Annotated in this window: 111 protein-coding genes, 4 tRNA genes and 1 pseudogene; 86 read left to right on the top strand and 30 right to left on the bottom strand. The window is 68.4% G+C overall.

Translation table 11 applies throughout. From position 1 onward, the window contains the following. Positions 1 to 144 precede the first annotated feature (144 nt). From ACZ7L5_RS37545 to ACZ7L5_RS37530, 4 genes are all read left to right on the top strand, one after another. Positions 145 to 1221, top strand: a complete 1077-nt coding sequence (locus ACZ7L5_RS37545; RefSeq protein WP_471522693.1) for a CHRD domain-containing protein — start codon at positions 145 to 147, stop codon at positions 1219 to 1221. Positions 1222 to 1505: 284 nt separating this feature from the next. Continuing rightward, positions 1506 to 2771, top strand: a complete 1266-nt coding sequence (locus ACZ7L5_RS37540; protein ID WP_471522691.1) for a LolA family protein — start codon at positions 1506 to 1508, stop codon at positions 2769 to 2771. 139 nt (positions 2772 to 2910) lie between these two features. Then, on the top strand, positions 2911 to 3951 hold the full coding sequence (locus ACZ7L5_RS37535; protein WP_471522940.1) for an ABC transporter ATP-binding protein: 1041 nt from the start codon (positions 2911 to 2913) through the stop codon (positions 3949 to 3951). After that, positions 3938 to 4843, top strand: a complete 906-nt coding sequence (locus tag ACZ7L5_RS37530) for an ABC transporter permease (protein ID WP_471522689.1) — start codon at positions 3938 to 3940, stop codon at positions 4841 to 4843. The genes ACZ7L5_RS37535 and ACZ7L5_RS37530 overlap by 14 nt, the downstream gene beginning before the upstream one ends. Positions 4844 to 5055: 212 nt before the next feature. Here the strand turns inward: ACZ7L5_RS37530 and ACZ7L5_RS37525 are convergent, their stop codons facing one another. The 3 genes from ACZ7L5_RS37525 to ACZ7L5_RS37515 all read right to left on the bottom strand — a co-directional run bounded on the left by ACZ7L5_RS37525 (position 5056) and on the right by ACZ7L5_RS37515 (position 8059). Next, positions 5056 to 5640, bottom strand: a complete 585-nt coding sequence (locus tag ACZ7L5_RS37525) for a flavodoxin family protein (protein WP_471522687.1) — start codon at positions 5638 to 5640, stop codon at positions 5056 to 5058. A gap of 82 nt (positions 5641 to 5722) precedes the next feature. Continuing rightward, the gene (locus ACZ7L5_RS37520; protein WP_471522685.1) at positions 5723 to 7231 is read right to left on the bottom strand and encodes an amidase; all 1509 of its coding nucleotides are present in this window, start codon (positions 7229 to 7231) and stop codon (positions 5723 to 5725) included. A 306-nt stretch (positions 7232 to 7537) separates the two neighbouring features. Next, a complete protein-coding gene (locus ACZ7L5_RS37515; RefSeq protein ID WP_471522683.1) occupies positions 7538 to 8059 on the bottom strand; it encodes a DUF6668 family protein in 522 nt (173 codons plus the stop codon). A gap of 290 nt (positions 8060 to 8349) precedes the next feature. On the opposite strand from ACZ7L5_RS37515, the gene ACZ7L5_RS37510 reads away from it, so the two are divergent. After that, positions 8350 to 9693 (top strand): tetratricopeptide repeat protein, encoded by a 1344-nt coding sequence (locus ACZ7L5_RS37510; protein WP_471522681.1) that lies wholly within the window; start codon positions 8350 to 8352, stop codon positions 9691 to 9693. Positions 9694 to 9774: 81 nt separating this feature from the next. On the opposite strand, the gene ACZ7L5_RS37505 is transcribed toward ACZ7L5_RS37510, so the two are convergent. From ACZ7L5_RS37505 to ACZ7L5_RS37490, 4 genes are all read right to left on the bottom strand, one after another. Next, the gene (locus ACZ7L5_RS37505; RefSeq protein ID WP_471522679.1) at positions 9775 to 10719 is read right to left on the bottom strand and encodes a M28 family metallopeptidase; all 945 of its coding nucleotides are present in this window, start codon (positions 10717 to 10719) and stop codon (positions 9775 to 9777) included. A 186-nt stretch (positions 10720 to 10905) separates the two neighbouring features. Then, the gene (locus ACZ7L5_RS37500; protein WP_328879971.1) at positions 10906 to 11388 is read right to left on the bottom strand and encodes a VOC family protein; all 483 of its coding nucleotides are present in this window, start codon (positions 11386 to 11388) and stop codon (positions 10906 to 10908) included. A 147-nt stretch (positions 11389 to 11535) separates the two neighbouring features. After that, positions 11536 to 12489: an EamA family transporter RarD gene (rarD, locus tag ACZ7L5_RS37495; RefSeq protein ID WP_471522677.1), complete on the bottom strand. Its 954-nt coding sequence runs from the start codon at positions 12487 to 12489 to the stop codon at positions 11536 to 11538. 157 nt (positions 12490 to 12646) lie between these two features. Then, positions 12647 to 13501 (bottom strand): SDR family oxidoreductase, encoded by an 855-nt coding sequence (locus tag ACZ7L5_RS37490; protein ID WP_471522675.1) that lies wholly within the window; start codon positions 13499 to 13501, stop codon positions 12647 to 12649. A gap of 89 nt (positions 13502 to 13590) precedes the next feature. Here ACZ7L5_RS37490 and ACZ7L5_RS37485 point away from each other — a divergent pair, with 89 nt between their 5' ends. Beyond that, on the top strand, positions 13591 to 13989 hold the full coding sequence (locus tag ACZ7L5_RS37485; protein ID WP_362388518.1) for a winged helix-turn-helix transcriptional regulator: 399 nt from the start codon (positions 13591 to 13593) through the stop codon (positions 13987 to 13989). An 87-nt stretch (positions 13990 to 14076) separates the two neighbouring features. Here ACZ7L5_RS37485 and ACZ7L5_RS37480 read toward each other — a convergent pair whose 3' ends face one another. From ACZ7L5_RS37480 to ACZ7L5_RS37460, 5 genes are all read right to left on the bottom strand, one after another. Next, positions 14077 to 15156, bottom strand: coding sequence for a 2-oxoacid:ferredoxin oxidoreductase subunit beta (locus ACZ7L5_RS37480; protein WP_363038061.1), 1080 nt, complete (start codon positions 15154 to 15156; stop codon positions 14077 to 14079). Further along, positions 15149 to 17077, bottom strand: coding sequence for a 2-oxoacid:acceptor oxidoreductase subunit alpha (locus tag ACZ7L5_RS37475; protein WP_471522672.1), 1929 nt, complete (start codon positions 17075 to 17077; stop codon positions 15149 to 15151). The genes ACZ7L5_RS37480 and ACZ7L5_RS37475 overlap by 8 nt, the downstream gene beginning before the upstream one ends. 287 nt (positions 17078 to 17364) lie before the next feature. After that, positions 17365 to 18063, bottom strand: a complete 699-nt coding sequence (locus ACZ7L5_RS37470; protein ID WP_328879965.1) for a response regulator transcription factor — start codon at positions 18061 to 18063, stop codon at positions 17365 to 17367. Between the two features lie 338 nt (positions 18064 to 18401). Beyond that, positions 18402 to 19766, bottom strand: coding sequence for a sensor histidine kinase (locus ACZ7L5_RS37465; RefSeq protein WP_471522670.1), 1365 nt, complete (start codon positions 19764 to 19766; stop codon positions 18402 to 18404). A 138-nt stretch (positions 19767 to 19904) separates the two neighbouring features. Further along, entirely contained in the window at positions 19905 to 21113 is a 1209-nt protein-coding gene (locus ACZ7L5_RS37460) for a sensor histidine kinase (RefSeq protein ID WP_363038055.1), read from the bottom strand. A gap of 245 nt (positions 21114 to 21358) precedes the next feature. Here ACZ7L5_RS37460 and ACZ7L5_RS37455 point away from each other — a divergent pair, with 245 nt between their 5' ends. The 13 genes from ACZ7L5_RS37455 (at position 21359) to ACZ7L5_RS37395 (ending at position 34182) form a co-directional block, all read left to right on the top strand. Next, the gene (locus tag ACZ7L5_RS37455; RefSeq protein WP_328424719.1) at positions 21359 to 21781 is read left to right on the top strand and encodes an NADH-quinone oxidoreductase subunit A; all 423 of its coding nucleotides are present in this window, start codon (positions 21359 to 21361) and stop codon (positions 21779 to 21781) included. Then, the gene (locus ACZ7L5_RS37450; RefSeq protein WP_471522668.1) at positions 21772 to 22452 is read left to right on the top strand and encodes an NADH-quinone oxidoreductase subunit B; all 681 of its coding nucleotides are present in this window, start codon (positions 21772 to 21774) and stop codon (positions 22450 to 22452) included. The genes ACZ7L5_RS37455 and ACZ7L5_RS37450 overlap by 10 nt, the downstream gene beginning before the upstream one ends. Continuing rightward, positions 22449 to 24209: an NADH-quinone oxidoreductase subunit C gene (locus ACZ7L5_RS37445; RefSeq protein WP_471522666.1), complete on the top strand. Its 1761-nt coding sequence runs from the start codon at positions 22449 to 22451 to the stop codon at positions 24207 to 24209. Before ACZ7L5_RS37450 ends, ACZ7L5_RS37445 begins: the two co-directional genes overlap by 4 nt. Continuing rightward, positions 24206 to 25174, top strand: a complete 969-nt coding sequence (locus ACZ7L5_RS37440) for a complex I subunit 1/NuoH family protein (RefSeq protein WP_328879960.1) — start codon at positions 24206 to 24208, stop codon at positions 25172 to 25174. Before ACZ7L5_RS37445 ends, ACZ7L5_RS37440 begins: the two co-directional genes overlap by 4 nt. A 2-nt stretch (positions 25175 to 25176) precedes the next feature. Beyond that, positions 25177 to 25773, top strand: coding sequence for a NuoI/complex I 23 kDa subunit family protein (locus ACZ7L5_RS37435; protein WP_471522664.1), 597 nt, complete (start codon positions 25177 to 25179; stop codon positions 25771 to 25773). Between the two features lie 17 nt (positions 25774 to 25790). Continuing rightward, on the top strand, positions 25791 to 26483 hold the full coding sequence (locus ACZ7L5_RS37430; RefSeq protein ID WP_471522938.1) for an NADH-quinone oxidoreductase subunit J family protein: 693 nt from the start codon (positions 25791 to 25793) through the stop codon (positions 26481 to 26483). Next, a complete protein-coding gene (gene nuoK, locus ACZ7L5_RS37425; protein ID WP_363038047.1) occupies positions 26483 to 26872 on the top strand; it encodes an NADH-quinone oxidoreductase subunit NuoK in 390 nt (129 codons plus the stop codon). The genes ACZ7L5_RS37430 and nuoK overlap by 1 nt, the downstream gene beginning before the upstream one ends. Beyond that, entirely contained in the window at positions 26869 to 28863 is a 1995-nt protein-coding gene (locus ACZ7L5_RS37420; protein ID WP_471522662.1) for an NADH-quinone oxidoreductase subunit 5 family protein, read from the top strand. The genes nuoK and ACZ7L5_RS37420 overlap by 4 nt, the downstream gene beginning before the upstream one ends. Positions 28864 to 28869: 6 nt before the next feature. After that, positions 28870 to 30444 carry a complex I subunit 4 family protein gene (locus tag ACZ7L5_RS37415; RefSeq protein WP_471522660.1) on the top strand — a complete coding sequence of 525 codons (1575 nt, stop codon included), beginning with the start codon at positions 28870 to 28872 and terminating at the stop codon, positions 30442 to 30444. Continuing rightward, positions 30441 to 31964, top strand: a complete 1524-nt coding sequence (locus tag ACZ7L5_RS37410; protein WP_471522658.1) for an NADH-quinone oxidoreductase subunit N — start codon at positions 30441 to 30443, stop codon at positions 31962 to 31964. The genes ACZ7L5_RS37415 and ACZ7L5_RS37410 overlap by 4 nt, the downstream gene beginning before the upstream one ends. Before the next feature lie 239 nt (positions 31965 to 32203). Beyond that, on the top strand, positions 32204 to 33064 hold the full coding sequence (gene htpX / locus ACZ7L5_RS37405; protein WP_328879954.1) for a zinc metalloprotease HtpX: 861 nt from the start codon (positions 32204 to 32206) through the stop codon (positions 33062 to 33064). Then, positions 33061 to 33456 carry a YccF domain-containing protein gene (locus tag ACZ7L5_RS37400; RefSeq protein ID WP_471018797.1) on the top strand — a complete coding sequence of 132 codons (396 nt, stop codon included), beginning with the start codon at positions 33061 to 33063 and terminating at the stop codon, positions 33454 to 33456. Before htpX ends, ACZ7L5_RS37400 begins: the two co-directional genes overlap by 4 nt. Positions 33457 to 33615: 159 nt before the next feature. Beyond that, entirely contained in the window at positions 33616 to 34182 is a 567-nt protein-coding gene (locus tag ACZ7L5_RS37395) for an SMI1/KNR4 family protein (RefSeq protein ID WP_471522656.1), read from the top strand. Positions 34183 to 34557: 375 nt separating this feature from the next. Here ACZ7L5_RS37395 and ACZ7L5_RS37390 read toward each other — a convergent pair whose 3' ends face one another. Continuing rightward, positions 34558 to 35820, bottom strand: a complete 1263-nt coding sequence (locus tag ACZ7L5_RS37390; RefSeq protein ID WP_471522654.1) for an APC family permease — start codon at positions 35818 to 35820, stop codon at positions 34558 to 34560. 136 nt (positions 35821 to 35956) lie between these two features. On the opposite strand from ACZ7L5_RS37390, the gene ACZ7L5_RS37385 reads away from it, so the two are divergent. Continuing rightward, on the top strand, positions 35957 to 36223 hold the full coding sequence (locus ACZ7L5_RS37385) for a GlsB/YeaQ/YmgE family stress response membrane protein (protein ID WP_328879950.1): 267 nt from the start codon (positions 35957 to 35959) through the stop codon (positions 36221 to 36223). A gap of 146 nt (positions 36224 to 36369) precedes the next feature. Here the strand turns inward: ACZ7L5_RS37385 and ACZ7L5_RS37380 are convergent, their stop codons facing one another. Then, entirely contained in the window at positions 36370 to 36858 is a 489-nt protein-coding gene (locus ACZ7L5_RS37380) for a YajQ family cyclic di-GMP-binding protein (protein ID WP_328879949.1), read from the bottom strand. A 223-nt stretch (positions 36859 to 37081) separates the two neighbouring features. Between ACZ7L5_RS37380 and ACZ7L5_RS37375 the strand changes: the two genes are divergently transcribed. Continuing rightward, positions 37082 to 37163: transfer RNA gene (locus tag ACZ7L5_RS37375), tRNA-Tyr, on the top strand. A gap of 509 nt (positions 37164 to 37672) precedes the next feature. On the opposite strand, the gene ACZ7L5_RS37370 is transcribed toward ACZ7L5_RS37375, so the two are convergent. From ACZ7L5_RS37370 to ACZ7L5_RS37330, 9 genes are read right to left on the bottom strand one after another with little or no spacing between them, the layout of a single operon-like run. Beyond that, entirely contained in the window at positions 37673 to 37951 is a 279-nt protein-coding gene (locus ACZ7L5_RS37370) for a gas vesicle protein K (protein ID WP_328879948.1), read from the bottom strand. Beyond that, a complete protein-coding gene (locus ACZ7L5_RS37365; RefSeq protein ID WP_471522651.1) occupies positions 37948 to 38175 on the bottom strand; it encodes a gas vesicle protein in 228 nt (75 codons plus the stop codon). Before ACZ7L5_RS37365 ends, ACZ7L5_RS37370 begins: the two co-directional genes overlap by 4 nt. A gap of 3 nt (positions 38176 to 38178) precedes the next feature. After that, on the bottom strand, positions 38179 to 38991 hold the full coding sequence (locus ACZ7L5_RS37360; RefSeq protein ID WP_471522649.1) for a GvpL/GvpF family gas vesicle protein: 813 nt from the start codon (positions 38989 to 38991) through the stop codon (positions 38179 to 38181). 59 nt (positions 38992 to 39050) lie between these two features. Next, positions 39051 to 39374 carry a gas vesicle protein gene (locus ACZ7L5_RS37355; protein WP_471522647.1) on the bottom strand — a complete coding sequence of 108 codons (324 nt, stop codon included), beginning with the start codon at positions 39372 to 39374 and terminating at the stop codon, positions 39051 to 39053. After that, positions 39367 to 39579, bottom strand: a complete 213-nt coding sequence (locus tag ACZ7L5_RS37350; protein WP_471522645.1) for a hypothetical protein — start codon at positions 39577 to 39579, stop codon at positions 39367 to 39369. The genes ACZ7L5_RS37355 and ACZ7L5_RS37350 overlap by 8 nt, the downstream gene beginning before the upstream one ends. Before the next feature lie 7 nt (positions 39580 to 39586). After that, entirely contained in the window at positions 39587 to 39841 is a 255-nt protein-coding gene (locus tag ACZ7L5_RS37345; RefSeq protein ID WP_328879943.1) for a gas vesicle protein GvpG, read from the bottom strand. Position 39842: 1 nt separating this feature from the next. Then, entirely contained in the window at positions 39843 to 40592 is a 750-nt protein-coding gene (locus ACZ7L5_RS37340) for a GvpL/GvpF family gas vesicle protein (protein ID WP_471522643.1), read from the bottom strand. 3 nt (positions 40593 to 40595) lie between these two features. After that, the gene (gene gvpJ / locus ACZ7L5_RS37335; RefSeq protein WP_471522641.1) at positions 40596 to 41063 is read right to left on the bottom strand and encodes a gas vesicle protein GvpJ; all 468 of its coding nucleotides are present in this window, start codon (positions 41061 to 41063) and stop codon (positions 40596 to 40598) included. Positions 41064 to 41103: 40 nt separating this feature from the next. Beyond that, on the bottom strand, positions 41104 to 41424 hold the full coding sequence (locus ACZ7L5_RS37330) for a gas vesicle protein GvpO (protein ID WP_363038017.1): 321 nt from the start codon (positions 41422 to 41424) through the stop codon (positions 41104 to 41106). A 231-nt stretch (positions 41425 to 41655) separates the two neighbouring features. Between ACZ7L5_RS37330 and ACZ7L5_RS37325 the strand changes: the two genes are divergently transcribed. Beyond that, a complete protein-coding gene (locus ACZ7L5_RS37325) occupies positions 41656 to 41868 on the top strand; it encodes a hypothetical protein (protein WP_328879940.1) in 213 nt (70 codons plus the stop codon). 397 nt (positions 41869 to 42265) lie between these two features. On the opposite strand, the gene ACZ7L5_RS37320 is transcribed toward ACZ7L5_RS37325, so the two are convergent. Beyond that, on the bottom strand, positions 42266 to 42922 hold the full coding sequence (locus tag ACZ7L5_RS37320) for an SDR family oxidoreductase (RefSeq protein ID WP_471522639.1): 657 nt from the start codon (positions 42920 to 42922) through the stop codon (positions 42266 to 42268). Positions 42923 to 43085: 163 nt separating this feature from the next. Next, the gene (locus ACZ7L5_RS37315; RefSeq protein ID WP_471522638.1) at positions 43086 to 44351 is read right to left on the bottom strand and encodes an amidohydrolase family protein; all 1266 of its coding nucleotides are present in this window, start codon (positions 44349 to 44351) and stop codon (positions 43086 to 43088) included. A 293-nt stretch (positions 44352 to 44644) separates the two neighbouring features. Here ACZ7L5_RS37315 and ACZ7L5_RS37310 point away from each other — a divergent pair. From ACZ7L5_RS37310 to ACZ7L5_RS37275, 8 genes are all read left to right on the top strand, one after another. Continuing rightward, positions 44645 to 44717 (top strand) — tRNA-Thr (locus tag ACZ7L5_RS37310). 46 nt (positions 44718 to 44763) lie between these two features. Next, positions 44764 to 44836, top strand: a tRNA-Met gene (locus tag ACZ7L5_RS37305). A gap of 89 nt (positions 44837 to 44925) precedes the next feature. Continuing rightward, positions 44926 to 45090: a 50S ribosomal protein L33 gene (gene rpmG / locus ACZ7L5_RS37300; RefSeq protein ID WP_003948671.1), complete on the top strand. Its 165-nt coding sequence runs from the start codon at positions 44926 to 44928 to the stop codon at positions 45088 to 45090. Positions 45091 to 45224: 134 nt separating this feature from the next. Continuing rightward, on the top strand, positions 45225 to 45689 hold the full coding sequence (locus ACZ7L5_RS37295) for an FAS1-like dehydratase domain-containing protein (protein WP_383249035.1): 465 nt from the start codon (positions 45225 to 45227) through the stop codon (positions 45687 to 45689). Between the two features lie 4 nt (positions 45690 to 45693). Next, complete coding sequence (locus ACZ7L5_RS37290) at positions 45694 to 46122, top strand: MaoC family dehydratase (RefSeq protein WP_471522636.1); 429 nt, start codon at positions 45694 to 45696, stop codon at positions 46120 to 46122. 119 nt (positions 46123 to 46241) lie between these two features. After that, positions 46242 to 46808: a TetR/AcrR family transcriptional regulator gene (locus ACZ7L5_RS37285; protein ID WP_471522634.1), complete on the top strand. Its 567-nt coding sequence runs from the start codon at positions 46242 to 46244 to the stop codon at positions 46806 to 46808. Between the two features lie 111 nt (positions 46809 to 46919). After that, positions 46920 to 48380 carry an MFS transporter gene (locus ACZ7L5_RS37280; RefSeq protein WP_471522632.1) on the top strand — a complete coding sequence of 487 codons (1461 nt, stop codon included), beginning with the start codon at positions 46920 to 46922 and terminating at the stop codon, positions 48378 to 48380. Between the two features lie 334 nt (positions 48381 to 48714). Further along, the gene (locus ACZ7L5_RS37275; protein ID WP_471522630.1) at positions 48715 to 49770 is read left to right on the top strand and encodes a UDP-N-acetylmuramate dehydrogenase; all 1056 of its coding nucleotides are present in this window, start codon (positions 48715 to 48717) and stop codon (positions 49768 to 49770) included. Between the two features lie 60 nt (positions 49771 to 49830). Here ACZ7L5_RS37275 and ACZ7L5_RS37270 read toward each other — a convergent pair whose 3' ends face one another. Next, a complete protein-coding gene (locus tag ACZ7L5_RS37270; RefSeq protein WP_471522628.1) occupies positions 49831 to 50463 on the bottom strand; it encodes an NAD(P)-dependent oxidoreductase in 633 nt (210 codons plus the stop codon). Positions 50464 to 50580: 117 nt separating this feature from the next. On the opposite strand from ACZ7L5_RS37270, the gene ACZ7L5_RS37265 reads away from it, so the two are divergent. Next, the gene (locus ACZ7L5_RS37265) at positions 50581 to 51177 is read left to right on the top strand and encodes a TetR/AcrR family transcriptional regulator (RefSeq protein ID WP_363038004.1); all 597 of its coding nucleotides are present in this window, start codon (positions 50581 to 50583) and stop codon (positions 51175 to 51177) included. A 22-nt stretch (positions 51178 to 51199) separates the two neighbouring features. On the opposite strand, the gene ACZ7L5_RS37260 is transcribed toward ACZ7L5_RS37265, so the two are convergent. The 3 genes from ACZ7L5_RS37260 to ACZ7L5_RS37250 all read right to left on the bottom strand — a co-directional run bounded on the left by ACZ7L5_RS37260 (position 51200) and on the right by ACZ7L5_RS37250 (position 53815). Next, positions 51200 to 52228, bottom strand: a complete 1029-nt coding sequence (locus ACZ7L5_RS37260; RefSeq protein ID WP_328879929.1) for an adenosine deaminase — start codon at positions 52226 to 52228, stop codon at positions 51200 to 51202. 145 nt (positions 52229 to 52373) lie between these two features. Continuing rightward, a complete protein-coding gene (locus ACZ7L5_RS37255; protein ID WP_406198545.1) occupies positions 52374 to 53600 on the bottom strand; it encodes a pyridoxal phosphate-dependent aminotransferase in 1227 nt (408 codons plus the stop codon). A gap of 44 nt (positions 53601 to 53644) precedes the next feature. Further along, entirely contained in the window at positions 53645 to 53815 is a 171-nt protein-coding gene (locus ACZ7L5_RS37250) for a hypothetical protein (protein WP_328879927.1), read from the bottom strand. 70 nt (positions 53816 to 53885) lie between these two features. On the opposite strand from ACZ7L5_RS37250, the gene ACZ7L5_RS37245 reads away from it, so the two are divergent. The 16 genes from ACZ7L5_RS37245 to tuf all read left to right on the top strand — a co-directional run bounded on the left by ACZ7L5_RS37245 (position 53886) and on the right by tuf (position 73470). Beyond that, positions 53886 to 53958 (top strand) — tRNA-Trp (locus tag ACZ7L5_RS37245). A gap of 108 nt (positions 53959 to 54066) precedes the next feature. After that, a complete protein-coding gene (gene secE / locus ACZ7L5_RS37240) occupies positions 54067 to 54351 on the top strand; it encodes a preprotein translocase subunit SecE (protein WP_328879926.1) in 285 nt (94 codons plus the stop codon). Between the two features lie 80 nt (positions 54352 to 54431). Next, the gene (gene nusG, locus ACZ7L5_RS37235; RefSeq protein ID WP_328424665.1) at positions 54432 to 55241 is read left to right on the top strand and encodes a transcription termination/antitermination protein NusG; all 810 of its coding nucleotides are present in this window, start codon (positions 54432 to 54434) and stop codon (positions 55239 to 55241) included. Positions 55242 to 55433: 192 nt separating this feature from the next. After that, positions 55434 to 55868, top strand: coding sequence for a 50S ribosomal protein L11 (rplK, locus tag ACZ7L5_RS37230; protein WP_028805116.1), 435 nt, complete (start codon positions 55434 to 55436; stop codon positions 55866 to 55868). Positions 55869 to 55946: 78 nt separating this feature from the next. Then, a complete protein-coding gene (rplA, locus tag ACZ7L5_RS37225; protein ID WP_328879925.1) occupies positions 55947 to 56672 on the top strand; it encodes a 50S ribosomal protein L1 in 726 nt (241 codons plus the stop codon). Between the two features lie 138 nt (positions 56673 to 56810). Beyond that, positions 56811 to 57617 carry an SCO4651 family lipoprotein gene (locus tag ACZ7L5_RS37220; protein WP_471522623.1) on the top strand — a complete coding sequence of 269 codons (807 nt, stop codon included), beginning with the start codon at positions 56811 to 56813 and terminating at the stop codon, positions 57615 to 57617. A gap of 77 nt (positions 57618 to 57694) precedes the next feature. Next, the gene (locus ACZ7L5_RS37215; protein WP_471522621.1) at positions 57695 to 58561 is read left to right on the top strand and encodes an SCO4651 family lipoprotein; all 867 of its coding nucleotides are present in this window, start codon (positions 57695 to 57697) and stop codon (positions 58559 to 58561) included. 292 nt (positions 58562 to 58853) lie between these two features. Further along, entirely contained in the window at positions 58854 to 59384 is a 531-nt protein-coding gene (gene rplJ / locus ACZ7L5_RS37210) for a 50S ribosomal protein L10 (RefSeq protein WP_215119470.1), read from the top strand. Between the two features lie 114 nt (positions 59385 to 59498). After that, positions 59499 to 59885 (top strand): 50S ribosomal protein L7/L12, encoded by a 387-nt coding sequence (gene rplL / locus ACZ7L5_RS37205; RefSeq protein WP_471522619.1) that lies wholly within the window; start codon positions 59499 to 59501, stop codon positions 59883 to 59885. Between the two features lie 605 nt (positions 59886 to 60490). Beyond that, positions 60491 to 63976: a DNA-directed RNA polymerase subunit beta gene (gene rpoB, locus ACZ7L5_RS37200; RefSeq protein ID WP_328879922.1), complete on the top strand. Its 3486-nt coding sequence runs from the start codon at positions 60491 to 60493 to the stop codon at positions 63974 to 63976. A 98-nt stretch (positions 63977 to 64074) separates the two neighbouring features. Next, a complete protein-coding gene (locus ACZ7L5_RS37195) occupies positions 64075 to 67974 on the top strand; it encodes a DNA-directed RNA polymerase subunit beta' (RefSeq protein ID WP_328879921.1) in 3900 nt (1299 codons plus the stop codon). Positions 67975 to 68171: 197 nt separating this feature from the next. Continuing rightward, complete coding sequence (locus ACZ7L5_RS37190) at positions 68172 to 68756, top strand: DUF1707 and DUF4190 domain-containing protein (protein ID WP_471522617.1); 585 nt, start codon at positions 68172 to 68174, stop codon at positions 68754 to 68756. A gap of 355 nt (positions 68757 to 69111) precedes the next feature. Continuing rightward, positions 69112 to 69483: a 30S ribosomal protein S12 gene (gene rpsL, locus ACZ7L5_RS37185; protein WP_003948652.1), complete on the top strand. Its 372-nt coding sequence runs from the start codon at positions 69112 to 69114 to the stop codon at positions 69481 to 69483. Between the two features lie 2 nt (positions 69484 to 69485). Continuing rightward, on the top strand, positions 69486 to 69956 hold the full coding sequence (gene rpsG, locus ACZ7L5_RS37180) for a 30S ribosomal protein S7 (protein WP_003992340.1): 471 nt from the start codon (positions 69486 to 69488) through the stop codon (positions 69954 to 69956). Between the two features lie 39 nt (positions 69957 to 69995). Continuing rightward, the gene (gene fusA / locus ACZ7L5_RS37175; RefSeq protein WP_190073629.1) at positions 69996 to 72122 is read left to right on the top strand and encodes an elongation factor G; all 2127 of its coding nucleotides are present in this window, start codon (positions 69996 to 69998) and stop codon (positions 72120 to 72122) included. 154 nt (positions 72123 to 72276) lie between these two features. Beyond that, positions 72277 to 73470: an elongation factor Tu gene (gene tuf / locus ACZ7L5_RS37170; protein ID WP_030046358.1), complete on the top strand. Its 1194-nt coding sequence runs from the start codon at positions 72277 to 72279 to the stop codon at positions 73468 to 73470. A gap of 96 nt (positions 73471 to 73566) precedes the next feature. On the opposite strand, the gene ACZ7L5_RS37165 is transcribed toward tuf, so the two are convergent. Further along, positions 73567 to 74112, bottom strand: a complete 546-nt coding sequence (locus ACZ7L5_RS37165) for a hypothetical protein (RefSeq protein WP_471522615.1) — start codon at positions 74110 to 74112, stop codon at positions 73567 to 73569. A 269-nt stretch (positions 74113 to 74381) separates the two neighbouring features. Here ACZ7L5_RS37165 and ACZ7L5_RS37160 point away from each other — a divergent pair, with 269 nt between their 5' ends. The 39 genes and pseudogenes from ACZ7L5_RS37160 to ACZ7L5_RS36970 all read left to right on the top strand — a co-directional run. Next, complete coding sequence (locus ACZ7L5_RS37160; protein ID WP_471522613.1) at positions 74382 to 74969, top strand: LbetaH domain-containing protein; 588 nt, start codon at positions 74382 to 74384, stop codon at positions 74967 to 74969. Further along, entirely contained in the window at positions 74966 to 76099 is a 1134-nt protein-coding gene (locus tag ACZ7L5_RS37155) for a glycosyltransferase (RefSeq protein WP_471522611.1), read from the top strand. Before ACZ7L5_RS37160 ends, ACZ7L5_RS37155 begins: the two co-directional genes overlap by 4 nt. Positions 76100 to 76172: 73 nt before the next feature. Continuing rightward, positions 76173 to 76874 carry a CDP-alcohol phosphatidyltransferase family protein gene (locus ACZ7L5_RS37150; protein WP_471522609.1) on the top strand — a complete coding sequence of 234 codons (702 nt, stop codon included), beginning with the start codon at positions 76173 to 76175 and terminating at the stop codon, positions 76872 to 76874. Positions 76875 to 76995: 121 nt separating this feature from the next. Further along, positions 76996 to 77976 carry an NAD-dependent epimerase/dehydratase family protein gene (locus ACZ7L5_RS37145; RefSeq protein ID WP_471522607.1) on the top strand — a complete coding sequence of 327 codons (981 nt, stop codon included), beginning with the start codon at positions 76996 to 76998 and terminating at the stop codon, positions 77974 to 77976. Positions 77977 to 78004: 28 nt separating this feature from the next. Beyond that, on the top strand, positions 78005 to 79204 hold the full coding sequence (locus ACZ7L5_RS37140; RefSeq protein ID WP_471522605.1) for a glycosyltransferase family 4 protein: 1200 nt from the start codon (positions 78005 to 78007) through the stop codon (positions 79202 to 79204). A gap of 153 nt (positions 79205 to 79357) precedes the next feature. Continuing rightward, a complete protein-coding gene (locus tag ACZ7L5_RS37135) occupies positions 79358 to 80788 on the top strand; it encodes a hypothetical protein (protein WP_471522603.1) in 1431 nt (476 codons plus the stop codon). After that, on the top strand, positions 80785 to 82386 hold the full coding sequence (locus ACZ7L5_RS37130) for a hypothetical protein (protein WP_471522601.1): 1602 nt from the start codon (positions 80785 to 80787) through the stop codon (positions 82384 to 82386). Before ACZ7L5_RS37135 ends, ACZ7L5_RS37130 begins: the two co-directional genes overlap by 4 nt. After that, positions 82383 to 83939, top strand: a complete 1557-nt coding sequence (locus ACZ7L5_RS37125; protein ID WP_471522599.1) for an oligosaccharide flippase family protein — start codon at positions 82383 to 82385, stop codon at positions 83937 to 83939. The genes ACZ7L5_RS37130 and ACZ7L5_RS37125 overlap by 4 nt, the downstream gene beginning before the upstream one ends. 74 nt (positions 83940 to 84013) lie before the next feature. Further along, positions 84014 to 85681: a PQQ-binding-like beta-propeller repeat protein gene (locus tag ACZ7L5_RS37120; RefSeq protein WP_471522597.1), complete on the top strand. Its 1668-nt coding sequence runs from the start codon at positions 84014 to 84016 to the stop codon at positions 85679 to 85681. Next, the gene (locus ACZ7L5_RS37115) at positions 85681 to 86166 is read left to right on the top strand and encodes an FAD synthase family protein (protein ID WP_384192082.1); all 486 of its coding nucleotides are present in this window, start codon (positions 85681 to 85683) and stop codon (positions 86164 to 86166) included. Before ACZ7L5_RS37120 ends, ACZ7L5_RS37115 begins: the two co-directional genes overlap by 1 nt. 493 nt (positions 86167 to 86659) lie before the next feature. Next, the gene (rpsJ, locus tag ACZ7L5_RS37110; RefSeq protein WP_003948644.1) at positions 86660 to 86968 is read left to right on the top strand and encodes a 30S ribosomal protein S10; all 309 of its coding nucleotides are present in this window, start codon (positions 86660 to 86662) and stop codon (positions 86966 to 86968) included. Positions 86969 to 86985: 17 nt separating this feature from the next. After that, positions 86986 to 87630: a 50S ribosomal protein L3 gene (rplC, locus tag ACZ7L5_RS37105; protein ID WP_328424620.1), complete on the top strand. Its 645-nt coding sequence runs from the start codon at positions 86986 to 86988 to the stop codon at positions 87628 to 87630. An 8-nt stretch (positions 87631 to 87638) separates the two neighbouring features. After that, entirely contained in the window at positions 87639 to 88295 is a 657-nt protein-coding gene (rplD, locus tag ACZ7L5_RS37100) for a 50S ribosomal protein L4 (RefSeq protein WP_328879906.1), read from the top strand. Continuing rightward, entirely contained in the window at positions 88295 to 88714 is a 420-nt protein-coding gene (rplW, locus tag ACZ7L5_RS37095; RefSeq protein WP_328879905.1) for a 50S ribosomal protein L23, read from the top strand. Before rplD ends, rplW begins: the two co-directional genes overlap by 1 nt. Before the next feature lie 40 nt (positions 88715 to 88754). Then, a complete protein-coding gene (gene rplB, locus ACZ7L5_RS37090; protein ID WP_062706768.1) occupies positions 88755 to 89591 on the top strand; it encodes a 50S ribosomal protein L2 in 837 nt (278 codons plus the stop codon). A 12-nt stretch (positions 89592 to 89603) separates the two neighbouring features. Further along, positions 89604 to 89885 (top strand): 30S ribosomal protein S19, encoded by a 282-nt coding sequence (gene rpsS / locus ACZ7L5_RS37085; protein WP_147995160.1) that lies wholly within the window; start codon positions 89604 to 89606, stop codon positions 89883 to 89885. Positions 89886 to 89929: 44 nt separating this feature from the next. Further along, positions 89930 to 90277 (top strand): 50S ribosomal protein L22, encoded by a 348-nt coding sequence (gene rplV / locus ACZ7L5_RS37080; RefSeq protein WP_026290933.1) that lies wholly within the window; start codon positions 89930 to 89932, stop codon positions 90275 to 90277. After that, positions 90277 to 91098, top strand: a complete 822-nt coding sequence (gene rpsC / locus ACZ7L5_RS37075) for a 30S ribosomal protein S3 (RefSeq protein ID WP_037680401.1) — start codon at positions 90277 to 90279, stop codon at positions 91096 to 91098. Before rplV ends, rpsC begins: the two co-directional genes overlap by 1 nt. Before the next feature lie 5 nt (positions 91099 to 91103). Next, on the top strand, positions 91104 to 91523 hold the full coding sequence (gene rplP, locus ACZ7L5_RS37070) for a 50S ribosomal protein L16 (RefSeq protein ID WP_004927269.1): 420 nt from the start codon (positions 91104 to 91106) through the stop codon (positions 91521 to 91523). Then, complete coding sequence (rpmC, locus tag ACZ7L5_RS37065) at positions 91523 to 91747, top strand: 50S ribosomal protein L29 (protein ID WP_003998824.1); 225 nt, start codon at positions 91523 to 91525, stop codon at positions 91745 to 91747. Before rplP ends, rpmC begins: the two co-directional genes overlap by 1 nt. After that, positions 91747 to 92034 carry a 30S ribosomal protein S17 gene (gene rpsQ / locus ACZ7L5_RS37060; RefSeq protein WP_053753927.1) on the top strand — a complete coding sequence of 96 codons (288 nt, stop codon included), beginning with the start codon at positions 91747 to 91749 and terminating at the stop codon, positions 92032 to 92034. The genes rpmC and rpsQ overlap by 1 nt, the downstream gene beginning before the upstream one ends. A 105-nt stretch (positions 92035 to 92139) precedes the next feature. After that, a complete protein-coding gene (rplN, locus tag ACZ7L5_RS37055) occupies positions 92140 to 92508 on the top strand; it encodes a 50S ribosomal protein L14 (protein ID WP_003998823.1) in 369 nt (122 codons plus the stop codon). 2 nt (positions 92509 to 92510) lie between these two features. Beyond that, positions 92511 to 92834, top strand: coding sequence for a 50S ribosomal protein L24 (rplX, locus tag ACZ7L5_RS37050; RefSeq protein WP_007494760.1), 324 nt, complete (start codon positions 92511 to 92513; stop codon positions 92832 to 92834). Beyond that, entirely contained in the window at positions 92834 to 93391 is a 558-nt protein-coding gene (gene rplE / locus ACZ7L5_RS37045; protein WP_030967305.1) for a 50S ribosomal protein L5, read from the top strand. Before rplX ends, rplE begins: the two co-directional genes overlap by 1 nt. Before the next feature lie 5 nt (positions 93392 to 93396). Then, the gene (locus tag ACZ7L5_RS37040) at positions 93397 to 93582 is read left to right on the top strand and encodes a type Z 30S ribosomal protein S14 (RefSeq protein ID WP_003948630.1); all 186 of its coding nucleotides are present in this window, start codon (positions 93397 to 93399) and stop codon (positions 93580 to 93582) included. Between the two features lie 213 nt (positions 93583 to 93795). After that, positions 93796 to 94194: a 30S ribosomal protein S8 gene (gene rpsH / locus ACZ7L5_RS37035; RefSeq protein ID WP_007384075.1), complete on the top strand. Its 399-nt coding sequence runs from the start codon at positions 93796 to 93798 to the stop codon at positions 94192 to 94194. Positions 94195 to 94218: 24 nt separating this feature from the next. Continuing rightward, entirely contained in the window at positions 94219 to 94758 is a 540-nt protein-coding gene (gene rplF, locus ACZ7L5_RS37030) for a 50S ribosomal protein L6 (protein ID WP_328424606.1), read from the top strand. Positions 94759 to 94761: 3 nt separating this feature from the next. Continuing rightward, entirely contained in the window at positions 94762 to 95145 is a 384-nt protein-coding gene (rplR, locus tag ACZ7L5_RS37025) for a 50S ribosomal protein L18 (protein ID WP_328424604.1), read from the top strand. Between the two features lie 41 nt (positions 95146 to 95186). Then, the gene (gene rpsE, locus ACZ7L5_RS37020; protein ID WP_007494753.1) at positions 95187 to 95792 is read left to right on the top strand and encodes a 30S ribosomal protein S5; all 606 of its coding nucleotides are present in this window, start codon (positions 95187 to 95189) and stop codon (positions 95790 to 95792) included. Positions 95793 to 95794: 2 nt separating this feature from the next. Next, a complete protein-coding gene (gene rpmD / locus ACZ7L5_RS37015) occupies positions 95795 to 95974 on the top strand; it encodes a 50S ribosomal protein L30 (RefSeq protein WP_052580766.1) in 180 nt (59 codons plus the stop codon). A gap of 2 nt (positions 95975 to 95976) precedes the next feature. Next, on the top strand, positions 95977 to 96432 hold the full coding sequence (gene rplO / locus ACZ7L5_RS37010; RefSeq protein ID WP_328879903.1) for a 50S ribosomal protein L15: 456 nt from the start codon (positions 95977 to 95979) through the stop codon (positions 96430 to 96432). 245 nt (positions 96433 to 96677) lie between these two features. Continuing rightward, on the top strand, positions 96678 to 97991 hold the full coding sequence (secY, locus tag ACZ7L5_RS37005; RefSeq protein WP_328879902.1) for a preprotein translocase subunit SecY: 1314 nt from the start codon (positions 96678 to 96680) through the stop codon (positions 97989 to 97991). Beyond that, a complete protein-coding gene (locus ACZ7L5_RS37000) occupies positions 97991 to 98653 on the top strand; it encodes an adenylate kinase (protein ID WP_328879901.1) in 663 nt (220 codons plus the stop codon). The genes secY and ACZ7L5_RS37000 overlap by 1 nt, the downstream gene beginning before the upstream one ends. A gap of 137 nt (positions 98654 to 98790) precedes the next feature. Beyond that, a complete protein-coding gene (gene map, locus ACZ7L5_RS36995; RefSeq protein ID WP_406198486.1) occupies positions 98791 to 99627 on the top strand; it encodes a type I methionyl aminopeptidase in 837 nt (278 codons plus the stop codon). A gap of 183 nt (positions 99628 to 99810) precedes the next feature. Beyond that, positions 99811 to 100032 (top strand): translation initiation factor IF-1, encoded by a 222-nt coding sequence (gene infA, locus ACZ7L5_RS36990; RefSeq protein ID WP_003948620.1) that lies wholly within the window; start codon positions 99811 to 99813, stop codon positions 100030 to 100032. Positions 100033 to 100090: 58 nt separating this feature from the next. Then, positions 100091 to 100204, top strand: coding sequence for a 50S ribosomal protein L36 (gene rpmJ, locus ACZ7L5_RS36985; protein ID WP_003998809.1), 114 nt, complete (start codon positions 100091 to 100093; stop codon positions 100202 to 100204). A 196-nt stretch (positions 100205 to 100400) separates the two neighbouring features. Continuing rightward, on the top strand, positions 100401 to 100781 hold the full coding sequence (rpsM, locus tag ACZ7L5_RS36980) for a 30S ribosomal protein S13 (protein WP_037680379.1): 381 nt from the start codon (positions 100401 to 100403) through the stop codon (positions 100779 to 100781). A 70-nt stretch (positions 100782 to 100851) separates the two neighbouring features. Next, complete coding sequence (gene rpsK, locus ACZ7L5_RS36975) at positions 100852 to 101256, top strand: 30S ribosomal protein S11 (RefSeq protein WP_017949643.1); 405 nt, start codon at positions 100852 to 100854, stop codon at positions 101254 to 101256. 131 nt (positions 101257 to 101387) lie between these two features. Then, positions 101388 to 101648 (top strand): annotated as a pseudogene (locus ACZ7L5_RS36970) (DNA-directed RNA polymerase subunit alpha); the annotation flags it as partial.

Raw genomic sequence — 101648 nt, 5'->3', positions numbered from 1 at the left:
AAACGCCGGACGGGCTGAAAGGCCCACTGCGGCTGTGACGCACGTCACTTATCTGGACTGAGTCCAAAATAAGATCGCCTCCGTATGAGTGCCCAGAAGCTGACGCAGGGGGCGTCAGCCGCCATACGGGGAGAAAACAGAATCATGGGCATGAACGCGACGTTCTCAAAGCGCCGTAAGAGCCTGATCGTCACCGCTGTCGCGGTGGCTGCCGCCGGTGGGGTCGCCGCCGCGGTGATTCCCGCCTTCGCCGCCGGAGGTGCCCGCGCCGACCACGCGGGTCACGCCGGAGGCGACGCGCAGGGGATCGTGAGCCGGAGTGGGACCGCCGCCGGCGCCGGAGGCACGGTCCTCGCCGCCGGCCTTCGGGGGGCGAACGAGGTGCCCGTGGCGGGCGGGCCCGCCGTCGGGGACAAGGACGGGGCCGCCGTGCAGTTCGTGAAGGTCAAGGGCGACAAGGTGTCCGTCGCCGTCGCCTGGCGCGGCACCGGCAAGCCCACCGCCCTTCACATCCACCAGGGCGCCAAGGGCACCAACGGCGGCATCAAGGTCGACTTCGGCGGACTCATCGGCAGGGAAAGCGGGCTCATCGCCGAGGAAAAGGGCAAGGGCAAGGGCGACGGCAAGGGCAACGGCACAAGCAAGGGGCACAGCCTCACCGGCACCGTCACCGTGAAGGACCGCGCCCTTCTCAACGCCCTCAAGACCGACCCGAGTTCCTTCTACGCCAACCTCCACACGGCCGAGTTCCCGGGCGGTGCCGTCCGGGGCCAGCTCCACAAGGTCACCGTCGCCAAGTTCGACTTCCGCGACGCGCTCGACAACTTCCAGGCATCCGTCATCGAGGGCAAGCAGATCTACGAGTGCAAGCCGGCCGAGGGCGGCGGGTACGCCTTCGCACAGCGGGACGTCAGTGCCGTACTCGGCGGCCGTATCGCGCACTCCTTCGTCGCCCCCAACTCCGGTACTCCGCAGTGGATCGCGCGGGACGGCAGTGCGGTGACGGGGGCCCTCATCTCCAAGACGCCCAACGGCGAACGGAACATCCCCGAGCTCGACCTGAAGGCCACCCAGTCCGGCGAGCACCGCGGCCTCCTCGCCGACACCGCCGAGATCCTGCGGCTGAACACCGTCGGCGGAATCGCCCCGGCCGGCTCCTGCACAGCCGGTGCGATCGTCGGGGTGCCGTACCAGGCGGACTACGTGTTCATCAACGGCTGATCCTGCCCGAAGAGCGGGCACGCACGGCGGCGTCTTCCGCACCGACCCCTACGGGTCGGGGGAGGCGCCGCCTTCGTGCGTCATACCGGAGGTGTACGCGGAGTTGGCTCCGAAGGTTGACGTATCTCTCCGGCCGATTTGGTCAGATGGAAACCACGGACAACACCACTCCTCACCGATTCGGGTGAGAATGGCGGCTCAGGGGTGGAGCAGTGCGGGGTCGAAAGACTCGCGGGCGACGAACGAGAAGGACAGCCGCCGCCGACGACGGAGGTAAGGCAGACATGGCACCGTACGAATCCGACGACAGTACGACCGCAGCGGAGGTCGACGACCACCGCGCGGGGCGGCGCAAGGCCGCGCGGTACGTCGTCCCGGTCGCGGTCGTGGGCGTCGCGGCGGCGACCATCGGGCTCGTCCCGGCGCTCGCCGACTCCGGCGACCCGGACCTGCCGAAGATCACCGCAGAGCAACTCATCGAGAAGATCGCGCAGTCGGACGTGCAGCAGCTGTCCGGCACCGTGAAGATCAGCACCGACCTGGGTCTGCCGGACCTCGGCGGGCTGGAGTCCAGCTTCGCCTCCGGCGCCATGGCGTCGGGCGCGGACGGCGGATCGTCCGCCGACCCGTCCGCCAAGCTCACCGAGCTGGCGTCCGGCACGCACACCCTGCGCGTCGCCCTCGACGGCGACGACAGGCAGAAGCTCTCCCTCCTGGAGAACGCGTCCGAGTACAGCCTCATCCACAACGGCAAGGACATCTGGGGCTACGACAGCAAGTCGAACGAGGTCTTCCACGGCACCGCGGAGGAGTCGAAGGACGGGCGCGGGAAGGAAGACGTTCCCGCCACGCCCAAGGACTTCGCCGAAGAGGCGCTCAAGTCGGTCGACGACACCACGTCCGTCACCGTCGACGGCACCGCACACGTCGCGGGCCGGGACGCGTACCGGCTGCTCATCAAGCCGAAGCAGGCCGGGACAACGGTCGGCGCGATCACCGTGGCCGTCGACGCCAAGACCGGCATGCCGCTGAAGTTCACGCTGACCCCGTCGAGCGGCGGCGCGGCCGTGATCGACGCCGGCTTCACGCAGGTCAGCTTCGCCAAGCCGGCCGCCTCCACCTTCGACTTCACCCCGCCCAAGGGTGCGAAGGTCACCGAGGAGGGCGAGCTGGAAGGCAAGGCCGGCGAGCGCCGCGGCCCCAAGTCCGAGGACGAGCTGCGCAAGGAGCTCGACAAGGAACTCGGCGGCCTGAAGTCCGAGGACAAGCACGGCAAGGCGTCCGGCGACGGTCCCGAGGTCATCGGCGAGGGCTGGAACTCCGTGGCCGTCTTCGACAACGCCGGCGAGGGCGTCCCCTCCGGCGCCGAGGTCGGCGGCGGCATGGGCGGCTTCCTCGACTCCCTGGGCGACAAGGTCACCGGCAAGTTCGGCTCGGGCACGGTCTTCAAGACCCGCCTGATCAACGCCCTGATCACGGACGACGGCAAGGTCTATGTGGGTGCGGTCGACAAGGACGCGCTCGTGAAGGCGGCCGACTCGGGGAAGTAGGCCCCAGCCGCAGCGGCGTGGGCGGCGTGGGCGGCGTGGGCGGCGTGGGCGGCGTACACGCGCCATCCCGCGCGTCATGCGCCGCCGCGCGTCACGCCACGAGGTGCCGAACGAGGTGCCGGAGGAGCCAAGGGAGCCCATGGAGGAACTGCCCGCCGCGGAGGGCGACGAGGTCGACAAGGCCGCCGATCACGTCGGCCCGGTCGGCCAGGCCGGTGGAGCCGAACCTTCGGCTCCGGTCGACGACATCGACACGGTGATCGCCACCCGCGCGCTCACCAAGCGCTACCGCGGCGGGCAGCTCGCCGTGGACGGTCTCGATCTGACCGTCCCGGCGGGCAGCGTCTTCGGCTTCCTCGGCCCGAACGGCTCGGGCAAGACCACCACCATCCGCATGCTGATGGGCCTCATCCAGCCCACCTCCGGTACCGCGCGCGTGCTCGGGCAGCCCATGCCCCGGTCATCGCGCGCGGTACTGCCGCACGTCGGCGCCCTCATCGAGGGACCCGCCCTGTACGGCTTCCTCTCCGGCCGCGACAACCTCATCCGGTACGACGCCGCCGACCCGACCGCCGATCCGCGCACCCGGCGCACACGTGTCTCGGCCGCGCTGGACCGGGTCGGCCTCGCAGCCGCGTCCGGCAAGAAGGCCAAGGCGTACTCGCTCGGCATGAAGCAGCGGCTGGGCCTCGCGGCCGCGCTGCTCCAGCCGCGCAGACTCCTCGTCCTCGACGAGCCGACCAACGGCCTCGATCCGCAGGGCATGCGCGAAATCCGCTCCCTGATACGGGAGTTGGCGTCGGAGGGTACGACCGTCTTCCTCTCCTCCCACCTCCTCGACGAGATCGAGCAGGTCTGCACGCACGCGGCCGTGATGGCCCAGGGTCGGCTGATCACCCAGGGCGCGGTCGCGGAGCTGGCGGCCGGGACACGCGGCCGGCTCGTCGTGACCACGCCCGACACCGGGGACGCGGCCCGGGTGCTGAAGGAGCAGGGCGCCGGTGACGTCGTCATCGCCGACGACCGGGTGACCGCGGAAGCTCCGAACCGGGACCTCGCCGACGTCAACGCGGCGTTGGTGTCGGCCGGAGTCCGCGTGCGGGGCTTCGGCGTTGAACGGGCCTCCCTGGAGGACGCGTTCGTGGCGCTCACGGGGGAAGGGTTCGATGTCGCAGGCTGAAGCGAAGACGCTGCCCGGTGGCGAGGTCGCGGGCGCCCGCAAGGTCAGTCCGCTGTGGACTTTCGGTCTCCTCCGCAGCGAACTGCTCACCACGTTCCGGCGCTGGCGCACCCTCGCGCTGCTCGCCGTCCTGGCGGCCGTGCCGATTCTGGTCGGAATCGCCGTGAAGATCGAGACGAGCGGCGACGGGGCGGCGGGAGGCGGTGGCCCGCAAGGCGGCGGGCCGGCGTTCATCTCGCAGATCACCAACAACGGCCTGTTCCTGGTCTTCACCGCGCTGGCCGCGACGCTCCCGTTCTTCCTGCCCATGGCCATCGGCGTCATCGCGGGCGACGCGATAGCCGGCGAGGCAAACGCGGGCACCCTCCGCTACCTCCTGGTCGCCCCCGCCGGCCGCACCCGCCTGCTCCTCACCAAGTACGCCACCACGATGGTCTTCTGCTTGGTGGCCACCCTCGTGGTCGCCGTCTCGGCGCTCACGGTCGGGGCGTTGCTCTTCCCGCTGGGTGACCTGACGACGATCTCCGGCACGCGGATCAGCTTCGCGGAGGGGCTGGGCCGCGCCCTGCTGATCGCCCTGGTCGTCGCCGCGTCCCTGATAGGTGTGGCGGCGCTCGGGCTGTTCGTCTCGACGCTGACCAGCAGCGGCATCGCGGCGATGGCGACGACGGTCGGCCTGCTGATCACCGTCCAGATCCTCGACCAGATCCCGCAGCTCCACGCGATCCAGCCGTACTTCTTCTCCCACCACTGGCTGTCCTTCGCCGACCTCATGCGCGAACCCGTGTACTGGGACGACCTGGTCAAGAACCTGGGGATCCAGGCCCTGTACGCGGCGGTGTTCGGCTCGGCGGCATGGGCGAGGTTCACGGCGAAGGACGTCACCGCGTAGGGGTCACTCCGTTTCGGTGGCAGCCGCTGCGGCTTCCGCAGTAGTCGTACCGGCTTCGGCAGACGGCACACCGGCTTCCGCAGCAGTCGTACCGGCTTCGGCAGAGGGCACACCGGCTTCCGCAGTAGTCGTACCGGCTTCGGCTGACGGCACACCGGCTTCCGCAGCAGTCACACCGACTTCGGCAGACGTCGCACCGGCTTCGGCAGACGTCACTCCGCTTCGTACGGGAACCGTGCGAGCGGTGCCTCCTGCGCGAAGAAGGTCTTCGCGCGGGCCAGGGCCTCGGCGTCGTTCAGCACATCACCGGGCTTGCTGCCGTTGCCGAGCAGCACCCCGCCGAAGCGCATCCGCATGTACGCGGCGGAGTTGCTGAGCGTCCCGACCAGCGGGTCGGCGACCTCCTGCTCCTCGTGCGCGAGCGCGGTGACGCCCCACAGGGTGCGCCCGGCCATGGTCGCCTTGAAGTCGATCCCGGGTGTGCGCAGCCAGCCCGACCAGTAGTCGAGGTAGCGCTTGACGGGGGCGGACACCGAATACCAGTACAGGGGCGAGGCGATCACGATGTCGGTGGCCGCGAGGGTGGCGTCGAGCAGCAGCGCCACGTTCCCCTGCGTGGGGCGCACATGGTCGCTGTCGTGCCGCAGATCCTCGAAGTCGGGCAGCGGATGTGCGGCCAGGTCGATCCACTGCTGCTCGACACCCTCGGGCAACTGCTCGGCGGCCCGGCGGGCCAGCAACTCGGTGTTGCCGTCGGAGCGGCTGCTGCCGAGGACGAACAGGAAACGGCGGGTCATGGGTCCCCCAAACGGTCGGCCCGTCATCAGGCCATGGTGGGCGTACGACAACTAAACGCATGTGCATTATATGCACACGCATTCAGATGCCGCTGACGGTTGGCCAAGGTCCGATATGTCTCTCGGCCGCCCCTGCCACTGCGAGCAACAGCGACTCCGCGCCGTGCGCCGCCACCAACTGGAGCCCGACTGGACACCCGTCCGGCCCGAACCCCGCCGGGATGCTGATCGCCGGATGCCCACTCAGGTTGAACGCCCAGGTGAGCGCGGTGGAGTACCGGTCGCCGGGGCCGGCGTGGCCGTGCGGCGGGGTGGGGGCGGTCGGCGTCAGCAGCAGCCGGGTTTCGGTGAAGAGGTCGGCCAGGCGGTTGTCGTTGCCGGCTCGGATCTGGTGAGTACCGGGGTCGGCGGGTGCGGGGGCTGGGGCTGGTCCTGGGGCGGGGGCGGCGTCCGGGGACCGCAGTGCGAGCCATGCCGGGGCCGGGTCGTCGAGGCGGAGCGGAGTCCGTGACCGTATGAGCCGCACAGCTCCGGCCTGGGCCAGCCGTACGGCTGCGGCGTGGGCGACGGCGACCACGTCCGGGTCGGGGGCGTCGAAGCCGAGGTCGGGTGACCACACGGCGGTCGGGACGTCGGGTTGGTCGGCCTTGTTGTGCGGGGCGGGATCGGGTGGCCCGGCGAGGCTGTCGTACGGGGCGGGATCGGGTGGCCCGGCGAGGCTGTCGAACGCGCCCGGACCGGGGGGCCCGGCGAGGCTGTCGTACGGGGCGGGATCGGGTGGCCCGGCGGGGCTGCCGTATGGCCCGACACCGGCTGGCCAGGCGAGGCTGTCGTACCCACCGGAACCGGGTGGCCTTTCCGCGTCGGCCTCTTCCCCCGACACCACGCTCCAGTACGCCGCCGCATCCGCCACACACCGCGCGAGCACTCCCGGCGCCATGAGCCCCGTGCGATCGGTGGACGGCAGCCGCCCGTAGCCGGCCTTGAGCCCGACGACCCCGCACCACGCCGCCGGAATCCGCACCGACCCGGCCCCGTCGCTCCCGGTCGCGAGGGGGACCAGCCCCGCCGCCACCGCCGCCGCGGACCCGGCCGAGGAGCCGCCCGGCGTACGGTCGTGGCGCCAAGGGTTGACGGTACGGCCGTAACGGCCAAGTCCCCAGGTCTGCCAGGGGGTTCCCGGCCCCGGGACCGACGTCGCCCCGACCGGCACACACCCCGCCGCGAGCAGGGGGCCCGCTGTCCGCAGTCCCCGCCGCCCCTTCACCCCGATCGGTACTCCGGCCAGTGGCAGCCGCTCACCCGCCACGACCCGTGCGTCCACCTCGCCGGCCCGCCGGAGCGCGTCCTCGCCCCACACCTCGATGAAGGCGGAGAGGGTGGGGTCGGCTCGCTCGATCCGTTCGAGGGCCTCCGCGACGACGTCGACGGCGTGGAGGGTGCGCGAGCGTACGGCCGCGGCGATCTCTACGGCCGACAGGGCGGCGGGACCGGAACCGGGGCCGGGACCGGGACCGAGGGCGGGACCGGGACCGGGACCGGGGGCGGATACGGATGCGGGATCAGGGTCTGGGCCGGGGGTGGGGGTCATGGGGTGATTCTCCGCGAGGCCCTCGCAGGGCTGCTGCTCACGGTCGGCCTGAGCCACCGGCCACCCGGCCGGCCTGAGCCACCGGCCACCCGGCCGACCTGCGCCCCAGACGCCCGCCCGACCGAGCCCCCGACCTGAACCGCCGGCCCCTGCGAAGGCGCCCCGTCGACCTCAGCGACAGTGCCCCGTCACCTGAACCGTCGACCTCAGCGACAGTGCCCCGTCACCTGAACCGTCGACCTCAGCGAGAGCGTCCCGTCGACCTCAGCGAGAGCGCCCCGTCGCAGCGAAAACACCCCGCCGGCCTCAGCGAGAAGACCCCGTCAACCGAGCCAACGCCGCCGCCTCCCGTGGCACCTGTCCGCCCAGTTCACCGAGCCGCCAGGCAGCCACCCACGGCACCCGGTACACGTCGATGACCGACTCGATCACCTTGACGCGCTCGGCGAGCGGTCGTGGCAGTCGGCCCGGCGCGTCCGCGACCAGGACGACGGCATCGAGATCGAGCCCGTGCGGAGCCTCCCCGCGTCGAAAGACCTCCAGGGCACCCAGGGCCGCGGCCAGCCCGGCCGCATGCGTGCGGGCCACGAGCAGCACCGACGGGGGATCGGCGGGCCCGGGCCAGTTGCGTCCGCAGTCGTGGCCGCCGTACACCGCGGCGAGAGTGGAGGCACCCGCTCCGCCGTGCACGCCGACCCAGGAGAAGCGCCGGGGCGTGACGGCGGCAGGGGAGGGCGAGGGCTCCTCGGGCAGGGCCACCGGCCCGCGGATCCAGATCTCCGGCCCCGGCTCGGACCACCCGTGCTGCGCGTGCATGTCAGTTCGCATGCCCGCACTCCTCCTCCCACGCGATTGATCTTGGCGCCAGGCATGAGAACGCTGTGACGTGGCACAAGCTCCTGGAACGAGTCTGTGACGCCCCGGTGACGCCCGCGCCGGGCGGTACCGGAGAGACTCGACAGTACGTGTACGACGTGTCCGAAGTACGTGTACGACGTGTCCGACCTGTACGACCGGATGTTGATGCCGGGGAAGCCGTACCCGACAGCGTGAGGGAGCACCATGGAGCCCGAACGTGCTGTCGGCGAAACCCCCGACACATGCGAGTGAGGGAAGCGATGTCTCGACTGAGCCGCGCGATGAAGCGGGAACAGAAACGCGCCGCGGCCATAGCGGCCCCCGTGGCCGCGCCGATCGACGTACGCGTCCCTGCCGGTGGTCCGGGCGCGGGTGGTGCGTCGATCGGTGGCGTACCCGTCAGCGCGGTTGCGGGTGAGGAGATCCAGCAGACCGTCCTGACCCATCTCCAGCGCATCGCCGTCGCCGCCGGGCATTCCGTGCACGCCACGATCCATGACGAGCGGATCGGATACGTCGTGCCGCTGCGGGTGGAGGCGGATGGGTCCAGTCACTTCACGGCCGAGCCCGTGCGGACGCCTCCTGCGCCTCCGACGCCTCCGACGCCTCCGACGTCACCGAGCGAGTCCCCGGTGCCGGCGGAAGCCGTACGGCCCCCTGCGGCCCCGCCCGCCCCGTCCGCGCCCTCGGCATCACAGCCCGAGCCGCCCGCCGCGCAGCCCGTCCCGCCCGTGCCACCCGCGCCGCTCCCGTCGGATCAGGCTCCTCATCGGGACAGGCCCACGCATGTCCTACGACCGCTGCAGGACCCGGCACCGGAGGTGTCGCCCACGTTCCGTCTGCGCGCGCTGCCCGAGCCGGTCGGGGACGGGGACGCCGTACCCGGCACGGTCCCACCGCCGCTGGGGGAGTTCGGCCCACCGCCGTCCATGGACGCGTGGCCGGAGCCGGCGGACCTGCCCGCCCCGACCCCTGCCGCCGCCTCGACCTCCACTTCGGCCCGGGTCGTCCCCGACCCCGTCCTCGTCCCCGACCCCACCCCCGAGCTCGACTCCAAGCCCACCCCGCCTCGCGGTTTCGACGCCGTGGCCGAAGCCGTCCTCGGGGACGCGCCTCCGGCCGCGACCACCGACGCCTCGCCGTTCGCGGAGCAGATGGCGCAGGTCAACGAGGCCGTGAAGGAGGGGCGGACCACGGAGGCGACGGAGCTGGCGGAGCGGACCGTGGCCCAGGCGTCGGCGGTGCTGGGGCTTGAGCACCCCGAGGTGCTCGGGATGCGTGAACTCGCCGCGTACATCGCCTACCTGGGGGGCGACCCGGAGCGTGCGTTCGCGCTCGCCCTCGACGTGGCCCGGACGCACCACCGCACCCGCGACGCGGAGGCGGCGTACGGCAGCCTCCACGGCGCGGCCACGGCATGGCGGGCGGTACGGGACCCGGCCCTGGGCCTGGCCCTGGGCCGGGACCTGCTCGCGCTGTGGGACGAGCTGATGGCGGAGGGCGGCTCGGCCGCCGAGGAGGCCGAGGAGCTGGAGTCGGCCCGCGCCCGCATGGACCGCCTCACCGCCCGAGCCGCCAAGTCGACCGAACCGCCCGCCGGGTGATGACCCGAGTCGCCGCTCGGGACTCGAATCAACCCGGTGCCTTACTGCCTCATTGCGCTGCTGCCTTTCTGCCTTTCTGCCTTACTCAGAGAGCTCCCACACCGCATACGCGACCGCGTCGCTGTTGCGGTTCAGGGCCGTGTCGTTGATGTTGGACGTGTTGTCGCAGGACGAGTGGTAGCAGCGGTCGAAGGACTGCCCGGACGTGCCGCCCCACTTGGCCGCCTGCGCCGCTGTCTTCGTGCGGCTGGCCCCGGTGAACAGCCCGCCCACCGGCACGCCCGCGCTCTTGAACGGCGCGTGGTCGGAGCGGCCGTCGCCCTCGGTTTCGATCTCGGTCGCGACGCCGAGGCCGGCGTAGTAGTCCTTGAAGGTCTTCTCGATCGCGGGGTCGTCGTCGTAGACGAAGTAGCCGGGGTTGGGCGAGCCGATCATGTCGAAGTTCAGGTAGCCGCTGATCTTCGCGCGGTTGGCTGAGGAGAGGTTGTTGACGTAGTAGCGGGAGCCGACGAGCCCCAGCTCCTCCGCGCCCCACCAGGCGAACCGCAGATGCTTGGTGGGCTGGTAGCCGGCCCGTGACACGGCGAGCGCGGTCTCCAGGACCGCCGCCGAGCCGGAGCCGTTGTCGTTGATGCCGGGACCGGAGGAGACGCTGTCGAGGTGCGAGCCGGCCATGACGACCTGGTTGGTGTCGCCGCCGGGCCAGTCGGCGATCAGGTTGTAGCCGGTACGGCCGGAGGACGTGAACTGCTGGATGGCGGTGATGTACCCGGCGGCGTCCAGCTTCGCCTTCACATAGTCGAGGGAGGCCTTGTAGCCGGGGCGGCCGTGGGCGCGGTTGCCGCCGTTGGCGGCGGCTATGGACTGGAGCTGGGTGAGGTGGGCCTTCACGCTCGCCACGGGTATGTCGGGCGCGGCGGCGACGGAGGGCGCGGGTGCCGCGCCGGCTATGGATCCGCCGGTCAGCAGCAGGACGGCCGCGACGGTACCGGCCGTCATCGCGCGCCCGGAGACGGAGAGCTTCATGTGGGGGGCTCCGAATTCCAGGAGGCCCCCTGTGGGATGGCCACAGGGGAGCCACAGTGAATGGGGTGCCTGGATCGTGGAGCTAAGCCTGACTCTCCGTCAAGAGAGCTGTGAGTGCAGGAAGTTCGGGCAGGGGAAGGGCATCCTTCGGGTGGAGAAGGGGAATGAGGACATCCCCGGCGGGCCTCACTGCACGCAGAACTCGTTCCCCTCCGGATCCGCCATCACCGCCCACTCCCCGCCCGGCTCCTTCACGTGCCGCAGCACACTCGCCCCCAGCCCCTGCAGCCGCTGGACCTCGCTCTCGCGCTCCCCGGCCGCCGCGTGCAGATCGAGATGGAGCCGGTTCTTGACGGACTTCGCCTCCGGCACGCGCTGGAACAGCACCCGCCGCCCGAGCCCGGTCCCGCTGTCCTTGTCGAACGGGTCGTCCGGATGCCGTACGGCCACCAGGTCCCGGAAGGCGAGACGTGCGTGGAACTCGACGACGTCCTCCCGCGGCAGCACGCCGAGCTCCAGCAGCCGCTCGATGAACGCCCCGTTGTCCTCGACCTCGTAGTGCAGCGCGGCGGCCCAGAAGTCGGCCTGCGACTGGGGGTTGCCGCTGTCGACGACGAGCTTCCAGTGGAGGGGGGTGGGGGCGGACGGGGATTTCGGTGCCTGTGTCATGCGACCACTCATAGGGGGTGGGGGAGGGGGCCGCAATGAGAATCGCCGGGGTGGGGCAGTCTCGGTTCGTCCGGTGTCCGCCGGGGTGGGGCAGTCTCGGTTCGTCCGGTGTCCGCCGGTGCGGGCAGTCTCGGCCTGCCCGGTGTTTCAGGCGTCCACCGCGGCGGACGCCGGCTTCTCCACCCGCGGCACGCTGAGCCGAGCCACCCTGCCCCTGTGCGCGGAGCGCCACGCGTCGGCCGTCAGCAAGGTCAGCGCCAGCCACACCAGCGCGAACCCGGCCCACCGCTCGGCGGGCATCGCCTCATGGAAGTACAGGATGCCGAGCAGGAACTGGAAGACCGGCGCCAGGTACTGCAGCAGTCCCAGCGTCGACAGCGGTACGCGTATCGCGGCCGCGCCGAAGCAGACGAGCGGCAGGGCGGTGACGACGCCGGTGGCCGCGAGCAGGGCCACATGTCCGGGCCCCTGAGAGGTGAACGTCGACTCCCCGCGCGCCCCCAGCCACGCCAGATATGCAACGGCCGGCAGGAACTGGATCGCGGTCTCCGCGGCCAGCGACTCGACGCCGCCGAGGTTGACCTTCTTCTTCACCAGCCCGTACGTGGCGAAGGAGAAGGCGAGGACGAGGGAGATCCACGGCAGCCGGCCGTACCCGACGGTCAGCACGATCACGGCCGCGAAGCCGACCCCGACCGCCGCCCACTGCACCGGCCGCAGCCGCTCCTTCAGCAGCAGCACGCCCATCGCGATGGTGACGAGCGGATTGATGAAATACCCAAGGGATGCCTCGACCACGTGTCCCGAGTTCACGGACCAGATGTAGACGCCCCAGTTGACGGTGATCACGGCCGCGGCAACGGTGACCAGCGCCAGCCGCCGCGGCTGCCGTATCAGCTCACCCGCCCAGGCCCAGCGCCGCACGAACACCAGCGCGACCGCCACGAAGACGAGGGACCAGGCCATCCGGTGCGCGAGGATCTCGACCGCGCCGGCGGGCTTCAGCAGGGGCCAGAACAGGGGAACGAGCCCCCACATCCCATACGCGGCGAAGCCGTTCAGCAGTCCTATACGCCGCTCTCCCTGCGACTTCCCGCTCACGGCCCCTCCTTCGCGCACACACCGGACCGCGCCCATACGACGGTCTGCACGAAGGTAACGCCGAATGCCCCCGCCTGTCATGCCCGTATCGCCATACGGTCATGACAGGCGGGGGTGGAGCGCCCAGATGAACTGAGGGGAGTCAGTTCATGGGAGCTCAGGCCTTGAGGCCGGCCGCGATCGCCTCGGCCAGCGGCGTGGTCGGGCGGCCGGCCAGGCGGGACAGGTCCCCGCTGGTGACGACCAGCTCGCCCTTCTCGATGGAGGCGTCCACACCGGCCAGGATCACGGCGAACGGCTCGGGCATCCCGGCGCCGGCCAGGATGCCGACGAGGGCGTCCGTGGAGACGGCGTTTTCGGCGATCTCCTTGCCGGTCTGCCGGCTCAGCTCGGCGGCGTACTCGGCGAGGCTCCACGCGACGTCGCCGCCCAGCTCGTACGTCTTGTTCTCGTGCCCCTCGCCAGTCAGTACGGCGACGGCGGCCGCAGCGTAGTCGGCGCGGGAGGCGGAGGAGACGCGGCCCTCGCCGGCGGCGTGGGTGACGGCGTTGTACTGCAGCACCGGGGCGAGGTTCTCGGTGTAGTTCTCGTGGTACCAGCCGTTGCGCAGCAACGCGTACGGCAGCCCGGACTCCACGAGCGCCTTCTCGGTGCCGCGGTGGTCGTCGGCGAGGGCGGCCGTGAGGCTGCCGGGGGCGCTGGTGTAGGCGAGCAGGGCGACACCGGCGGCCTTGGCGGCGTCGATGACGGCCTTGTGCTGGCCGACCCGGTCGTTGCCGACCTCGCTGCCGGATATGAGCAGCACCTTGTCGCCGGCCGCGAACAGTCCGTCGAAGGTCTCGGGCGTGTTGTAGTCGGCGACGGCGATCTTCACGCCGCGCTCGGCGAGGTCGGCGACCTTCTCGGGGGTGCGGACGACGGCGGTGACCTGGTCGGCCGGAACCTTCTCCAGCAACTGCTCCACGACGTGGCGGCCGAGGTGTCCGGTGGCTCCGGTGACGACGATGCTCATGATCAGAACTCCTTGTGGGATGTGTTGGCACTAACCCTAGGAGGTGCACTAACTTGACGAAAGTACCCACTTTGAAGTAAGGTACTGGCATGGCAGTAAGTGACATGGCGAGTGCGACGGCGAGCAAGTACGACATCGGCGAGCAGATGTGCCCCTACCGCCTGGTCCTGGAGCACGTCACCAGCCGCTGGGGCGTCCTCGTCCTGATCGAACTGATGGAGCGCCCCTACCGCTTCAGCGAACTGCGCCGGGCGATCGGCCGGGTCAGCGAGAAGATGCTGACCCAGACCCTCCAGACCCTGGAGCGGGACGGCCTGATCCACCGCGACGCCCAGCCGGTGATCCCTCCGCGGGTCGACTACTCCCTGACCGACCTGGGCCGCGAGGCGGCGGAACAGGTGCGCGGACTGGCACTGTGGACCAAGGACCGGATGGGAGACGTGCAGAAGGCGCGGGTCGCGTACGACGCGCGCAAGAGCGGCGCCTGAACGGCAGGTCCGAGGACCCGGCCGGAACGACCGAGGGCCCGGATGCCGTACGACACCCAGGCCCTCGACTCTTTCCGAACGTGCCGGTCAGCCCACCACCGTCCAGGTGTCCCCACCCGCCAGCAGCGCAGCCAGGTCCCCCTTGCCGTTCTGCTCGATAGCCGTGTCCAACTGGTCGGCCATCTGCGTGTCGTACACCGGGCGCTCCACCGAGCGCAGCACACCGATCGGGGTGTGGTGCAGGGTGTCCGGATCGGCCAGGCGGGACAAGGCGAAGGCCGTGGTCGGGGATGCGCAGTGGGCGTCGTGGACGAGGATCTGCGACTCGTTCTCCGGGGTCACGGTGACGACCTTCAGGTCGCCCGTCTGCGGGTCCCGTACGACGCCGCGCGCACCGTCGGTGCCGAAGCGAATCGGCTGTCCGTGCTCCAGCCGGATCACGGCCTCCTCGGCCTGCTGCTTGTCCTTGAGAACCTCGAAGGCGCCGTCGTTGAAGATGTTGCAGTTCTGGTAGATCTCGATCAGCGCCGTACCCCGGTGGGCGGCCGCCTCGCGCAGTACCTGGGTGAGGTGCTTGCGGTCGGAGTCCACCGTGCGCGCCACGAAGGACGCCTCCGCGCCGATGGCCAGGGACACCGGGTTGAAGGGCGCGTCCAGCGAGCCCATCGGCGTCGACTTGGTCACCTTGCCGACCTCGGAGGTCGGGGAGTACTGGCCCTTCGTCAAGCCGTAGATCCGGTTGTTGAACAGCAGAATCTTGAGGTTGACATTGCGGCGCAGGGCGTGGATCAGATGGTTGCCGCCGATCGACAGCGCATCACCGTCGCCCGTGACCACCCACACGCTCAGGTCCCGGCGCGACGTGGCCAGCCCCGTCGCGATCGCGGGGGCGCGGCCGTGGATGGAGTGCATGCCGTACGTGTTCATGTAGTACGGGAAGCGGGACGAACAGCCGATGCCCGAGACGAAGACGATGTTCTCCTTGGCCAGGCCCAGCTCCGGCATGAAGCCCTGAACCGCGGCGAGGATCGCGTAGTCACCGCAGCCGGGGCACCAGCGCACTTCCTGATCGGACTTGAAGTCCTTCATGGACTGGCGGGCCTCGGCCTTGGGGATGAGCGAAAGTGCCTCGATCGTGCCCGTGCCTTCCGTGGACGTCTCAGGCATCGATGGCCTCCTTGAGAGCCTTGGCGAGCTGCTCCGCCTTGAACGGCATGCCGTTGACCTGGTTGTACGAGTGGGCATCCACCAGGTATCTCGCCCGGACCAGAGTGGCGAGCTGGCCGAGGTTCATCTCGGGGATCACCACCTTCTCGTAGCGTCCGAGTACCGCGCCCAGGTTGTGCGGGAACGGGTTCAGATGGCGCAGATGCGCCTGCGCGATCGACTCGCCGGCGGTGCGCAGCCGACGGACCGCGGCCGTGATCGGGCCGTACGTCGACCCCCAGCCCAGCACCAGCGTCTTCGCCTCGTGCGGGTCGTCGACCTCCAGGTCGGGCACCTCGATGCCGTCGATCTTGGCCTGGCGGGTGCGGACCATGAAGTCGTGGTTGGCCGGGGCGTAGGAGATGTTGCCCGTGCCGTCCTCCTTCTCGATGCCGCCGATCCGGTGCTCCAGGCCCGGAGTGCCCGGGACCGCCCACGGCCGGGCGAGGGTCTGCGGATCGCGCTTGTACGGCCAGAAGACCTCGCTGCCGTCCTCCAGGGTGTGGTTCGGGCCCTGCGCGAACTGCACCGTCAGATCCGGCAGCTCCTCCAGCTCGGGGATCCGCCACGGCTCCGAGCCGTTGGCCAGATAACCGTCCGACAGCAGCATCACCGGAGTGCGGTACGTCAACGCGATCCGCGCCGCCTCCAGGGCTGCGTCGAAGCAGTCGGCCGGGGTGCACGGGGCGACGATCGGGATCGGCGCCTCGCCGTTACGGCCGAACATCGCCTGCAACAGGTCCGCCTGCTCCGTCTTCGTCGGCAGCCCCGTCGAGGGCCCGCCGCGCTGGATGTCGATCACCAGCAGCGGCAGCTCCAGCGACACCGCAAGCCCGATCGTCTCCGACTTCAGCGCCACACCGGGGCCGGAGGTCGTGGTCACCGCCAGCGAGCCGCCGAAGGCCGCACCCAGCGCCGCGCCGATGCCCGCGATCTCGTCCTCGGCCTGGAAGGTCCGCACACCGAAGTTCTTGTGCCGGCTCAGCTCGTGCAGGATGTCCGAGGCCGGGGTGATCGGATACGAGCCCAGGTAGAGCGGCAGGTCCGCCTGGCGGGACGCGGCGATCAGACCGTAGGACAGGGCGAGGTTCCCGGAGATGTTGCGGTAGGTGCCGACCGGGAAGGCCGTCGTCGCCGGGGCGATCTCGTAGGAGACGGCGAAGTCCTCGGTCGTCTCGCCGAAGTTCCAGCCCGCGTGGAAGGCCGCGATGTTCGCCGCCGCGATCTCCGGCTTCTTGGCGAACTTCGCCGTCAGGAACTTCTCGGTGCCCTCCGTCGGCCGGTGGTACATCCAGCTCAGCAGGCCCAACGCGAACATGTTCTTGCTGCGCTCGGCCTCCTTGCGGGTGAGGTCGAACTCCTTGAGCGCCTCGACCGTCAGCGTCGTCAGCGGCACCGGATGGAGGCTGTAGCCGTCGAGCGAGCCGTCCTCCAGGGGGCTGGTGTCATAGCCCACCTTCTGCATCGCCCGTTTGGTGAACTCGTCCGTGTTGACGATGATCTCCGCGCCGCGCGGAAGATCGCCGATGTTGGCCTTCAGCGCCGCCGGGTTCATCGCGACCAGCACGTTCGGCGCGTCGCCCGGAGTCAGGATGTCGTGGTCGGCGAAGTGCAGCTGAAAGGAGGACACGCCGGGCAGGGTGCCGGCGGGAGCGCGAATCTCGGCCGGGAAGTTCGGCAACGTCGACAGGTCGTTGCCGAAGGACGCCGTTTCCGAGGTGAAACGGTCGCCGGTGAGCTGCATACCGTCGCCCGAGTCCCCCGCGAAACGAATGATCACCCGGTCCAGCCGGCGGACGTCCTTCGTCCCTGCCGGTTTGCGCTGCTCTCCCACGACGGCTTCGTCGGCCTGCTCCGCTGGGCTACTGACCTGGCTGGTCACTGAACTGGACCTCCTTCGAGGCGGCTGTCTGCGCATGGCCTTCCCGCAAGCCTTCCCAGGATCAACCCTACGTCCGCAAAGGTCGCCCTCCCTGGGCCATTCGCATGACGGACGCGGGTTTGACCTGGTTCGCCACCCTGACTTGTCATGGTTTACACGCCCCCCGACGCTTCTTTTGAAGACGCTCCCTGCCCATTGTTCGGTTGCCGCGTTCGTGCTTGTCGGTCGGCCTGCTCGGTGGGCGCCGCGCGAACGGTTGCCCATTTGACTGACACGGTGTCAGTCCGTCAGGAGTTCAGATAGGTGAGGACCGCAAGAACGCGACGGTGATCCCCGTCACTCTGGGACAGCCCGAGCTTGAGGAAGATGTTGCTGACGTGCTTCTCGACGGCGCCGTCGCTCACCACCAGCTGCCGGGCGATCGCGGAGTTGGTCCGCCCCTCCGCCATCAGTCCCAGGACCTCCCGCTCCCGCGGGGTGAGCCTCGCCAGCACGTCCTGCTTACGGCTGCGGCCGAGGAGCTGCGCGACGACCTCCGGGTCGAGGGCCGTACCCCCCTGGGCCACCCGCACGACGGCGTCCACGAACTCCCGAACCTCCGCCACGCGGTCCTTGAGCAGATAGCCGACTCCACGGCTGGAACCGGCCAGCAGTTCCGTGGCGTACCGCTCCTCCACGTACTGCGACAGCACGAGTACCCCGAGTCCGGGGTGCGTCTTGCGCAGCTGCACGGCCGCCCGCACCCCCTCGTCGGTGTGCGTCGGCGGCATTCTGACGTCCGCCACCACCACATCCGGCAGCTCGCCCAGCCCGTCCAGCTCCGTGATGGTCTTGATCAACGCTTCGCCGTCCCCGACACCGGCCACGACCTCGTGCCCACGGTCGGTCAACAGCCGGGTCAGCCCCTCCCTGAGCAGCACCGAATCCTCGGCGATGACCACCCGCACCCTGTCCTCCACGATCCCCGGCCCCCCGTGCCTCGGCATTCGGCCGAGCGTCTCTCGGCCCTGTCGTCCTCGCGACCTCAGTATCCCGCGATCTGCTCTCCGTCACCGGGCCTGTGGATAACCTGCCCGAGCCGGTTGGGGTCGCTTGTGGACAAAGGAGGCGTCTTGGGGGGCGCGTGCTCGGGAGCACTCACCTTCAAGAGACCGAAGGAGGGCCGGGGGGCCGAAGAGCCGGAGCCGAAGAAGGGCCGTGGGGGGCGTGACGATGGCCTGGAGGCGGACGAGGTCCCGCTCCAGGCCAATGATCAGCCAATGACTATTTGTCGAACTGCACAGTGGGCTCAGTCGAGCTACACCGTGGGCTTAGACGAATGCGGCTACACGGTCCGCCAAGGAAGCTCCGCCGTGACCCGCGTAGGCCCGCCGACCGGCGAGTCCACCACCAGAATCCCGTCCACCGCGTCGAGCCGCTCCGCCAGCCCGGCCAGCCCCGACCCCCCGGATATGCCGGCACCGCCAATCCCGTTGTCCACGACCTGCAGCATCAGCCGGTTCTCCACCTGCCACACATCCACCGCCGCCCACGTGGCCCGCGCATGCTTGCTGATGTTCTGCAGCAGCTCCGACACCGTGAAGTAGGCGATCCCCTCGATCGCCGGCACCGGCCGCCGCTCCAGATCCACCTGGACCTCCACCGGCACCGTGCACCGCGAGGCCACCGCCGACAGGGCCGCGTCCAGCCCTCGGTCGGTCAGGACCGCCGGATGGATCCCGCGGGCCAGATCCCGCAGCTCCTGCAACGCCGTCTTCACTTCGCCGTGCGCCTCGTCGACCATCCGCGCCGCCGTCTGCGGGTCCTCCGTCAGCTTCTCCTTCGCCAGACCCAGATCCATGGCCAGAGCCACCAGGCGGGCCTGGGCACCGTCGTGCAGGTCGCGCTCGATGCGTCGCAGGTCCGCGGCGGCCGTATCGACGACGACGCCGCGGTCCGACTCCAGCTCCACCACGCGCGTGGCCAGCCGCGACGGCCCGAGCAGGCCGTGCACCAGCAGCCGGTCCACCTGCGTCAACGCCCGCACGATCCACGGCGTGGCCAGCGTGAACAGCAGGCCGACCAGCGCGGTGAGCGTGATCTCGAACGGGTTGTCGAGGTAGAAGTGGTGCGTCTCGTCGCCGTACACCTGAATGCCGTCCTGGCCGACCCACATCGGGAACACCCAGAACCACAGCGGATACGTCAGCATCGCCCAGCCGTACGCCCAGACGTTCACGGCGACGACGAAGGAGAACACCGCCCACGGGAAGTGCAGCACCGCGTACAGCACGCTCCGCCACGACGTCCCGCTCTTCAGTACGGCGCCCATCCACGCCATGAACCCGCGCCTGCGCATCCGCAGCGGCTCCGGGTCGGCCACGTCCAGGTGCAGCAACGCACGCGCGCGTGCCCGCTCCAGCGCGCCGAAGGCCCGGCAGCCGGCGAGCCCCGCAGCCAGCACCGGGATGCCGAGGAACGTCACCAGCAGGCCCGCGCCCAGCGACACCATCGTGATGGCGTAGACGAACAGCATGATGCTGATCGGCAGGCTCAGCAGCACGTACCCGAACTCGCGCCAGCTGCGTGCCTCGAACGGCGCCCGCAGCCCCGCCGGCAGCCGGTGCCGTCGCTCGCCGCCGTGCTCGGGAAGGCCGTGCTCGGGGTAACCGAGCCCGCGCCCGTAGCCCTGTCCGTACTCCGTGGCCATCGGCGTCGTCCGTTCTCCTCGTCCCGTCAGCCCCGCCCCGGGGCTGTGCCGTCGTATCTCCAACCCTGCTGCGCCGCAGGTCCACGGACCATGGAGTCCGTCGGCGTCTTGAACGGGGGGTTTTCCCTACCCCCTGAGCTACCCCTGCCCGGGGACGCGGTCGCGCCAGGGCAGCTCCGCCGTCACGGTCGTAGGACCGCCCCGGGGTGACTCGATGACGAACAGGCCGTCCACGGCGTCCAGCCGGTCGGCGAGACCGCGCATGCCCGTGCCGCCGTCGAGGCGCGCGCCGCCGCGGCCGTCGTCCCACACCTGGATGAGCAGCCGGTCGTCCGAACGCCATACCTCGACCGACGCCGACTTCGCCCCGCTGTGCTTGCTGATGTTCTGCAGCAGTTCGGAGACGGTGAAGTAGGCGATGCCCTCGATGGCCGCGGCCGGTCGGGACGGCAGGTCGGCGGTCACCTTCACCGGCACCGTGCAGCGCGAGGCGACCGCCGACAGGGCCGCATCCAGGCCCCGGTCGGTGAGGACGGCCGGATGAATGCCGCGCGCGAGATCCCGTAGCTCCTGAAGCGCCAGTTTCACCTCACCGTGCGCCTCCGCGACCATCGACGCCGCCCCGTCGGGATCCTCCAGCAGCTTCTCCTTGGCCAGGCCCAGCCCCATGGCCAGGTTGACCAGACGGGCCTGCGCGCCGTCGTGCAGGTCGCGCTCGATGCGCCGCAGGTCGGCCGCGGCCGTGTCCACCACGACCCCCCGGTCCGACTCCAGTTCCGCGATACGGCGTTCCAGTTCGTCGGAGGGCGACAGCAGGCCCCGCACCATCGCCCGGTCCGCGTTCGTCAGGCCCCGCGCGATGAACGGCAGCACCGGCCACAGCACGAACAGCGAGGTCAGCGTGATGACGAAGGTGAGGATGCCCCAGGGCAGGCGGATGAAGTCGTACAGGATCGTGCGCCAGCCGACGGGGTCCTTCAGCGCCAGCCACAGCTGCGGGAAGAAGCCGTCCTTGCCGCCGCGCAACGGCAGCGGACTCGGCTCGTCCACCCGCACCCCGAGCAACGCACGCGCGCGTGAGCGCTCCAGCTTGCCCAACTGCCGCGCACCCACCAGACCGGCGGCGAGCAGTGGGAACCCGATCACCGTCAGCGTCAGCAAGGCACCGGTGAACAGCACTGTCACGACGTAGACGAAGCCGAGCAGCGCCAGCGGAAGGTTCGCCAGGAGGTGCGCGATCTCCTTCCAGGTGTGCCGGTCGTAGGCGAAACGGGCGGGTGGCAGCGGCGGCTGGTCACCGTCGGAACGCCCGGAGGCGTCCCACGAAGGGCTGGGGCTTTCGGTCATATGGGTTAGCGTGCCGCGCGGTGCGCCGCCGCGCCATGAGGCGGACCGCCGAGGTCTTCCGGGGGAAATCCCCACCCCCGCGCCCGAGGCGAGTCTCGACGAGATCTCAAGGTGTGACGGGCTGCTTACGCTGTCTTTAGCAGGGCCTAGACTCCCGTGCGTACAGATCGTCGAACAGCGGTGTTCACGAGACCCCAGGTCGCAGGACACTGGTAGGCAACGAGGTCAGGGAGCGAGGGGCGGACGTGTCGGAACAGACCGTCGTCGTCGCGGCGGATGTGCATTACGTCGTCGTCTCGGCGGACTACTTCCAGTCCTACTCGGTCGTCGGACTGCTGGCCGTCATCGGCGTGCTGTTCGTCGCCGTCGCCTTCGGCGCGGGCCGACTGCTGCGCCCCGTGGTGCCTACGCCCGAGAAGCTCCTGACGTACGAGTGCGGCGTCGACCCCGTCGGCGAGGGCTGGGCGCACACTCAGGTCCGCTACTACGTCTACGCCTTCCTCTACGTGATCTTCGCCATCGACTCGATCTTCCTGTTCCCCTGGGCGACGGTGTTCGCCGACCCGGGCTACGGCGCGACCACCCTCGTCGAGATGTTCATCTTCCTCGGCTTCCTGGCCGTGGGCCTGCTCTACGCATACAAGAAGGGCGTCCTGGCATGGACGTGACGCCAGAAGTGAACTCGCCGGAGCGCGCGGAAGTGGATTCGCCCGAACCCGTTCTGCTCCCGGAGCCGAAGCGGCTGGGCGCGTTGGCCCGCCTCGCCCCGGAGCCGATGAAGGTGATCCTGAACTGGGGCCGCCGCTATTCGCTCTGGGTCTTCAACTTCGGCCTCGCCTGCTGCGCCATCGAGTTCATCGCCGCGTCGATGGCCCGCCACGACTTCATCCGCCTCGGCGTGATCCCCTTCGCGCCCGGCCCCCGGCAGGCCGACCTCATGGTCGTGTCGGGCACGGTCACGGACAAGATGGCCCCGGCCGTGAAGCGCCTGTACGAACAGATGCCCGAGCCGAAGTACGTCATCTCGTTCGGCGCCTGCTCGAACTGCGGCGGCCCGTACTGGGACTCCTACTCCGTCACCAAGGGCGTCGACCAGATCATCCCGGTGGACGTGTACGTCCCCGGCTGCCCGCCCCGCCCCGAAGCACTGCTCCAGGGCATCCTGAAGCTCCAGGAGAAGATCGCGCGGGAGTCGCTGGGGGAGCGGTACGGCACCGGGGCCCGGCCGTCCACGGCGGCGTTGCAGAGCGGGCTGGTGCGCGGGCCGAAGGCGCCCGATGCCGGCGGAACGAGTGCCGACGGTGCGGGTGCCGACGGCGCGGGGGAGGCCGACCGATGACGACGATCGGCTGGCTGCCCGCCCCAGTCGAGGACCTCTTCGGACCCGATGCCACGGCCGAGGAGTCCTACGAGGTCCTGACGGTCGACGTCCCCCCGACATCCTGGATCCCCGCACTTGAAGCGGCCCGCGGCGAGCTGGGCTGCACCTACTTCGACTGGCTGAGCGCGGTCGACGAACCCGGCACCGGCTTCCGCGTCGCCGCCCACGTCGCCGCCCTGTCTCCGGTACGGCGCCTGCTGGTCCGCACGACGGTCCCGCACGAGGCACCGACGCTGCCCTCCGCGATCGGCGTCTACGCGGGCGCGGCCTGGCACGAACGCGAGACGCACGAAATGTTCGGCGTGGCCTTCACCGACCACCCTGCCCTCGACCACCTGCTCCTCCCGGAGAACTTCGAGGGCCACCCCCTCCGCAAGGACTTCGTCCTGGCCGCCCGCGTCGCCAAGGCCTGGCCCGGCGCCAAGGAACCCGGCGAGTCCGAACACGGCGGCCCGAAACGCCGACAGATGCTGCCCCCCGGCGTCCCCGACCCGAACGAATGGGGCCCCCTGAAGGGCCAACTCCCCCCTGCCCCCGCCCGCCCGGCCCGCGGCACGGCACGCACAGCAGGGGAACGGCCGCCCCGCGCTACGGGCGAACGACCGGTCCGACGCACGCGCACGTCGGCGGAGGGTTCGTCGAGCCAGGCGGAGACGCCGAGTGTGGGCGGGGCTCCGGCGGGGGCTCCTGCCGCGGGTGCGGCGCGGCGGTCGCGTACGTCGGCGGAGGGTTCGTCGAGCCAGGCGGAGACGCCGAGTGTGGGCGGGGCTCCGGCGGGGGCTCCTGCCGCGGGTGCGGCGCGGCGTGCCCGTACCGCCGCGGAGGGTTCGGCGAGCCAGGCGGAGACGCCGAGTGTGGGTGGGGATCCGGCGGGGGCTCCTGCCGCGGGTGCGGCGCGGCGTGCCCGTACGGCCGCGGAGGGTTTGGCCAGCCAGACGGAAGCCTCGGCTGGTGCCGCGCCCGCAACGGGCCCGGCCCGGCGTACGCGTACGGCAGCCGAAGGGTCGGTCAGTCAGCAGGACGCCGCTTCGCCGGCCGAGACATCCGCCGGTGAGCCGGTCGCTACGGAATCCGAGAACTCGCCGGAGACGGGCGGATCACCGGCAGCCACCGGAACGCCGCCGACCACGTCCGGAACGCCGCCGACCACGTCCGGAACGCCGCCGACCACGTCCGGCACGCCAACCGCCGCGCGCCGCACCCGGAGCGCAGGCGAGGGCTCGGCGAGCCAGCGGGCGGCCCAGACGTCGACGGACGCGACGACCGAAGGAGCGGCGGCCGCGTCGAACTCCCGCAGCTTGGACGCCCCCTGGCACCACGCCCGCCCGGCCTTCGACGAACCGGCACTCAAGCAGCAGCCCGAGGCCGAGCGGCAGCCCGAGCCGGGGCCGGGGCCGGAGCCGGAGCCGGAGCCGGAGAGTGTGGCAGAGCCCGCATCGGAGTCGACGAGCGTGGCCCAGCCCGCGCCGGAGTCGATGAGCGAGGCCGAGCCGCAGACCGAGGCCGAGGCCCAGACCGAGGCCAAGTCACCGTCGCAGACCCCGGCGAAGCCCAGCCCGTCCGACCCCGCAGCCACGCCCGCGCCCGAAGGTGCCGAAGACTCCACCAACGAAAACCCGGACCACCCGGACGACCCGGACCGCCCGGACGACCCGGACCGCCCGGACGACCCAGACCGCCCGGACCGCACAGACCCTTCAGGAGGCCCGCAGTGAACGACGCGCTCGACGTCACCCTGCGACTCCTGATCGTCTTCGTCGTCTTCCTCACCTTCCCCCTGCTCATCGGCCAGACCGAGCACAAGGTGATGGCCCACATGCAGGGCCGCCTCGGCCCGATGTACGCCGGCGGCTTCCACGGCTGGGCCCAACTCGTCGCCGACGGTGTGAAGTTCGCGCAGAAGGAGGACGTCGTCCCGGCGGGCGCGGACCGCCGGATCTTCCAGCTCGCCCCCGCAGTGGCTCTCCTCCCGTACCTGCTCGTCCTCCTCGCCATCCCCATCGGCCCGGGAGAGGGCGCGGTCGGCGAGGTCATCGACGCGGGCATCTTCTTCGTCCTGGCGGTCATGGGCGTAGGAGTCCTCGGCTCACTCATGGCCGGCTGGGCCTCCGCCAACAAGTTCTCCCTCCTCGGCGGCCTCCGCACCGCCGCTCAGCTCCTCGCCTACGAACTCCCGATGCTGCTCACCGCCGCCTCCGTGGCGATGGCTGCCGGGACCGTCTCCCTCCCTGGCATCCTCGACGCCTTCGAGTGGTGGTGGCTGCCCTGGCAGATCGTCGGCGCGATTGTCTTCTTCGTCGCCGGACTGGCCGAGCTGCAGCGACCGCCCTTCGACATGCCCGTCGCCGACTCGGAGATCATCTTCGGCGCCTACACCGAGTACACCGGCCTCCGTTTCGCTCTGTTCCTCCTCGCCGAGTACGCCGGGATCGTCGTTTTGTGCGGCCTGACCACCGTCCTCTTCCTGGGCGGTTGGCACGGCCCCTGGGGTGCCGACGGCCTCGGCTGGGTCTGGACCCTGCTGAAGACGGCCGTCCTCGCCTTCATCGTGATCTGGCTCCGCGTCACCTACCCCCGCCTGCGCGAGGACCAGCTCCAGAAGCTCTCCTGGACCCTCCTCGTCCCCCTCTCCCTCGCCCAGATCGCCCTCACCGGCATCGTCAAGGTGGTGATCCAGTAACCATGGCCCCCATTCCTGGCAGTGGCCTGGCCAAGGGCCTGGCCGTCACCCTCCGCACGATGACGAAGAAGTCCGTCACCGCGCAGTACCCGGACACCCAGCCCGACCTCCCGCCCCGCACCCGTGGCGTGATCGGCCTGTTCGAGGAGAACTGCACGGTCTGCATGCTCTGTGCCCGCGAGTGCCCGGACTGGTGCATCTACATCGACTCCCACAAGGAGACGGTCCCGGCGGCGACCCCGGGCGGCCGGGAACGCAGCCGCAACGTCCTCGACCGCTTCGCCATCGACTTCTCCCTGTGCATGTACTGCGGTATCTGCATCGAGGTCTGTCCTTTCGACGCCCTGTTCTGGTCCCCGGAGTTCGAGTACGCCGAGACCGACATCCGCGAGCTCACCCACGAGCGCGACAAGCTCCGCGAGTGGATGTGGACCGTCCCGGCCCCGCCCGCCCTCGACCCCGGCGCGGAGGAGCCCAAGGAGATCGCCGCCGCCCGCAAGACCGCTGAGAAGCTGGCGGCCGCGCAGGCTGCGGAGGCCGAACCGACCGAACCGACCGAACCGACCGAACCGACCGGGCCGCAGGGGGGTGAGTCGTGACGTCCACCCCTGCCGCGCTGACCCTGGCCGCCGACACGCACGGCTTCCTCTCCCCGACCGGCGTCGAGATCGTTTTCCTCCTGGTGGGCCTGGTCACCTTCGGCGCCGCCCTCGTCACCGTCACCACCCGGCAGCTGGTGCACGCCGCCCTGTGGCTGGTGGTCACGCTCGGCGGCCTCGCCGTCGAGTACCTCCTGCTCACCGCCGAGTTCATCGCCTGGGTGCAGGTCCTCATCTACGTCGGCTCCGTCGTCGTCCTCCTCCTGTTCGGACTGATGCTCACCAGAGCCCCCATCGGCCGCTCCCCGGACGCCGACTCCGGCAACCGCTGGGCCGCCCTCACCGTGGCCGTCGCTGCCGCAGCCACCCTGATCTGGGTGATCGTCGACGCCTTCCGCGCGACCTGGATCGACCTGGACGGCCCCGCCGCCGGCTCCACCAAGGCCATCGGCGAAAGCCTCTTCCAGAACTGGGTCCTCCCCTTCGAGGCCCTCTCCGTCCTTCTCCTCGCCGCGCTGGTCGGGGCGATCGTGCTGTCCCGCAAGGCGAAGGCGGAGTCGGGCTCTCCCTCTGTGAACTCCCGAGCCGTGACCGGTGGTTCCCCAGCCGTCCCGGATTCCCGTAATCACCCGGTCGGGCGAAAGAAGCCGGTCGCGGGAACCGATCAGGCCGAGGGAACCGATCCGGCCGAGCAGGAAGGCGCCCGCTGATGCACCTCGCCTATCCCGCTGTACTCTCCGCGCTCCTCTTCTGCACCGGCCTGTACGGCGTGCTCGCCCGCCGCAACGCGATCCTGGTCCTGATGTCGGTCGAGCTGATGCTCAACGCCGTCAACCTCAACCTGGTCGCCTTCGACGTCTGGCTCAGCAAGGCCGCCGCGGACACCCTGCACTCCGGCCAGGCCCTGACCCTGTTCACGATCACCATCGCCGCCGCCGAGATCGGCATCGGCCTGGCGATCGTCCTCGCCGTCCACCGCAACCGCGGCACCGCGGACATCGACAAGCTCCGCGACACCGCCGAGAGCCACGACACCGATGGCCCCGACCGCGACGCCTCCACGGCCCCGCAGGCCGAGAAGGCTGAGGCCACCGCGTGAGCACGACCACCCTCGCCGCCCTCGTTCCCCTCCTCCCCTTCCTCGGCGCCGCGGCCGGCCTGCTCCTGGGCCGCACCGCGCCCGGCTTCGTCCGCCCGCTCGCCGTTCTGCCGACGCTGGCGTCCCTCGTCCTCGCCGCGGTGGTCGCCGTGCGCCAGGGCGGAGACCAGGCGATCAGCGCCGCCACCGAGCTCACACCCACCGGCTCGGTCCCGATCGAACTCGCCCTGTACATCGACGGCTTCGCCGCCCTCGTCGCCGTACTCGTCGGCGTCGTCGCCACCTGTGTGCAGATCTACTCCACGGGCTACCTGCGCGAGGACCCGCGCTACCCGTCGTACGCCGCTCTCGTCTCCCTGTTCACCTCGGCGATGCTGCTCGTCGTCTACTCCGGCGACCTGATGGTGCTGCTGGTCGGCTGGGAGATCATGGGCATCTGCTCGTACTTCCTCGTCGGCCACTACTGGGAGACCCCGGAGGCCCGCGCCGCCTCCATCAAGGCGTTCCTGGTGACCAAGCTCGGTGACGTCCCCTTCCTCATCGGCCTGTTCGCGCTGGCCACCGACGCCGGGTCGTTCCGCATCACGAAGATCCTCGGCACCGTCGCGAGCGGTGGCCTCGACCACCCGACACTGATCGCCCTTCTGCTCCTCGCGGGCGTGGCGGGCAAGTCGGCGCAGTTCCCGCTGCACACCTGGCTCCCCGATGCCATGGCGGGCCCGACTCCCGTCTCCGCGCTGATCCACGCCGCGACGATGGTCGCCGCCGGTGTCTACTTCGTCGCCCGTCTCCTCCCGGTCTTCGAGGCCTCCCAGGTCGCGATGATCGTCCTCGCCGTCATGGCCGCCGTCACGATGGTCGGCTCGGGTATCGCCGCGCTCGCCCAGGACGACATCAAACGCGTCCTCGCCTACTCGACGATCGGTCAGCTCGGTTACATGACCGGCGCCCTCGCCGTCGCCGACCGCGGTGCCGCCGTCTTCCACCTCCTCTCCCACGGCGCCTTCAAGGCGCTGCTGTTCCTCGCGGCCGGCGTGATCATCCACGCCGCCGGCACCAACTCGCTGGCTGCCATGTCGCGCATGACCCACCTGCGCAACCGCGTCCCGGACGCCTTCTGGACGATGACCGTCGCGCTCCTCGCGCTCGCCGCGATCCCGCCGTTCAGCGGCTTCTTCTCCAAGGAGCCCGTCCTCGGCGCCGCCGAGCACGTCGCCACCGGCCACACCGAGCACGCCCCCGGTGCCGCAGGCTGGCTCATCCTCGTGTCCGGCCTGCTCGCGGCCCTGCTCACCGCCGCATATGCGACGCGCCTGTGGCTGCTGGCCTTCTGCGGCCGCGGCGCCGAGGCCCCCGACCACGGCAGGCAGCCGCTGACGATGACCGTGGTGCTGTGGGTGCTCGCCGTCCCGTCCCTCGCCGTCGGCGCGTTCGCCTACCGCGAGCTCCCCGACTGGTTCGACGGCAGCGACCTCGCCCCGACGCTCACCACCTCAGTCCTCGGCACGGGCGTGGCCCTCGTCGGCGGCATCGTCACCTACGCGGCCTGGCGCCACCTCGCGGCCGTCGCGGCACGCGTCCCGCTGGGTGCGGTCGCGGCCCACCCCGAGGGTGATGCCGCCCAGGTCGAGGCGGAGGCCATCGCCAGCCACGCGCCCGTGTACGGAGGAGTGGCGTACGCGCCCGACCCGGCGGACCCGGGCCGGCTGCTGCTCGGCCCGCTGCACCGCCATGCCGCCGTCGGCTTCCACCTCGACGCGGTGTATCGGGCCCTGTTTGTCCGCCCGGTCCAGGCCGGCGCGAGTCTCGTCCGGTTCCTCGACCGCGAGGTCGTCGACACCTACGTGCGTGGCGCGGGTGCTCTACCCCGCTGGCTCGGCATCGCCGTACGGCGCGCCCAGACCGGCAATGTGCAGACCTATGTGAGCGCCCTGCTCGCCGGCACCGTCGTCCTGGCGGTCGCCGCCGTCCTCGTCGCCGCGGGAGCGTGAGCAGGCGTGATCGATATCAACGAGTCCGTGATGCAGGTCCTTCTGGCGTTCATCGTCGTCGGCCCGCTCCTCGGTGCGGCTGCCGCTCTCCTGCCCGCCCCGCCCGGGCTGAAGGGGAAATCACCGGACCAGGCCGTACTCCGGCACGGTGTCACCGTCACCGGCGCGGTCCTCATCGCCGCGATCGTCCTCGTGCTCGGCTTCGACCACGACCAGCCGTCGAAGATGCAGGCCAGCACGGACATCAGCTGGATCCCCGCACTCGACGTGCGCATCCACCTCGGCGTCGACGGCATCTCCCTCCCCCTTCTGGCCCTGACCGCGCTGCTGACCTTCCTCTGCGCTCTCTACTCGTACTTCAAGATGCCCTCGGGCCCGACCCCGAAGGCCTTCGTCGCACTGGTGCTCGTCCTGGAGTCCGGCACTCTCGCCACCTTCGCCGTCCTCGACCTGCTGCTCTTCTTCCTCGCCTTCGAGATGGTCCTGATCCCGATGTACTTCCTCATCGCCCGCTGGGGCGGCGAGGGCCGGGCCGCGGCCGCCTGGAAGTTCATCCTCTACACGCTGCTCGGCTCCGTGGTCATGCTGCTCGGCCTGCTCCTGATCGGAATCAAGGCGGGCACGTTCGACATGGTGGCACTCGCCACTGACAACGGCCGGTCCCTGACCGCATCCGTGCAGGTCATCGCCGTTTTGTCGATCGGCATCGGGCTCGCGGTCAAGACGCCGATGTGGCCCTTGCACAGCTGGCTGCCCGATGCTCACACCGCCGCCCCGACCGTCGGCTCGGTCCTGCTGGCCGGCGTTCTACTGAAGATGGGAACGTACGGGTTCGTCCGGATTCTCCTGCCGATCACCCCCGACGGATTCGCCGACTTCGCGCCCTACCTCGCCGCCTTCGCCGTCGTCGGGATCATCTACGGATCCCTGGCCTGCCTCGCCCTCGCCAAGCGGGGCGCGAAGGGCGACCTCAAGCGCCTCATCGCCTACTCCTCCGTCGGTCACATGGGCTTCGTCCTGCTCGGCATCGCCACGATGACCCCGACCGGCGTGAACGGCGCCCTGTTCGCCAACATCGCCCACGGTCTCATCACCGGCCTGCTGTTCTTCCTGGTCGGCGCGCTGAAGGACCGTACGGGGACCACCGACCTCGACACCCTCGCCGACAAGACCGGCGCGGCCCTCTACGCCAAGACGCCCCGTCTCGGCGGCCTGCTCGCCTTCGCCGCGGTCGCTTCGCTCGGGCTGCCGGGCCTCGCCGGGTTCTGGGGCGAGATGCTCGCGCTGTTCGGCGCGTTCGAGCCCGCCGCCCAGCTCAGCCGGCCGGCCTTCCTGACCTTCATGGCGATCGGCGCCTTCGGCACCCTGCTCACGGCCGCGTACCTGCTCGTCGTGGTCCGCCGCGTCTGCATGGGTGCCGCGTCGCAGGAAGCCCCGAAGCTCGCCGACGTCCAGAGCTACGAGTTCGCGGCCTGGACCCCGCTCGTCGCCCTCACCGTCGTCACCGGACTGTGGCCGAAGACCCTTCTCGGCCTGACCGACCCGGCCGTGCAGCAGCTCCTCGCAGGAGGCACCCGATGAGCTCCCTGGCCCAGCCCCTGGCCGAGTCGGTGGTCCAGCCCGTCGACTGGCTCGCCATCGCGCCGCCCACCATCGCTGCGCTCGTGGGACTCGTGGTCCTCGTCGCCGACCTGTTCGTGGCGGAGAACAAGAAGGCCCTGCTCGGTTGGACGTCCGTGGCCGGCCTGGCCGCCTCCATGGTCCTGCTGCTGCCTCTCCTGGACGGCGACCGCTCCACCTTCTGCCTGACCGGCGACGCCGCGGTCTGCAGCTATACGGCCGACCGCTTCACCCTCGCGATCCAGTTCCTGGTACTCGGCGGCGCACTCCTCGCGGCGCTCCTGTCGGTCACCGCTCTCAAGGACGCCGACAAGAACCTCCCCGAAGGGGAGTACTGGTTCCTGCTGCTCTCCTCCGCCGCCGGAGCCGCCCTGCTGCCCGCCTCCCGGGACCTGGCGACCCTCATCGTCGCGCTCGAAGTCGCCTCGCTCCCCGCCTTCGCGCTGGTCGGCCTCCGCTTCGGTGACCGCAAGTCCTCCGAAGCGGCCCTGAAGTTCTTCCTGTCCTCGGTCACCGCGACCGCGGTCAGCCTCATGGGCATCAGCTTCGTGTACGCCTCCACCGGCACCCTGTACCTCACGCAGATCGCCGACCGGATCCAGAACGTCGACGGACAGCTCCAGACCCTCGTCCAGACGGGAGTCGTCCTCACTCTGGTCGGCTTCGCCTTCAAGACGGCCGCCGTCCCGTTCCATTTCTGGGTGCCGGACACCTACGTAGGAGCGCCCCTACCGGTCGCCGCCTACTTGTCGGTCGTCGGCAAGGCGGTCGGCTTCACCGGCCTGATCCTCGTCACGGTCATCGCCCTGCCGTCGTACGCCGCCGTCTGGGGACCGGCCCTCGCCGCGCTGGCCGCCCTCACCATGACCGTCGGCAATGTCGGAGCCCTGCGGCAGCAGGCCACGCGCGCGTACAGCGCGGTACGCCTGCTCGCGTGGTCCTCCGTCGGCCAGGCGGGCTACCTCCTGGTGCCGATCGCCGCTGCCGCGTACTCCGACGACGGCGAGCGCGCCATCGGCTCCACCGTCGCCTACGCCCTCATGTACGCCGCCGCGAACCTGGGCGCCTTCGCAGTGGCCGCCCTGGTGGGCCGCACGAAGTCCCTGAACCGCATCAGCGACTACCGCGGTCTGTACGCACACAATCCCCTGACCGCCCTGCTCCTGGCCTTCTTCCTGCTCTGCCTTGCCGGACTCCCGCCGGGCATCATCGGTCTCTTCGCCAAGGTCACGGTCTTCTCCGCCGCCGTCGACGCGGGCCTGGGCTGGCTGGCCGTGGTCATGGCGGTCAACGTCGTGATCGCGCTGTTCTACTACCTCCAGTGGACGGCCCTGCTGTTCCGCGCTCCAGAGGGGGAGGCCGCGAGGCACATCCTCCCCGCGCCGCTCACGGCCGCGGTGGCCCTCACCGGTGTCGTCGGCATCGCCCTGTCCGGAGCCCCCCAGCTGATCCTGCGCTTCGCCGACACCGGGCTCTTCTGAGCCTCTGGCCCACTTCCTGTACGCGCGCGTGGAGCATCGACCTCCACGCGCGCGTAGCCGCACGTCGGCGCCTTCACCCGGACGGCCCACGCCTGCCGCCCGGCTCACCAGGGAACCCGTGGCCCTCGCCTGGCGTTGACCAGTACAGAAGGGTCCACTGGACGTGAGACCACGGCATCAGTGGCATCGGAGATCGACCAGCAAAGGGTTCCCCTGCCGCACCACTTGGAGGGCGTACCGTGCACCGCCGGCACAACGGGCTCAGGACCGCAGTCCTCCTCGGGGGACTGTCCGCAGTCATCATCGTCATCGGCAGCTTCTTCGGCCGGATGGGGCTCATCATTGCGGTCCTGATCGCGCTGGCCACGAACGCGTACGCGTACTGGAACAGCGACAAGCTGGCGCTACGTGCGATGCGCGCCCGCCCGGTCAGCGAGTTCGAGGCCCCGGCCCTGTACCGCATGGTCCGCGAGCTCTCCACCCAGGCCCGCCAGCCCATGCCCCGTCTCTACATCTCCCCGACAGAGGCGCCGAACGCGTTCGCGACCGGCCGCAACCCGCGCAACGCCGCCGTGTGCTGCACCGAAGGAATCCTGCGCCTCCTCGACGAGCGCGAGCTGCGCGGCGTCATCGGCCACGAACTCAGTCACGTCTACAACCGGGACATCCTGATCTCGTCGGTCGCCGGCGCCCTAGCCTCGGTGATCATGTTTCTCGTCAACTTCGCCTGGCTGATCCCGATCGGCCGCTCCGATGACGACGACGGCCCCGGTATCCTCGGCATCCTGCTGATCATGATCCTCGGCCCGCTCGCCGCCACGCTCATCCAACTGGCCATCAGCCGCTCCAGGGAGTACGAGGCCGATGCGTCCGGCGCCCAGCTCACCGGCGACCCGCTCGCCCTCGCCAGCGCCCTGCACAAGCTCGAACTCGGCACCAAGCAGCTCCCGCTGCCCCCCGAGCCCCGCATCGAGACGGCCAGTCACATGATGATCGCGAACCCCTTTCGCCCAGGTCAGGGGTTCTCCAAGATGTTCTCCACCCACCCGCCCATGGCGGACCGAATCGCCCGACTCCAAAAGATGGCAGGTTCCCGATGAAGACCATCCTGAACGTCATCTGGCTCGTCCTGAGCGGCTTCTGGCTGTTCATCGCCTACCTGGCCGCGGGCCTACTCCTGTGCATCACCATCATCGGCATCCCGTTCGGTATCGCGGCCTTCCGCATCGGCGTCTACGCGCTGTGGCCCTTCGGGTACACGACGATCGAACGCCGCGACGCCGGAGCCCCCTCATGCGTCGGCAACGTCCTTTGGCTGGTCCTCGCGGGCTGGTGGCTGGCCATCGGCCACATCGTCACCGGCCTCGTGCTGTGCATCACGATCATCGGCATCCCGTTCGGCGTCGCCAACTTCAAGCTGATCCCGGTGTCGCTGTTCCCGCTGGGCCGCGAAATCGTGCCGACGGACGAGCCGTTCGCTCAGGGCTGGTAGCGGAGCGGAGCGGGCAGGGGCGAGTTGGGGGGCGGACCGAGCCCGGGAGCGGACCGCGCCGCGGGGCCAACGAGCCGGGCGACAGACACGGGTTTTTCCACAACCCGGAGTTATCCACAGGCCCACTCGATTGTCAGTGGCGGCTTGCATCATGAATGCATGACCGAGAACGAGCAGCTGCTGACGAGGGTGGCGGACAAGGCCCGCAACACCCGACCGTGGGGCTGGACTTCGCTCCCCGAGCCCGTCGACGCGGCCACCGTGGCCCGCGCCGAGGCCGCCCTCGGCTTCCGCCTGCCCCCGCTTCTCGCCGACCTCTACTTGCGTATAGGGGACGGCGGATTTGGTCCGGAGTACGGCCTGCTGCCCCTGCTCGACAGTCCTCCGTCCGGCGAACCCGCTGCCGTCACGCAGTATCTCGCCAACCGCGAGAGCGGCCGCAAGGACCCCGACTGGCCCTGGCCCGACGGCGTCCTGCCGGTATCCCACTGGGGCTGCGCCATGTACGCGTGCGTGGACTGCCAGAGCCAGCAGGCCACTGTCCTGCTCTTCGAACCGAACGCCGACGACGCCGACCGGGCGTGGTTCGTGGACGCCCCGGCCCTCACGGACTGGCTGCGCGCCTGGGCCGACGGCACGGGCTGGTACGAGGAGATGAACGAGGAACCGGAGCTGGCCCCGTGGGCCGACTTCCGCATACGTACGGCTACGGCCGGGGCGTCCTGAGGAGTCGCGGATCGGCGGTCACCTGGTGGACCGACGGCCCGGTCGAGTGGCTCGACAGGTGGAATGGAGCGACGGCCGGCGGGCACTCCGAGCGTGCTGAGCAGGCCGTTTTCACCTAGAGGACCGACGTGGCCGCCGGGTGGACCAAGGACCGCAGTCACCACCACATGGCGGCAGGCCATGGCCACTGCGCGGCAGGCCAATGCCCCCTGCGGCCTGCTGCGACTGCTGGTCGGTCAGCGTCGGCCCGTCCTGAGCAGACCGATTACCCGACCCATCACCCACCCCCCCGGTGGTCGGCCGCCACACTCCCACCCGCCCAGCCACCGACCCCACGCTCCGCCCCCAACCAGCATCACGTGCGCGTCCGTCGGCCTACCGCCCCTTGTCCCCCGACCGCCGGGCCATCCACCGCCGTCCCCCGTACGCGACCACGCCCACCGCCAGTACGCCCGCACCGACGCCAACCGAGACCCATGGAAGCGAGAACGCCAGGACCATGCACCCGACGAGGCCCACCACCGGCACGACTCGCGAAGCCGCCGCCGAGTTGAGAGTCCAGGCCGAGGCATTGGCCACCGCGTAGTACGCCAGCACACCGAAGGAGGAGAACCCGATCGCGCCGCGCACGTCCACGGTGGCGGCCAGGACAGCGACCACCGCGCCCACGGCCAGTTCGGCCCGGTGCGGCACCTGGAAGCGGGGATGCACTGCGGCGAGGGCGCCAGGCAGATGCCGGTCGCGGGCCATGGCCAGCGTCGTCCGCGAGACACCCAGGATCAGAGCGAGCAGCGAGCCAAGCGCGGCGACGGCCGCACCCACCCGCACCACAGGCTCCAGCCCCGGCACCCCTGCCGCCCGCACGGCGTCGGCAAGCGGCGCGCCCGCCTCGCCGAGAGCATCCGACCCCAGAACGGAAAGGACAGCCACCGACACACATACGTACACCGTCAGCGCGATACCCAGTGCCAGCGGAATCGCCCGGGGGATGGTGCGCGCCGGGTCCCGCACCTCCTCACCGAGGGTCGCGATCCGCGCGTACCCGGCGAACGCGAAGAACAGCAGTCCCGCCGCCTGCAGTACTCCGCCCGAGGCCCCGACCTCCAGACGACCGGCGTCGGACTGACCGGACCCCAGACACACGACCACCACGCAAGCGAGGACAGCCAGGACCACTGCCACGATCACCCGGGTCAGCCAGGCGGACTTCTGGACACCGCCGTAGTTCACCGCGGTCAGCGCCACCACCGCCGCGACCGCCACCGCATGTGCCTGCCCCGGCCAGACGTACGCGCCCACGGTGAGCGCCATTGCCGCACAGGAGGCCGTCTTACCGACTACGAACGACCAGCCCGCGAGATAGCCCCAGAACTCCCCGAGCCGCTCGCGCCCGTACACATACGTGCCGCCCGAGGCCGGGTACAGGGCGGCCAGTCGCGCCGACGACGCGGCGTTGCAGTAGGCGACCACAGCCGCCACCGCGAGCCCGAGCAGCAGTCCGGACCCGGCCGCGTGCGCAGCCGGGGCGAGGGCGGCAAAGATCCCGGCCCCGACCATCGAGCCGAGCCCGATGACCACGGCGTCGCCGACACCGAGGGTGCGCCGCAGCTCGGAGGAGGCGGAACTTGACCGTGCCATGGCCCGAACCCTACTGATCGCTGCAACCGAGGGGCACCACGGTGACGTCCTGCTCATCAACAGAGCACGAATAAGCGCGCCCGAAATCACAGTGCCCGGAAAGTGCAGGCACAGCGCGGAAGGGCAGGTTCACGGCATGACGATCATCAGCTGGATCATTCTGGGGCTGTTGGCCGGAGCCATCGCCAAGGTTCTGCTGCCGGGCCGTGACCCGGGCGGCTTCATCGGCACGACGCTCATCGGTGTCGCGGGCGCGTTCATCGGTGGCTGGATCTCGGCCCGCTGGCTGGACCACCCCATCACCAAGGACTTCTACGACGGCGCCACCTGGGCCTCCGCGATCGGCGGCTCCCTGGTGCTCCTGATCGCTTACCGCCTCCTGTTCGGCCACTCGCGCAACTGAGCGAGGCGAGCAGACCCCGGACCGCAGCCAGCAGGCGAGAAGGGTGGGCACCAGAGGTGCCCACCCTTCCTCGTACGGCTTGGAAGTCGCGGCCGTAGCCGCAGCAGGTGTCGAAGCCGAGCCGCTGGGGGCATCGGATCAGTTGCTCACCGGTAGTTCACGAACTGCAGCGCGAAGTCGAAGTCCTTGCCCTTCAGCAGAGTGATCACGGCCTGGAGGTCGTCCCGGCTCTTGGAGCTGACCCGCAGTTCATCGCCCTGCACCTGGGCCTTCACGCCCTTCGGGCCCTCGTCGCGAATGATCTTCGCCACCTTCTTTGCGTTCTCCTGGGAGATGCCCTCCTCGATCGACGCGAAGATCTTGTACTCCTTGCCCGAGAGCTGGGGCTCGCCCGCGTCCAGGGCCTTCAGCGAGATGCCGCGCTTGATCAGCTTGGACTGGAAGACGTCGAGGACAGCGTTCACCCGGTCCTCGGAGTTCGCCTCCATCAGGATCTTTTCACCGGACCACGAGATCGAGGCACCCACGCCCTTGAAGTCGTAGCGCTGCGAGATCTCCTTGGCGGCCTGGTTGAGGGCGTTGTCGACCTCCTGCCGCTCGACCTTCGAGACGATGTCGAAACTGGAGTCGGCCATGTCCTGTGGCTCCTTGTATCGAGTGCGTGTGGAGTGCGTATCGGCGGGCGTGGGGGTGGCCGCCGAGCCCGGGGCAACCCGGGACCGCATCCGGACAAGCCTAGCCACCCCGTGTCCCCCGGGAGGCGATCAATCGGGTGGCGAAGCACCCCTCCCCATCGGGTATTGTTTACGTCGTTGCCAGCGAGCACCGCCGAAAAGCGGTTCGAAAGGCAGCGACCCAGGCGGTGTGCCCGAGCGGCCAAAGGGAGCAGACTGTAAATCTGCCGGCTCAGCCTTCCCAGGTTCGAATCCTGGCGCCGCCACACTAGGGAAGACCCCTTCCGATCTGCGGAAACGTAGATCGGAAGGGGTCTCTTCGTGTGGGGCAAGCCTTTTCGAAGTAAGTGTGCAATGCCTGGATTGTCCCGGCTTGTCTCAGGTGATGTCCGGGGCTGATCGGCGTGTGTCCCCCAGGCTTCCCCTACAGGAAGTCCTGTGCCGTCCCACGCGGAGTGGCAGGGCCACGGAGTGTCCGTCCGGCCCTGCGACCTTCATGGGGCGCACCGGAGAGGAGCGCGCTCATCAGCTTCGAACAGCGGCCGTCGGCTTGGGCTTTGACGGTGTAGCTCCTGGAATGCCTCCGCGTGCCGACGAGGCAGCGGGCACCGTAGGGCGCAGGGGGGCGGCCCCGGTGGGTCTCAGAGCAACGAATTGTGCCCGTTCCCGAGCAGGAACCGGTGCGGATGCATGGCCTGGTGGGCCGACGGCGGGCCGCCGCGCTCGCGGCGAGGGCAGCGATGCTGACGGATGCGGCCGAACCGGACCAACGTCTTCAGCTTCGGGGCAGAAGGGTTCCGAGCGGGCCGAGGTCGAGATTGAGGTCCTCTGGACGCACTCCGTGTTGCTCGCAGAGTTCGGTCATCCGCTGGTCGAGCAGCATCAGAGTGGTCCCGATCTCGTCAACCTGTTCATCGCTGAGGTCGCCCTGCTCGATCCGGCGAATCGCCTGGCGCTCCATCAGTTGCCTGAGGAGTTCGACCACGGTGAGCACCAGGGCGACGAGGTCGCGTCCCATCTGGTCGGAGTCCAGGTCGAGTCGGGAGCTGGTCATAGGGGGCCGCCGTCCGCCCAGGGAGCGGGGACCCGTTCGTTGACGGAGGAGAGCAGGGCATGAAGCGACAGGCGTACCAGTGGAACGTCAGCGATGGCGATGACCAGGTCACCACTGATCACTACGCCGGTTGCCAGGACGCGGTCCAACAGGTCGACGAGCGGTACCCCGATGGGGCCACTGAGCGACCTGGGGCTGTCCCAGGGCACGACTTCGTGCGTCACGGTCTACACCTCGCCCACGAATGAATAGGGCACCCACGGCCCCGACAGCTCGATGTGCGCCCCGGTGCGTTCCCGCAGCGTCCGTGCCAGGAGGGCAAGCTCCTCGGCGCGGTGCTCTGCCACGAGATACGTCGCGTTGAGGACCTGGACCCGTCGATCCTCGGAGGGCTGGAGGTGCGGCCGCAGTCTGCGGGACGCGGTGGCGAGACCACGGATTTGGACATCCACCGTTTCCGCGGTCCGCAGGGCCTCGTTCTGGCTCCGCTCGCGGCGCTCCTGCGCGCCTCGTTTGCTGTTCAGGTAGGCGAGGCCGGCGCCGGGCGCCGGGCGGGTTCGGTCTGGCGGCGTGCCCCGCCGGATCGGCGTCCGGTTTGCGGTGTCGGGCGGGCTCGGCGGCGCGTAGACCTTGACGCCCCATTCGGCGTGGTGCGCGATGCGCTTGAGCGCGGCGTGGAATCGCCCCGCCTCTTTGGCCAGCGCGTCTCGTGCCCTCTCGGCACCGTGGTAGACGGTGGCCATCGGTAGGGGAACAGTAGGGCAGCAGGCCGCGACCGCAGAGACGACGTCGTGGTGGGCCCGTGCGTAGCGTTCCAGTTCCCGTTGGTCGGACAGGCGCGCCTGCCAGGCTTCATCCGTGAAGTCGCCGGCTCGGACGGTCTGGACGATCGCTGTCAGCGTCCCCAGTGACAGCGTGCCCACAGGCGCCTCGTCGGTTACTCCCGGCAGGCCGGCGACGGCCGACAGGTTCGGGTTCCAGCAGACAGCGAACACGTAGGTGGCGTTGTCGTCCGAATGCTCAAGGTCGCGCTCTGTCATGTACCTACGTTCTCCTTGGTGCATTGCTGGCTTTCGGGCGTTGCTGTGGAGCGCTGAGGCTATTTGTCCGATGTCTCGGCCTCGAGCGATTTCAGCCGCTCGCGCAATTCCTGGTTCTCTTCCTGCAAGGCGTTGCGGTAAGCACGTGAGCTGAGCGCCGGATCGCTTTCCCACCAGTCGATTCCGGCCTTCTTCGCGGTATCCACGGATGCCACGAACAGGCGAAGTCGAATGGTGAGCAGTTCGATGTCAAGGAGATCGATCTTGATGTCGCCCGCGATCACGATTCCTTTGTCCAGAACGCGTTCGAGAATGTCGGCGAGGTTGGTGGTCTGAGGGCCGGAGGCGAGGTAGGGGTCCTGTCGGAAGTCGACGTCAGACACGGCGCCGCCTCCGTTCTGGCCTCTTCCTGGAAGCTTCTGCTTCCTCTTCCTCCGTCTGGTTCCCGTATGAGGCTTTGGCTTCGTCCTCTGCCACCTCTTCGCCCTCGTCCCAGTCGCCCTCCGGTTCCTCCGGTTCCTCCCGTTCCTCCGGTTCCTCCTGTTCATCCTTTGCAGCCGCGATGGCCACCTTGTCCCTGGAATCCATGAGTCCGTCACCTTCGATCGTTCGACGCGGAACAGGACCCTGCGGCATGCAGCCGGTCGAGCAGCCGTTCCTCTTCTCGTTCGAACTCCTCCAGGCCGATGTCTCCGTCCTCCAGTTCCTGGTTCAGCAGAGCCAGCTGGGCGCGGATTACTCCCGGGTCGTACAACTCGCGTTCGGCCGCGTCCTGGAGTTTCTCCGTGACCCAGACAACGCCACGGACCGGCGCAATGGGGAGGGTGAGAAGTCCGGTGATCAGTCCCATCTCAGACTCCGGCGGTCAGGACGGGAGCGCCTTCACTGGATACGAAGCTGTAGCAAGGCAGCGGACCCGAAAGGCGCAGCTCAACTCGGTCGCGGTTGGTGCGGGCGAATTCCTCCGCCGCCCCTCGAAAGGCATCGCTGTCGCTGCTGTCGACGAGGAACGACGTGTTGAGCACGCATCCTTGGACTTCAGGCCCCGGGGCCACCGCTCGGGCCTTGGGGGTGAGCTCGCTCAGAACTCGCCGACCGGCTTCGGCGGCTCTGCTCTGCAGAGCTGCCGCGACGGCCTCGCCCAGCCGGAGGCTGGCTTCGTAGCCGGGCCGTCGACGCACTTCGTCCCGCAGCCGACGGACCTTCTTGTCCTGCGCGACAAGGCTTGCCAGCGCGTCCTGTGCCGGAAATGCCTTGATGTTGACCTCGACCGCACCCGAGAGGTGTTCGAGTGCAGTCATGTGGTCCGCTTCACCTGCCGCCAGCTGGCCGCGCACCGTCTCCTCATCAGGTGCGACTATGCCGAACCGCATGGGCAGTACCGAGCCCTGTTCCGAAAGGCGCAGCAACAGATCCTGGTGAGCGAGCAGGTCGCGGCGTCTGGCGCGGAGGTTCGGGGGAGCCTCACTGACGACAGCGGCGACGCGCCCCTGCCGGACCGGCCGCAGCTGGGCGGCCGGGCTGCCGACACCTCGTGCGTCTGCCGGCAGCGCCATTTCCGCCCGGATCACCGCGTAGACGTAGACACCATTGGTGGTCACGACTCACCCCTCCGCGGTTCGGCGACGACTCGTACTGCCCCGGGCCGGAGCACGCCGCTTCTTCGGCTGTTCCTGCTGCTCTTCCTCGTCCTCATCAGGCTCGTCGGAATCGTCACCACGACCCCCGATGACCTTGCGAACGGTGTCTCCCATGCTCGACGCGGCCTTGCGGGCCTTGCGTTTGCCGATGGATCTGGCAGCACTGCCGCCCAGCAGTTCGGGAACGGTGGTGCTGCCGGAGTCCCGCTCCAGGTCGAGCCGGTTGCACGCTTCTGCGAATCGCAGGTATGTGTCCACGCTCGCCACAACGATGCGCGCGTCTATCTTGAGGATCTCGATGCCGACCAGGGAGACCCGGACGAACACGTCGATCACCATGCCTCGATCGAGGATGAGTTCGAGCGTGTCGTACAACGTGCCGGCCCGCGGTGGGCACGCCACTACCTCGTCGGAGTAGGTGGTCGCAGGCATGTGGGGTCCTTCCGGTTGTCGGGCGAACCTGAGTCACTGGTCATGCGTCGGCGGACCCCCGCTGATACCGGCGGACCCTGCGGTACTCCGTGAGTTCGCCGTCCTGGTCGAGTCGCACCTCGTAAGACGCGAGAAGGCTGGTGGTGTCCGGAATTCGGGGCAGCTCAAGGACATCCACGACGACACACCACCCGTCGTCCTCACGCCCCACCGCTGATACGCCCTCCATGGGATGACCGGTCAGCCGTTCCAGGCTCTGGCAGGCAGCACGCGCGGCATGTTCTGCTCCCCGCACGCTCGGTGTGCGGGAAGCAGTGGACGTCGAGGTCTTTTTGGCGCGCGGCCGATGCTCTTCTGCCATGAACTCGAGTCTGGTAAATATCCGGCACCGTGCACTTCGAGTGGAGCATTCGGGCGCACGTGCGGGGCTGCTGCCGACGCGGTCATGAAGAGCTGAAGCGCTAGCCGCCCTCGGCGGCTTGATCTGCCTGAGGTATGCCGGTCGATCACGCGGCACATCTGACGACTCAGCCTTCCCAGGTTCGAATCCTGGCTTCGCGTTCCTGAGTCACGGCCGGGGCACACTGACCCCATGGTCACGCCTCGCAGAAGCTGCCCCGAGTGCCGTCGTGAGATCGCCGTCGTCGCCGGTCGGTTCGCGCGGCATGATCCGCCCGGCGCACGGCAGAACGGGGAACTCGTGTCATGCCCCGGATCACGGCGACCGACGCAACTCGGGGCCGCGCAGCCCGCATTGGACGGGTATGTCGTGCCCGACTTCCCCGGGCAGCTTCCGTTGTTCTGAAGACCCCGCCGAGTGCCAGCCAAGACCTCATCGACGGCCCCATCACGTGCTGCTCCGAGCCTCACACGGCCCCGTCGCACTGGCCCCCGAATGTCACTCCGTCGGCGGATGCTGGAGGCCTGGCCGCGCATCCGTACCACCGCCGCGCCGTCAGCGTCCGGACGCAGCCCGTCGCGCCGTACGCGATCCAGCCGTACGCGATCCAGCCGTACGCGATCCAGCCGTACGGGAGTCAGCCGTACGAGAGTCAGCTATACGCGATCCAGCCCCACGAGAGGATGCCCGGCGGAGAACTGCCGCGCCCAGCACGCGCGTACCGCCTCGCGGCCGTGCAGCCGGGCTCCGTCCGGACGTGTCTGTTACGCGGCGGGAGCCGGAGCCCCCTCGGGGCCCATCTTCAGTTCCCTGCCACCGACTTCACCGCCACTGGCACCGGGGCCGAGCCGCTGATGAGTTCGAGGGTCAGGCCGGCCGTGGCCGGGGTGTCGAGCAACTCCGCGAGCACGGCGGCCACGTCATCGCGGGGGATCGGGCCGCGGCCGGTGTGAGCCTCCAGGCGTACCAGGCCCGTTCCCGCGTCGTTCGTCAGCGCGCCGGGGCGCAGGATCGTCCAGTCCAGGGCGTCCAGACCGCGGACGTACTCGTCGGCTCCGCCCTTGGCGCGCAGATAGACGTCGAAGATCTCGTCGCCCTCGTGCGCCGGGTTCGCGCCCATGGACGACACGACCACGAAGCGCCGTACGCCCGCCTGGACCGCCGCGTCCGCGAACAGGACCGCCGCGCCCTTGTCCACCGTGTCCTTGCGGCTCGTCCCGCTGCCCGGCCCCGCGCCGGCGGCGAACACCGCCGCGTCCGCACCTCGTAGTTGTGCCGCGACCTCCTCGACCGAGGCCGACTCCAGGTCCAGCACGACGGGTTCGGCGCCGGCCTCCCGCAGATCGTCGCCCTGTTCGGCCTTGCGGATGATCCCCGCGACCTCGTTCCCGCGCGCGGCGAGCAGTCGCTCCAGCCGCAGCGCGATCTGACCATGACCACCAGCGATGACAATGCGCATGTCTTCGACCGTACGCCCGGGCAGCCGCATTCGCCGCACGACTTCAGCCACGCCTCACGTCACCACGGGCAGACGCCTCACGTATCCGCGCCGGGCGCACGCCTCACACGCCGACGCCGGCGCACGAGCCACCCGCGCACCGCCGGGCGTGCACCCACATCCCTCAGGACACCTCTCCGCGCCCCTGTCGCGGCAGCCCCAACTCCGCGGCGACGGCCGAGTTGCAGTACTCCCGAACCGCGCTCGTCCGCGTCACCACGCGCCCCCGGTGCACCACGATGCGGCTGTACGCCAGGGACAGCGCCCCCGCCAGCCGGTCCCCGCGCACCGCGAGCAACTCGGCCGGGAAACCCGCCTCCACCCGCACCTCGGACAGACCCAGCGCCGCGCGCGCCGACGCGCTCACGGCGTCGTACGCGTCCTCGGGGCGCAGCCCGTGACGTGACGACAGCAGGTAGGCGGCCTCAAGCGGGTCCCCGCGTCCCACCGGGTTCGACACGTCCCTCAGGGCGCCGCTCCCTGCGGCAACGCGTACGCCGGCGGCGCGCAGGAGTCGTACGGGCGCCGTGCTCCGCCGTTCCGCGCCCCCGCAGCCGCCCTGGGGGAGGCACACCACCGTCACCCCGGCCGCCGCGAGCTGGTCCGCGGTGCGGGAGGCCACCTGGGCGGGCAGGCGTCCCAGGCCACCGCACGGGCCGAGCGTCACGCCGGGGCGCAGCCCTCCGGCCATCGCCGCGAGCCGCGCCAGACGTGCCGGGTCGGTGGCGTCGGTGTGCAGATCGACGGGGCAGCCGTGTTCGGAGGCGACCTCCAGGACGGCCTCCACGTAGCCCGTCGGATCCGGATCCAGGTCGGGGCAGCCGCCGACCACGGACGCGCCCATCTTCAGCGCGTCCCGCAGCATGGCCAGCTCCTCGGCGCCGGCCACTCCCGTCAGCAGCCGCGGCATCGCCACCGTCGTCAACTCCGTGAGCCCGCGCAGGGAACGCCGTGCCTGCAGGACGGCCTCCAGCGCGCCCAGCCCCTGAACGTCGCCCACACGCACGTGTGCCCGCAGCGCGGTCGCGCCGTGCCCGAGCTGGAGCAGGGCGGCCTCGGTGGCCCGGCGCTGGACGTCCTGGGGCTCGTACGAGACGGGGCCGCCCTCGTCGGCCGAGAGCGCGGTGTCGCCGTGGGCGTGCGGTTCGGCCGGGGCCGGCAGCAGCAGGTACCCGCCGAGGTCCACACGCGCGCCGCACGCGTGCGTGCCGTCCCCCGCCAGGCTCCCGGCCGTGCCGACCGCCTCGATGCGCCCGCCGCCCAGCCGGACGTCCACGGTCCGGCCGTCGGTGAGCCGCGCCCCGCACAGCAGCAGAGCACCCGGGTCGGCCGGTCCGGAGGAGCCTGACGAGGACGACGAGTGCGGCGGCTGGGGATGACTGTCGGGCATCGCGCTCCAGAGGCTCGGGCTGCGCAGCGGGCTGCGGGACGGTGCCGGGGGCTGCGCCGGGCACGCAAGATCACGCAGAGTGAGTCGAGCCTAGGGTGGCGATACGGCCCGGGCGCGCAGGAGCGCAATAGTCGTACCGGTGTGGTCGGCCGAACGGAGCCGTCCCGGGCGGTACCGCAGTGGCCTGCGAGACGCCTGCGATACGCCTGCGCGGCGCTCTGTTCGGCCCCCGGTAGGTGCCGCGAAACGGATTTGGGTGAACGGCTGCCGAGCGTGTAATGTCTTCATCGCTCGCCCCAATAGCTCAGTCGGCAGAGCGTCTCCATGGTAAGGAGAAGGTCAACGGTTCGATTCCGTTTTGGGGCTCTGGTGTGTGAGGTTCCCGTCGCAAGGCGGGGCCCGATCACATCACAGCGGTGTAGCTCAGTCGGTAGAGCAAGCGGCTCATAATCGCTGTGTCACCGGTTCAAGTCCGGTCACCGCTACTGACAGTAGCCGATTGCGGGGTCGGTCCTTCGATCGGCTACTCTTTTTTGCGTTAACTCATTCCATCCGTTCGTCAAGGAGCACTCACGTGGCTGCCACCGACGTCCGCCCGAAGATCACGCTGGCCTGCGTGGAGTGCAAGGAGCGGAACTACATCACCAAGAAGAACCGGCGTAACAACCCGGACCGTCTTGAGATGAAGAAGCACTGCCCGCGTTGCAATGCGCACACCGCGCATCGCGAAACGCGATAAATCAGGCTCGTACGCGAGGCCGTCCCCGATCGTGGGGGCGGCCTCGCGTCGTTTCCGCCCCGGTTACCGGTCGGTTCGACCGCTCCCGGTGAACCAGCAGGTCAACGGCAGAAGACAGCAGGAGGTGCCGAGCCATGGCGCTCGACCAGTCCTTCGTGGGGCGGACTTACCCGCCCACCGACCCCTACGAGGTGGGCCGGGAGAAGATCCGTGAGTTCGCGGAGGCGGTGGGGGACGCCAACCCGGCGTACACGGACCCGGAGGCCGCCAAGGCGCTTGGCCACCCCGATGTGATCGCCCCGCCGACCTTCGTGTTCTCCATCACCTTCAAGGCCGCCGGGCAGGTCCTCAAGGACCCGCAGCTGGGCCTGGACTACAGCCGCGTCGTGCACGGCGACCAGAAGTTCGCCTACACACGCCCGGTGCGCGCCGGCGACCGGCTGGCCGTCACGTCGACCATCGAGGCCATCAAGTCCATGGCGGGCAACGAGATCCTGGACATCCGCGGCGAGGTCCACGACGAGGCGGGGGAGCACGTCGTGACCGCCTGGACCAAGCTCGTGGCCCGTGGGGCGGACGCCGAAGAAGGGGAGGGCTGAGACCATGACGGCGAAGATCGCGTACGGCGATGTCGAGGTCGGCACCGAACTGCCGCCCCAGAGCTTCCCCGTGACCCGCGCCACGCTCGTTCAGTACGCGGGTGCCTCGGGTGACTTCAACCCGATCCACTGGAACGAGAAGTTCGCCAAGGAGGTCGGGCTGCCGGACGTCATCGCGCACGGCATGTTCACCATGGCCGAGGCGATCCGCGTCGTGACCGACTGGACCGGCGACCCCGGCGCGGTCGTCGAATACGGCGTCCGCTTCACCAAGCCCGTCGTCGTACCGAACGACGACCTGGGCGCCACGATTGAGGTCAGCGGCAAGGTCGCGGTCAAGCTCGACGACAACAGGGTCCGCGTGGACCTGACCGTGAAGAGCGCCGAGCAGAAGGTGCTCGGGATGTCGCGGGCGGTCGTACAGCTGGCGTGAAAGTCGGCGTCACGCGCGTGCCGTGAAGTAAGGGGCGTCCTCCAATGGTGGGCGCCCCTTACACATTCTCCGGCCGCATCCACTTGCCGGGTTAGTGATTGAGTACTAACTTGGATTCCATGGCCAGGATGAGCGCGGAAGAGAGGCGTGAGAGCGTCATCCGCGCGGCGATGACCGAGTTCGCCCGTGGTGGCTACTACGGCACGTCGACCGAGGTGATCGCCAAGCGGGTCGGCGTCTCGCAGCCGTATCTCTTCCGGCTCTTCCCGGGCAAGAAGGCGATCTTCCTCGCTGCGGCCGAGCGCTGCGTGGAGGACACCATCCGGATGTTCGCGGAGGCCTCCGACGGGCTCGAGGGCGATGAGGCCGAGCGCGCCATGGGTACCGCGTACCGCAAAGCCGCCTCCGAGCAGCCCGAGCGGCTGATGATGCAGATGCAGATGTACCTCGCTGTCGCGGCCGCCGAGCAGGAGGGTGACCACGAGTTCGGTGAGGCCGTACGCGCAGGCTGGACGCGGTTGTGGGACACCATCCATCTGCCGCTGGGTGCGGACGTCCATGAGACGACGACCTTCATGGCGTACGGGATGCTCATTAACTGCCTCGTCACCATGGGCTTCCCTCCCGACCATCGAGTCTGGGCGGGGATGGAACTGCCGAAGCGGGCCAGGGAGCAGCACTCGTAGACGAGAGGTGAGGTGGCTCACCTGGACTCTTCATGATCCCGAAAGTTAGTGACCAATAACTACCTGAGCAGCATGAAGCAGTAGCCGGAACGGATCACTTCTGGGGGACCGATGTCACACCTGACCACACAGAACGCGCGGACCACGCGCCGTGGCGGGGCCGCCTGGGCCCTGATCATCACCAGCGTCGCCGGGTTCATGGCGGCGCTCGACAACCTCGTCGTCACCACCGCACTGCCCTCCATCCGCGAGGACCTGGGCGGAGGGCTGCACGACCTGGAGTGGACGGTGAGTGCGTACACACTCACCTTCGCCGTCCTGCTGATGTTCGGCGCGGCACTCGGCGACCGCTTCGGCCGTCGCCGACTCTTCCTCGTCGGCATCTCGATCTTCACCGCGGCGTCCGCCGCCGCGGCCCTCGCGCCCGGCATCGACTCCCTGATCGCCGCCCGCGCGGTGCAGGGCGCCGGTGCGGCGATCATGATGCCGCTGACGCTGACCCTGCTGACGGCGGCCGTGCCCGCGGCCAAGCGCGGGATGGCGTACGGCATCTGGGGTGCCGTCAACGGGCTCGCGATCGCCTCCGGGCCGCTGATCGGCGGCAGCCTCACCGAGCACATCTCCTGGCAGTGGATCTTCTGGCTGAACGTTCCGCTGGGCCTCGCCCTGCTGCCGCTCGCCCGGCTGCGCCTCGCCGAGTCGTACGGCGTCGGCGCCCGGCTCGACATCCCCGGCACCCTGCTCGCCAGCGGCGGTCTCTTCGGGATCGTGTACGGCCTGGTGCGCGGCCCCGCCGACGGCTGGACCGGAAGCCTGGTTCTGACCGGCCTGTTCGCCGGAGGCGCGCTGTTGGCCGGGTTCGTCCTCTACAGCACGCGCGCCAAGAACCCGATGCTGCCGATGCGGCTGTTCCGCTCCCGGGCGTTCTCCGGGATAAATGCCGCGAGCATGCTGATGTTCCTCGGCATGTTCGGGTCGATCTTCCTGCTCAGCCAGTACATGCAGATCGTGCTCGGCTACTCGCCGACGGAGGCGGGGCTGCGGATGCTGCCGTGGACCGGTATGCCGATGCTCGTCGCGCCGATCGCCGGCATCCTCGCCGACCGCATCGGTGGCCGGCCCGTCGTGGCCACCGGACTGTTCCTCCAGGCCGCCGGCCTCGCCTACATGGCGTCCGTGGTCACCGCCGACGTCTCCTACGCCGCCCAGCTGCCCGGCTTGATCATCAGCGGCATCGGCATGGCCCTGTTCTTCGCCCCGGCCGCCCACCTGGTGATGTCCAGCGTCTGCGTCTCGGAGCAGGGCATCGCGTCCGGCGCGAACAACGCCCTGCGTGAGGTCGGCGGCGCGCTCGGCATCGCCGTCATGGCGTCGATCTTCTCCGCGCAGGGTGGGTACGAGACCGGCCAGACCTTCGTCGACGGGTTGCGGCCCGCGCTGGTCACCGGTGCGGTGGTGGTGGCTGTGGCGGGGGTGGCTGCGCTGCTGATCCCTGGGCGAGGGCGAGGGCGGGGTGGCGAGGTTGGGCGACCGGCGGAGCAGGCGCCGACGCTGGAGGCGGTCGCCGGCTGACCGGACCTGAACGCGGCGGGGGTGCCGCTCGGCAGCAGTTCTCGCCCCCGCCGCCCCTACCCGTCCCACCTCCAGGGGCTCCGCCCCTTCGACCCGGCCAGGGGGCTCCGCCCCCTGGACCCCATCGGCCTGAACGGCCTCGTCCTCAAACGCCGGACGGGCTGAATGATCCTGGCCGGCGCCGAAAAGTGACCGGCGGAGTGGCCGTGGTGGTGGCGTGCCCCCGGCACGGCCCCGACCCACCACACACCCGCAGGCGCTACGCGAACCCCCACCGAACAGCCACAGGCCGCCGCAGGCACCCCACCCCCCACCGTCTCGTACTCTTGAGCCCGTGCAGGAACTCCACGACGCCCCCCTCGCCCCCCTCACCACCTTCCGCCTGGGCGGCCCCGCCACCCGGCTGGTCACCGCCACCACCGACGCAGAGGTGATCGACGTCGTGCGTGAGGCCGACGCCGAAGGCACCCCGCTGTTGATCATCGGTGGTGGATCGAACCTGGTCATCGGGGACAAGGGCTTCGACGGCACCGCGCTCGTCATCGCCACGAAGGGCTTCGAGCTGGACGGCAGCACGCTCGAACTGGCCGCAGGCGAGGTGTGGACCGATGCCGTCGCCCGCACCGTGGAAGCCGGGCTCGCCGGCATCGAGTGCCTCGCCGGAATCCCAGGCTCCGCAGGCGCCACGCCGATCCAGAACGTCGGTGCGTACGGCCAGGAGGTCTCCTCGACGATCACCGAGGTGATCGCGTACGACCGCCAGGCGGGCCAGACCGTCGTCATCCCGAACGCCGACTGTGCCTTCTCCTACCGCCACAGCCGCTTCAAGGCCGACCCCGACCGCTACGTCGTCCTGCGCATCCGCTTCCGGCTGGAGAACGCCGAAGGCCTCTCCGCCCCGATCAAGTACGCCGAGACCGCCCGCGCCCTCGGCGTCGAACCCGGCGACCGCGTACCCCTGGCTGCCGCCCGCGAGACCGTGCTGAAGCTGCGCGCCGGCAAGGGCATGGTCCTGGACCCGGAGGACCACGACACCTGGTCGGCCGGCTCCTTCTTCACCAACCCGATCCTCACCGACGAGCAGTTCACGGCCTTCCACGCGCGCGTGCACGAGCACCTCGGCGCCGACGTGGAGCCGCCCGCGTACCCGGCAGGGGCGGGGTACACCAAGACCTCCGCGGCCTGGCTCATCGACAAGGCCGGCTTCACCAAGGGCTACGGCACCGGCCCTGCCCGCATCTCCACCAAGCACACCCTCGCCCTCACCAACCGCGGCGAAGCAACCACCGAGGACCTCCTCGCGCTCGCCCGCGAGGTCGTCGCAGGAGTGCGCGACACCTTCGGCATCACGCTGGTGAACGAGCCGGTGACGGTCGGAGTCAGCCTCTAGCCGGTACGCCCGGTAGCCCCGGTACGCCCGGGGCCCGGCCCGAGCCCGCAGCCCGGGCCGTCAGTAGGCCACACCCACCCCCTGCTTCACCGTCGCCGAGTCCCCCACCATCCGCAGCATCGCGTGCGCCACATCCGCCCGCCCGATGAAGCGCCCCTTGCTGGGAAACCCGCCCACGACGGTCCGGTACCCGCCGCTGAGCGGCTTGTCCTGCAGACGGGGTGGCCGTACGAGCGTCCAGTCCGTGCCGCTGCCGGCCACCTCGGCCTCCATCTCGCGCAGGTCGGCGTAGATGTCCTTGAGGACCGCCGACACGACGCCGAGCACGGCACGGTCCAGGAAGCCGTCCCCTCTGGGTGCGGGCCCGACCGGCGCGGCGCTGACCACGAGCAGCCGTCGCACCTCCTCGGCCTCCAGGGCCGCCAGCACCGTCCGGGTCAGCCTTGCCGCGACCCCCGCGTCCTTGCGCCCGCGGGCACCGAGGCCGGACAGCACGGCGTCGCGTCCGGCGACGGCGGGCCGTAGCGCACCGGGGTCGGTGAGATCCGCGCGGAACACCTCCAGACGGTCACCGGCGAGGGGGAGACGTGCGGGGTCCCGTACGACGGCCGTGACCTCGTGACCGGCGTCCAGGGCCTGCCGGACCATCTCCTTGCCGATACCGCCGGTGGCACCGAAAACGGTGAGTTTCATGAGAGCTCCCGTACGCATGAGAAGAGTCGTCGGATAGGTGGGTGAGTATTCACTCACCCATGCCTCCCTCTAGAGTGAGTAAGTACTCACCCACCGTCAAGGGCGATTGGACAAGCCATGGAGAACAAGCCGACCCGGGTCCGACTCCTCGACGCGGCCCATGAGCTGATGCTCACCGTCGGGCTCGCTCGGGCCACGACGAAGGAGATCGCGCGGGCGGCCGGATGCTCCGAGGCGGCGCTGTACAAGCACTTCGACAGCAAGGAAGAGCTGTTCATCCGGGTGCTCACCGAGCGCCTGCCCCCGCTGCGCCCCCTGCTCAGCAGCCTCGCCGCCGAGCCGGGCCGGCGGTCCCTCGAGGAGAACCTCACCGAGATCGCCCGCCAGGCGGCGCTGTTCTACGAACAGAGCTTCCCGATCGCCGCGTCGCTGTACGCGCAGACCGAGCTCAAGCGGCGGCACGATGACGCCATACGGCAGATGGGGTCGGGCCCGCACGTGCCCATCCAGGAACTCGACACCTACCTGCGGGCCGAGCAGGAACTGGGCCGGGTCAGCACGGACACGGACACGTTCGCGGCGGCGTCGCTGCTGATGGGAGCCTGCGCGCAGCGGGCGTTCGCCTATGACGCGACGAAGGAGACCGTAAGGCCGCCGGTGGACGAGTTCGCCGCCCGGCTGGCTCGCACGCTGCTGGCCGGTATCGCCGACTGACGCCGGGCACGGGACGAGCGGCCTAGGCGAGCCAGTCGTCCACGCCGGCCAACAGCTTCGCCTTCACCTCGTCCGGCGCCGCCGACCCCCGCACCGACTGCCGCGCCAGTTCCGCCAGTTCTTCGTCGGTGAAGGCGTGGTGGTGGCGGGCGATGTCGTACTGGGCGGCGAGACGCGAGCCGAAGAGGAGAGGGTCGTCGGCGCCCAGGGCCATCGGGACGCCGGCCTCGTACAGGGTCCGCAGCGGGACGTCCTCCGGCTTCTCGTAGACGCCGAGGGCGACGTTCGACGCGGGGCAGACCTCGCATGTCACGCCCCTGTCGGCGAGGCGCTTCAGCAGCCGTGGGTCCTCGGCGGCGCGCACCCCGTGGCCGATCCGGTTCGCGTCCAGGTCGTCCAGGCAGTCACGGACCGAGGACGGGCCGGTCAGCTCGCCGCCGTGCGGGGCCGACAGCAGGCCGCCCTCACGGGCGATGTGGAAGGCACGGTCGAAGTCCCGAGCCATGCCCCGGCGCTCGTCGTTCGACAACCCGAAGCCGACGACGCCCCGGTCGGCGTACCGCACAGCGAGCCGCGCCAGCGTGCGGGCATCCAGGGGGTGCTTCATCCGGTTCGCGGCGACCAGGACACGCATTCCGATCCCCGTGTCGCGCGTCGCCGTCTCGACCGCGTCCAGGATGATCTCCAGCGCTGAGATCAGACCGCCCAGCCGGGGTGCGTACGAGGTCGGGTCGACCTGGATCTCCAGCCAGCCGGAACCGTCCCTGACGTCCTCCTCCGCAGCCTCTCTGACCAGCCGCTGGATGTCCTCCGGCTGCCGCAGGCACGAGCGCGCGGCGTCGTACAGGCGCTGGAAGCGGAACCAGCCCCGCTCGTCCGTCGCCCGCAGTTTCGGCGACTCGCCACGCGTCAGCGCGTCGGTCAGCGCCTCGGGCAGCCGCACGCCGTACTTGTCGGCCAGTTCCAGCAGGGTCGCCGGCCGCATCGAGCCGGTGAAGTGCAGGTGCAGATGGGCTTTCGGCAGTTCAGAGACATCACGTACACGCTCCATTCCAGGATCCTGCCGTACGTGTCCGCCCTCCCGGTAGCGGTTTCCCCGTTAGTGGTCTTGCTCGCACAAACAAATGAGTCACCCAAGGAAAAAGGGGTCACCCCCGGAAAACCGGAGGTGACCCCTGAGAAACGGAAGGCGGACGTCAGTCCCTGGCCTCCGCCAGCAGCTTCTGGATGCGGCTCACGCCCTCGACGAGGTCCTCGTCGCCGAGCGCGTACGACAGCCGCAGATAGCCCGGCGTGCCGAAGGCCTCGCCCGGAACCACCGCGACCTCGGCCTCCTCCAGGATCAGCGCGGCCAGCTCGACCGAGTCCTGCGGGCGCTTGCCACGGATCTCCTTGCCGAGCAGGGCCTTGACCGACGGGTAGGCGTAGAAGGCGCCCTCGGGCTCCGGGCAGAGCACGCCGTCGATCTCGTTGAGCATGCGCACGATCGTCTTGCGGCGGCGGTCGAAGGCCTCACGCATCTTCGCGACCGCGTCCAGGTCACCGGACACCGCGGCCAGAGCAGCGACCTGGGCGACGTTCGAGACGTTCGACGTGGCGTGCGACTGGAGGTTGGTCGCGGCCTTCACCACGTCCTTCGGGCCGATGATCCAACCCACCCGCCAGCCCGTCATGGCGTACGTCTTGGCGACACCGTTGACCACGATGCACTTGTCGCGCAGCTCCGGCAGGACCGCGGGCAGCGACACGGACACCGCGTCGCCGTAGACCAGGTGCTCGTAGATCTCGTCCGTCAGCACCCACAGGCCGTGCTCGACGGCCCAGCGGCCGATGGCCTCGGTCTCGGCCTCGCTGTAGACCGCGCCCGTCGGGTTGGACGGCGACACGAAGAGGACGACCTTCGTCTTCTCCGTACGAGCGGCCTCCAACTGCTCCACGGAGACGCGGTAGCCGGTCGTCTCGTCGGCGACGACCTCGACCGGGACTCCGCCCGCAAGACGGATCGACTCCGGGTACGTCGTCCAGTACGGGGCCGGGACGATGACCTCGTCGCCCGGGTCGAGGATCGCGGCGAAGGCCTCGTAGATGGCCTGCTTGCCGCCGTTGGTGATCAGGATCTGCGACACGTCGGGCTCGTAGCCGGAGTCGCGCAGCGTCTTGGCGGCGATCGCGGCCTTCAGCTCGGGCAGACCGCCGGCCGGGGTGTAGCGGTGGTACTTCGGGTTCTTGCACGCCTCGATGGCGGCCTCGACGATGTAGTCCGGGGTCGGGAAGTCGGGCTCACCGGCGCCGAAACCGATCACCGGACGCCCGGCGGCCTTGAGGGCCTTGGCCTTGGCGTCCACGGCGAGGGTGGCGGACTCGGAGATCGCGCCGACTCGGGCGGAGACCCGGCGCTCGGTGGGAGGGGTTGCAGGGCTCATGGGTCCCATCGTTTCAGACAGGAAACTCGCCCGGCACAGGGGTTTCACGGACTGAACATCAGTTGAACAACCGTGCGGATCGTGGCCACGGCCAGCGGATCTTGTGTCTTGCGGCCGATGATCTTCGGCCGATCTTTCGCCGACCAAGCCCCCCACGGGCACTTTCTGTTCGACGGCGCGCCCAGGACCACGTACACTCTCACCTCGTTGGCCATCAGCGGTCCGCAGTCGCAGGGTGTACACCGAGCACCCGTCCGGATGCGGTACGTTGGTGGGCAGACACAAAGGGTCGTAGCTCAATTGGTAGAGCACTGGTCTCCAAAACCAGCGGTTGGGGGTTCAAGTCCCTCCGGCCCTGCTACACACTCCTTCGCCAGGATGTGTGCGCATGTACGTACAGCAATGCACCGCCGTGCGGTCCAGACCGGGCGCGGCACGGCCACGACCCGGAATCAGGTGAGGACGAGTGACGGACGCCGTGGGCTCCATCGACATGCCTGATGCCCAGGACGAGGCGCCGGAGTCCAAGAAGAACCGTAAGGGTGGCAAGCGCGCCAAGAAGGGCCCGCTGAAGCGACTCGCGCTCTTCTACCGCCAGATTGTCGCGGAGCTCCGCAAGGTTGTCTGGCCGACGCGTAACCAGCTGACGACGTACACCACTGTGGTGATCATCTTCGTCGTCATCATGATCGGTCTGGTGACCGTGATTGACTATGGGCTCGACAACGCAGCCAAGTACGTCTTCGGCTGAGCCAAGAGCGAAGGGCGCCGTGGTTACCGGCGCCCCTTTCGCATGTTCCACCCCTATGTATCCAGGAAGAAGCAGCCACCGTGTCTGACCAGAACCTGAACGACGCCGTCGAGCCGGACGAGTCCGTGGAAGACGAGCTCGACATCGTCGAGGGCGCGGACGAGGACCTGGACGAGGTCGAGGCTGCCGATGCCGAGGCGGGCGAGCCCGCCGAGGAAGCCGCGCTGCACGTCGAGGACGAGGAAGAGGCCCCCGAGGAGGAGGCCGAGCCCGTCGACCCCGTCGCCGCCCTGCGCGAGGAGCTTCGCACGCTGCCCGGTGAGTGGTACGTGATCCACACCTACGCCGGCTACGAGAACCGCGTGAAGACCAACCTGGAGCAGCGCGCCGTCTCGCTGAACGTCGAGGACTACATCTTCGCGGCCGAGGTGCCGCAGGAAGAGGTCGTCCAGATCAAGAACGGCGACCGCAAGACGATCAAGCAGAACAAGCTGCCGGGCTACGTCCTCGTCCGTATGGACCTGACGAACGAGTCCTGGGGCGTCGTCCGCAACACCCCCGGCGTCACCGGCTTCGTGGGCAACGCCTACGACCCGTACCCGCTGACCCTGGACGAGATCGTCAAGATGCTCGCCCCGGAGGCCGAGGAGAAGGCCGCCCGCGAGGCCGCAGAGGCCGAGGGCAAGCCCGCTCCGCAGCGCAAGGTCGAGGTCCAGGTGCTGGACTTCGAGGTCGGCGACTCGGTCACCGTCACCGACGGTCCGTTCGCCACGCTGCAGGCCACGATCAACGAGATCAACGCCGACTCGAAGAAGGTCAAGGGCCTCGTCGAGATCTTCGGCCGTGAGACCCCGGTCGAGCTCAGCTTCGACCAGATCCAGAAGAACTAGCCCTTTCCGGGCTGCTCCGGTTCCTTCTGGACACACCGCTTCCGAGCAGGTCAGATCGGCTCTCGTAGCCGCTCTGACCTGCTCGGTTTTTGGCCGCGCATAGATACCCGTTATCGTTGTGCGGTATGCCTCCATCCGGATGATCCGGACTGGATGGCTGAACACTCTCACTAAGACCCGGAGAGAGAGCACATGCCTCCCAAGAAGAAGAAGGTCACGGGGCTCATCAAGCTCCAGATCCAGGCCGGTGCCGCCAACCCGGCCCCGCCGGTCGGCCCCGCGCTGGGCCAGCACGGCGTCAACATCATGGAGTTCTGCAAGGCCTACAACGCCGCGACCGAGTCGCAGCGCGGTTGGGTCATCCCGGTGGAGATCACGGTCTACGAGGACCGCTCCTTCACCTTCATCACCAAGACTCCGCCGGCCGCCAAGATGATCCTCAAGGCTGCGGGTGTTGAGAAGGGCTCCGGCGAGCCGCACAAGACCAAGGTCGCCAAGATCACCGAGGCGCAGGTCCGCGAGATCGCCACCACCAAGATGCCCGACCTCAACGCCAACGACCTGGACGCCGCCGCGAAGATCATCGCCGGCACCGCCCGTTCCATGGGCATCACGGTCGAGGGCTGAGCCCAACCTTCCCAGCAGAAGTGAGTGGCAGGGCCTGCTCGGCCCGGACCACAACTCCTAAGAAACCCAGGAGCAGTAGTGAGCAAGCGCAGCAAGACTCTCCGCGCTGCGGACGCCAAGATCGACCGGGACAAGCTCTACGCCCCGCTCGAGGCCGTCCGTCTCGCCAAGGAGACGTCCGCGACCAAGTTCGACGGCACCGTCGAGGTCGCCTTCCGTCTGGGTGTCGACCCGCGCAAGGCCGACCAGATGGTCCGTGGCACCGTGAACCTTCCGCACGGCACCGGTAAGACCGCCCGGGTCCTGGTCTTCGCGACCGGTGACCGTGCCGAGGCCGCGCGTGCCGCGGGCGCCGACATCGTCGGCTCCGACGAGCTGATCGACGAGGTCTCGAAGGGCCGCCTGGACTTCGACGCCGTCGTCGCCACCCCGGACCTCATGGGCAAGGTCGGCCGCCTCGGCCGTGTCCTCGGCCCGCGTGGTCTGATGCCGAACCCGAAGACCGGCACCGTGACCCCGGACGTGGCCAAGGCCGTGACCGAGATCAAGGGCGGCAAGATCGAGTTCCGCGTCGACAAGCACTCGAACCTGCACTTCATCATCGGCAAGGCGTCCTTCGACGACACCAAGCTGGTGGAGAACTACGGCGCCGCGCTGGACGAGATCCTTCGTCTGAAGCCGTCCGCCGCCAAGGGTCGCTACATCAAGAAGGCCGCCATCACCACCACGATGGGCCCCGGCGTTCCGGTCGACCCGAACCGCACCCGCAACCTCCTCGTCGAGGAGGACCCGGCCGCGGTCTGAGCCAACGGCTCACTAGGCTCGAAACGGGCCCCGCACCCTTCCCGGGTGCGGGGCCCGTCCCTGTCTTCCCGTTTGTCTCCCCTGTTTGTCAGTGCCCTGGGTTAACGTGCATTCACGGGATTCGCACAGGGGGGACGAATGACGAGCACGAGGGCGCGCCGGTCGGCGTTGTGGGTCGTGCTGCCGACCGCGCTGACGGCCCTGGCCGCCTGTACGTCCTCCGACGACCCCGGCGAGGCGGATCCCACTGCGCCCGCTCGCGCCGTGACGGCAGCCCTGCGCACCGTCGAGCGGTCCACCGGCCAGGCCGAGTCCGCCCGCGTCAGGTCCACGACCACCATGGGCTCGACGCTGTCGATGAAGGCCGACGGCACCCTCGCCTGGAGCGACGGCCTCACCGGCACCCTGACGATCACCTACACCGGCGGCACGACGGCCGAGACGATGCGCCGCCTCGGCACCACGTCGATGGAGGCTCGCTACCTCCCCGACGCCTACTACGCGCGCATGGGCGACGCGTTCGCCGAGAAGACCGACGGCAAGCACTGGATCAAGTACCCCTACGACGACCTGGACGACCTCGCCGGCACCTCCGGAGCCGCTCTCGCGGACCAGATGCGGGGGACCGCGCCGCATACGTCGGTGAAGCTGCTGCTGTCCTCCACCGATGCACGCAAGGTCGGCGAGGAGACGGTGAGGGGCGAGCGCACCAGGCACTACTCCGGCACGGTGCAGGGGGAAGGTGCCGCCCAGCAGACCGTCGACATATGGGTCGACGACCGGGACCTGCTGGTCAAGAAGGTCGAGAAGGGCCGGACGGCCACGGGAGCGCTGACCCAGACCGCGTACTACAGCGACTACGGGGTGAACACCAAGGTCGAGAGACCTGCGGCGGGGGACACAGCGGACCTCAAGGAGCTGCTGAAGGGCTCCGAACGCCGCTGACTGCTGACTCGTGAGCCCTGACTCATGAGTTCTGAATTCTGAACGACCGTTCCTGGGGGGAACCAATGCGGGAGTCAATGCGGCTTGGCGTGCGCGCCTTCGTGCCGCCACGGGTGGTGGGCATCGGCCTTGCCGCGCTGGTGCTTGCCGGCTGTGGCACAGGAGTCGGCGCGGAGTCGTCCGCGGACGCATCGGCCGGCGACGCGGTCGCGCGGGCCGTGGAGAAGACCGAGGACGTGACGTCCCTCAGCTATCGGGTCACCGGTCGGTTTCCCGAGCGAGGGCGAATAGCGGATGAGGCGACCGTCCGTACGACGCAGCCGGTCGCGGCGCGGCTCCGGACGGCCAATCTGAGCGGCGATCAGCAGGGGGAGTCCGAACTGAGGTTGGTCGACGGGGTGTTGTACGGGAGCGCGACCGGCGACATGGTCGAGGAGATGGGCGGCCGGCACTGGATCAGCTACGGCCCGAATGCCAAATTCACCACGCACGGTGGCCTGCGCATGGACGTCGGCGGTCTACGTGACCAGGTCAGCCGCAACCCGGCCCGGGAGGCCGCCTTCCTGGCAGGCGCCGAGGACGTGCAGCGGATCGGCTCCGAGAAGGTCGACGGCGCCGAGACCACGCACTACGCGGGGACCGCCGCCGTCGACGAGCTCCGAGCCTCCCTGGACGAGGTGAAGGACAAGACGGCCCGGGAGGGGCGCCGGAACAGCCTCGACCAGTACGAGAAGTTGGGCGTGGACGAGCTCACCCTGGATGTGTGGCTCGACGGCGACGACCGCATCAAGCGGCTTCGCACGCAGGGCTTCGGGCGTCATGGCACGCTCGACCTCACCTTCACCTTTACCTTCCTCGACCACGGCAAGGCGGTGACGGTTCGGGCACCACGAGCCGACGACACCGCGGACCTGCGCAAGCCCCTGAAAAAGAAGGGGAGCTGAGCACGGTAGGGGCCGATTTGCCTGACGGCGATTCCGTCCCGTACTCTCCTACAGAAGCCAAAGACCGCTGGTCGTTGCCGTGCGCTCGCGAGAGGGTGCGGTGGCCGAAGGATCCGCTGAAAACTGCGGACGACCCGCGCAGGTGACTGTGGAAGAACTCCCGGAGTGCGTACGTCCACCGTATGTGCCACCGGTCGAGTCCGCCCCGTGCGCCTGCGCCGGGGCGTTTCGTTTTCCCCAGTCCTCCTTCGGGTCCGCGCGGTCCGAATCACCCGGAAGGAGGCCGAGGCTCATGGCGAGGCCAGACAAGGTCGATGCCGTCGAGGAGATGCGGGACAAGTTCCGCAACTCCAACGGCGCCGTCGTTACCGCGTACACCGGTCTCACCGTGGCGCAGCTCCAGCAGCTGCGTCGTTCACTCGGTGAGAACGCTAACTACCGTGTGGCGAAGAACACGCTGACCAAGATTGCGGCCAATGAGGCCGGGATCAACACGATCGACGACCTCTTCACGGGTTCGTCGGCCGTCGCCTTCGTGACCGGTGACCCGGTCGAGGCGGCGAAGGGTCTCCGCGACTTCGCCAAGGACAACCCCAACCTCGTCATCAAGGGCGGTGTCCTTGACGGCAAGGCGCTGTCCGCCGACGACATCAAGAAGCTTGCGGACCTCGAGTCCCGCGAGGTTCTGCTCTCCAAGCTGGCCGGTGCCATGAAGGGCAAGCAGTCTCAGGCTGCCTCCGTCTTCCAGGCGCTGCCGTCGAAGCTCGTCCGCACCGTGGACGCGCTCCGTGCCAAGCAGGACGAGCAGGGCGGTGCCGAGTAACTCGGCTCGCACACTGGCCCCCGCAGCCTGAACGCGGAGGCCACAGCGGGCCGACGTACGCCCGCCACACCCAGTACATCCGGCACCTGCCGATTTAGTGGAAGGACCGCCATCATGGCGAAGCTCAGCCAGGAAGACCTGCTCGCGCAGTTCGAGGAGATGACCCTCATCGAGCTCTCCGAGTTCGTGAAGGCGTTCGAGGAGAAGTTCGACGTCACCGCCGCCGCTGCCGCGCCGGTCGTCGTCGCCGGTGCCGCTGGTGGCGCCGCCGCCGAGGCCGTCGAGGAGAAGGACGAGTTCGACGTCATCCTCACCGGCGCCGGCGACAAGAAGATCCAGGTCATCAAGGTCGTGCGTGAGCTGACCTCCCTGGGTCTGAAGGAGGCCAAGGACCTCGTGGACGGCGCCCCGAAGCCCGTTCTCGAGAAGGTCGCCAAGGACGCCGCCGAGAAGGCCGCCGAGTCCCTCAAGGGCGCCGGCGCCTCCGTCGAGGTCAAGTAAGACCTTCCCGGTCCTGCTGGTCGACCACGACCTTCGCGCTTGCTGAAATACAGCCCTCCGGGGCTGTAACGCAGTCGCACCGAAGAGCGATCATCCATTCGGGTGGTCGCTCTTCGGCGTTCCTGGGGGCGCGGCCACGGTTGCCTTGTGCCCGCTACGGCGAGGGGTATGGTGATCTTCGTCGTGTCCCTGGGCGCGCCCGCGTCGGGCATGGGGGCCTTGACGAACCGCACGCAGCGCGCAATTCTCAGGACGCGTCGTCACAAGGATCCGAATCCGAGGCATGGATCGGCGGCGAAGAGGGCAGTATCAACGTGCGTTGAGGGCGAGCATGCCGAGGGCGTTGAGAACGAGGGCGTTGAGAACAACGAGGGTCGCGAAAAACCCGCACTGGACATCAGTGTGCCAAGTGGCTACACTGACCCTTTGCGCTGCCTGTTAGCTGTCCCCTGCCCGTCACCAGGGGCATGCCCTCGCTTGAGCACCGATGACCGGACCTCCCTGACCTGGCCATTCTTTGGTCGGAGAAGGAAACCCCTGTCTCTGTGTCCCTGTGAGGGGCCGGTACGCGCGTAGTGAGTCCGAGCCCTCGGAAGGACCCCCTCTTGGCCGCCTCGCGCACTGCCTCGACCGCGAATACGAACAACGGCGCCAGCACCGCCCCGCTGCGCATCTCCTTTGCAAAGATCAAGGAGCCCCTCGAGGTTCCCAACCTGCTCGCGCTGCAGACCGAGAGCTTCGACTGGCTGCTCGGCAACACCGCCTGGCAGAGTCGGGTCGAGGCGGCTCTGGAGTCCGGTCAGGACGTCCCCACGAAGTCCGGTCTGGAGGAGATCTTCGAGGAGATCTCCCCGATCGAGGACTTCTCCGGGTCGATGTCGCTGACGTTCCGCGACCACCGTTTCGAGCCGCCGAAGAACAGCATCGACGAGTGCAAGGAGCGCGACTTCACGTACGCCGCTCCGCTCTTCGTGACGGCTGAGTTCACCAACAACGAGACCGGCGAGATCAAGTCCCAGACGGTCTTCATGGGCGACTTCCCGCTCATGACCCACAAGGGCACCTTCGTCATCAACGGCACCGAGCGTGTCGTGGTGTCCCAGCTAGTCCGCTCGCCCGGCGTCTACTTCGACTCCTCCATCGACAAGACGTCCGACAAGGACATCTTCTCGGCCAAGATCATCCCGTCCCGGGGCGCCTGGCTGGAGATGGAGATCGACAAGCGCGACATGGTCGGTGTCCGCATCGACCGCAAGCGCAAGCAGTCTGTGACCGTTCTGCTCAAGGCTCTCGGTTGGACCACCGAGCAGATCCTCGAGGAGTTCGGCGAGTACGAGTCCATGCGCGCCACCCTGGAGAAGGACCACACCCAGGGCCAGGACGACGCGCTGCTCGACATCTACCGCAAGCTGCGTCCGGGCGAGCCCCCCACGCGTGAGGCCGCGCAGACGCTTCTGGAGAACCTGTACTTCAACCCGAAGCGCTACGACCTCGCCAAGGTCGGCCGTTACAAGGTCAACAAGAAGCTGGGTGCGGAGGCTCCGCTCGACGCGGGCATCCTGACCGTCGAGGACATCATCTCGACGATCAAGTACCTGGTGAAGCTGCACGCCGGCGAGACCGAGACGGCCGCGGACAACGGCCAGACGATCGTTGTCGAGACCGACGACATCGACCACTTCGGCAACCGTCGTCTGCGCAGCGTCGGCGAGCTCATCCAGAACCAGGTCCGCACGGGTCTGGCTCGTATGGAGCGCGTCGTCCGTGAGCGCATGACGACTCAGGACGTCGAGGCGATCACGCCGCAGACCCTGATCAACATCCGGCCGGTCGTCGCCTCCATCAAGGAGTTCTTCGGCACCAGCCAGCTGTCGCAGTTCATGGACCAGAACAACCCGCTGTCGGGTCTCACCCACAAGCGCCGTCTGTCGGCTCTTGGTCCGGGTGGTCTCTCCCGTGAGCGGGCCGGCTTCGAGGTCCGTGACGTGCACCCGTCTCACTACGGCCGTATGTGCCCGATCGAGACTCCCGAAGGCCCGAACATCGGTCTGATCGGTTCGCTCGCCTCGTACGGCCGCGTCAACGCGTTCGGCTTCGTGGAGACGCCCTACCGCCGGGTCACCGACGGTGTCGTCACCGACGAGGTCGACTACCTGACGGCCGACGAAGAGGACCGCTTCGTCATCGCGCAGGCCAACGCCACGCTCAACGACGACATGCGGTTCACCGAGAACCGCGTCCTGGTCCGCCGCCGTGGCGGCGAGGTCGACTACGTCGCCGGTGACGACGTGGACTACATGGACGTCTCGCCGCGCCAGATGGTGTCGGTCGCGACCGCCATGATCCCCTTCCTCGAGCACGACGACGCCAACCGTGCCCTCATGGGCGCGAACATGATGCGTCAGGCCGTCCCGCTCATCAAGAGCGAGTCGCCGCTCGTCGGCACCGGCATGGAGTACCGCTCCGCCGTCGACGCCGGCGACGTGGTCAAGGCCGAGAAGGCGGGTGTGGTCCAGGAGGTCTCCGCGGACTACATCACCACCGCCAACGACGACGGCACGTACATCACGTACCGCCTGGCCAAGTTCGCCCGCTCCAACCAGGGCACCTCGGTCAACCAGAAGGTCATCGTCAACGAGGGCGACCGGATCATCGAGGGCCAGGTCCTGGCCGACGGTCCGGCCACCGAGAACGGCGAGATGGCGCTGGGCAAGAACCTGCTCGTGGCGTTCATGCCGTGGGAGGGTCACAACTACGAGGACGCGATCATCCTGTCGCAGCGCCTCGTGCAGGACGACGTCCTCTCCTCGATCCACATCGAGGAGCACGAGGTCGACGCCCGTGACACCAAGCTCGGCCCCGAGGAGATCACCCGGGACATCCCGAACGTCTCCGAGGAGGTCCTCGCCGACCTCGACGAGCGCGGCATCATCCGTATCGGTGCCGAGGTCGTCGCCGGCGACATCCTCGTCGGCAAGGTCACGCCCAAGGGCGAGACCGAGCTGACCCCGGAGGAGCGCCTGCTGCGCGCGATCTTCGGTGAGAAGGCCCGTGAGGTCCGTGACACCTCGCTGAAGGTGCCGCACGGCGAGATCGGCAAGGTCATCGGCGTCCGCGTCTTCGACCGCGAGGAGGGCGACGAGCTTCCCCCCGGTGTGAACCAGCTTGTGCGCGTGTACGTGGCGCAGAAGCGCAAGATCACCGACGGTGACAAGCTCGCCGGCCGCCACGGCAACAAGGGTGTCATCTCCAAGATCCTGCCCATCGAGGACATGCCGTTCCTCGAGGACGGGACCCCGGTCGACATCATCCTCAACCCGCTCGGTGTGCCGTCCCGAATGAACCCGGGACAGGTCCTGGAGATCCACCTCGGCTGGCTCGCCAGCCGCGGCTGGGACGTCTCCGGCCTCGGCGAGGAGTGGGCGCAGCGCCTCCAGGCGATCGGCGCCGACGCGGTCCAGCCGGGCACGAACGTCGCGACCCCCGTCTTCGACGGTGCGCGTGAGGACGAGCTCGCCGGTCTGCTCGAGCACACGATCCCGAACCGCGACGGCGAGCGCATGGTGCTCCCGACCGGTAAGGCCCCGCTGTTCGACGGCCGCTCTGGTGAGCCGTTCCCGGAGCCGATCTCGGTCGGCTACATGTACATCCTGAAGCTGCACCACCTGGTCGACGACAAGCTCCACGCCCGTTCGACCGGCCCGTACAGCATGATCACCCAGCAGCCGCTGGGTGGTAAGGCCCAGTTCGGTGGCCAGCGCTTCGGTGAGATGGAGGTGTGGGCGCTGGAGGCATACGGCGCCGCGTACGCCCTCCAGGAGCTGCTGACCATCAAGTCCGACGACGTCACCGGCCGCGTGAAGGTCTACGAGGCCATCGTCAAGGGCGAGAACATCCCCGAGCCCGGCATCCCCGAGTCCTTCAAGGTGCTCATCAAGGAGATGCAGTCGCTCTGCCTGAACGTGGAGGTGCTGTCCAGCGACGGTATGTCCATCGAGATGCGTGACACCGACGAGGACGTCTTCCGCGCTGCGGAGGAGCTCGGCATCGACCTGTCCCGGCGCGAGCCGAGCAGCGTCGAAGAGGTCTGACGGGAGTCCGGCGGGGCCCTTACCCACAGGGCCCCGCCGACCCCCAGGCCCCCGTTTCAGACCCCAAGACTTACAACCCTGAGAGGGATTGACGCATAGTGCTCGACGTCAACTTCTTCGATGAGCTCCGGATCGGTCTGGCCACCGCTGACGACATCCGTCAGTGGAGCCACGGCGAGGTCAAGAAGCCCGAGACCATCAACTACCGCACCCTCAAGCCCGAAAAGGACGGACTCTTCTGCGAGAAGATCTTCGGTCCGACCCGGGACTGGGAGTGCTACTGCGGCAAGTACAAGCGTGTCCGCTTCAAGGGCATCATCTGTGAGCGCTGCGGCGTCGAGGTGACTCGCGCCAAGGTGCGTCGTGAGCGGATGGGCCACATCGAGCTGGCCGCGCCCGTCACGCACATCTGGTACTTCAAGGGTGTCCCGAGCCGGCTGGGCTACCTGCTCGACCTGGCTCCCAAGGACCTCGAGAAGGTCATCTACTTCGCGGCGTACATGATCACGTACGTCGACGAGGAGCGCCGTACGCGTGACCTGCCCTCCCTGGAGGCGCACGTCTCCGTCGAGCGGCAGCAGGTCGAGAACCGCCGGGACGCCGACCTGGAGGCCCGCGCCAAGAAGCTCGAGACCGACCTGGCCGAGCTCGAGGCCGAGGGTGCCAAGGCCGACGTGCGCCGCAAGGTGCGCGAGGGTGCCGAGCGTGAGATGAAGCAGCTGCGTGACCGTGCGCAGCGCGAGATCGACCGTCTCGACGAGGTGTGGACCCGGTTCAAGAACCTCAAGGTCCAGGACCTCGAGGGCGACGAGCTGCTCTACCGCGAGCTGCGTGACCGCTTCGGCACGTACTTCGACGGCTCGATGGGTGCCGCGGCGCTGCAGAAGCGCCTGGAGTCCTTCGACCTCGACGAGGAAGCCGAGAAGCTCCGCGAGATCATCCGCACCGGCAAGGGCCAGAAGAAGACCCGTGCGCTCAAGCGCCTGAAGGTCGTCTCCGCGTTCCTGCAGACCAGCAACAGCCCCAAGGGCATGGTGCTCGACTGCGTGCCGGTCATCCCGCCGGACCTTCGCCCGATGGTGCAGCTGGACGGTGGCCGCTTCGCGACCTCCGACCTGAACGACCTGTACCGCCGTGTGATCAACCGGAACAACCGACTGAAGCGCCTTCTCGACCTCGGTGCGCCCGAGATCATCGTGAACAACGAGAAGCGCATGCTCCAGGAGGCCGTCGACGCGCTGTTCGACAACGGTCGTCGTGGTCGCCCGGTCACCGGTCCCGGTAACCGTCCGCTGAAGTCCCTCAGCGACATGCTGAAGGGTAAGCAGGGTCGATTCCGTCAGAACCTGCTCGGCAAGCGCGTGGACTACTCCGCGCGTTCCGTGATCGTCGTCGGTCCGCAGCTGAAGCTGCACCAGTGCGGTCTGCCCAAGGCGATGGCGCTGGAGCTCTTCAAGCCGTTCGTGATGAAGCGCCTGGTCGACCTGAACCACGCGCAGAACATCAAGAGCGCCAAGCGCATGGTGGAGCGCGGCCGCACGGTCGTGTACGACGTCCTCGAAGAGGTCATCGCCGAGCACCCGGTTCTGCTGAACCGTGCTCCCACCCTGCACCGCCTCGGCATCCAGGCCTTCGAGCCGCAGCTGGTCGAGGGCAAGGCCATCCAGATCCACCCGCTCGTCTGCACCGCGTTCAACGCGGACTTCGACGGTGACCAGATGGCCGTGCACCTGCCGCTGTCCGCGGAGGCGCAGGCCGAGGCCCGCATCCTGATGCTGTCCTCGAACAACATCCTCAAGCCCGCCGACGGCCGTCCGGTGACGATGCCGACCCAGGACATGGTCCTCGGTCTGTTCTTCCTCACCACGGACAGCGAGATGCGGAACGTGAAGGGCGCGGACCGCGGCTTCTCGTCCGTGGCCGAGGCGATCATGGCCTTCGACGCCGGCGAGCTCTCGCTCCAGTCGAAGATCGACATCCGCTTCCCGGTGGGCACCATCCCGCCGCGTGGCTGGATGCCGCCCGCCCAGGAAGAGGGCGAGCCGGAGTGGCAGCAGGGTGACAGCTTCCGTCTGAAGACCACGCTCGGCCGTGCGCTCTTCAACGAACTGCTGCCCGAGGACTACCCGTTCGTCGACTACGAGGTCGGCAAGAAGCAGCTCTCCGAGATCGTCAACGACCTCGCCGAGCGCTACCCGAAGGTCATCGTGGCGGCGACGCTCGACAACCTGAAGGCGTCCGGCTTCTACTGGGCCACCCGTTCCGGCGTCACCGTCGCCATCTCCGACGTCGTCGTTCCCGAGGCGAAGAAGGAGATCGTCAAGGGCTACGAGGCGCAGGACGAGAAGGTCCAGAAGCAGTACGAGCGCGGTCTGATCACCAAGGACGAGCGCACGCAGGAGCTCATCGCGATCTGGACCAAGGCGACCAACGAGGTTGCCGAGGCGATGAACGAGAACTTCCCGAAGACCAACCCGATCTTCATGATGGTGAACTCGGGTGCACGAGGCAACATGATGCAGATGCGTCAGATTGCCGGTATGCGTGGTCTGGTGTCGAACGCGAAGAACGAGACCATCCCGCGTCCGATCAAGGCCTCGTTCCGTGAGGGCCTGTCCGTGCTGGAGTACTTCATCTCCACGCACGGTGCCCGTAAGGGTCTGGCGGACACCGCCCTGCGTACCGCCGACTCGGGTTACCTCACCCGTCGTCTGGTCGACGTCTCCCAGGACGTCATCATCCGCGAGGAGGACTGCGGCACGGAGCGTGGCCTCAAGCTGGCCATCGCCGAGCGCGGCGCGGACGGCGTGCTGCGCAAGGCGGACAACGCCGAGACCAGCGTGTACGCGCGCTGCCTCGCCGAGGACATCGTCGTCGACGGCAAGGTGCTCGCCCCGGCGGGCGTCGACCTCGGTGACGTCCTCATCGACCAGCTGGTCAAGGCCGGCATCGAGGAGGTCAAGACCCGCTCGGTCCTGACCTGTGAGTCCGCCGTCGGCACCTGCGCCATGTGCTACGGCCGCTCGCTCGCCACCGGCAAGCTGGTCGACATCGGTGAGGCGGTCGGCATCATCGCCGCCCAGTCCATCGGTGAGCCCGGTACCCAGCTGACGATGCGTACCTTCCACACCGGTGGTGTGGCCGGTGACGACATCACCCAGGGTCTGCCGCGTGTCGTCGAGCTCTTCGAGGCCCGTACCCCGAAGGGTGTCGCCCCGATCTCCGAGGCCACCGGCCGCGTCCGGATCGAGGAGACCGAGAAGACCAAGAAGCTGGTCGTCACCCCGGACGACGGCAGCGACGAGACGGCGTTCCCGATCTCGAAGCGTGCCCGACTCCTGGTCAGCGAGGGCGAGCACGTCGAGGTGGGCCAGAAGCTCACCGTGGGTGCCACCAACCCGCACGACGTGCTGCGCATCCTGGGTCAGCGTGCCGTCCAGGTCCACCTGGTCGGCGAGGTCCAGAAGGTCTACAACTCGCAGGGTGTGTCGATCCACGACAAGCACATCGAGATCATCATCCGGCAGATGCTGCGCCGTGTGACGATCATCGAGTCCGGCGACGCCGAGCTGCTGCCCGGCGAGCTGGTCGAGCGCTCGAAGTTCGAGACCGAGAACCGTCGTGTGGTCCAGGAGGGCGGTCACCCGGCCTCCGGTCGTCCGCAGCTGATGGGTATCACCAAGGCCTCGCTGGCGACGGAATCCTGGCTGTCGGCCGCCTCCTTCCAGGAGACGACCCGAGTCCTGACGGATGCGGCGATCAACGCCAAGTCCGACAGCCTCATCGGCCTCAAGGAGAACGTCATCATCGGTAAGCTCATCCCGGCCGGTACGGGTCTGTCCCGCTACCGCAACATCCGGGTCGAGCCGACCGAGGAGGCCAAGGCCGCGATGTACTCGGCCGTCGGCTACGACGACATCGACTACTCGCCGTTCGGCACCGGCTCCGGCCAGGCCGTTCCGCTGGAGGACTACGACTACGGTCCGTACAACCAGTAAGCGAGCAGCCTGAGTCAGGCTCAGTCGAGGGCGGTCACCTTCCCGGGTGGCCGCCCTTCGGCGTGTGTGGCTTGTTTCCCGGGCCTCTTTCAGGCCGTCGCGGCCGTCTCCGGGTTTTCTCGGGGGCGACCCCGATGCCCTCGGTGCCGGTTCGGCGCATCATGGAGGGACTCCGACCAGTACGGGGGAGGTGCTCCATGACGCATCCGTCGTGGCAGCCGGGGCAGCCATGGCAGCCATGGAAGGGCAGCAGTGCGCCGCAGCCTTGGTCCGGCGCCGGCGCGCCGCAACCGTGGACGGGCGCGAGCGTGCCGTCGATGCTCGCCTCGCACGCCGACCGTGAGCGCGCCGTGGACGTGCTCAGAGCCGGCTACGGCGAGGGCCGGCTGGAGCATCCCGAGTTCGAGCAGCGGGTCTCACGGGCCTACACGGCCCGTACGGTCGGGGAGCTGGCCCTGCTGGTCGCCGACCTGCCGCAGGGCCCCATGCCGCACCCGGCGCCCGTGATGCCCGTACCACCGACGTTCCTGGCGACGCCCCGGCCGCCGACGAACGGCAAGGCCGTCGGTTCGGTGGTCTGCGGGGTGCTGTGCCTCGTGAGCTTCGGGCTGACCGGCATTCCGGCCGTCGTCCTGGGGCACGCGGCTCGCTCCGAGATTCGCCGAACCGGTGAGGGCGGGGACGCCCTCGCCCTCACCGGCCTCGTGCTGGGGTGGCTGTCGAACGCGGCCTGGGCGGCGATGCTGACGTTGATGATCGTCGCTGCCGCCCTGTCGGCATGACGGCTGTGGGCGGTCGTTTCGTCGATCCTGCGATGTGGCGCTGACATGCCAGGATCGCCCGATTCGAAGATCAAACATGGTGCACGGTCTTGACATCGGCCGTATGGCGATGCGGGCGAGGCCCATTTGTTTTGACCGCAGCGAATGAGGTAGGTACGCTCAGACCTTGTGCCTGGGGTGTGCCCTGGCTCTCGTGCGTGCCTTCACCCGCATCGCGAGCTGTGAGCGGCCACCGTAATCTGTGCTGTTTTTTCGCCTTGCGGCGGGAGTCCGCCGGATTCGACACACCCGACCGCGTGGGTCGGCGACGTTCCAGGTTAGCTTCACCATTCGGCACACAGAAACCGGAGAAGTAGTGCCTACGATCCAGCAGCTGGTCCGTAAGGGCCGGCAGGACAAGGTCGAGAAGAACAAGACGCCCGCACTCGAGGGTTCCCCTCAGCGTCGTGGCGTCTGCACGCGTGTGTTCACGACCACCCCGAAGAAGCCGAACTCGGCCCTGCGTAAGGTCGCGCGTGTGCGTCTGACCAGCGGGATCGAGGTCACCGCTTACATTCCGGGTGAGGGACACAACCTGCAGGAGCACTCCATCGTGCTCGTGCGCGGCGGCCGTGTGAAGGACCTGCCGGGTGTTCGCTACAAGATCATCCGTGGCTCCCTCGACACCCAGGGTGTCAAGAACCGCAAGCAGGCCCGTTCCCGCTACGGCGCCAAGAAGGAGAAGTAGAAATGCCTCGTAAGGGCCCCGCCCCGAAGCGCCCGGTCATCATCGACCCGGTCTACGGTTCTCCTCTGGTGACGTCGCTCATCAACAAGGTGCTGCTGAACGGCAAGCGCTCCACCGCCGAGCGCATCGTCTACGGCGCCATGGAAGGTCTGCGTGAGAAGACGGGCAACGACCCGATCATCACGCTGAAGCGCGCGCTGGAGAACATCAAGCCGACCCTCGAGGTCAAGTCCCGCCGTGTCGGTGGTGCGACGTACCAGGTTCCGATCGAGGTCAAGCCCGGTCGTGCCAACACGCTCGCGCTGCGCTGGCTCGTCGGTTACTCCCGCGCCCGTCGCGAGAAGACCATGACCGAGCGTCTGCTCAACGAGCTTCTCGACGCTTCGAACGGCCTCGGTGCGGCCGTCAAGAAGCGCGAGGACACGCACAAGATGGCCGAGTCCAACAAGGCCTTCGCGCACTACCGCTGGTAGTCGCTACCCACATCGAGACCGAGAGAAGACTGAAGCCTTATGGCTACCACTTCACTTGACCTGGCCAAGGTCCGCAACATCGGGATCATGGCCCACATCGACGCGGGCAAGACGACCACCACCGAGCGGATCCTGTTCTACACCGGTGTGTCTTACAAGATCGGTGAGGTCCACGACGGCGCTGCCACGATGGACTGGATGGAGCAGGAGCAGGAGCGTGGCATCACGATCACGTCTGCTGCGACCACCTGTCACTGGCCGCTCGAGGACAACGACTACACCATCAACATCATCGACACCCCGGGGCACGTCGACTTCACCGTTGAGGTGGAGCGCTCCCTGCGTGTGCTCGACGGTGCCGTGACGGTGTTCGACGGTGTCGCCGGTGTCGAGCCGCAGTCCGAGACGGTGTGGCGTCAGGCCGACCGTTACGGCGTGCCGCGTATCTGCTTCGTGAACAAGCTGGACCGTACCGGCGCCGAGTTCCACCGCTGCGTGGACATGATCTCGGACCGCCTGGGCGCCCAGCCGCTCGTCATGCAGCTTCCGATCGGCGCCGAGGCCGACTTCAAGGGCGTTGTGGACCTGGTCCGCATGAAGGCGCTCGTGTGGTCCGCCGAGGCCGCCAAGGGCGAGATGTACGACGTCGTCGACATCCCGGCCACGCACACCGAGGCTGCCGAGGAGTACCGCGGCAAGCTGATCGAGGGCGTCGCCGAGAACGACGAAGAGATCATGGAGCTGTACCTGGAGGGCCAGGAGCCCACCGAGGAGCAGCTGTACGCCGCGATCCGTCGCATCACCATCGCGTCCGGCAAGTCCAGCGACACCACGGTCACCCCGGTGTTCTGTGGCACCGCGTTCAAGAACAAGGGCGTCCAGCCCCTGCTCGACGCGGTCGTGCGCTACCTGCCGACCCCGCTCGACGTCGAGGCCATCGAGGGCCACGACGTGAAGGACCCCGAGCTGGTCGTCAAGCGCAAGCCGTCCGACGACGAGCCGCTGTCCGCGCTGGCGTTCAAGATCATGAGCGACCCGCACCTCGGCAAGCTCACCTTCGTCCGGGTTTACTCGGGCCGCCTGGAGTCCGGCACCGCCGTGCTGAACTCCGTCAAGGGCAAGAAGGAGCGCATCGGCAAGATCTACCGCATGCACGCGAACAAGCGTGAGGAGATCGACTCGGTGGGCGCCGGCGACATCATCGCCGTCATGGGCCTGAAGCAGACCACCACCGGTGAGACGCTGTCCGACGACAAGAACCCGGTCATCCTGGAGTCCATGGACTTCCCGGCGCCGGTCATCCAGGTCGCCATCGAGCCCAAGTCGAAGGGTGACCAGGAGAAGCTGGGCGTCGCGATCCAGCGCCTGGCCGAGGAGGACCCGTCCTTCCAGGTCCACTCGGACGAGGAGACCGGCCAGACCATCATCGGTGGTATGGGCGAGCTGCACCTCGAGGTGCTGGTCGACCGTATGCGCCGTGAGTTCAAGGTCGAGGCCAACGTCGGCAAGCCGCAGGTCGCCTACCGCGAGACGATCCGCAAGGCCGTCGAGCGCGTCGACTACACGCACAAGAAGCAGACTGGTGGTACCGGCCAGTTCGCCAAGGTGCAGATCGCGATCGAGCCGATCGAGGGCGGCGACGCCTCGTACGAGTTCGTGAACAAGGTGACCGGTGGTCGTATCCCGAAGGAGTACATCCCTTCGGTCGACGCCGGTGCGCAGGAGGCCATGCAGTTCGGCATCCTCGCCGGTTACGAGATGACCGGCGTGCGCGTCACCCTCATCGACGGTGGCTACCACGAGGTCGACTCCTCGGAGCTCGCCTTCAAGATCGCCGGTTCGCAGGCCTTCAAGGAGGCCGCGCGCAAGGCCAGCCCTGTGCTCCTTGAGCCGATGATGGCCGTCGAGGTCACCACGCCCGAGGACTACATGGGTGAGGTCATCGGTGACATCAACTCCCGCCGTGGCCAGATCCAGGCCATGGAGGAGCGGGCGGGTGCTCGCGTCGTGAAGGGCCTCGTGCCCCTCTCGGAGATGTTCGGTTACGTCGGCGACCTGCGCAGCAAGACGTCCGGCCGTGCCAGCTACTCCATGCAGTTCGACTCCTACGCCGAGGTTCCGCGGAACGTCGCCGAGGAGATCATCGCGAAGGCCAAGGGCGAGTAACGCACCGCGTTCACACGCTTTAGGCTTGACTCCGGAGCCTTGAGGGGCAAACACCCGCAAACGCGGATGTTTGCCCCGAGGCCCGGGCTTTCCAGCAAAGATCACCTGGCGCCGATGAAGCAAGGCGTTCAGAACCACTCCACAGGAGGACCCCGTGGCGAAGGCGAAGTTCGAGCGGACTAAGCCCCACGTCAACATCGGCACCATCGGTCACATCGACCACGGTAAGACGACCCTTACGGCCGCCATTACCAAGGTGCTGCACGACGCGTACCCGGACCTGAACGAGGCCTCGGCCTTCGACCAGATCGACAAGGCTCCCGAGGAGCGCCAGCGCGGTATCACCATCTCCATCGCGCACGTCGAGTACCAGACCGAGACGCGTCACTACGCCCACGTCGACTGCCCCGGTCACGCGGACTACATCAAGAACATGATCACCGGTGCTGCCCAGATGGACGGCGCCATCCTCGTGGTCGCCGCCACCGACGGCCCGATGCCGCAGACCAAGGAGCACGTGCTCCTGGCCCGCCAGGTCGGCGTTCCGTACATCGTCGTCGCCCTGAACAAGGCCGACATGGTGGACGACGAGGAGATCCTGGAGCTCGTCGAGCTCGAGGTTCGTGAGCTGCTCTCCGAGTACGAGTTCCCGGGCGACGACCTGCCGGTCGTCAAGGTCTCGGCGCTCAAGGCCCTTGAGGGCGACAAGGAGTGGGGCAACACCGTCCTCGAGCTCATGAAGGCCGTGGACGAGAACATCCCGCAGCCCGAGCGCGACGTCGACAAGCCGTTCCTGATGCCGATCGAGGACGTCTTCACGATCACCGGTCGCGGTACGGTCGTCACCGGCCGTATCGAGCGTGGTGTCCTGAAGGTCAACGAGACCGTTGACATCGTGGGCATCAAGCAGGAGAAGACCACCACCACGGTCACCGGCATCGAGATGTTCCGCAAGCTGCTCGACGAGGGCCAGGCCGGTGAGAACGTCGGTCTGCTGCTCCGTGGCATCAAGCGCGAGGACGTCGAGCGCGGCCAGGTCATCATCAAGCCCGGTTCGGTTACGCCGCACACCGAGTTCGAGGCCCAGGCCTACATCCTGTCCAAGGACGAGGGTGGCCGCCACACGCCGTTCTTCAACAACTACCGTCCGCAGTTCTACTTCCGTACGACGGACGTGACCGGCGTTGTGACCCTCCCCGAGGGCACCGAGATGGTCATGCCGGGTGACAACACCGAGATGAAGGTGGAGCTCATCCAGCCCGTCGCCATGGAAGAGGGCCTGAAGTTCGCCATCCGTGAGGGTGGCCGGACGGTCGGCGCCGGCCAGGTCACCAAGATCAACAAGTAGTCTTGTTGGTTTGACCTGGTAGCTCCAGCGCGAGCTCCTGAAGGGGCCCGTACGACTTTGGTCGTACGGGCCTCTTTGCTGTGTGCCTCTAGGGCGTCAGGTGTTGCTGCCGTCCGGGACGACGCAGAACGCCACATGGCTGATGTCGGTGATGGCGTTGCCGGGAGGGTTGAGCTGGGCGTGGAGATCCTCGTCGGCCTCGATCTGGCCGGCCGGCGTGGTCGTGTAGTCGTAGAGGTTGGCTCCTCCTTCGTTTGCCGGACCGCCCTTGACGATGACTCCGACAACGGCGAAGGGGCCGTCGACGCTGAAGCTCAGCAGCTCCCCGTCCGGCTCCTCTGATCTCTGCGTGACGCCCAGGGTGATCGTTCCCTGCCCGTTGATGTCCAGGACCTCTCCGTTCGCCGGCTCGTTGTCCGTGTCGAACTCTTCGGAGTCGGCGAACTGATCGAAGTCGTCACAGTCCGGGTTGTCGGCAACCTCTTCGGGCGCCACCTCTGCCCTCAGCTGCGGACCCGGGAGAGCCGACGCGGGGCCTGCCGCGAACGTGACCGCCAGCGCCGTGGTCAGGCCGAGGCCGACGCAGCGCGCTCCCCATCTCGCTCGTGCCGACCGCGTGGCCGCTCGACTGGTTACTCGCACGATTTGTGCTCCTTTTGCTCTGAATCAGCCTGATTGCGCCCTTGTGGGCAGTCTGATTAATTGCACAATCGGATCGGCGTCAGTCCCCGAGGGTTCCTTTTCGTGGGCCGTCCGAGGTCCAGGGCGCCGGAAAGGGCGAGTGTCGGTCCGGCGGATGCGCCGGGCAGTCGAGGGCGTCGGCAACACGCCTGTATGTGCTGGTGCATGTGATGCGGTCATAGTAAATACACGTAAATACAGTTACGCCGCATTCTGGGAAGGGCGCCGCCATGTCAGAGACCGCTGCGCCGCCTGGTGGGGCCGCCCGTGCGGGCCAGGCCCGTCACAGGGCCGTAGTCGAGCGTTCCCTGCGGGGTTTCACAGGGGCCGGCTACGACAAGGGGCGGCCCTGGCTGGTCCAGGCTGCGTGGTTCGCCGTACTGCATCTCGTGTTCCGCAAATGGTGGTTCCCGGCCCGCTGGCGGCCGGCGGTGCTGCGGGCGTTCGGTGCGCGGATCGGGCGGCGGGTGCTGATCCGGCACGGTGTCCGGGTGCACTGGCCCTGGCGGCTGTCCGTCGCCGACGACGTCTGGATCGGTGAGGGCGCCTGGTTGCTGAACCTGCAGCCGATCACCATCGGCAGCGATGTGTGTGTCTCGCAGGACGCGTTCCTGTGCACGGGAAGTCATCAACACCGCAGCCCCACCATGGAGTTCGACAACGGGCCGATCCGCCTGGAGCCCGGATCCTGGGTCGCTGCGCGGGCCGTCGTACTGCGCGGTGTGACCGTCGGCCGCGGTGCGGTTGTCGGTGCCTCGGCGGTCGCCCACCGTGACGTCGCCCCCGGTGAGGTCGTCACGTGTGGGGTCGCGGCATGAGAGTCGTTCACGTGGTGACGCTCGTCAGCGATGACGGAGCGTACGGCGGTCCGACGAGCGTGGCCGCTGGGCACCTGGAGGAGTGCGCCGCCCGCGGCCACGAGGTCAAGCTGGTGTCGCTGTGGCGAGGCAGGTCCTCGGCGCCGAGACGCCTCGGTTCGGTGCCGCTGCAGACGCGTCCGGCCCGCTCGCTGCTCCCGGGGCGCTTCACCGGGCTGATGCATCCGCTGCTGGTCAGGGACCTGTGGGTGTCGATGGGCAGGGCCGACGTGGTCCATGTGCACGCGGGGCGCGATCTCGTCTCCCTCGCGGCGCTCGCCGTCGCCGCGCTGCGCCGCAAGAAGTTCTTCGCGCAGACGCACGGCATGCTGCAACCCCGGCACGCGGCCGTCGCCAGGCTCTTCGACCGCGTGTACGTGCCGCTGCTGCGGCGGGCGCACGGCTGCCTGGTTCTCACCGAGCACGAGCGCCGGGCCGTGGCCGAGGTCATCGGAGTCGACGGTCCGCCGCTGATGACCCTGCCCAACGGGGTGCGACCCGGGCCCGGGGGAGGGGCGGAGCAGCCGCGGCGCGAGCGGGAGGTGCTCTTCCTCGCCAGACTGCATCCGCGCAAGCGCCCGGAGGCCTTCGTCGAGATGGCCGCTCTGGTGCACCGGCGGATGCCTGACGCCCGGTTCACGATCCACGGGGCGGACGAGGGAATGCTGCCGACGGTGCGCCGGCTGATCGCCGCCCATGGGCTGCAGGGCATCGTCTCCTACGGCGGGGCGCTGCGGCACCCGGAGGCGGTACGGGCGTATGCGAGGGCGGCGGTCTACGTACTGCCCAGTGTGGACGAGCCGTTCCCGATGACCGTGATGGAGGCTCTCTCGGCCGGCACTCCCGTGGTGTGCACGGACAGCTGCGGAATCGCGGACGAGCTGGCCCAACGGGGGGCGGCGATGGTCACCGACGGCAGTCCCGAAGCGCTGGCCGACGCGGTGTGCGGTGTGCTGGCCGACGGCGGCAAGCGGGACGCCCTCGTGGAGGCGGGGCATCGCGCCGTCCGGGAGGCGTTCTCGATCCATGCGGTGACGGATCGGCTGGAGGCGATCTACCGGGGTGTGTGTCATGCCCCCTCTCGGGATTAGCTCGCGCGGGGACGACTCCGGGCATTCGGTACGCGGTTGATCCTCCCGCCCGTTCACGCACGAGGTCGAGGTAATGGAATTCTCCAGCACGCTGCAGCAGCTCTCGAAGGTGCAGAAACCTGCCCAGGGGGTCTCCTTCTACTCCCGGTTCGTCAACCGGCCGGCCGGGAGGCTGCTGGCGGCAGCGGCGTACCGCATCGGACTCTCGCCCAACCATGTGACGGCCGTCAGCGCGCTGATCACCTTCGCGGCCATTTTCACGATTGCTCTCCGCCCACCTTCCTATGTGTCGGGGCAGTGGGTCGCACTCGCGCTGCTTCTCGGGTTCGCACTCGATTCCGCTGACGGTCAACTGGCCAGGCTGCACCGGTCGTCCAGCCTTTCCGGGGAGTGGCTGGACCATGTGGTGGACTGCGCGAAAATCCTGGGCATTCACGCGGCGGTGCTGATTTCCTTCTACCGCTTCTTCGATCTGACGCAGCCCGCGCTGCTGCTCCCGGTCATCTTCCAGTTCGCCGCTGTCCTGTTGTTCTTCGGAGGGATTCTCACGGAACAGCTGAGAAGGCGAAGGGTGAAACCGCCCACCGGACCGCCGGCCCCGGCTTCCAGTGTTCGCGGCATGGCCCTGTTGCCCGTGGATTACGGGCTGTTCTGCCTGATTTTCCTGTTCCTGGGCAGCCAGAAGCTGTTCCTCACGCTGTACGTCGCCCTGCTCGTGGCCCACGTCGTGCTCCTTCCGGTGTTCTTTGCCAAGTGGCTGCGGGAGCTGTCCTGACGCGAACTCGGACGGAGGTATCGGGCACCTTGTGATGCGGAAACGCGCGGCATATCACATGAAAAGGTGTAAACAGTGATTAATCTGCCAGTCGGATTCCGGCTTTCCAGAAGGAGCTGCCATGAGCAAGCAGGTGGATGTCGTTGTCGCGGGTGGCGGAGGATTCATCGGTGGGCATCTCGCTGCCGACCTTTTGTCCCAGGGGCTGACCGTTCGGTGTGTCGACATCAAGCCGCAGCATGAGTGGCAGCAGGTGCACGCCGGCGCCGAGAACGTCGTCGCCGATCTGTCCCTCCTGGAAAGCGCCCGCGCCGCCGTCCGGAACGCCCGGCAGGTGTACATGCTGGCCGCCGACATGGGCGGTATGGGATTCATCGAGAACCACAAGGCCGCCTGCATGATGTCGGTGCTGACCAGCACCCACATGCTCAAGGCCGCACACGAGGCCGGTGTGGAGCGCTATTTCTACTCCTCGTCCGCCTGCGTGTACGCCGCCGGCAAGCAGAGCGACCCGAAAGTCACCGCCCTCAAGGAGGAGGACGCCTACCCGGCGCAGCCCGAGGACGGCTACGGCTGGGAGAAGCTCTTCTCGGAGCGCATGTGCCGCCATTTCGAGGAGGACTACGGGTTCACCTGCCGTGTCGCGCGCTACCACAATGTCTACGGTCCTGCGGGCACCTGGACCGGCGGCCGCGAGAAGGCCCCGGCGGCCGTGTGCCGCAAGATCGCCGAGGCCGTCATCTCCGGTGAGCACCGGATCGACATCTGGGGCGACGGCCGGCAGACCCGGTCCTTCATGTACATCGACGACTGCCTGCACGGCACGCGGATGCTCATGAACGGCGCCGGCGGCGTCCCGGTCAACCTCGGCTCCTCCGAGCTGGTCACCATCAACCAACTGGTCGACATCGTCGAGGAGATCGCGGGCATCCGCTGCGAGCGCGCCTACCGGCTGGACGCGCCGCAGGGCGTACGCGGCCGCAACTCCGACAACGGCCTGATCCGCGAACTGTACGGCTGGGAGCCGTCGATCCCGCTGGCCGACGGGCTGGAGAAGACCTACGCCTGGGTCTTCGACCAGGTCAAGCGCGCTCGTTCCTGATCCCTCGAACCGGCCGGGAGAGCAGTACATGAGGATCCTCGTCCACGACTACAGCGGGCACCCGTTCCAGGCCCAGCTCAGCCGTGAACTGGCGTACCGCGGTCATGACGTCGTCCACTCGACCTGCTCGGCCTACGTCTCGGGAAAGGGCAACCTCGCCGAGGACGCGGTCGTCGGCCTCCGCTTCGTCACCATCGGCGATCGCGTCGTACTGGACAAGGGTGCCTATGTCCGACGCCTCTTCAAGGAGACGCGGCTGGGGCTGGAGCTGGCACGGCAGGTACGGCGCGAGAAGCCGGACGTGGCGATGCTGGCGAACCTGCCGATCCCGACCCTCGTCGTGGCCGCCTCGGCGCTGAAGGCGCTGCGTATCCCATGGGTGCTGTGGCACCAGGACATCACCGCGGTCGCCCTGAAGAGCTTCGCCGCCGCCGGGGTGTCGAAGCTGATGGGCGTGGCCGCCCGGGTCTTCGAGCAGGGCGAGAAGTGGTCGGCGCGGCAGGCCTCGGCGATCGTCGTGATCGCCGATTCCTTCGTGCGGGTCCACCGGGAGTGGGGCACCGCCGCCAAGGCCACCGTCATTCCCAACTGGGCGCCGCTGGACGAGATCCTTCCCGTGCCCCGCGCCAACGCGTGGTCGCAGGAGCACGGCCTCACCGGCGTCAGGACCGTGCTGTACTCGGGCACGATCGGTCTCAAGCACAACCCCGTCCTGCTGGTGCGGCTGGCAGAGACACTGCGTGAGCAGGGCGAACGGGTCCGTCTCGTCGTCGTCAACGACGGACCGGCCGTCCCGGTCATCAAGGAGGCCGCCGCCGCCCGCGGTGTCGAGCTGACCCTGTTGCCCTTCCAGCCCTACGAGCGGCTGCCCGAGGTGCTGGGCGCGGGCGATGTGCTGGTCGTGCTTCTGACGGCGGACGCGGGAGAGTTCTCGGTCCCCTCCAAGACGCTGTCCTATCTGTGCGCCGGCCGCCCGGTGCTGGGCCTGATGCCCGCGGACAATCTCGCGGCCAAGCTGCTCCGCCGGGCCGGCTCGCCGGTGTTCGCCCCCGAGGAGTCCTCGCTGTCCGACGCGGCCACCTGGGTCCGCGAGGTGCTGAACGACCCGGCCCGGGCGGAGTCGATGGGCAAGGAGAACCGGGCGCTGGCCGAGCAGGAGTTCGCCCTGGAGGGGTGTGCCTCGAGATTCGAGGAAATTCTGCGGGCGGCAAGTCGCGCCACTCCGTGATTACTGTGGCTTCATACTAATTCACGTCATGTGAAACGCCCTCTGAAATGCGGCGGATCGGCCGGGCCTTTGGGCTATAAATCTACCGGTGTCGACCCATTTCGTTTGCTCGCTCAATCGGGGGTGCAGGTGCGAGGCGGTGAACAGCGTTCCGTGGCAGCAGTGTGCTGCTGGGCCTTCTCTCTCGTCGCCTTCCTGCCCGCGCTGATTCTCCAGGCCATCGACACGCGATTCGGGACGGCACTCGCCGTGCAGTGCGTCGTCGTGGTGCATACCGGAGTGGGGCTGGCCCGGGTACTCACCGACAGGTCGGTGCGCCTGATCGCGTTCGGATTCTGGCTCTTCTCCTATGTGTGGCTCGGCCTGGCACCGCTCGCCATGCTCGCCACCGACACCTATCCGCTCGGCCACCGCAGCGGTGCGATGACCGCTTGCGCGGCCGCCCTGCTGACGGAACTCGGACTCCTCGCCTACGGCGCGGGGGCGGCCCTGGCCGCCGGACGCAGGCGTGGCAGGTCGGCCGTACTGGAACCGCTGCTGTCCCGCACGCTCTCGCCGCTGCCCGTGCTCCTCCTGTGCGGCCTGTCGTTGCTGCTCGCGGCCGTGCTGATCCCCGGGCAGGAAGGCGGCCTGCGGGCCTACTTCACCAGCAGACAGGCTCTGTGGCAGTCGGACACCCAGTCGGAACCCGCGCACGCGCTGCGCGTCTGGTGCCTCGCCGTCCCGGCCTTCTGGTCCCTGGTGGCCCTGGTCCACCTGCCCCGCCGGGCCGCCGGCGACCGGTTGCTGCGCGCGGTCCGTTGGATGCTGCTCCCGGCCCTGCTCGCGCTCAATGTGATCGTCAACAACCCCATCAGCAGGCCGCGTTTCTGGGCCGGCACCGTCCTTCTGGTGCTGCTTTTCTCATGGCCAAGGTTCAACACTCCGCGGGCCTTTCGCGGCATCGCCGTGGCCATCACGGCCGTGGTGCTGTTCGCTTTCCCGTACAGCGACTACTTCCGTTACGACGAACGTGAAGCGATCCAAGTGGTGGGACTTGCGGAGCAGTTCAGCACCACCATGGATTACGACGCATTTCAGCAAATGCAGACCGGCATCGACTACGTGCAGGAGAACGGCTTCTCGCCGTTTGCCCTGCTCGGTGTCGTCCTGGTCGCGATCCCCCGCACGATGTGGCCCGGAAAACCGCAGGCCACCGGTATCGAATTCGCCGAGTACGCGGGCTACGACTTCCACAACCTCTCCGCTCCGCTGTGGATCGAGAGTTACCTGTGGGGCGGTCCGCTGTGTGTCGTCGCGGTCTTCTGCCTGCTGGGCGCGGCCGGACGCCGGGTGGACGACATCCGGGCACGGCTGCAGGGCCGGCAGAGCACCCTGGCGCTGCTGCTGGTGCCCGCCTTCGCCTTCTACCAGTTGATCTTCCTGCGCGGCAGCCTCATGGCCATCGTCGCGCCCCTCGCGCTGCTCCTGATCGTTCCGCTCTTCCTCACCCGCGCCGCCCGGTCGCCCCGGCTCCCGGCCCCGGTGCGGCCACCCGCCACCGCGGGCCACGCACTCATCCCCGGCCACAGGAGGCACCCGTGACCAGCCCCGCCGGTTTCGACGATCGGTACGACGACCCCGACGAGCTTCGCGACCAGGTGCGCCTGCTGCTGAGGTACCGCGCGACCATCGTGCTGGGCGTGGCCCTGGGGCTGCTCGGCGGGCTGTTCCTGGCCCTGCTGAGCTCGGGCAGTTACACCTCCACCGGCGAAGTGCTCGTGCGCGCCAGGTCCGACCCCTTCAGCACGATCGGGGTGGGCGCCGACAGCCAGGTGAGCATGGGTACGGAGCGGCAGATCGCGCTCAGCGCGACCGTCGCGGCCCGGGCGGCGACGGAACTGCGGTACGAGCCCGGCGCCGGCGCGCTGCTGGCGGACCTGCGCGTGACGAACCTCCCGGACACCCAGGTCCTCCGGTTCGAGTACACGGCGGGCACCGCACAGCGAGCGGCCCGGGTCACCAACGCGTTCGCCCGGGCCTACCTCGCCGATCGGCAGGACCGCTCCGAGGCCATGGCCGCCAGGATGGCCGCCGGACTGGAGCGGCAGATCGCCGAGCTGACCAAGCAGCTCGAAACGAAGAAGGGTGCCCCGCCCGTCGCAGGCGCCGCAGGCCTGCGGGAGCAGGTCGGCATTTTGCGCAAGAAGGTCTCGGACGTCAGGACCTACGACCCCTTCGCCGGCGACATCGTCCGCAGGGCCGAGCCGGCGGCGCGACCCGCGGGGCCCGGCCCCGGCTGGCTCATCGGGGCCGGCCTGCTCGGCGGTCTCATCCTGGGCGTCGTGCTCGCCTGGCTGCGATCCGCCCTCGAACCACGGGCGCGCTCGGTCGGCGAGGTCCAGGAGGCACTGCACGCTCCCGTGCTGGGCATCCTCCCGGCCCCCGGCGCCGGGGGCGAACTGCTGGAGGTCGGCCGGGCGGACGGCAGCCGCGCGGAGGCATACCGCGCCCTCGCCCTGCGGCTGCGGGGCAGCGACGGCCGTATGTCCCCGGGCAGGCTCATGATCGTGGCGCCGAGGCTGCAGCGAGGTGCCGAGGTCATCGCCGTGAATCTCGCCGCCGCCCTCGCCGAGTCCGGTGACGACGTACGACTGGTGGACGCCACCGCGCACACCCCCGCCCTGTGGGCACGACTGCCACTCGCGGCCGACGCCCCCGAGCCGGACGACGTCCACGAGGGCGCAGTGGTCGTCGACGCGGGCACAGCCGGGCGCTTCACGCTCTGCCCCCACAGCCGCGTTACCACCGGCGACGACGGTCCTGCGGTCCCGGCGGCGCGTGCCGTGCCGGATGCCGATTCCGCCGGGTCGACGCTCTTGCTGAGCCCGCCCCTGCTGGAACACGGCGACGGTCTGGTGCTCGCCCCGTGCGTGGACGGCGTTCTCGTGGTGGGCGCGCTGGACGACATCAGGCGCGACGACCTCAAGCGGGTCCACGAACTGGTCAGCTGCCTCGGCGGTCACCTCGTGGGCGCGGCCCTCCACGACGGCACCCGGCCCGGCTTGCTCCGCCGTGTCATGGACATCGGGCCGGGTCGCCGGCGGCGGAACGCGTCCACGGCACCGTCCGCCCCGGCCGACGACGCCGTGGCGAAGCCGACCGCTCCAGTGCCGGACGACACGCTCACCACCTCCCGGTGAGCACCTCCGGTACGACCGTCCCGGCCACCGCCCGGTCGACCGTCCGGTCCGGGGTCGCCGCCACCGCACGCGGCGGTTGGTGGGGCTTCCTGGGCTCGGCGGTCAACGCGGTCTTCGGGTACGCCCTGGTCGCCCTGGTCACCCGAGGGCTCGGGGCGTACGGGGCCGGAGCGGTGTTCACCGGTGTCGCCGCCTTCACCATCCTGTGCAACACCTGCAAGCTAGGCGCCGACACCGGGCTGGTGCGCTTCGTCCCCGGTGACCTGGCCATCACCGGCGGCCGCAAGGTGGGCGCACTGCTGCGCAGCGCGGTCGTGCCGGGAGCCCTGGCGAGCACCACGGCCGCGGCACTGCTCTTCCTGTCGCCCGGCACGGCCACCGCGCTGCTGCCGAGTCTCGCCCCGGGGGACGCGGTGACCCTGGTCCGGTTGTTCGCCGTGTTCCTCCCCCTGGCCACGGTCACCCTGATCCTGCTGGGCGCCACCCAGGGGCACGGCACCGTGATCCCGTACGTCGGTGTCGAGCAGATCGGGAAGCCGGTACTGCGCGTGCTGATCGCCGTACCCGTCCTGCTGCTCGCCCCCGGCGTGCTGACTCTGGCCGCTGCCTGGCTCGTACCCTCGCTGGCCGGTTTCCTCTTCGCCTGGCTCGCACTGCGCAGGTGCCGTCGCAGGAGTTCGGAACATGTCGCCGTACCGGAGAGCGCCGTACAGGAGGCCGCCACCAGGCGCGGGTTCTGGGCGTTCGCCGCACCCCGGGCGATCTCGTCCGTCTTCGACATCAGCGCGGTCTGGCTGGGCGTCGTCCTGCTGTCCTCCCTGGCGACGAGCGAAGAGGCCGGTATCTACACCGCGGTCGGACGCGTGGTCATCGCGGCGACACTCCTCCAACTCGCCATCCGGCTGGCCGTGGCTCCGGAGATCAGCCGTCTCCTCGCCCTGGGCGACCTCCCGCAGGCCTCCCATCTGCACCGCGTCTCGACGCGCTGGATCGTGCTGTTCTCCTGGCCGCTGCTCGCCCTGCTCACGAGTTTCCCGGGCACCGTTCTGTCGCTGTTCGGACCGGAGTTCGATCAGGGGGCGGGCGCGCTGGTGCTGCTCTGTATCGCCTCGGCGGTCAACGTCGGGGTGGGAAACGCCCAGACCGTGCTGCTCATGGCGGGCAAGAGCACCTGGCATCTGGCAGTCACCGGGGTCGCGTTCGCGGTGCAGCTGACGGTGGGGTTCCTCGCCATTCCCCGTCTCGGCGTCCTCGGCGCCGCCCTGTCCTGGGGGGCGGCGACGGTCGTGGAGAACGTCGTCGCAGCCGTGTTGGTGCGGCGGCATCCCGGCTTCACCTTCATCGACGGCGGTTACCTGCTCGCGACGGCCGTCGCGCTGTGCCTCACCGTGCCGCTGATCGTCACCGGAAGGCTGCTGGCAGGTGACACGGCCGTTGGACTTGCCGCCGCAATCACCATGGGATTGTGTGCATTTGGTATAGGTTTATGGCGATTTCGTACAGCTTTGGGAGTGCACGAACTCGTCGGTGTGCTGCGCGAACGCACCCCATGACGCCGTCTCGAAACCGAGACCGCCGCTCCATCTCCCCTTCCTCCACCCGTCCTTGCTGCAACCCGGGATGTTCCATGCGCTTGAGAAAAAGCACTGAGCGGGGGGTCACCGCGGCTTCGGTCGCGGCCCTCCTCGCGGCCGCCTCGCTCGTCACCGCTTCGGCCTCGGTGGCCGACAGCGACGAAAAGACCCTGACCGCCGACCCCTTGGCGACCTGGCAGACCGACGGCATCGTCTGGTCGATCGCGTACGCACGCGGTGTCGTCTATGTCGGCGGAACGTTCAACACGGTCCGGCCTCCGGGCGCCAAGCCCGGCCAGAGGGAGGTCGCACGCAAGAACTTCGCGGCCTTCGACGCCGTCACCGGCAAACTGCTGTCATGCGCCCACCGCTTCACCGGCGCCGGAAGCACCGTACGGGCGCTCAAGGCGACCGCGGACGGCAAGATGCTCTACGTCGGCGGCTCGTTCGCCAACGCGGGCAAGGCCAGGGCGGCCAATGCGGTCGCGCTCAACACGGCCGGCTGCTCGCTGCGCAAGGACTTCCGCCCGAGGATCTCGTCGGCCGTGCGGGCCATCGACGTCACGAAGAGCGCGGTCTACATGGGAGGCGACTTCACAGCTGTCAACGGCAGGGAGAGGGAGCGCGTCGCGGCGTTCACCCACCGAGGTGCGCTGCTGCCGTTCAAGGCGGAGATCGAGGCTCCGGTGCGCGCCATCAGTGCCGCGCCCGAGTACGGCAAGATCATCGTGGGCGGTGACTTCCAGCTGGTCAACGAAGACCTGGAGGCCTCGCTCGTCGCCCTGCACCCCCGCACGGGGAAGACGGTGGCCCAGTACACGGACTGGCTGCCGGCCCGATCGGTCGTGAAGGCGCTGGTCCGCGACAAGACCAAGTTCTACGTGGCGGCCGAGGGCACCGGAACGGGCATCTTCGACGGGCGCATCGCCGCCAGCCTCCGTACCGGCAAGCTGGTGTGGCGGGACACCTGCCTGGGCGCAACCCAGGCCCTCGCCCTGCACAACGGCGTTCTCTACAGCGGATCCCACGCCCACAACTGCCGTGACACACCGGGCGGCTTCCCCGAGCACCACAACCGCCAGCACTTCCTGGCCCAGTCGACCCGCAACCGCCACATCCTGCACTGGTTCCCCGACACGAACGAGGGGATCGGCGAGCAGAACGGTCCCCGGGCCATGGCGATGGCGGGCGGCATCCTGTGGGCGGGCGGCGAGTTCACCACCGTCAACAACCGTCCGCAGCAGAGCCTGACACGCTTCGCGTCCGGCCCCGACCGCGGGACTCCGGAGAACCCGCCCCGGCTCAAGGCCTCGGTCAAGAGCGCCGGTCGGGTGACGCTCACCTGGCGTGCCGCATGGGACCGGGACGATGCGGAGCTGAAGTACCTCATCTACCGGGACGGCGTGCTGGTGGCCACGCGGACGGGCCGGTCCCAGGAGTGGAACCGCCCCACGATGAAGTACACGGACACCGTCACCCCCGGCTCGCGCCATCGGTACACGATCGCCGTCTCCGACGGGCAGAACACCACGCTCAGGTCGCAGGCGCTCACGGTCACCGCGGTCGCCGACAAGGCTGCGAAGACCTCGAAGACCTCGAAGGCCTCGAAGACCTCGAAGACCTCGAAGGCCTCGAAGACCTCGAAGGTCTCCAAGCCTTCGAAGGCCTCCAAGGCATCCAAGGCATCCAAGGCATCCAAGGCTTCGACGGAAAGGCGTTGATGAGGGAGCGTCTCGGCTACGCGCCAGGGGTCTTCGACCTCTTCCACGTGGGCCATCTGAATGTCCTGCGCCGGGCCCGTGGGCACTGCGACCGGCTCGTCGCCGGCGTGTGCTCGGACGACCTCGTGGTGCGCCTGAAAGGCAGGCCGCCCGTCGTACCGCTCGCCGAGCGGCTGCAGATCGTCCGCAGTGTCCGCTACGTGGACGAGACCTTCGTCGCGACCGTGGACGACAAGATGGAGATCTGGAAGGAAGTCGGTTTCGACGTCATCTTCAAGGGCGACGACTGGCTCGGCACGGACGTCTGGACGACGCTCGAAACCGAGTTCGCGAGAGTGGGGGTGGAGGTCGTCTACTTCCCCTACACCGAGCACACCTCCAGCACGCTGCTCCGGGACGCGCTGCACCTTCTCGCCCCGCAGAAGCCTTCCGAGCCGCTCACGGGTCAGCTCGCGGGACCGCGTCCGGGAGGAGCGGAGAGCTGAGGCCGCCGCGGGTGGTCTGATGCTGGTGTGACTGACGGGTCCGCTGAGGTTGCGGGCCCGTCAGCTCGTCCGCCCGCGGCCCGGGTTTGACCTACGTCACCCTCGGGGTATTCTCTCCGGCTCGATTGGCCAGCCCCCTGCCCCATATGGCAGACTGTCCGAGTTGCTCGGTCGAGTGTTGATGCTGCGCGCCTCCCGCCGGGAGGACCGGAAGCGAGTCCCACAGTACTCGTCGCCCTAACTGCCGTAAGGCAGCGCTGGGGCGGACGTACGGGAATCTTTCGGGAAGTGACAGTGCGACGCCGACCAGGCACCCGGTGGGCCTCCTAGCTCCCGGCTTGCGGTTCCGGAAGGGCCGTGTTCCCACGCAGGGATGTTCGATCAAGGGGCATCTGTGTCAGCGGGAGCGCGACACGCCCGACCGCGTGGGTCGGAGGAGGTCAAGGGAACACCGGGTTCCAGAGCGTAAGAGAGACAGGACTACTGAGTAGCCATGGCGGGACAGAAGATCCGCATCCGGCTCAAGGCCTACGACCACGAGGTCATCGACTCCTCGGCGAAGAAGATCGTCGAGACGGTGACCCGCACTGGTGCGTCGGTCGCGGGCCCGGTGCCGCTGCCCACTGAGAAGAACGTGTACTGCGTCATCAAGTCGCCGCACAAGTACAAGGACTCGCGCGAGCACTTCGAGATGCGCACGCACAAGCGCCTGATCGACATCCTCGACCCGACTCCCAAGACCGTTGACTCTCTGATGCGACTCGACCTCCCGGCCGGTGTCGACATCGAGATCAAGCTCTGAGGGCCGGTGATCTGAGAATGGCTAAGCAGATCAAGGGCATCCTGGGCGAGAAGCTCGGCATGACGCAGGTGTGGGACGCGAACAACCGTGTTGTTCCGGTCACCGTCGTCAAGGCCGGCCCCAACGTCGTCACCCAGGTCCGTACGAACGACGCCGACGGCTACGAGTCGGTCCAGATCGCCTTCGGCGAGATCGACCCGCGCAAGGTGAACAAGCCCCTCAAGGGTCACTTCGCCAAGGCCGACGTCACTCCCCGCCGCCACCTCGTCGAGATCCGCACCGCGGACGCCTCCGAGTACACGCTGGGTCAGGAGATCTCCGCGGAGGTCTTCGAGGCCGGCGTCAAGGTGGACGTGACCGGCAAGAGCAAGGGCAAGGGCTTCGCCGGTGTCATGAAGCGTCACAACTTCAAGGGCCTCGGCGCCGGACACGGCACCCAGCGCAAGCACCGCTCTCCCGGTTCCATCGGTGGCTGCGCCACCCCGGGCCGTGTGTTCAAGGGCCTCCGCATGGCGGGTCGTATGGGCAACGAGCGGGTCACCACCCAGAACCTGACCGTCCACGCCGTTGACGCGGAGAAGGGTCTGCTGCTCATCAAGGGCGCGGTTCCCGGTCCGAACGGCGGCCTCGTCCTGGTCCGCACTGCGGCCAAGGGGGCCTGAGGTAACCGATGAGCACTGTTGACATCCTTTCGCCGGCGGGCGACAAGGCCGGTTCCGTCGAGCTCCCTGCGGAGATCTTCGACGTAGAGAAGATCAGCGTTCCGCTGCTCCACCAGGTCGTCGTCGCGCAGCTGGCCGCTGCCCGTCAGGGCACGCACAAGACCAAGACCCGCGGTGAAGTCCGTGGTGGTGGCAAGAAGCCTTACCGCCAGAAGGGCACCGGTCGCGCCCGTCAGGGTTCGACCCGCGCGCCGCAGTTCGCCGGTGGTGGCGTCGTGCACGGTCCCGTGCCGCGTGACTACTCGCAGCGGACCCCGAAGAAGATGAAGGCCGCGGCCCTGCGCCACGCCCTCACCGACCGGGCCCGCAACAACCGCATCCACGTCGTCTCCGGCGTCATCGAGGGCGAGAACCCGTCCACGAAGGCCGCCAAGTCGCTGTTCGGCAAGATCTCGGAGCGCAAGAACCTGCTCCTGGTCGTCGAGCGCGCCGACGAGGCCGCGTGGCTGTCCGCCCGCAACCTGCCCCAGGTCCACATCCTGGAGCCGGGCCAGCTGAACACGTACGACGTTCTCGTCTCGGACGACGTGGTCTTCACCCAGGCCGCCTTCGAGTCCTTCGTGTCCGGCCCGAAGGCCAATGACACCGAAGGGAGCGAGGTCTGATGGCCATCCGTCACCCCGCTATTGCCTCGAAGGCCGCGAAGAAGGCCAAGGAGGCGCGCGTCAAGAAGGCGCGTCGCCACGCCGCCGAGGGCAAGAACACCGTCGTCACGCCGGCGAGCAAGGCGTTCACGGACCTCCGTGACATCCTGATCAAGCCGGTCGTGTCCGAGAAGAGCTACGCGCTCCTCGACGAGAACAAGTACACGTTCGTCGTCGCCCCGGGCAGCAACAAGACCCAGATCAAGCAGGCCGTCGAGACGGTCTTCGAGGTCAAGGTCACCGGGGTCAACACGATCAACCGCCAGGGCAAGCGCAAGCGGACCCGCACGGGCTTCGGCCAGCGTGCCGGCACCAAGCGCGCGATCGTGACCCTCGCTGAGGGCGACCGTATCGACATCTTCGGCGGTCCGACCGCCTGAGGGCGGTCCGGATCGTCCGATATCGGACGAGGACTGAGAAATGGGAATCCGCAAGTACAAGCCGACTACGCCGGGCCGTCGTGGCTCCAGCGTCGCCGACTTCGTCGAGGTCACGCGGTCCACGCCGGAGAAGTCGTTGGTCCGCCCCCTGCACAGCAAGGGTGGCCGTAACAACTCCGGTCGTGTGACCGTCCGCCACCAGGGTGGTGGCCACAAGCGCGCCTACCGCGTGATCGACTTCCGTCGTCACGACAAGGACGGCGTGCCGGCGAAGGTCGCGCACATCGAGTACGACCCCAACCGCACCGCGCGCATCGCGCTGCTGCACTACGCCGACGGCGAGAAGCGCTACATCCTCGCCCCGCGCAACCTGCAGCAGGGTGACCGCGTCGAGAACGGTCCTGGGGCCGACATCAAGCCGGGCAACAACCTGGCGCTCCGCAACATCCCGGTCGGTACCACGATCCACGCGATCGAGCTCCGTCCCGGTGGCGGCGCCAAGTTCGCCCGCTCCGCCGGTGCCTCCGTGCAGCTGCTCGCGAAGGAGGGCTCGATGGCCCACCTCCGCATGCCTTCCGGTGAGATCCGCCTGGTCGACGTGCGCTGCCGCGCCACGGTCGGCGAGGTCGGCAACGCCGAGCAGAGCAACATCAACTGGGGTAAGGCCGGCCGTAAGCGCTGGCTGGGCGTTCGCCCGACCGTTCGCGGTGTGGCGATGAACCCGGTTGACCACCCCCACGGTGGTGGTGAGGGCAAGACCTCCGGTGGTCGCCACCCGGTCAGCCCCTGGGGTCAGAAGGAAGGTCGTACTCGTGCTCCCAAGAAGGCGAGCAACAAGTACATCGTCCGCCGCCGCAAGACGAACAAGAAGCGCTAGGAGCGGGTTTAGATGCCGCGCAGTCTCAAGAAGGGGCCCTTCGTCGACGACCACCTGATCAAGAAGGTGGAAACGCAGAACGAAGCAGGCACCAAGAACGTCATCAAGACCTGGTCCCGTCGCTCCATGATCGTGCCGGCCATGCTCGGCCACACGCTCGCGGTGCACAACGGCAAGACCCACATCCCGGTGTTCGTCACCGAGTCGATGGTCGGCCACAAGCTCGGCGAGTTCTCGCCGACGCGCACCTTCCGGGGTCACGTCAAGGACGACCGGAAGTCGAAGCGCCGCTAGTAGCGGATCGCATTCAGACACGTAAGTAACTGAGAGGGACAACCATGGAAGCCAGGGCCCAGGCGCGGTACATCCGCGTTACGCCCATGAAGGCCCGCCGCGTGGTGGACCTTATCCGTGGCATGGACGCCACGGAGGCTCAGGCTGTTCTGCGATTCGCTCCGCAGGCAGCCTCCGTGCCGGTCGGCAAGGTGCTCGACAGCGCCATTGCCAACGCCGCGCACAACTACGACCACCCGGACGCCTCCTCGCTGGTGATCAGCGAGGCGTACGTCGACGAGGGCCCGACCCTGAAGCGGTTCCGGCCGCGCGCCCAGGGCCGTGCCTACCGGATCCGCAAGCGGACCAGCCACATCACCGTGGTCGTCAGCAGCAAGGAAGGAACCCGGTAATGGGCCAGAAGGTTAACCCGCATGGGTTCCGGCTCGGTGTCACCACGGACTTCAAGTCCCGGTGGTACGCCGACAAGCTGTACAAGGACTACGTCAAGGAAGACGTCGCCATCCGTCGGATGATGACGTCCGGCATGGAGCGCGCCGGTATCTCGAAGGTTGAGATCGAGCGCACCCGTGACCGCGTGCGGGTGGACATCCACACCGCTCGTCCGGGCATCGTCATCGGCCGCCGTGGCGCCGAGGCCGACCGCATCCGCGGTGACCTCGAGAAGCTCACGGGCAAGCAGGTCCAGCTGAACATCCTCGAGGTCAAGAGCCCCGAGACCGACGCTCAGCTGGTTGCCCAGGCCGTTGCCGAGCAGCTCTCCTCCCGCGTCTCCTTCCGTCGCGCCATGCGTAAGAGCATGCAGGGCACGATGAAGGCCGGCGCCAAGGGCATCAAGATCCAGTGCGGTGGCCGTCTCGGCGGCGCCGAGATGTCCCGCTCGGAGTTCTACCGCGAGGGCCGTGTGCCCCTGCACACGCTCCGCGCGAACGTGGACTACGGCTTCTTCGAGGCCAAGACGACCTTCGGCCGCATCGGTGTGAAGGTCTGGATCTACAAGGGCGACGTCAAGAACATCGCCGAGGTCCGCGCCGAGAACGCTGCCGCCCGTGCGGGTAACCGCCCGGCCCGCGGTGGCGGCTCCGACCGCCCGGCCCGTGGTGGCCGCGGTGGCGAGCGGCGCGGTCGTAAGCCGCAGCAGGCTGCCGGCGCCGAGGCCCCCAAGGCCGAGGCCCCCGCCGCTCCGGCTGAGAGCACCGGAACGGAGGCCTGACCGACATGCTGATCCCCCGTAGGGTCAAGCACCGCAAGCAGCACCACCCGAAGCGCCGTGGTCAGGCCAAGGGCGGTACGACGGTCGCGTTCGGCGAGTACGGCATCCAGGCCCTCACGCCGGCGTACGTGACCAACCGCCAGATCGAGGCGGCCCGTATCGCCATGACCCGCCACATCAAGCGTGGCGGCAAGGTCTGGATCAACATTTACCCGGACCGCCCGCTCACGAAGAAGCCTGCCGAGACCCGCATGGGTTCCGGTAAGGGTTCGCCGGAGTGGTGGATCGCGAACGTGCACCCGGGCCGGGTCATGTTCGAGCTGTCCTACCCCAACGAGAAGATCGCCCGTGAGGCCCTGACTCGCGCAGCCCACAAGCTGCCGATGAAGTGCCGGATCGTCAAGCGCGAGGCAGGTGAAGCGTGATGTCGGCCGGTACCAAGGCGTCCGAGCTGCGCGAGCTGGGTGACGAGGAGCTTCTGGCGAAGCTTCGCGAAGCCAAGGAAGAGCTGTTCAACCTCCGCTTCCAGGCGGCGACCGGTCAGCTCGAGAACCACGGTCGGCTCAAGGCCGTCCGTAAGGACATCGCGCGGATCTACACCCTGATGCGTGAGCGCGAGCTGGGCATCGAGACGGTGGAGAGCGCCTGATGAGTGAGAGCAACGTGACTGAGCAGACTGCAGAGGCCCGCGGCTTCCGCAAGACCCGTGAGGGTCTCGTCGTCAGCGACAAGATGGACAAGACCGTCGTCGTCGCCGTCGAGGACCGCGTCAAGCACGCGCTGTACGGCAAGGTCATCCGCCGTACGAACAAGCTCAAGGCGCACGACGAGCAGAACGCTGCCGGCGTCGGCGACCGCGTCCTCCTGATGGAGACGCGTCCGCTGTCGGCGACCAAGCGCTGGCGCATCGTCGAGATCCTCGAGAAGGCCAAGTAATTTCCTGCGGGCAAACCCGCAGGTCAGTTCCGCCAGGCTCGGCAGGGGCTCGCCTCTTCATGAAGCGGCCCCTGCCGGGAACCGGCAGACAAACAGGAGATAGACGTGATCCAGCAGGAGTCGCGACTGCGTGTCGCCGACAACACTGGTGCGAAGGAGATCCTTTGCATCCGTGTGCTCGGTGGCTCCGGTCGCCGCTACGCGGGCATCGGTGACGTCATCGTCGCCACCGTCAAGGACGCGATCCCCGGTGGCAACGTGAAGAAGGGTGACGTCGTCAAGGCGGTCATCGTTCGCACCGTCAAGGAGCGCCGCCGTCCGGACGGCTCGTACATCCGCTTCGACGAGAACGCCGCCGTCATTCTGAAGAACGACGGCGACCCTCGCGGCACCCGTATCTTCGGCCCCGTCGGCCGTGAGCTGCGCGAGAAGAAGTTCATGAAGATCATCTCGCTCGCGCCGGAGGTGCTGTAAGCATGAAGATCAAGAAGGGCGACCTGGTCCAGGTCATCACCGGTAAGGACAAGGGCAAGCAGGGCAAGGTCATTGCCGCTTACCCGCGCGACGAGCGTGTCCTGGTCGAGGGTGTCAACCGGGTCAAGAAGCACACCAAGGCCGGCCCGACCGCCAAGGGTTCGCAGGCCGGCGGCATCGTCACGACCGAGGCGCCTGTCCACGTCTCCAACGTCCAGCTGGTCGTTGAGAAGGACGGCAACAAGGTCGTCACGCGTGTCGGTTACCGCTTCGACGACGAAGGCAACAAGATCCGCGTTGCCAAGCGGACGGGTGAGGACATCTGATGACGACCACCACCAGCCCGCGTCTGAAGCTGAAGTACCGCGAGGAGATCGCGGGCAAGCTGCGTGACGAGTTCAAGTACGAGAACGTCATGCAGATCCCCGGCCTCGTCAAGATCGTGGTCAACATGGGTGTGGGCGACGCCGCCCGCGACTCCAAGCTGATCGAGGGCGCCATCCGCGACCTCACCACGATCACCGGTCAGAAGCCGGCCGTCACCAAGGCCCGCAAGTCCATCGCGCAGTTCAAGCTGCGTGAGGGCCAGCCGATCGGTGCCCACGTCACGCTCCGTGGCGACCGCATGTGGGAGTTCCTGGACCGCACCCTGTCGCTCGCGCTCCCGCGCATCCGCGACTTCCGTGGTCTGTCCCCCAAGCAGTTCGACGGCCGTGGCAACTACACCTTCGGTCTCACCGAGCAGGTCATGTTCCACGAGATCGACCAGGACAAGATCGACCGCACCCGGGGTATGGACATCACCGTGGTGACCACGGCGACCAACGACGCTGAGGGCCGCGCGCTCCTTCGTCACCTCGGCTTCCCCTTCAAGGAGGCGTGAGCGAGATGGCGAAGAAGGCTCTGATCGCGAAGGCTGCTCGCAAGCCCAAGTTCGGCGTGCGTGGCTACACGCGCTGCCAGCGTTGTGGCCGTCCCCACTCCGTGTACCGCAAGTTCGGCCTGTGCCGCGTGTGCCTTCGTGAGATGGCTCACCGTGGCGAGCTGCCGGGCGTGACCAAGAGCTCCTGGTAATCCCCCATTTAGGGATTCCAAGGGCTCTCGGTAAGCACTGGGCGTGTCAGGCGCCCTCCCTTCCATGGCTTAGGCTTGGAGGGTTGGGCGCCTGACGGTCGCCCGTACGACTTACTACGCCGTAGGTCCACCGCGCCGCACCCGTCCCGTCTCGGATCGGGGAGAGGGATGGCGCACCAGGAAACCCCGGCGAGAGAGGCCGAAGGCCAATTCATGACCATGACTGATCCGATCGCAGACATGCTTACGCGTCTGCGGAACGCGAACTCGGCATACCACGACTCCGTGACGATGCCGGCATCGAAGATCAAGTCTCACATCGCGGAGATCCTCCAGCAGGAGGGCTTCATCACGGGCTGGAAGGTCGAGGACGCCGAGGTCGGCAAGAACCTCGTTCTCGAGCTGAAGTTCGGCCCGAACCGTGAGCGCTCCATCGCGGGCATCAAGCGGATCTCCAAGCCCGGTCTCCGGGTGTACGCGAAGTCCACCAACCTGCCGAAGGTGCTCGGCGGCCTGGGCGTGGCGATCATCTCCACGTCCCACGGGCTCCTCACCGACAAGCAGGCCGGCAAGAAGGGCGTAGGCGGAGAAGTCCTCGCCTACGTCTGGTAGCGGAAGGGAACGGAGGAAACAGCTATGTCGCGTATTGGCAAGCTCCCCATCACGGTTCCCGCCGGCGTGGACGTCACCATCGACGGCCGTACGGTTTCGGTCAAGGGCCCCAAGGGCGAACTGACCCACACCGTTGCCGCGCCGATCGACATCGTCAGGGATGAGGACGGCGTTCTGAACGTCACCCGCCCGAACGACGAGCGTCAGAACAAGGCCCTGCACGGCCTGTCCCGCACGCTGGTGGCGAACATGATCACCGGCGTGACCCAGGGTTACGTGAAGAAGCTCGAGATCAGCGGTGTCGGTTACCGCGTTGCGGCCAAGGGATCGAACCTCGAGTTCGCGCTCGGCTACAGCCACTCGATCACCGTCGAGGCCCCCGAGGGCATCACCTTCAAGGTGGAGAACCCGACCCGTTTCTCGGTCGAGGGCATCGACAAGCAGAAGGTTGGCGAGGTTGCGGCCAACATCCGCAAGCTGCGCAAGCCCGACCCGTACAAGGCCAAGGGCGTCAAGTACGAGGGCGAAGTCATCCGCCGCAAGGTCGGAAAGGCGGGTAAGTAAGCCATGGCATACGGACAGAAGATCCTTAAGGGCGACGCCTACAAGCGCGCCGCGATCAAGCGCCGCCACATCCGGATCCGTAAGCACATCAACGGAACGGCGGAGCGTCCGCGTCTGGTCGTTACCCGCTCGAACCGCCACATCGTGGCCCAGGTGATCGACGACATCAAGGGTCACACCCTGGCGTCGGCGTCCACCCTGGACACCACGATCCGCGGCGGCGAGGGCGACAAGTCCACGCAGGCCAAGCAAGTCGGTGCCCTGGTCGCCGAGCGCGCCAAGGCCGCCGGCGTCGAGGCTGTCGTATTCGACCGTGGTGGCAACCAGTACGCCGGGCGCATTGCCGCCCTGGCGGACGCCGCCCGCGAAGCCGGGCTCAAGTTCTGAGCCGCTTCCGTAGCTAGCGGAAACAGAGAGAGGTAATTCCAATGGCTGGACCCCAGCGCCGCGGTGGCGGTGCCGGTGGCGGCGAGCGGCGGGACCGGAAGGGCCGTGACGGCGGCGCAGCTGCCGCCGAGAAGACCGCTTACGTTGAGCGCGTTGTCGCGATCAACCGTGTCGCCAAGGTTGTGAAGGGTGGTCGTCGCTTCAGCTTCACCGCGCTGGTCGTGGTGGGCGATGGTGACGGCACCGTCGGTGTCGGTTACGGCAAGGCCAAGGAGGTGCCGGCCGCCATCGCCAAGGGTGTTGAGGAGGCCAAGAAGCACTTCTTCAAGGTCCCCCGTATCCAGGGCACCATCCCGCACCCGATCCAGGGTGAGAAGGCTGCCGGCGTCGTGCTGCTCAAGCCCGCGTCGCCCGGTACCGGTGTTATCGCCGGTGGTCCGGTGCGTGCCGTGCTCGAGTGCGCCGGTATCCACGACATCCTGTCGAAGTCGCTCGGCTCCGACAACGCGATCAACATCGTGCACGCGACCGTGGCGGCCCTGAAGGGCCTGCAGCGTCCCGAGGAGGTCGCGGCCCGCCGTGGTCTGCCGCTCGAGGACGTCGCCCCCGCGGCTCTTCTCCGTGCGCGTGCCGGGGCGGGTGCGTAATCATGGCGCAGCTCAAGATTACGCAGGTCAAGTCCTACATCGGCAGCAAGCAGAACCACCGTGACACCCTGCGCTCCCTTGGTCTCAAGGGGATCAACACGCAGGTCGTCAAGGAGGACCGCCCCGAGTTCCGCGGCATGGTGCACACCGTCCGCCACCTCGTGACGGTTGAGGAGGTCTGATCATGGCGGAGAACAACCCGCTGAAGATCCACAACCTCCGTCCCGCCCCCGGCGCCAAGACCGCCAAGACCCGTGTGGGTCGTGGTGAGGCGTCGAAGGGTAAGACGGCCGGTCGTGGTACCAAGGGCACGAAGGCCCGCTACCAGGTTCCGGAGCGCTTCGAGGGTGGGCAGATGCCCCTCCACATGCGTCTTCCGAAGCTGAAGGGCTTCAAGAACCCGTTCAAGACCGAGTTCCAGGTCGTGAACCTCGACAAGCTGGCCGCGCTCTACCCCGAGGGTGGCGAGGTCACGGTCGAGGGCCTGGTGGAGAAGGGTGCTGTTCGCAAGAACAGCCTCGTCAAGGTCCTCGGCCAGGGTGAGATCTCCGTGGCGCTGCAGGTGACGGTTGACGCCGTTTCCGGCTCCGCCAAGGAGAAGATCACCGCCGCCGGCGGCAGCGTCACCGAGCTCGTCTGAATCCAACAGGCGTCTCGATGACTTGAGCGATCCCGACCGGGGATACCCCACAAATGGGGTATCCCCGGTTGGTCGTTCCAAGGGGGGCGGTCCCGCGGGTAAGGTGGCCTGCACTGCCCACTTTTACGGAGTGCTTCTTGTGGGGCACTCTGAGCGGCAGTTGACCGTTAGCCAAGTCGTTCCTATTAGTCGAACCTCAAGACCGTCACCCTTGACGCAGTAGCGCGGGGGTCGCAGGAGGCACCGTGCTCACCGCGTTCGCCCGGGCGTTCAAGACGCCCGACCTGCGCAAGAAGCTGCTCTTCACGCTCGGCATCATCGTGATCTTCCGGGTCGGTACCCACATTCCGATTCCCGGCGTCGATTACCGGGCCGTACAGGTCTGCATCGACCAGGCGGACGCCAACCAGGGCCTTTTCGGTCTGGTCAACATGTTCAGTGGCGGCGCGCTGCTTCAGATCACGATCTTCGCTCTCGGCATCATGCCGTACATCACGGCGAGCATCATCCTGCAGCTGCTGACCGTCGTGATCCCGCGCCTGGAAGCCTTGAAGAAGGAAGGCCAGGCCGGTACCGCGAAGATCACGCAGTACACCCGCTACCTGACGGTGGCGCTCGCCGTACTGCAGGGCACGGGTCTGGTGGCCACCGCGCGCAGCGGTGCGCTCTTCCAGAACTGCCAGGTCGCCAACCAGATCGTGCCGGACCGCTCGATCTTCACCACCGTCGTGATGGTCATCACCATGACCGCCGGTACGGCCATGGTCATGTGGCTCGGTGAGCTGATCACCGACCGCGGCATCGGCAACGGCATGTCGATCCTGATGTTCATCTCGATCGCCGCGACCTTCCCGTCCGCGCTGTGGGCCATCAAGAAGCAGGGCTCCCTGGCCGACGGCTGGATCGAGTTCGGCACCGTGGTCGCGGTCGGTCTCGTCATGATCGGCCTGGTGGTCTTCGTCGAGCAGGCTCAGCGCCGAATCCCCGTCCAGTACGCGAAGCGCATGATCGGCCGCCGGTCCTACGGCGGTACTTCGACGTACATTCCGCTGAAGGTCAACCAGGCGGGCATCATCCCTGTGATCTTTGCCTCGTCGCTGCTCTACATCCCGGCGCTGATCGCCCAGTTCGCCGGCGGAAACGCCGGCTGGAAGACCTGGATCGAGCAGAACCTCGCGCTGACGGACGCTCCGCTGCACATCACGCTGTACTTCTTCCTGATCATTTTCTTCGCGTTCTTCTACGTGGCCATCTCGTTCAACCCCGAGGAAGTCGCGGACAACATGAAGAAGTATGGTGGCTTCATCCCGGGCATCCGGGCTGGCCGACCGACCGCTGAGTACCTTTCGTACGTACTCAACCGGATCACTTGGCCGGGCTCGCTGTACTTGGGCCTGATCGCTCTCGTGCCGACGATGGCGTTGGCTGGTTTCGGGGCAAACCAGAACTTCCCGTTCGGCGGGACCAGCATCCTGATCATCGTGGGTGTCGGTCTCGAAACGGTGAAGCAGATCGAGAGCCAGCTCCAGCAGCGCAATTACGAAGGGTTCCTCCGCTGATGCGTATCGTCCTCGTCGGGCCGCCGGGCGCCGGTAAGGGAACGCAGGCTGCGTTCCTCGCCAAGAACCTGTCGATCCCGCACATCTCCACGGGCGACCTGTTCCGCGCCAACATCAGCCAGCAGACGGAGCTCGGGAAGCTCGCGAAGTCCTACATGGACGCGGGCAACCTGGTGCCGGACGAGGTCACCATCGGGATGGCCAAGGACCGCATGGAGAAGCCGGACGCCGAGGGTGGCTTCCTGCTGGACGGCTTCCCGCGCAATGTGTCCCAGGCCGAGGCGCTCGACGAGATGCTCCAGTCCGAGAGCATGAAGCTGGACGCCGTCCTGGACCTCGAAGTCCCCGAGGAAGAGGTCGTCAAGCGGATCGCCGGGCGGCGGATCTGCCGCAAGGACTCCAGCCACGTCTTCCACGTGACGTACAGCCAGCCGAAGAAGGAAGGCGTCTGCGACGTCTGCGGCGGCGAGCTGTACCAGCGGGACGACGACTCGGAGGAGACGGTCCGCAAGCGCCTCGAGGTCTACCACACGCAGACCGAGCCGATCATCGACTACTACAAGACGCAGGGGCTGGTGGTCACCATCTCCGCGCTCGGCAAGGTCGAAGACGTCACGGCGCGCGCCATGGAGGCGCTTCAGCGTGACGGGGACGGCAAGTAGCGTTCTTGGCTCGTACGTAGCTCATGCCGCGGTTCCCTGTGAGGGGGCCGCGGCTGCTGCGTGGGGTGGGGTGCGCAGCCTCCGCCCTTATGGTTGAAGCAGTCCCCTCTATTCAGTCCAGGAAGGCCCCCGTCCCCATGGTGCAGATCAAGAGCCCCGAGCAGATCGCCAAGATGCGTGAGGCGGGGCTGGTCGTCGCCGCCATTCACGCGGCCACGCGTGAGGCCGCGGTTCCCGGGGCCAGCACCAAGGATCTGGACGAGGTCGCCCGCAAGGTCCTCGCGGAGCACGGCGCCAAGTCGAACTTCCTCGGCTACGGCGGCTTCCCTGCGACCATCTGCACCTCCGTGAACGACGTCGTCGTCCACGGCATCCCGTCCGAGGACGTCGTCCTCAAGGACGGCGACATCATCTCCATCGACTGCGGCGCGATCATCGACGGCTGGCACGGCGACGCCGCCTACACCGCCTTCGTGGGCTCCGGTCACGCTCCGGAGCTGGTCGAGCTCTCCCGGGTGACCGAGGAGTCGATGTGGGCCGGCATCGCGGCCATGAAGCAGGGCAACCGTCTCGTCGACGTCTCCCGTGCCATCGAGACGTACATCCGCCGGCAGCCCAAGCCGGGCGGCGGGCGCTACGGGATCATCGAGGACTACGGCGGCCACGGCATCGGCACCGAGATGCACATGGACCCGCACCTGCTGAACTACGTCGAGCGGCGGCGGGGGAAGGGGCCGAAGCTGGTCCCGGGCTTCTGCCTCGCGATCGAGCCGATGGTCTCGCTGGGCACCCCGAAGACGGAGGTCCTGTCGGACGACTGGACCGTGATCACCACCGACGGCACCTGGTCGTCGCACTGGGAGCACTCGGTTGCGCTGACCGAGGCGGGGCCGCTGGTGCTCACCTCTCCGGACGGCGGCAAGGCGAAGCTGGCCGAGTACGGGATTGTCACCGCGCCGGATCCGTCGGCCTGAGTGTCCCGCCGTACCTCCCCGGCGCTTAATGATCTGCCGTCCGGGGCAGACTTCCCCGATTCGTCTTTCCGGGTGCGCTGACGTAGACTGACTCGTCGGCTCTTGTGCACCCGCATGTCTGCATGCGCCCGTAAGGGAAAAGTCCAAGGGTCGATCAAGGTAGTCGATTCCGAAGGGCGAAGCGTGGCCAAGAAGCAAGGTGCCATCGAGATCGAGGGCACTGTCGTCGAGTCTCTGCCGAACGCCATGTTCAAGGTCGAGCTCCAGAACGGCCACCAGGTCCTGGCACACATCAGCGGCAAGATGCGCATGCACTACATCCGCATCCTCCCTGACGACCGGGTCGTGGTGGAGTTGTCTCCGTACGACCTGACGCGTGGCCGGATCGTCTACCGCTACAAGTAGATCTTGCCCGCGCCCCGGGCTTCCCGAGGCGATGGCACTGACCCGGAGAACCTCACCAATGAAGGTCAAGCCGAGCGTCAAGAAGATCTGCGACAAGTGCAGGGTGATCCGCCGTCACGGTCGGGTCATGGTCATCTGCGAGAACCCGCGCCACAAGCAGCGCCAGGGCTGACGCACGATCGTCCACTCCCTCTGCAACGACATCGCAGAGATTCGCGCGACGCGAGCTGAATATGTTCATACGCAGAACCCAGGCGAGCTTTCGCCTGACACCCCCGGTTCGGAGGCCGGGGACCCAGTTCGTACCTGGTACGGCGGCTGGGATTCGGTTCTGCGGAAGACCTCCGAAGATCACCAGGAGCCATTGAATGGCACGCGTTTCCGGTGTTGACATCCCGCGCGAAAAGCGCGTGGAGGTCGCCCTCACCTACGTGTTCGGCATCGGCCGGACCCTTTCGCAGCTGACGCTGGCGGAGACGGGCATCGACCCGAACACCCGTGTTCGTGACCTGAGCGAAGAGCAGCTCGTCGCGATCCGCGAGTACGTCGACAACAACATCAAGACCGAGGGTGACCTCCGTCGCGAGATCCAGGCCGACATCCGCCGCAAGGTCGAGATCGGCTGCTACCAGGGTCTGCGTCACCGCCGTGGCCTGCCGGTCCGCGGTCAGCGCACCAGCACCAACGCCCGCACCCGCAAGGGCCCGCGTCGCGCCATCGCCGGCAAGAAGAAGCCGGGCAAGAAGTAGTCCTCAGCGGACAACGCTTCATCAGCGGTCTTCGCTGTAGGACCGACCACCTCCCCGTAGGAGTTAACAGATGCCCCCCAAGGGACGTCAGGGCGCCGTCAAGAAGGTGCGCCGCAAGGAAAAGAAGAACGTCGCTCACGGCCACGCGCACATCAAGAGCACGTTCAACAACACGATCGTCTCCATCACGGACCCGTCGGGCAACGTGATCTCCTGGGCCTCCGCCGGCCACGTCGGCTTCAAGGGCTCCCGGAAGTCCACGCCGTTCGCCGCGCAGATGGCTGCCGAGTCGGCTGCCCGCCGCGCCCAGGAGCACGGCATGCGCAAGGTCGACGTGTTCGTCAAGGGCCCGGGCTCCGGTCGTGAGACCGCGATCCGCTCCCTGCAGGCCACGGGCCTCGAGGTCGGCTCCATCCAGGACGTCACCCCGACCCCGCACAACGGCTGCCGCCCGCCGAAGCGCCGCCGCGTCTGACCCTCGGGTCGGGTGCACGGCTGCTTGGTTTGAGGTTTCGGGCGGTATGGCTCTTCGGAGTCATATCGCCCGTACCCTTGTCACACATCAGGGCGTCAAATAGCGGGCGCCCCTGACTGAAGGATCGCAACATGCTGATTGCTCAGCGTCCCTCGTTGACCGAAGAGGTCGTTGACGAGTTCCGCTCCCGGTTCGTGATCGAGCCGCTGGAGCCGGGCTTCGGTTACACCCTCGGCAACTCCCTGCGTCGTACGCTCCTGTCCTCGATCCCGGGTGCGGCGGTCACGTCCATCCGTATCGACGGTGTCCTGCACGAGTTCACCACCGTGCCGGGCGTCAAGGAGGACGTCACCGACCTGATCCTCAACATCAAGCAGCTGGTCGTCTCCTCG

The organism is Streptomyces sp. NPDC107528 (assembly GCF_055639295.1).
Note: the sequence above shows the minus strand (reverse complement) of the source record. Positions and strands in the feature narration are given on the sequence as shown.

Coding starts and splice junctions, on each gene's coding strand:
- ACZ7L5_RS37545 (WP_471522693.1), top strand. CDS start 145: ATGGGCATGAACGCGACGTTCTCAAAGCGCCGTAAGAGCCTGATCGTC.
- ACZ7L5_RS37540 (WP_471522691.1), top strand. CDS start 1,506: ATGGCACCGTACGAATCCGACGACAGTACGACCGCAGCGGAGGTCGAC.
- ACZ7L5_RS37535 (WP_471522940.1), top strand. CDS start 2,911: ATGGAGGAACTGCCCGCCGCGGAGGGCGACGAGGTCGACAAGGCCGCC.
- ACZ7L5_RS37530 (WP_471522689.1), top strand. CDS start 3,938: ATGTCGCAGGCTGAAGCGAAGACGCTGCCCGGTGGCGAGGTCGCGGGC.
- ACZ7L5_RS37525 (WP_471522687.1), bottom strand. CDS start 5,640: ATGACCCGCCGTTTCCTGTTCGTCCTCGGCAGCAGCCGCTCCGACGGC.
- ACZ7L5_RS37520 (WP_471522685.1), bottom strand. CDS start 7,231: ATGACCCCCACCCCCGGCCCAGACCCTGATCCCGCATCCGTATCCGCC.
- ACZ7L5_RS37515 (WP_471522683.1), bottom strand. CDS start 8,059: ATGCGAACTGACATGCACGCGCAGCACGGGTGGTCCGAGCCGGGGCCG.
- ACZ7L5_RS37510 (WP_471522681.1), top strand. CDS start 8,350: ATGTCTCGACTGAGCCGCGCGATGAAGCGGGAACAGAAACGCGCCGCG.
- ACZ7L5_RS37505 (WP_471522679.1), bottom strand. CDS start 10,719: ATGAAGCTCTCCGTCTCCGGGCGCGCGATGACGGCCGGTACCGTCGCG.
- ACZ7L5_RS37500 (WP_328879971.1), bottom strand. CDS start 11,388: ATGACACAGGCACCGAAATCCCCGTCCGCCCCCACCCCCCTCCACTGG.
- ACZ7L5_RS37490 (WP_471522675.1), bottom strand. CDS start 13,501: ATGAGCATCGTCGTCACCGGAGCCACCGGACACCTCGGCCGCCACGTC.
- ACZ7L5_RS37485 (WP_362388518.1), top strand. CDS start 13,591: ATGGCAGTAAGTGACATGGCGAGTGCGACGGCGAGCAAGTACGACATC.
- ACZ7L5_RS37480 (WP_363038061.1), bottom strand. CDS start 15,156: ATGCCTGAGACGTCCACGGAAGGCACGGGCACGATCGAGGCACTTTCG.
- ACZ7L5_RS37470 (WP_328879965.1), bottom strand. CDS start 18,063: ATGCCGAGGCACGGGGGGCCGGGGATCGTGGAGGACAGGGTGCGGGTG.
- ACZ7L5_RS37465 (WP_471522670.1), bottom strand. CDS start 19,766: ATGGCCACGGAGTACGGACAGGGCTACGGGCGCGGGCTCGGTTACCCC.
- ACZ7L5_RS37460 (WP_363038055.1), bottom strand. CDS start 21,113: ATGACCGAAAGCCCCAGCCCTTCGTGGGACGCCTCCGGGCGTTCCGAC.
- ACZ7L5_RS37450 (WP_471522668.1), top strand. CDS start 21,772: ATGGACGTGACGCCAGAAGTGAACTCGCCGGAGCGCGCGGAAGTGGAT.
- ACZ7L5_RS37445 (WP_471522666.1), top strand. CDS start 22,449: ATGACGACGATCGGCTGGCTGCCCGCCCCAGTCGAGGACCTCTTCGGA.
- ACZ7L5_RS37435 (WP_471522664.1), top strand. CDS start 25,177: ATGGCCCCCATTCCTGGCAGTGGCCTGGCCAAGGGCCTGGCCGTCACC.
- nuoK (WP_363038047.1), top strand. CDS start 26,483: ATGCACCTCGCCTATCCCGCTGTACTCTCCGCGCTCCTCTTCTGCACC.
- ACZ7L5_RS37410 (WP_471522658.1), top strand. CDS start 30,441: ATGAGCTCCCTGGCCCAGCCCCTGGCCGAGTCGGTGGTCCAGCCCGTC.
- ACZ7L5_RS37400 (WP_471018797.1), top strand. CDS start 33,061: ATGAAGACCATCCTGAACGTCATCTGGCTCGTCCTGAGCGGCTTCTGG.
- ACZ7L5_RS37395 (WP_471522656.1), top strand. CDS start 33,616: ATGACCGAGAACGAGCAGCTGCTGACGAGGGTGGCGGACAAGGCCCGC.
- ACZ7L5_RS37390 (WP_471522654.1), bottom strand. CDS start 35,820: ATGGCACGGTCAAGTTCCGCCTCCTCCGAGCTGCGGCGCACCCTCGGT.
- ACZ7L5_RS37385 (WP_328879950.1), top strand. CDS start 35,957: ATGACGATCATCAGCTGGATCATTCTGGGGCTGTTGGCCGGAGCCATC.
- ACZ7L5_RS37380 (WP_328879949.1), bottom strand. CDS start 36,858: ATGGCCGACTCCAGTTTCGACATCGTCTCGAAGGTCGAGCGGCAGGAG.
- ACZ7L5_RS37370 (WP_328879948.1), bottom strand. CDS start 37,951: ATGACCAGCTCCCGACTCGACCTGGACTCCGACCAGATGGGACGCGAC.
- ACZ7L5_RS37360 (WP_471522649.1), bottom strand. CDS start 38,991: ATGACAGAGCGCGACCTTGAGCATTCGGACGACAACGCCACCTACGTG.
- ACZ7L5_RS37350 (WP_471522645.1), bottom strand. CDS start 39,579: ATGGATTCCAGGGACAAGGTGGCCATCGCGGCTGCAAAGGATGAACAG.
- ACZ7L5_RS37345 (WP_328879943.1), bottom strand. CDS start 39,841: ATGGGACTGATCACCGGACTTCTCACCCTCCCCATTGCGCCGGTCCGT.
- gvpJ (WP_471522641.1), bottom strand. CDS start 41,063: ATGCCTGCGACCACCTACTCCGACGAGGTAGTGGCGTGCCCACCGCGG.
- ACZ7L5_RS37330 (WP_363038017.1), bottom strand. CDS start 41,424: ATGGCAGAAGAGCATCGGCCGCGCGCCAAAAAGACCTCGACGTCCACT.
- ACZ7L5_RS37325 (WP_328879940.1), top strand. CDS start 41,656: ATGGTCACGCCTCGCAGAAGCTGCCCCGAGTGCCGTCGTGAGATCGCC.
- ACZ7L5_RS37320 (WP_471522639.1), bottom strand. CDS start 42,922: ATGCGCATTGTCATCGCTGGTGGTCATGGTCAGATCGCGCTGCGGCTG.
- ACZ7L5_RS37315 (WP_471522638.1), bottom strand. CDS start 44,351: ATGCCCGACAGTCATCCCCAGCCGCCGCACTCGTCGTCCTCGTCAGGC.
- ACZ7L5_RS37295 (WP_383249035.1), top strand. CDS start 45,225: ATGGCGCTCGACCAGTCCTTCGTGGGGCGGACTTACCCGCCCACCGAC.
- ACZ7L5_RS37290 (WP_471522636.1), top strand. CDS start 45,694: ATGACGGCGAAGATCGCGTACGGCGATGTCGAGGTCGGCACCGAACTG.
- ACZ7L5_RS37285 (WP_471522634.1), top strand. CDS start 46,242: ATGGCCAGGATGAGCGCGGAAGAGAGGCGTGAGAGCGTCATCCGCGCG.
- ACZ7L5_RS37280 (WP_471522632.1), top strand. CDS start 46,920: ATGTCACACCTGACCACACAGAACGCGCGGACCACGCGCCGTGGCGGG.
- ACZ7L5_RS37270 (WP_471522628.1), bottom strand. CDS start 50,463: ATGAAACTCACCGTTTTCGGTGCCACCGGCGGTATCGGCAAGGAGATG.
- ACZ7L5_RS37265 (WP_363038004.1), top strand. CDS start 50,581: ATGGAGAACAAGCCGACCCGGGTCCGACTCCTCGACGCGGCCCATGAG.
- ACZ7L5_RS37260 (WP_328879929.1), bottom strand. CDS start 52,228: ATGGAGCGTGTACGTGATGTCTCTGAACTGCCGAAAGCCCATCTGCAC.
- ACZ7L5_RS37255 (WP_406198545.1), bottom strand. CDS start 53,600: ATGAGCCCTGCAACCCCTCCCACCGAGCGCCGGGTCTCCGCCCGAGTC.
- ACZ7L5_RS37250 (WP_328879927.1), bottom strand. CDS start 53,815: ATGGCCAACGAGGTGAGAGTGTACGTGGTCCTGGGCGCGCCGTCGAAC.
- rplK (WP_028805116.1), top strand. CDS start 55,434: ATGCCTCCCAAGAAGAAGAAGGTCACGGGGCTCATCAAGCTCCAGATC.
- ACZ7L5_RS37220 (WP_471522623.1), top strand. CDS start 56,811: ATGACGAGCACGAGGGCGCGCCGGTCGGCGTTGTGGGTCGTGCTGCCG.
- ACZ7L5_RS37215 (WP_471522621.1), top strand. CDS start 57,695: ATGCGGCTTGGCGTGCGCGCCTTCGTGCCGCCACGGGTGGTGGGCATC.
- rplJ (WP_215119470.1), top strand. CDS start 58,854: ATGGCGAGGCCAGACAAGGTCGATGCCGTCGAGGAGATGCGGGACAAG.
- rplL (WP_471522619.1), top strand. CDS start 59,499: ATGGCGAAGCTCAGCCAGGAAGACCTGCTCGCGCAGTTCGAGGAGATG.
- ACZ7L5_RS37190 (WP_471522617.1), top strand. CDS start 68,172: ATGACGCATCCGTCGTGGCAGCCGGGGCAGCCATGGCAGCCATGGAAG.
- rpsG (WP_003992340.1), top strand. CDS start 69,486: ATGCCTCGTAAGGGCCCCGCCCCGAAGCGCCCGGTCATCATCGACCCG.
- fusA (WP_190073629.1), top strand. CDS start 69,996: ATGGCTACCACTTCACTTGACCTGGCCAAGGTCCGCAACATCGGGATC.
- ACZ7L5_RS37160 (WP_471522613.1), top strand. CDS start 74,382: ATGTCAGAGACCGCTGCGCCGCCTGGTGGGGCCGCCCGTGCGGGCCAG.
- ACZ7L5_RS37155 (WP_471522611.1), top strand. CDS start 74,966: ATGAGAGTCGTTCACGTGGTGACGCTCGTCAGCGATGACGGAGCGTAC.
- ACZ7L5_RS37150 (WP_471522609.1), top strand. CDS start 76,173: ATGGAATTCTCCAGCACGCTGCAGCAGCTCTCGAAGGTGCAGAAACCT.
- ACZ7L5_RS37145 (WP_471522607.1), top strand. CDS start 76,996: ATGAGCAAGCAGGTGGATGTCGTTGTCGCGGGTGGCGGAGGATTCATC.
- ACZ7L5_RS37140 (WP_471522605.1), top strand. CDS start 78,005: ATGAGGATCCTCGTCCACGACTACAGCGGGCACCCGTTCCAGGCCCAG.
- ACZ7L5_RS37120 (WP_471522597.1), top strand. CDS start 84,014: ATGCGCTTGAGAAAAAGCACTGAGCGGGGGGTCACCGCGGCTTCGGTC.
- ACZ7L5_RS37115 (WP_384192082.1), top strand. CDS start 85,681: ATGAGGGAGCGTCTCGGCTACGCGCCAGGGGTCTTCGACCTCTTCCAC.
- rpsJ (WP_003948644.1), top strand. CDS start 86,660: ATGGCGGGACAGAAGATCCGCATCCGGCTCAAGGCCTACGACCACGAG.
- rplC (WP_328424620.1), top strand. CDS start 86,986: ATGGCTAAGCAGATCAAGGGCATCCTGGGCGAGAAGCTCGGCATGACG.
- rplD (WP_328879906.1), top strand. CDS start 87,639: ATGAGCACTGTTGACATCCTTTCGCCGGCGGGCGACAAGGCCGGTTCC.
- rplW (WP_328879905.1), top strand. CDS start 88,295: ATGGCCATCCGTCACCCCGCTATTGCCTCGAAGGCCGCGAAGAAGGCC.
- rplB (WP_062706768.1), top strand. CDS start 88,755: ATGGGAATCCGCAAGTACAAGCCGACTACGCCGGGCCGTCGTGGCTCC.
- rpsS (WP_147995160.1), top strand. CDS start 89,604: ATGCCGCGCAGTCTCAAGAAGGGGCCCTTCGTCGACGACCACCTGATC.
- rplV (WP_026290933.1), top strand. CDS start 89,930: ATGGAAGCCAGGGCCCAGGCGCGGTACATCCGCGTTACGCCCATGAAG.
- rpsC (WP_037680401.1), top strand. CDS start 90,277: ATGGGCCAGAAGGTTAACCCGCATGGGTTCCGGCTCGGTGTCACCACG.
- rplP (WP_004927269.1), top strand. CDS start 91,104: ATGCTGATCCCCCGTAGGGTCAAGCACCGCAAGCAGCACCACCCGAAG.
- rpmC (WP_003998824.1), top strand. CDS start 91,523: ATGTCGGCCGGTACCAAGGCGTCCGAGCTGCGCGAGCTGGGTGACGAG.
- rpsQ (WP_053753927.1), top strand. CDS start 91,747: ATGAGTGAGAGCAACGTGACTGAGCAGACTGCAGAGGCCCGCGGCTTC.
- rplX (WP_007494760.1), top strand. CDS start 92,511: ATGAAGATCAAGAAGGGCGACCTGGTCCAGGTCATCACCGGTAAGGAC.
- rplE (WP_030967305.1), top strand. CDS start 92,834: ATGACGACCACCACCAGCCCGCGTCTGAAGCTGAAGTACCGCGAGGAG.
- ACZ7L5_RS37040 (WP_003948630.1), top strand. CDS start 93,397: ATGGCGAAGAAGGCTCTGATCGCGAAGGCTGCTCGCAAGCCCAAGTTC.
- rpsH (WP_007384075.1), top strand. CDS start 93,796: ATGACCATGACTGATCCGATCGCAGACATGCTTACGCGTCTGCGGAAC.
- rplF (WP_328424606.1), top strand. CDS start 94,219: ATGTCGCGTATTGGCAAGCTCCCCATCACGGTTCCCGCCGGCGTGGAC.
- rplR (WP_328424604.1), top strand. CDS start 94,762: ATGGCATACGGACAGAAGATCCTTAAGGGCGACGCCTACAAGCGCGCC.
- rpsE (WP_007494753.1), top strand. CDS start 95,187: ATGGCTGGACCCCAGCGCCGCGGTGGCGGTGCCGGTGGCGGCGAGCGG.
- rpmD (WP_052580766.1), top strand. CDS start 95,795: ATGGCGCAGCTCAAGATTACGCAGGTCAAGTCCTACATCGGCAGCAAG.
- rplO (WP_328879903.1), top strand. CDS start 95,977: ATGGCGGAGAACAACCCGCTGAAGATCCACAACCTCCGTCCCGCCCCC.
- ACZ7L5_RS37000 (WP_328879901.1), top strand. CDS start 97,991: ATGCGTATCGTCCTCGTCGGGCCGCCGGGCGCCGGTAAGGGAACGCAG.
- map (WP_406198486.1), top strand. CDS start 98,791: ATGGTGCAGATCAAGAGCCCCGAGCAGATCGCCAAGATGCGTGAGGCG.
- rpmJ (WP_003998809.1), top strand. CDS start 100,091: ATGAAGGTCAAGCCGAGCGTCAAGAAGATCTGCGACAAGTGCAGGGTG.
- rpsM (WP_037680379.1), top strand. CDS start 100,401: ATGGCACGCGTTTCCGGTGTTGACATCCCGCGCGAAAAGCGCGTGGAG.
- rpsK (WP_017949643.1), top strand. CDS start 100,852: ATGCCCCCCAAGGGACGTCAGGGCGCCGTCAAGAAGGTGCGCCGCAAG.